Source organism: Streptomyces violaceoruber (assembly GCF_033406955.1).
Classification (GTDB): domain Bacteria; phylum Actinomycetota; class Actinomycetes; order Streptomycetales; family Streptomycetaceae; genus Streptomyces; species Streptomyces violaceoruber.
Genome location: NZ_CP137734.1, coordinates 2,632,750 through 2,744,835, shown reverse-complemented (window position 1 = coordinate 2,744,835; position 112,086 = coordinate 2,632,750). Strand labels below are relative to the sequence as shown.

Below are 112,086 nucleotides of genomic sequence, written 5' to 3'. Positions count from 1 at the left end.
CATGCGTACGTACATCGGCGGCCATCAGGCCGTCTCTGTGAACGACTTCATCGAATTGGCCCTGGGCACCCCGCTTGAGCTGTGGCTGGGTGCTGAAGGCGAGACCGAGGAAGAGCGCGCGGCCCGGCTGGACGCCGCCCGCGACATCCTCGCCGACAACCCCGACCTCCCGGACGACGTGACTCGCGTCGTCGCCGAGGTGATCGAGTCGCACGCCCCCGAGCTGTTCAACGTCGTCCCGCTGCCCCGCCTGGCCGGGCGTCGGCGGCCCTCGCGGAAGGGAGCGGCAGCATGACCACCGACGAGACGGCACCCGCCCCCGACCCTCCGGCCGTGCCGCCGCTGACGCGCCCGGAAATGGGCCTGGCCGGGATCGGCGCCGCTGCGGCGGCCGGTGTCGGCGCGCTCGGTCTCATCTCCTCCTTCGACGCCGTGTCGGCCGCCGCCGCCCGCTGGGGGTTCGGCGAGCCGTGGATGCTGCCGGTCGGCATCGACGTGGCCATTCCGGTGTTCACCCTGGCCAACCTGCTGCTGATCCGGATGGACATGGCGTTGGCGTGGGTGCGGTTCGTGCCCTGGGCGCTCACCCTGATCACGTGCGGGCTGAACGTCGCCGCCGGCCACTCGCTGTGGGCGAAGGTGGCGCACGGCACGATGCCGCTGCTGTGGGTGGTGTTTTCCGAGATCGGCGCGCACATCTACGCCGTCCGGATCGGCGCCGCGACCGGCCGCCGGATGGAAAAGGTGCGTTTCTCGCGCTGGTTGCTCGCCCCGCTGTCGACGTTCGCGCTGTGGCGCCGGATGACGCTGTGGGAGGTCACCTCCTACGCCGACGCGCTTGCCCGTGAGCGCGAGCGGCTGCTGGCCCGCGCGGACCTGCGCGAGCGCTATGGACGCGCCTGGCGGCGACGCACCCCGCGCCGCGAACGCGTCCTGCTACGGCTGGGTGAGCTGAACCCGGCCGACGCAGTGCCCGACACCACCCCCGACCCGGAGCCCGCGCCGGAACCGGCCAGGGAAAGGGAAGAGGCCACCCCTTCGGCCCCGAGGGCGCCGCGGAAGCGTGTCGGGAAGGGCCGGGGCAAGGCGGCGCCGCGTTCGGTGGCGGACCTGCTGACCGAGGCCCGCACGGCTACCGCCGACTGGCCTGACAGCGGGATCAACGCGGAGGCGCTGCGCAAGGCGCTGCGGTGTGGTGCGTCCCCGGCTCGGCAGGTGCGTGACGTGCTGCTCGCCGAGCGGGCCGACGACCACGCCCGCCCCGTCGACACCCCCGGCACCGAGACCGACGCGGACACGGACGCTGGGGCGTCCGTCGACACCGGTCAGGAGGTGGCGGCATGAACACGCTGGCCACGATCCTGCTGTCCGTACTGCCGCTCGCTACCGGGTGGGCGGCGCACGTCCGTTGGCTGTACGGCTGCCTGAACACCGCCCGCCGTGACCCGCTCACCGGCTTACACACCCGCGACGGTTTCACCCGCCGTGCCACCGTCCTGCTGAAGGACCCGCGCGCGGTCGTCGCCCTCGCAGACGTCGACAAGTTCAAGCACATCAACGACACCTACGGGCACGCCGCCGGAGACGCGCTGCTGAAGGCAACCGCCGACCGGCTCGCCCACCACGTCGGCCGCAACGGGGTCGCGGGCAGGCTCGGGGGCGATGAGTTCGCCGCCGTCCTCATCGACGACCACGGCACCGCTGGCGACCTGCTCGCCGTCCTGCACGGCGTGCTCGCCCGACCCGTCGAGGGCCAGGACCCGGCCGTGCACACCACCGTCTCGCTCGGCTGGGTGCGCGCCGCGGACTTCCCCGCCGAAGACCTGTCAGGGCTGCTGCGGCGGGCGGATGAGGCGATGTACGCGGCCAAGCAGGCCCGCGCCGGACTGCGCCGTGCGGGTCTGGGTCGGCTGTTCGCCACCCTCGCCGGGCGCCGCGCCGGCCGTACCGGCGCCCGCACGGACGCCCCGGCCGTGGGGGTGGCGGCATGAGTGAGCCCCTCGCTGCCGTCGGCACCTGGCGGCCGGTGATGGACGCTGCCGGGCACCGCTGCCAGTGCAGCGGCCAGTGCGGCAACGCCCACGCCAAGACCGACGGGCGCTGCCCGCGCGAGCACGACGGCTACACCAGCAAGCACGGCCACCGCGTCCGCCTGATGGCCGCTCCTGCCGACCCGCTCACCCCGCCCGTTATCGCCGTGAAGTTGCCGCCGGGGGAGCTGCTGGCCTGGTGCCCGGAGTGCCACACCGCCGCCGCCCGCCGCGCCCGCACCACGGCCCCGGTGGACGACGCGCCGGGCCTGTTCGACCTCTGACCTCGAAAAGGGAGTGCAGGCATGAGCCTGACGTTCACCGATCTGTTCTGCGGCGCGGGCGGCTCCTCCACGGGCCTGGTCGCGGCCGGGCTGGAACTGCGCCTGGCGGCCAACCACTGGCAGCGCGCGGTGGAGACGCACGCCGCCAACCACCGCGACGCCGACCACCTGTGCGCGGACATCAACAACTACGACATGCGGCGCCTGCCGAAGACGGACATCCTGTGGGCCTCGCCGATCTGCACGGAGATCTCCCCGGCTGGCGGACGCCGCCGCACACACGGCCAACTGTCCTTCGACTTGGAGGAGCACGGCCGGGTGGACGACGCGGGCTGGGAGCGCACCAGGGCCACCGCCTACGACGTGATCCGGGCGACCGAGGTGCACCGCTACAAGGCGGTCCTGTGTGAGAACGTCCTCGAATTCGCCGTGGACTGGGAGCTGTTCGACTGGTGGCGCAAGGGCATGGAAATGCTCGGCTACCGCTCGCAGATCGTCTCCGTCTCCTCCGCCCACGTCGGCGGCACCGGCAACCTGCCCGCACCACAGTGGCGGGACCGGATCTACATCGTCTTCACCCGCGCCGACATCCCCCAACCCGACCTGGCGCCCACGCCGTCGGCGTACTGCACCGAGTGCGCGACGGACGTGCGGGCGGTCCAGTCCTGGCGCAACGGGCGCCGGGTGGGCAAGTACAAGCAGCAGTACGACTACCGCTGCCCCAACAGCGGCTGCCGCCACGCTGTGGTGGAGCCGTACGTGCGTCCGGCCGCGAGCATCATCGACTGGACCAACCTCGGGGTCCGCATCGGTGACCGCCCGGCGACCGGGCTTCGGCCGTTGGCGGCGAACACGGTCAAGCGCATCCGCGCGGGCCTGAACCTGCTGGGTGATCAGCGGATGGTGCTCACGGTCAACCACGGCGGGCATGACGGCCGGGCTGTCCCCGCCGACGCGGCCCCGCTGGCCGCCCGCACGGTGAAGATCGGGGATGCCGTGCTGGTGCCGAGCGGCGGCACGTGGAACACCACACCGACCCGGGCCAGCGAGCCGATGCGCACGCGGCTGGCGAATCCGAAGGGGTTCGAGGCGCTGCTGACCCCGCCGCAGGCGGACGACTCGTTCATCGTCACCCTGCGCCGCAACGCCACCGCACGGCCGGTCGGCGAGCCCGTCGACACGGTGACGGCCAAGGGTCGGCATCACTGGCTGGTCATCCCGTACCGCAACGCGGCCACGAAGACGACCGGTGAGCCGCTGCACACCCTGTCGACGGTCGACTCCGCGGGCATCGCCTCGCCGGCGCCCGCGTTGGAGGACTGCCACTACCGGATGATCCAGCCGCGCGAACAGCTCCTCGCGCAGCGCTTCCCGGCCGACTACATCGTCCACGGCAACAAGGGCGAGCAGACCATGCAGGCCGGAAACGCCGTCTCCTGCAACGTCGCCCAGTGGATCGGCGAGCGCGTCACCGCCGCCCTCGCCCGCACCGCCGCACACGCCGCCTGACCGCCGGAGGGGGGCGAACTGGCCCCCTCAGTAAGGGGGCACAAAGTGTCCCCCTTACCGCCCAGTAGGGCGCCCATCATCTTTCCACGGGCCCGGCCGCCCACCTCCTACAGCGTCGGCCGGGCCCACCCTCCCGCCACTTCCGGAAGGAACCCTCAGTGAAGCACCCCGACGACGACAACGAACTCTTCAACCGGCTTGAAGCCGAGATGGCCGCCGACTCGGGCGGCGAGGTAGTCGACCTCGACAAGGCACGCTCGGCCCGCGCCGAGTCGGCCGACCGGTCGCCCGACTCCCATGACGGACGGTCGGGTGCCGGGTCGGCCGACCCGGCGGCGCCCGTGATGGTCGACCGGTCGGCACCGACCGCGACCGGCCCCGGCTACCTCGGTCGGCTGGCCGGAGCACGGCGCCGGGCGGTCGTCCCGGTGTGGCTGCGGTCGACCGCCGAACTCAAGACGGCCGCCGGGTGGGTGGCCCGTCACTACGCCCACGCCGCCGGGTACCACGCGCTGCGCGCCCCGGTCTACGCCGCCCGCCTCACCCTCCAGGCACCGACGGGCGCGGCGAAGTTCGTGGGCGGCACGCTGCGGTGGGTGGCCGACCGCGAGGGCGAGCCCGTCCGCCTGGCGGCCGTACGCCGCGAGGACGCCGCGGAGTACCTGAAGCTGTCGCGGCAGCGCGACGGCCGGGTCCGACTGCGCACCCTCGTCACGGTGCTGGCCATGTTCACCGGCCTGGCCACCGCGCTGGCCATCTACGTGCTCGCCCCGGCATGGCTTCAGGCCGTGTCGGTGAGCACGCTGGTGATGGCGTTCGGGTCGGCCGGCCGCAAGGCGGACGCCCCGGTCATCCACCGAGCCGTGGAACTGCCCAAGGCCGCGAAGCTCACCTCGGATATCGTGCTGCGCGCTCTCGGAGCGCTCGGTATTCCGGCGATCAATCAGGCGCAGGCCAAGGGACGGGACGGGTTCGAGTTCACCGCCCCGATCACCCGCGACGGCCCGGGCTGGCGGGCGGAGGGCAACCTCCCCTTCGGCGTCACCGTGACCGACATCATCGAGCGCCGCGAACGCCTCGCCTCCGGCCTGCGCCGCCCGCTCGGGTGCGTGTGGCCCGAGGCGGTGGCCGACGAACACACCGGCCGCCTGGTGCTGTGGGTCGGTGACCAGGACCTGACCAAGGCGAAGAAGCCGCAGTGGCCGCTGGCCAAGGCGGGCGCGGTGGACCTGTTCAAGCCCGTCGCCTACGGCACCGACCAGCGCGGACGCTGGATCGAGGTCACCCTGATGTACATCGCCGGGGTGATCGGCGCCATCCCCCGCATGGGCAAGACCTTCCTCCTGCGGCTGCTCCTGCTCATCGCCGCACTCGACCCGCGCGCCGAGCTGCACACCTACGACATGAAGGGCACCGGTGACCTGGACCCGGTCGGCAACGCCGTCTCCCACCGGCACGCCGCCGGCGACGACGACGAAGCCATCGCCTACGCGCTCGCCGACTGGCGGGCGCTGCGCGAGGAACTGCGCCGCCGCACCAAGGTGATCCGCTCCCTGCCCCGGGACATCTGCCCCGAGTCCAAGGTCACGTCCGCGCTGGCGGACAAGCGCTCGCTCGGTCTGCATCCGATCGTGGTCGGGGTGGATGAGTGCCAGGTGCTGTTCGAGCACCCCGAGCACGGCAAGGAGTTCGAGGAGATCGCCACCGACCTGGTCAAGCGCGGCCCCGCCACCGGCATCGTGATGCTGCTGGCCACCCAGCGACCGGACGCCAAGTCCCTGCCCACCGGGATCAGCGCGAACGCGTCCGCCCGCTGGTGCCTGAAGGTCATGGGCCAGACCGAGAACGACATGGTCCTCGGTACCTCCGCCTACAAGCGGGGTGTGCGGGCGACCATGTTCGCCTGGGGTGACAAGGGCATCCACTACTTCGTCGGCGAGGGCTCCGACGCCCGGATCGTGGCCTCCGTCTACGTCGACGCGCCCGGCGCCGAGACCATCGCCGCCCGCGCCCGCAAGGCCCGCGAGACGGCCGGGCTGCTGTCCGGCCACGCCCTCGGGGAGGCACCGGAGACGGTCACGGGCCCGGCCTACGACCTGCTCGCCGACATCCTCGCCGTCATCCCGGCATCCGAGACCAAGGTCTGGTCCGAGACCGTCGTCGCCCGGCTCGCCGAACTGCGCGAGGACGTCTACGGCGGCTGGGACCCCGAAGGGCTGTCCGCGGCCCTGAAGCCGTACGGCGTCTCCACCATCCAGGTAGGCCGCCGCGTCAACGGCAAGGTCGTCAACCGGCGCGGCATCGACCGCTCCCACATCACCACCGCGATTGCGGATCGTGACGGAAAGCGGGACGCAGGCTGACCGTTCGGGGCCGCTAGCGCTAGCGGCACACCCCGCTAACGTTAGCGGCCCCGCTAGCACCCCAAACCCAGTCTGATCAGGTCGCTAGCGGATAGCGGCCCACCTGCGGAAACCCCCGGAACCCGCCCTGGAGGGCTCCCGATGACTCCCATCCTCCTTGCTATCGCCTGCCTGCTCGCCGTCACTTTCGGTTACGGCGGGCTGTGTGCTGCCTCGCCGTTCGGCGACTGCCGCAAGTGCCACGGCATGGGCCACGAACTCACCACCGACCGCAAGGGCAAGGCCAAGCGCGGCAAGAACTGCCGCCGCTGCAAGGCCACCGGCAAACGCATCCGCGTCGGCCGCTGGCTCTACAACCGCTGGGCCCGCATCTACCGCGCCGGCACCGACACCCCCCGCCCGAAAGGCATCCGATGATCCTCAACATTTCCGCCGTGCTGCTGTTCGGCGCAGCGTCCGCCTTGGCCGTCAAGACCAAGTCCGCCGGGGGCGGCGCCGCCCTGGTCCTGTTCCTGTTCGGGTTCTTCGCCGCCGGAACCGGCGCCTACGAGCCCATCCACAACCTCGTCCAGGCATCCGCCGACGCCATCGCCGAACTCGGCAACTAGGGAGAGCCGCCATGAACGAACCCCTCCGCCGCCCGGCCGCATACGACGCGGCGGGCGTGGAAGTCCACCGCCCCGTGCCCCTCGTACCCGCACCCACGGCGCCGCTCGCGCCCGTGCAGCCGGGCGGCGTCCCGTCGGTGGCGAGCGTCGTCCTCCCGGACGGCCGCGTCGTCACCGGCTACGCCGTCACCCCCGCCCAGCCCGAGCCGCTGGCCGCCAAGCCGGCCGTCTCCCGCGCGGCCGTGAACATCGCCCTCGGAGGTGTCGGCTTCCTCGCGGTGTGCGGCGGGCTGTTCCTGCTGACCGCGTTCATCACCGCCCTGACCGCCCTGGTCACCCAGCTTGTCATCCTCGCCGCCGTCCTCTTTGGCGGCTGGGTCGCCGTGCAGGTGCTCAGCGCACGCGGTCACCGGGGCGGGACCACGGTCAACATCCACAAGGCCACGTTCAAGCGCAACCACTTCCACGGCTGAGCGTCAGCCGTCACCGCGACCGGCCTTCCACAGGATGAGCCGGGCTATCAACTGGCCGCCGACCGAAGTCAACACGACCGTCAGCGCGAACGACAGCGAGTCGTCCCACGACTTGCCCCGCACCCAATGCCAGAACACGGCTGCAAGCCCGGCCACGGCAAGCACATAAGCCAGCAACGCAAGCCACCGCTTCCCCCAGCGCTGACGCCAGGAAGGCGCTGCCTCATCACCTGACCGCTGACGCTCCGTCATCCCACCCAGCTACCCCATGAGGGGAAGGACCCACGTGTTCGAGATTCGCGTCATCACCGACCCGGCCGACGCCGACCGCGTCACCGCCGCCCTGTCCACCGCCTTCACCACCGGCGAGACCCGCCGGTATCCCACCCGTGACGGCCAGCGCACCCGCCTTTACGTCACCGCCGACCATCGCCCCGCCCCCGAGCCCTTCCTGGCCCCGGAAGCGGCGTACGCCCTGGCCCCGAGCATCCTCAGCGAGATGCGGTGGGTGACGAACGCTGTCGCCATCGCGGAGTGCTTCACCGCGCTGGAACGGGATTACTACCTGCGCAAGGCCGCCCTGCTCGACCGCATCGCGCTCATGGACGAACCGGCCCCGCCCTTCGGTGACGCCACCGAGGCCGCTGAAGCGGCGGCCGTGTTCCTGCTCGACACCGACCGCGACCACCTCGCCGACCGCGTCGTGGAACGGGCGGACAAGGACCCGCGCGGCTACGTCCGCCAGCAGTACGCCCTGCACGCCGCCTGCGTCTACGACGACCTCGGCGAGGGGCCCTGCTACCTGCACCCGGACCCCGAGAACTAGATACACCCGGGGCGGGCGCCTCTCACCACAAGACCGCGCCCACCCCGGCTCTCTTGTCCCTTCGACAGAAACAGGAGAACCCCCAGGATGCCTCACCTGGACGGCTCTGCCCAGCTCACCGCCGCGCTTGACGCTGCGTCCCGCGGCTGGCACGTCTTCCCCCTCATCCCCAGCGACAAGCGGCCCGCCATCCGCGACTGGGAACAGCGGGCCACCACCGACCCGGACCGCATCACCCGATGCTGGACCCACGCCCCCTACAACATCGGCATCGCCACCGGACCCTCCGGACTGGTCGTCATCGACCTCGACACCCCCAAGAACCCCGACGACAAGCCGCCTGCCGCGTGGGCTGATGACGGCATCCTCGACGGCGCCGACGTACTCGCCGCTCTCTGCGAGCGCCACCGCCAGCACTACCCGGCCGACACCCACACCGTGGAAACCGGCCGCGGCGGGCTGCACCTGTACTTCACCACCCCCGACGGCGAGGAGCTGCGCAACACACAGAGCAGGCTCGGCTGGAAGGTCGACACCCGCGCGGCAGGCGGCTACGTCGTCGGCGCGGGCAGCATCGTCCCAGCGGGCCCCTACGACACCGCCCACGCCGCGCCCGCGTCACCGCTGCCCGGCTGGCTGGCAAAGCTGCTGCGCCCGGCGCCGCTGCCCCCACAGCGTCCGGTCACGGTGCCGCTGTCCACCCACGACCGGCGGGGCAAGTTCCTCAACGCCGCGCTCAACGACGAGTTGGCCCGCGTCACCGGATCCCGCGATCACCAGCACAACCACGCCCTCTACATCGCCTCCGTCGCCCTCGGACAGCTGGTAGCCGGGGGAGAGCTGCACGCGCATGAGGTGAGCGAGAAGCTCACCGAGGCCGCGCTCAGCGTCGGCCAAGGCGAACGCGAGGCACGCCGCACCATCGCCTCCGGCCTGCGTGCCGGAGCCAACCGCCCCCGGAGGGTCGCGGCATGAGCGCCAACCCGATCCCCCCGCTGCACCTGTACTCCGTGCCCAGCGATCCCAAGACGGCCCCCAAGGAACTGCCTAAGCGGGAGCGCCCGCGCACCGCGTGGACCGCGGATCAGCTCATGGCCGCCGACTTCCCGGAGCCCAAGTGGGCGGTGCCCGGCATCCTCGCCGAAGGCGTCAACCTGCTCGCCGGACCCCCGAAGGTGGGCAAGTCCTGGCTCTCTCTCGGGCTGGCCCTCTCGGTCGCGTCGGGCGGCCACGCCTTCGACTCACTGCCCGTGGACGGCGGCCCGGTGCTCTACCTCGCCCTGGAGGACACCCCGCGCCGTCTCCAGACCCGCATGGGCAAGATGCTGGGAGGTCAGCCGGCCCCGGCCGGGCTGACCCTGGTCACCGAGTGTCCGCCCTTCCCTCAGGGCGGCAGCGACGCCATCGCCAACTGGCTGGAGCGCAACCAGGAAGCCCGCATGGTCGTCATCGACGTGTTCGCCAAGATGCGCGGCCCTGCCCCGCAGGGCGTGTCCGCCTACGACGCGGATTACGTGGCCGTCGGCTACGCCAAGCGGATCGCCGACCACTACGGCATCGCCGTTGTGCTCGTCCACCACGTCCGCAAGGCAGGCTCGGACGACTTCCTGACCGAGGTCTCCGGCACCAACGGCATCGCCGGAGCCGCAGACGCCACGCTCGTGCTGAAGCGGGCGCGTGGGCAGGCTGACGGCATCCTGCACGTCACCGGACGCGACGTCGACGAAGCCGAGTACGCGCTTCAGTTCCAAGCCGCCTCCGGCGCTTGGCAGATGCTCGATGGCCCGGTCACCGATCACACCATCGGCGACACCCGCGCCACGATCCTTCGATATGTCCGGGCCCACCCCGGTGCAAAGCCCAAGGACATGGCGGGTGAGCTGCCGAACGTCGACATCGACACGATCCGCCGTACCTGCAGCCGTATGGCCGACGCTGGACAGATCACCAAGGACCCAGGGGGTCGGTACTACCCGAACACCGAGAGCCGGGCCCAGAGCGCCCAAGGGGTGCCCGCACTGTCCGACTGTCCGGCTGTCACGTCTGACCAGCACAAAGACACCGGACAGTCAGAATCAACGCTGTCCGGCCTGTCCGGTGGGGAAAATGCCAAAGGGGTGGCCAAATGAGTGCCCGGACGCGAGACGACAAGATGACCGTCAAGGAGGTCATCGCTGATCTGAAAGTCGCCCCGTCGACTTTCTACCGGTGGCGCCAGCTCGGGAAGGGCCCCCGCTCGATCAAGCTGCCCAACGGCGACGTACGGATTCGACGGTCGGAGTACGAGCGGTGGCTAGCGGAGCGGGAGGACGCTGCGTGAGCACCCTGAACGACACCCCGGCCGGGCGCCCTCGCGGGTCGGCCCGGCCGGGCTACTCCTTCGACGTCAAGCTGTGGAAAGTCACGAAAACCGGGCGAAAGTCACGCCCCTACCGTCTGCGGTGGGTGGTCGCAGGCCGGGTGCACGGTGAAACGTTCACCACGTCCGCGCTCGCAGATAGTCGGCGATCGGAGCTGTGGCAGGCCATGAATCGACGCGGCGAGGCATTCGAAATAGAGTCGGGCCTGCCCGAGTCCGAGGTGCGCGCGGCGGCCGATGCAGCCGCGGCGACTGAAGTAAAGCCCCCGCTGCGGTGGTTCGAGTTCTGCCGCAAGTACGTGGCCGGGCGGTGGCGTACAAGCGCGGCCAAGACCCGAGAGAGTATGGCGGATGGTCTTGCGGCCGTGAGCCTCGCCATGGTGAAGCGCGGGGACGGCGTGCCTTCGGATGAGCAACTGCGTCTAGCGTTCCGGTGGGGGGTCGTGCCCGCGAACGTGGGCGAGGAACCGCCAGCCGATATCAAGGCCGCGTACGACTGGCTCACGACCGCAGACCGGGCGGTCGCCGACCTGACCGACGCCGAGGTGTTCGAGGATGTGCTGTACCGCCTCGGGTACAAGCTGGACGGCACCCCGGCGGCGGGCGACACGTACAAGCGGCGGCGACGCGCCCTGAACACCGCTCTCGAACACGCCGTGGTCACGGGGAAGCTCCCGGAGAATCCGCTCCAGCGCGCCCGACGGAAATACGTCGGCTCCAACGATGTGGTGGACCGCCGCGTCCTCGTGAACGCCGTACAGGCCCGGCAGTTGCTCACGGCCGTCTCCTACGTCGGATCGTGGGACCGTTGCCGTGGGCGGCGCCTGGCCGCCTTCTACGCGGTTCTGTACTACGCGGGACTGCGGCCCGCCGAGACGGTCGGGCTGAGGCGTTCCGACTGCCACCTGCCGGAGACGGGTTGGGGCACGCTGACGCTGCGGGAGACACGCCCCGTCTCGGGCAAGCAATGGACCGACTCGGGGGAGCGGCACGACCGCCGCGGCTTGAAGGCGCGGGAGGCGACCAGCGACCGCCCGGTGCCTATCCCGCCCGTCTTGGTCACCATCCTCCGGGCCCACCTGAACGAGTTCGGGACAGGTAAAGAAGGGCGCGTGTTTGGCAACGAGCGTGGGGGAGTGGTGGGCTCTTCCACCTACTGGAGGGTGTGGGAAGAAGCGCGGGAGTACGCGCTTCCACCGGATCGTGTCGAGTCGCCATTGGCCGGCCGCCCGTACGACCTGCGACACGCCTGCATCACACGGTGGCTGAACGCGGGGGTGCCGATCGCTGAGGTGGCCCGGCGGGTAGGCAATTCCCCCGAGGTGATCCACCGCCGCTACCACGGCTGTATCGACGGCCACGAGGAAGCGGCAAACGCAAAAATCGAACGGGCTATGGAATCGGAAGGGGACCAGTAGATGGAGAGGCAGAGGCGAAGCTCGCCTCTGCCTCTCCATCTACTGCGCGTCCCTATCTTGGTTCGGGGGAGCGACCCTGTGGCGGAGTGTCACGGGGAAGTCGTCCGGATCGTCAAACACCTCGATCGCGCCATCTTCCATGGGCATGCCCAGGAAAAGGTACTCGGTGACAGTATTGCCACCCCCGCGTGCGAGTCTGCGGCGTTCCTCGACGACTAGGTTAACCTCATCCCCTAGTTTCCACGGGACCTGCGTTATCTCCCCGGGTTCGAACTTGACAGAGATGGCCGGGCTCGACGGCGGTTTAATCACCGCGACGCCAGATAGCTTCAACTCGGTCACTCGGCCGAAGATCGTTGACTGCACCCGTGCGAAAGCGTCCTTGTGCGTCTTCCGCAACTCCCGGACGTATTGCTTCCCTGTTTCCGTAAGAGCTGAGCTATTTACAGTCCCGTCGCCCGAACAATAGCGAAACTGAACGGCTAGATCGAAGCGATCAAGGGCGCTGACCAGTCGAGATAGACTGGAAAGCATAGGTGTCCACTCGGTTACGTCTTCTCTGCCTTCGACGGTCTTGACCGCGTCGAAAAGTACACTGATGGCCTGCTCGGCAGCTTCGGGGGCGTCGCTATCCGCTGGATGGTCGTCCGTAACGGGCTTCTGCGGTGCCGTATTAGGGGTCGTTGGCCGCACATGCAAGACTGTGCTCCCAGCCGAGATGCCGACCAATTCGAGTTCCACGTCCTCGTCGGTTGAGGCCGTCACCCCATCCTGCAGTGGCTTCAACAGCGCGTTGCCGACGGAAAAACGTAGCCCTCCTCGGCCAGCTTCGCCGCCTGTGAGTCGGATAGTCAGCTCTTCCCTATGGCGAGCAGTCGGGTCCCACCTTTGAACTGAAGAGAGCCACTGCGTTCTTTGAGCTGTGTCGACAGTGTCTTCGTCTAGTTCGGTGGTGTCCTCGTGTTCGAGCCACTGGTCCAGGTCTGCGCGATGGCTTTCTAGGATGCGCTGACGCCAGTTCGTGGTCACAGCGACACCTCCAAGTAGCCTCGCCTCGGTGCGGCGCTTTCCAGCGTAGGGGCGTCCTTCGCGCCGGCTGGCCTGCACCGCTGCCACCAGTCGTCCCATGCGCCGCGCTGGCGCAGGTACTCAAGCTCAGTGTGTTCGAGTTCGTCCAGGTCAAACACCGACCGCACCGGCCTGTAGCGCACTTCAAGCGCGGAGAGGAGGTATTCCCTCTCAGTGTGGACCCGAGTGAACGCCCGCGTCATCCAGCCAGCCCTAGGTTTCCCCTTGATGGCCGTAGCCGCCGCGTCGTTGACGAAGACGGTGACGTCAGCGTTCCGAGGATCGACGCGCGAGCTTACGAAGCTGCCGCCAAGCCACACAGAGTGAACCAAGGACTCACCCTGGAGGACATCGCTGAAGTGCTCGTCAAGGATGAAGAAGCGACCCATGTAGCGCTCAAACCCGTCCCATATCTGCTCTCGGGTCGCGCTGTCCTTGAAGCGGCTGTTTTCCACCAGTAGCGCGCGGGCCTCATCCGCCTCTACCCGGTACCTGCCAGGTGCCAGGAAGTAGTCCTGACCGTTCGCGCACACATCGAAGTCGAGCACCGGCACCCCCCTGAGTCTCGCCAGCCCTCGGACGCTACACGAACCCTCTGACAGCCGGTAGCGCGCGGTTGTCCTTGGTTCGGCGACTGTGTCGGAGGTGTGTCGCGAACGCTGAGAGACAACGAGAGAGGGCGGGAGTCAGTGAGACTGACTCCCGCCCTCTTCTGTCGGCATCCACCCTGGTCAGCGCTTGATTTCTGCTGATCCTGGGCGAGTGCCCCCGGCAGGATTCGAACCTGCGCACACGGCTCCGGAGGCCGTTGCTCTATCCCCTGAGCTACGGGGGCGTGTCCGTCGCGTTCGGTGTTGCTCGCGGCGACGGGTAGAACACTACCAGCTCGCCCGGGGTGGTCATGAACGGGTTTTCGCGGGTCGTGACGGGGCCCGTGCGGGGCCCTGTCACCCGCGGAGGGCGGAAGTCGGGAAAACCCGGACGCGGTGGCCGGTCCGGACCTACTCTCGAGTTGTGCCTAGGCCGTCCGGCCGGATTCTTGTCGTCGACGACAACAAGGTCATCCGGCAGCTGATCAGGGTCAACCTCGAGCTGGAGGGCTTCGAGGTCGTGACCGCGGGCGATGGTGCCGAGTGTCTGGAAATCGTCCAGCAGGTGCGGCCCGACGCCGTGACGCTGGACGTGGTCATGCCTCGGCTGGACGGGCTCAGGACCGCCGCCCGGCTGCGTGCCGATCCGCGTACCCGGGACCTTCCGATCGCGATCGTCAGTGCCTGTACGCAGTACGAGGTCGATGCCGGGTTCGCCGCGGGAGCCGACGCTTTTCTGTCCAAGCCCTTCGAGCCCGCCGAGCTGGTCGGTCTGGTGCGGCAGTTGGTGGAGCGGAAGGGAAGTGGGTCCACCGCCGTACGCGGGGCGTCCGGAGCGGGCCCCGGGCAGCCGGGTCCCGGAGCCGGGGCCTCGCCGCCGCGGGTGCGTGGGCTCGCCGGGGAGAGCGGGGCGTCCGCGCAGGCGTGACCGGGGACCCGGGTGCATTCGGGTCCGGTTCCGGTCCCCTCGGGCTGCCGCTTCGTCCATATCCCGGGACCGGCGCACATCGGTTCGCCTCCCCACCCCCTTCCTCCCATACGCTTGTCCCGTGACACCCGTAGAGCTCTCCCGCACCGTGCTGCACGCGGTGCGTCGCGCCGTCGACGCGGGGGAGCTGAGCGTGGCCGTGCCGACGCGTGCCGTGGTCGCGCCGCCGGGGCCCGGGGGGTGCGGGGACTACGCCACTGGCATCGCCCTCCAGCTGGCCCGCCCGGCCGGGCAGACGCCGTTCCGGGTCGCCGAGGTGTTGCGGTCCTACCTGGTCGGAACGGACGGGATCACCGACGTCGTCCTCACCGGGCCGGGGTTCCTCAACATCAGCCTCGACCGCGCCGCCTCCGACGTCGGTCTCGTCGCCGAGATCCTGCGCCGCGGGGACCGGTACGGGCACGCCGACCAACCGGACGGCCGCGTCGTGCAGCTCCACTGCCCCCACGACCTGCGTGCCGTCGTCGTCGCCGAGGCATCCGCACGGCTGCTCCGCTCCCAGGGGGCCCTCGTCCGGGTGAGCGCCGAGGGGTTCGAGGACGCCTGGACCTCCGTCCTCGGGGTCACCGTCGACGCCGTCGGGCACGCCCCCGCCGAGCTGCCCGTCAACGTCCGGGCCGTCCCCGCCCACGGCTCCGCCGACCCGATGTCCCTCGGGCGGGACGCCGGACGCTGGGCCCTGCTCCACCCCGCGGCCGGCGACCGGCCCCGGATCGGCGACGAGCACCTCGTCCAGCGGGAGGGGAATCCCCTGTTCCGCGTGCGGTACGCCCACGCCCGCGCCCGGGCCGCCGCCCGGAACGCCGCCGGTCTCGGGTTCACCGCAGCCCCCGGCCCCGTCGCCGAGCGCGACCTCCTCGCCGCCCTCGCCGACCACCCCCGCGTCCTCGCCGCCGCCGCGGACCACCGCGCCCCCGACCGGCTCGCCCGGCACCTCGTCACCGTCGCCGACGCCGCGCTGCCGTTCTTGCCCACCGTGCTGCCCCGCGGCGGGGAGAAACCCTCGGCCGCCCACCGTGCCCGGCTGGCCCTCGCCGAAGCCGTCGGGGCGGTGCTGGCCGGCGGCCTGGCCCTGCTCGGCATCGACGCACCCGAACACCTCTGAGAGAGCACGGAAGACGCCATGAGCCGTTCCGCACACCCCGCCGGGCCCCGCCACGCCGACGTCCTGCCCGAGGGGCACTACACCGCCCCGGCCGACGACCTCAACGCCCTCGATCCCAAGGTCTGGGCCCGCACCGTCGGGCGGGACGCGGACGGGGTCGTCACCGTCGGCGGGATTCCCGTCACGCAGCTCGCCGAGGAGTACGGCACCCCCGCCTACCTCCTCGACGAGGCCGACTTCCGGGAGCGGGCGCGGGCGTGGCGCACCGCGTTCGGCGACGACGCCGACGTCTTCTACGCCGGGAAGGCATTCCTGTCGCGCGCGGTCGTGCGGTGGCTGGACGAGGAAGGGCTCAACCTCGACGTGTGTTCGGGGGGCGAGCTCGCCACCGCCCTCTCCGCCGGGATGCCCGCCGAGCGGATCGCCTTCCACGGCAACAACAAGTCGCCGGAGGAGATCGAGCGTGCCGTCCGGGCCGGGGTCGGGCGGATCGTGCTCGACTCCTTCCAGGAGATCGTGCGGGTGGCCCACATCGCCCAGTCGCTCGGCAAGCGGCAGCGGGTGCAGATCCGGATCACCGTCGGGGTCGAGGCGCACACGCACGAGTTCATCGCCACCGCCCACGAGGACCAGAAGTTCGGTATCCCGCTGGCCGGCGGGCAGGCGGCGGAGGCCGTGCGGCGGGCCCTGAAGCTGGACGGGCTCGAGGTCATCGGGATCCACTCGCACATCGGGTCCCAGATCTTCGACATGTCGGGGTTCGAGGTCGCCGCGCACCGGGTCGTGGGACTGCTCAAGGACATCCGGGACGAGCACGGCGTCGAGCTGCCCGAGATCGACCTCGGGGGCGGGCTCGGCATCGCGTACACCAGTGACGACGACCCCCGCGAGCCGCACGAGATCGCCAAGGCGCTGACCGAGATCGTGACGCGGGAGTGCGAGGCCGCCCGACTCGCCACCCCCCGCATCTCCGTCGAGCCCGGGCGGGCCATCGTGGGCCCGACCGCCTTCACCCTGTACGAGGTCGGCACCGTCAAGCCCCTCGAAGGGCTGCGGACCTACGTCTCCGTCGACGGCGGGATGTCGGACAACATCCGGACCGCGCTCTACGACGCCGAGTACAGCGTCGCCCTCGCCTCGCGCACCTCCGACGCCGAGCCGATGCTCGTGCGCGTCGTCGGCAAGCACTGCGAGAGCGGGGACATCGTGGTCAAGGACGCCTTCCTGCCGGGGGACCTGGCACCCGGTGACCTGATCGCCGTACCGGCGACGGGGGCGTACTGCCGCTCCATGGCCAGCAACTACAACCACGCGCTGCGGCCGCCGGTCGTCGCCGTGCGGGACGGTGCGGCGCGGGTCGTCGTGCGGCGGGAGACCGAGGAGGATCTGCTGCGTCTCGACGTCGGGTGAGGTCCGAGGGAGGGAGAGGTGGGGGCGGGCGAAGATCTTCCGGTCCGCACCCCCTCAGAAAATGAAATAAACGTCTCACGATCCGGACGAAAGGCAGAAAATCCCGTCCGGTGCGTGAGACTGGTCCAACCGTAGACGGTATGAGGAAACGAGGTCGGATGATGCGTACGCGTCCGCTGAAGGTGGCGCTGCTGGGCTGTGGAGTGGTCGGCTCAGAGGTGGCGCGCATCATGACGACGCACGCCGCCGACCTCGCCGCCCGGATCGGGGCCCCGGTGGAGCTCGCGGGCGTCGCCGTACGGCGGCCCGACAAGGTGCGGGAGGGGATCGACCCGGCCCTCGTCACCACCGACGCCACCGCGCTCGTCAAGCGCGGGGACATCGACGTCGTCGTCGAGGTCATCGGGGGGATCGAGCCCGCGCGGACGCTCATCACCACCGCCTTCGCGCACGGCGCCTCCGTGGTCTCCGCCAACAAGGCGCTCATCGCCCAGGACGGCGCCGCCCTGCACGCCGCCGCCGACGAGCACGGCAAGGACCTGTACTACGAGGCCGCCGTCGCCGGTGCCATCCCGCTGATCCGGCCGCTGCGCGAGTCCCTCGCCGGTGACAAGGTCAACCGGGTGCTCGGCATCGTCAACGGGACCACCAACTTCATCCTCGACGCCATGGACTCGACCGGGGCCGGCTATCAGGAAGCGCTCGACGAGGCCACGGCCCTCGGGTACGCCGAGGCCGACCCGACCGCCGACGTCGAGGGCTTCGACGCCGCAGCCAAGGCCGCCATCCTCGCCGGGATCGCCTTCCACACGCGCGTACGCCTCGACGACGTCTACCGCGAGGGCATGACCGAGGTCACCGCCGCCGACTTCGCCTCCGCCAAGGAGATGGGCTGCACCATCAAGCTGCTCGCCATCTGCGAGCGGGCGGCGGACGGAGGGTCGGTCACCGCACGCGTGCATCCCGCGATGATCCCGCTCAGCCATCCGCTGGCCAACGTGCGCGAGGCGTACAACGCCGTGTTCGTGGAGTCCGACGCCGCCGGTCAGCTCATGTTCTACGGGCCCGGCGCCGGCGGTTCGCCGACCGCGTCCGCCGTGCTCGGCGACCTGGTGGCCGTGTGCCGCAACCGGCTGGGCGGAGCGACCGGACCCGGTGAGTCCGCGTACGCCGCCCTGCCCGTCTCCCCGATGGGCGACGTCGTCACGCGCTACCACATCAGCCTCGACGTGGCCGACAAACCGGGCGTGCTCGCCCAGGTCGCGACCGTGTTCGCGGAGCACGGTGTCTCCATCGACACCGTGCGGCAGTCCGGCAAGGACGGCGAGGCATCCCTCGTCGTCGTCACCCATCGCGCGTCCGACGCCGCCCTCGGCGGTACGGTCGAGGCGCTGCGCAAGCTCGACACCGTGCGGGGTGTCGCCAGCATCATGCGGGTTGAAGGAGAGTAACCAGCAATGACCCACCAGTGGCGCGGAATCATCGAGGAGTACCGGGACCGGCTGCCCGTCTCCGACAGCACGCCCGTCGTGACGCTCCGTGAGGGCGGCACCCCGCTCGTGCCCGCGCAGGTGCTCTCCGAGCGCACGGGCTGCGAGGTCCACCTCAAGGTCGAGGGGGCGAACCCGACCGGGTCCTTCAAGGACCGTGGCATGACCATGGCCATCAGCAAGGCCAAGGAGGAGGGCGCGCAGGCCGTCATCTGCGCGTCCACCGGGAACACGTCCGCGAGTGCCGCCGCGTACGGCGTGCGCGCGGGCATGGTCTCCGCCGTGCTCGTGCCGCAGGGCAAGATCGCGCTCGGCAAGATGGGCCAGGCCCTCGTGCACGGCGCGAAGATCCTCCAGGTCGACGGCAACTTCGACGACTGCCTCACGCTGGCCCGTGCGCTCAGCGACAACTACCCGGTGGCACTGGTCAATTCGGTCAACCCGGTGCGTATCGAGGGGCAGAAGACGGCCGCCTTCGAGATCGTGGACATGCTCGGCGACGCGCCCGACATACATGTCCTTCCCGTGGGCAACGCGGGCAACATCACCGCGTACTGGAAGGGGTACCAGGAGTACGCCGCCGACGGGGTCAGCACCAAGAAGCCCCGCATGTGGGGGTTCCAGGCCTCCGGCTCCGCCCCGATCGTGCGCGGCGAGGTCGTCAAGGACCCGTCGACCATCGCCACCGCCATCCGGATCGGCAACCCCGCCTCGTGGGACTTCGCGCTCGCCGCGCGCGACGAGTCGGGCGGCGCCATCGACGAGGTGACGGACCGTGAGATCCTGCGCGCCTACCGACTGTTGGCCTCGCAGGAGGGCGTCTTCGTGGAGCCCGCCTCCGCCGCCTCCGTGGCCGGTCTGCTGAAGGCCGCCGAGCAGGGCAAGGTCGACCCGGGGCAGCGCATCGTGTGCACCGTCACCGGCAACGGGCTGAAGGACCCGGACTGGGCCGTCGCCGGCGCGCCGCAGCCGGTCACCGTCCCGGTCGACGCGGCGACGGCGGCCGAGCGGCTCGGGCTGGTCTGAGCCCCGCGCCGGTGAAAGGCGCCCGGCGCAGGAGGGCGTAGGCGACGCCCGGCCGGGAAAGTCACTGACGGGGGGTGCACAGGGGGCTTACGACACGCATCGTGCGCCTCCTGTGCGCCCTATGTCGCCACAGAACCTTCCTTCGATAGGCTGTACCTAACCCGCCTGCCGCATATGCCGCGGTGCCGCGCCGTCTCCGCGGTCGCGCCCAGGGTTCTGTACGTCATCGTCGTCGTCATCGAATGTCATTCGACAGTCCCGCAGCTCAAGGAGAGTCATCTAGCGATGGCCGGTCCAGCGTTCCGCGCCGCCGCCGTCAGGGTGCGCGTCCCCGCCACCAGCGCCAACCTCGGTCCGGGCTTCGACGCCCTGGGCCTCGCGCTGGGTCTGTACGACGACGTGGTCGTCCGGGTGGCCGACTCCGGGCTGCACATCGACATCGCGGGTGAGGGCAGCGAGACCCTTCCGCGCGACGAGAAGCACCTCCTCGTCCGCTCCCTGCGCACCGCCTTCGACCTGCTCGGCGGGCAGCCGCGCGGCCTGGAGATCGTCTGCGCCAACCGCATCCCGCACGGCCGCGGCCTCGGCTCCTCCTCTGCCGCCATCTGCGCCGGAATCGTCGCCGCGCGCGCCGTGACGATAGGCGGCGAGGCCCGCCTCGACGACGCCGCGCTGCTCGACCTCGCCACCGAGATCGAGGGCCACCCCGACAACGTGGCGGCCTGTCTCCTGGGCGGATTCACCCTTTCCTGGATGGAGTCCGGCGCCGCCCGGGCGATCAGGATGGAGCCCTCCGATTCCATCGTTCCGGTGGTTTTCGTGCCCGGAAAGCCGGTACTGACCCAGACCGCGCGCGGGCTGCTCCCGCGCAGCGTTCCGCACGTCGACGCCGCCGCCAACGCCGGCCGCGCCGCGCTGCTCGTCGAGGCCCTCACCAGGCGCCCCGAGCTGCTGCTGCCGGCCACCGAGGACCGCCTGCACCAGGAGTACCGCGCGCCGGCCATGCCGGAGAGCACGGCGCTGGTGGAAAGGCTGCGTGGCGACGGCATTCCCGCGGTGATCTCGGGTGCCGGACCCACGGTGATGGCACTGGCCGACGCCGACACGGCCGACAAGGTCGAGGCGCTGGCCGGAACGGACTGGGCGGCCAACCGGCTCGGCCTGGACCAGCAGGGCGCGACCGTCCTGCCCCTGGCGACCGCCAGCGACACCTGACGCGCACGGTTGCCGGATTTCGAGAGGGGGAATGTTTGTTGGATCCGGTAGTGTTAACCTCAAGTCTGCACCCGACCCCACCATGGCGAGGTGCCTCGTGTCCCCGTCCGGGACAGACATTCTTCCGGGAGCCCCCCAAGCCGCATTCTGCAGTGGATGCCGTACGTGATCAGTACGGCCGACACGGGCATTGAGCGGCCCACCGGTGGGGGTTACCCCCACTGGGGGAGTTTCGGAACCGGTGCGACCACGCCGCATGACACAGACACCGGGTGCCACGGCTAGGGGAAGCGCCATCACCAGATATCTCTTCCGCCGTTCAGGCGGACCACCGCCCCGGCACGGTTCACACAGCAAGGACCGAAGCCGGACAGCACAACCGGTCGCCGAGCCAGACAGGCCGACGTCCGCTCCAGGGAAGGACCCTTCGTGAGCGACACCACCGATCTGATGGGCGCACGTGTCGAGGAGACCGCTGCCGCGCCCGCCACGGACGCCTCCGCGCCTGCCACCGGTGCCGGCTCCCGGCGGCGCCGCGGTACCGGCCTCGAGGGCATGGTGCTGGCCGAGCTGCAGCAGGTCGCATCCGGCCTCGGCATCAGGGGCACCGCGCGTATGCGCAAGAGCCAGCTGATCGAGGTCATCAAGGAGGCGCAGGCCGCGGGGGGTGCCCCCGCCAAGGCCGCGCCCGCCGCCGCGGACACCGCCGGCGAGACCAAGCCCAAGCGCCGCAGCACCTCCCGGACCCGTACGGGCGACGAGGCACCCGCCGAGAAGGCGGAGAAGGCCGGCAAGGCCGACAAGAAGGCGGACAAGGCGGCCGCCGACAAGGCCGCCGCCCAGCAGCAGATCGAGATCCCCGGTCAGCCGTCCCCCAAGGTCAACGCCTCGGCCGAGCAGGCCGCGCCCGCCGACGACGCCCCCTCCGAGCGCCGTCGTCGCCGGGCAACCTCCGACGCGGGCAGCCCGTCCGCCACCGACACGACGGTGGCCGTCGAGACCCGCGCCGAGCCGAAGGCCGACACGTCGGCCCCGCAGCAGTCGCAGGGTCACCAGCAGGGCCAGGGCGACGCCCGTTCCGACGCCGAGGGCGGCGACGGCCGCCGCCGCGACCGCAGAGACCGCGGCGACCGCGACCGCGGTGACCGTGGCGACCGCGGTGACCGTGGCGACCGCGGCGACCGTGGCGAGCGCGGCCGCGACCGGCGCAACAAGGGCGACGACCAGCAGAACCAGGGCGGCGGTCGCCAGGACCGCCAGCAGCAGGGCGGCGGCGGACGCCAGGACCGTCAGCAGCACGACGACGGTTACGACGACGACGGCAGCGGCCGTCGGGGCCGCCGCGGCCGCTACCGGGACCGCCGGGGCCGTCGCGGGCGCGACGAGATCCAGGAGCCGCAGATCAACGAGGACGACGTCCTCATCCCGGTCGCCGGCATCCTCGACATCCTCGACAACTACGCGTTCATCCGGACCTCCGGCTACCTGCCCGGCCCCAACGACGTGTACGTCTCCCTCGCCCAGGTCCGCAAGAACGGCCTGCGCAAGGGCGACCACCTCACCGGTGCCGTGCGCCAGCCCAAGGAGGGCGAGCGCCGCGAGAAGTTCAACGCGCTGGTGCGCCTGGACTCGGTCAACGGCATGGCCCCCGAACACGGCCGCGGACGGCCGGAGTTCAACAAGCTGACGCCGCTGTACCCGCAGGACCGCCTCCGCCTGGAGACGGACCCGGGCGTCCTCACCACCCGCATCATCGACCTCGTCGCGCCGATCGGTAAGGGCCAGCGCGGTCTGATCGTGGCCCCGCCGAAGACCGGCAAGACCATGATCATGCAGGCCATCGCCAACGCGATCACGCACAACAACCCCGAGTGCCACCTGATGGTCGTCCTGGTCGACGAGCGTCCCGAAGAGGTCACCGACATGCAGCGGTCGGTGAAGGGCGAGGTCATCTCCTCGACCTTCGACCGCCCGGCCGAGGACCACACCACGGTCGCCGAGCTGGCCATCGAGCGCGCCAAGCGCCTGGTGGAGCTGGGCCACGACGTCGTCGTGCTGCTCGACTCGATCACGCGTCTGGGCCGTGCGTACAACCTCGCCGCCCCGGCCTCCGGCCGCATCCTGTCCGGTGGTGTCGACTCGACCGCCCTGTACCCGCCGAAGCGCTTCTTCGGTGCGGCCCGCAACATCGAGGACGGCGGCTCGCTGACCATCCTCGCCACCGCCCTGGTGGACACCGGGTCCCGCATGGACGAGGTCATCTTCGAGGAGTTCAAGGGCACCGGCAACGCCGAGCTCAAGCTCGACCGCAAGCTCGCCGACAAGCGCATCTTCCCGGCGGTGGACGTGGACGCGTCCGGCACCCGCAAGGAAGAGATCCTGCTCGGCAGCGACGAACTCGCCATCACCTGGAAGCTGCGCCGTGTGCTGCACGCGCTCGACCAGCAGCAGGCGATCGAACTGCTCCTCGACAAGATGAAGCAGACGAAGTCGAACGCCGAGTTCCTGATGCAGATCCAGAAGACGACTCCGACGCCCGGCAACGGCGACTGAGTCACCGCCGCGCACCGCAGGGGCCGCCTCCGTTTCGGGGGCGGCCCCTTCGTCATGGGCGCCTGCCCCTGCCTACGGCCTCCACCCGTGACCCTGCGCCCACGACCACCACCACCTACGCCCCCACCTACGCCTCCCACCTGCGACCACCACCGACGCCCCCACCTGCGACCTTCGCCACACGGACCGGCCCGGACGGTGTCCCGGCGGGTCCGGGCCGGAGCTCGCGGATGCCCAGGTCAGCGAGGTGGAGCGGGGCGGGATGAACACGCTCCGTCACCGATTCCCCACCGGGTCGCCACAGACCGTTGTGCAACCCTGTCCCGAGTTCCGCCGTCTGAGCTACGGAGGGACCATGGTGAGGTAGCGGCGCCGACCACCGGAGCCGAGCCGACCGACCCGACCCTGAGCGCAGGGGGTAACCGACCGGACGAACACCGAGGAGCCCATGTCCGCCGAGAGCACGCCGGATCCCGCGATACCCGGCCCCGGCCAGTCCCGCACCCCCGGCCCCGGCCGCCGGGGCAAGGGCCGCCGCCGCAAGCCCACGGCCAAGCGGCGCAAGGCCCTGCTCGTCGCGGCCTGGAGCGCCGCGGGCATCGTGGTCCTCGGCGGCACCGGAGCCGGAGTCCTGTACTTCAAGCTCAACGGCAACCTCACGAGCGTCGACATCGACCAGGCGCTCGGCGCCGACCGGCCCGAGAAGGCCGACAACGGCTCGGAGAACATCCTGGTCCTCGGCTCCGACACCCGCTCCGGCGGCAACAAGAAGCTGGGCGGCGGCACCGACGACGGCACCGCCCGCTCGGACACGGCGATGATCGTGCACGTCTACAAGGGCCACAAGAAGGCCAGCGTGGTCTCCATCCCGCGCGACACCCTCATCGACCGCCCCGACTGCACCGACACCGACGGGGGCGAGCACCCGGCCGCCGACGGCGTGATGTTCAACTCCGCGTACTCCACCGGTGGCGCGGCCTGTGCCGTGAAGACCGTCGAGTCGATCAGCGGTCTGCGCATGGACCACTACCTCGAGGTCGACTTCAGCGGCTTCCAGAACCTCATCGACGACCTCGGCGGCGTACAGGTCACCACCACCGAGGACATCAAGGACCCCGACAGCCACCTCGACCTCACGGCCGGCACCCACCGGCTCGACGGCGAGCAGGCCCTCGGCCTGGTCCGCACCCGGCACGGCGTCGGCGACGGCTCCGACCTCGGCCGCATCCAGCTCCAGCAGGCCTTCGTCAAGGCCCTGGTCGACCAGGTCAAGGACATCGGCCTGCTCGGCAACCCCAAGAAGCTGTACGACGTCGCCGACACCGCCACCAAGACCGTCACCACCGACTCCGACCTGGGCTCGGTGAACTCCCTGATGTCCTTCGCGAGCGGCCTGAAGGGCATCGGCCCGGACAAGATGCACATGGTCACCATGCCGGTCGTCTACGACCCCGCCGACGCCAACCGCGTCCTGGTCGAGAAGGACAAGGCCCAGCAGGTCTGGACGGCCCTGAAGAACGACCGCCCGATCCCGAAGGCGGCCACGGAGGGCACGGCCACCGGCGAGGCGAAGGGCGTCGTCAACACCGGGGAATAGTTCACCCCGCCCCCCGGTTTTGGGGGATGGCACCAGTCCTGGCAGACTGGTACGTCGGCTCCGGTTCACGCTTCCGCATCCCGCGGCTGCGACCCGGCGCCCTCCCGGAACACTAGGAGACACCTTGAAGCGCGACATCCACCCCGAGTACGTCGAGACGCAGGTCAGCTGCACCTGTGGCGCGTCGTTCACCACCCGCAGCACGATCGAGAGCGGCACCATCCGCGCCGAGGTCTGCTCCGAGTGCCACCCGTTCTACACGGGCAAGCAGAAGATCCTCGACACCGGTGGCCGCGTGGCCCGCTTCGAGGCCCGCTTCGGCAAGGCTTCCGCCGGCTCCAAGAAGTAGCGAGCCTCCAACCGCCGGTCCACGGCCGCATCCCCTCCCCGGGGAGCGCCGGGACCGGCGTTTTTGGTCGCCCGACTTCCCTTTCCCACGCAGTAGCAGGAGCCCAAGATGTTCGAGGCCGTCGAGGAACTCGTCGCCGAGCACGCCGACCTGGAGAAGAAGCTCGCCGACCCGTCGGTCCACTCCGACCAGGCGAACGCGCGCAAGCTGAACAAGCGGTACGCCGAGCTGACCCCGATCGTCGCCACGTTCCGCTCCTGGAAGCAGACCGGCGACGACATGGAGACCGCGCGCGAGTTCGCGGCCGACGACCCCGACTTCGCCGCCGAGGTCAAGGAGCTGGACAAGCAGCGCGACGAGCTCACCGAGAAGCTGCGGCTGCTCCTCGTCCCGCGCGACCCCAGCGACGACAAGGACGTCATCCTCGAGATCAAGGCCGGCGCCGGCGGCGACGAGTCGGCGCTCTTCGCCGGCGACCTGCTGCGCATGTACCTGCGCTACGCCGAGCGGATCGGCTGGAAGACCGAGATCATCGACTCCACCGAGTCCGAGCTGGGCGGCTACAAGGACGTCCAGGTCGCCGTGAAGACCAAGGGCGGCCAGGGCGCCACCGAGCCCGGCCAGGGCGTCTGGGCGCGGCTCAAGTACGAGGGCGGGGTGCACCGCGTGCAGCGCGTCCCCGCCACCGAGTCCCAGGGCCGCATCCACACCTCCGCGGCGGGCGTCCTCGTGACCCCCGAGGCCGAGGAGATCGACGTCGAGATCAACCCCAACGACCTGCGCATCGACGTCTACCGCTCCTCCGGGCCCGGCGGCCAGTCCGTCAACACCACCGACTCCGCCGTGCGCATCACGCACATCCCGACCGGAGTCGTCGCCTCCTGCCAGAACGAGAAGAGCCAGCTGCAGAACAAGGAGCAGGCGATGCGTATCCTGCGCTCCAGGCTGCTCGCGGCGGCGCAGGAGGAGGCGGAGAAGGAGGCCGCGGACGCCCGGCGCAGCCAGGTCCGCACCGTCGACCGCTCCGAGAAGATCCGCACGTACAACTTCCCGGAGAACCGCATCTCGGACCACCGCGTCGGCTTCAAGGCGTACAACCTGGACCAGGTCCTGGACGGCGACCTCGACTCGGTGATCCAGGCCTGCGTCGACGCGGACTCGGCGGCCAAGCTCGCCGCCGCGTGAGCCCCGTCAGCCCGTAGCCGCACCCGTACGCCCGTACCGGACGACCAGCTCAGCCCCGGAGGACCAGCGTGAACCTGCTGCTCGCGGAGGTGGCCCAGGCCACCCAGCGGCTGGCCGACGCCGGCGTGCCCTCGCCGCGCACCGACGCGGAGGAACTCGCCGCGTACCTGCACGGCGTCAAGCGGGGCGAGCTGCACACCGTGCCGGACGCGGACTTCGACGCCCGGTACTGGGAGGTCGTCGCCCGCCGCGAGGCGCGCGAGCCGCTCCAGCACATCACCGGCCGCGCCTACTTCCGCTACCTGGAGCTCCAGGTCGGCCCCGGCGTCTTCGTGCCCCGCCCCGAGACCGAGTCGGTCGTCGGCTGGGCCATAGACGCGGTGCGCGCCATGGACGTCGTCGAGCCCTGCATCGTCGACCTGTGCACCGGCTCGGGCGCCATCGCGCTCGCCCTCGCCCAGGAGGTGCCGCGCTCGCGCGTGCACGCCGTGGAGCTGTCCGAGGACGCCCTCAAGTGGACGCGCAGGAACATGGAGGGGTCCAGGGTCGACCTGCGCCAGGGAGACGCCCTGACGGCCTTCCCGGACCTCGACGGCCAGGTCGACCTGGTGGTCTCCAACCCGCCGTACATCCCGCTCACCGAGTGGGAGTACGTCGCGCCCGAGGCCCGCGACCACGATCCGGAGCTGGCCCTGTTCTCCGGCGAGGACGGCCTCGACCTGATCCGCGGCCTGGAACGCACCGCGCACCGCCTGCTGCGCCCCGGCGGCGTGGTCGTCGTCGAGCACGCCGACACCCAGGGCGGCCAGGTGCCGTGGATCTTCACCGAGGAGCGGGGCTGGGCCGACGCGGCCGACCACCCCGACCTCAACAACCGACCTCGTTTCGCGACGGCCCGCAAGGCACTGCCGTGAACACCCCGACGACCCCCACCCCGCAGTACGTGTACGAGGAGGCCAGCTAGATGGCACGGCGTTACGACACCAACGACGCGACCGACCGAGTGACCGGTCTGCGTGAGGCCGCGTCCGCCGTCCGCCGTGGCGAGCTCGTGGTGCTGCCGACGGACACCGTGTACGGCATCGGCGCCGACGCCTTCGCCGCGGAGGCCGTCGGCGACCTGCTGGAGGCCAAGGGGCGGGGCCGCAACATGCCCTCACCGGTGCTCATCGGCTCCCCGAACACCCTGCACGGCCTGGTCACCGACTTCTCCGAGATGGCCTGGGAGCTGGTCGACGCCTTCTGGCCCGGCGCGCTGACCCTGGTCGCCAAGCACCAGCCGTCCCTCCAGTGGGACCTGGGCGAGACCCGGGGCACGGTCGCCGTCCGCATGCCGCTGCACCCGGTCGCCATCGAGCTGCTCACCGAGGTCGGCCCCATGGCCGTCTCGTCCGCCAACCTGACCGGCCACCCGGCGCCCGAGGACTGCGACGCCGCCCAGCAGATGCTCGGCGACTCCGTCTCCGTCTACCTCGACGGCGGCCCCACGCCCGGCATCGTCCCGTCGTCCATCGTCGACGTCACCCGCGAGGTGCCGGTCCTGCTGCGCGCGGGCGCGCTGTCGGCGGAGGAACTGCGCAAGGTGGTACCCGACCTCGAGGTGGCGAATTGACGGCCCCTGAGACGGGGCGTGGCATAGGCAACGGGGAACGCGCCGCGGAGATCACGACCACGTTCGTCGGCCTCCCGCGCGACAGCTTCCGCATCCTCCACGTCAGCACCGGAAACGTCTGCCGCTCGCCGATCACCGAGCGGCTGACCCGGCACGCGGTGCAGGAGCGGCTCGGCGTGCTGGGCGGCGGCCTGATCGTGGAGAGCGCGGGCACCTGGGGCCACGAGGGCGCGCCCATGGAGGCGAACGCCGAGACGGTCCTCACGGACTTCGGCGCCGACCCCGCCGGCTTCACCGGCCGCGAGCTGCTCGACGAGCACGTGATCCGCGCCGACCTGGTCCTCACCGCGACCCGGGACCACCGGGCCCAGGTCATCTCCATGGGCCACTCGGCGGGCCTGCGCACCTTCACCCTGAAGGAGTTCACCCGCCTGGTGAACGCCATCGACCCGGCGACGCTCCCTCCCCTGGAGGACGGCGTGGTCACCCGCGCCCGCGCCCTGGTCCGCGCCGCCGCCGCGCTACGCGGGTGGCTCCTGGCCCCCACGGTCGAGGCGGACGAGGTCTACGACCCGTACGGCGCCCCGCTGCCCTTCTTCCGCTCCATCGGCGACGAGATACACCAGGCCCTCGACCCCGTGGTGACGGCGCTGACGGGGGTCCCGGCGCGGATGTAGGGCCCCGCCACGCGCACGCCGGGCGTCTTCGTCGTGGCGGGCCTACATTGGTGCTACGTCACCGTCGACGCACGCCCGGAGCGCACCATGTCGGTCACCCACGAGATCATCGAGGCCGATGACAGTTCGGTCGGAGTCCTGCTGCGCCAGGATCCCGAGCTGGCCGAGATCCTGTTCGCCGAAGGCCGCCGCCAGTCGACGACCCTCCAGCTGATCGCCGCCGAGAACTTCACCTCCCCGGCCGTGCTGGCCGCCCTCGGCTCACCGCTGGCCAACAAGTACGCCGAGGGCTACCCGGGCGCCCGCCACCACGGCGGCTGCGAGATCGTCGACGTGGCCGAGCGGCTGGCCGCCCAGCGGGCCCAGGCGCTCTTCGGCGCCGAGCACGCCAACGTGCAGTCCCACTCCGGCTCCTCCGCCGTGCTGGCCGCCTACGCCGCCCTGCTGCGCCCCGGCGACACCGTCCTCGCCCTCGGCCTGCCCTACGGCGGCCACCTCACCCACGGCTCACCCGCCAACTTCTCCGGCCGCTGGTTCGACTTCGTCGGCTACGGCGTGGACGCGGAGACCGGGCTGATCGACCACGACCAGGTGCGCACCCTGGCCCGCGCCCACCGGCCCAAGGCGATCGTCTGCGGCTCCATCGCCTACCCCCGCCACCTCGACTACGCCGCCTTCCGCGACATCGCCGACGAGGTGGGCGCCTACCTCATCGCCGACGCCGCCCACCCGATCGGACTCGTCGCCGGGGGAGCGGCGCCCAGTCCGGTGCCGTACGCCGACATCGTGTGCGCCACCACGCACAAGGTGCTGCGCGGACCCCGCGGCGGCATGATCCTGTGCGGAAGCGAACTGGCGGAACGGGTCGACCGGGCCGTCTTCCCGTTCACCCAGGGCGGCGCCCAGATGCACACCATCGCCGCCAAGGCCGTCGCCTTCGGGGAGGCGGCGACCCCCGCCTTCGCCGCCTACGCCCACCAGGTGGTCGCCAACGCCCGGGTGCTCGCGGCCCACCTGGCCGCCGAGGGCCTGGTCGTCACCACCGGCGGCACCGACACCCACCTGCTCACCGCCGACCCCGCCCCGCTCGGCGTCGACGGGAAGACCGCACGGGGGCTGCTCGCGGCGGCCGGGATCGTCCTGGACTGCTGCGCACTGCCGCACGCCGACGCCCGCGGGCTGCGCCTGGGCACCGCCGCGGTCACCACACAGGGCATGGGGGAGCGGGAGATGCGGGCGGTGGCCACACTGGTCGCCGGGGTTCTGCGGGGGACGACGGACCCGGCCGCGGCACGGGCGGACGTAAGGGACCTGACCGCGGAATTCCCCCCGTACCCGGACTGAGGCCGGGTAGGAGTACAGGCGTACACAGCCGCACGTGCAACCATCGTCGATACCCGGAAGTCCTCAACCGTATGCGTCGCATTGCCATGCGCATCGCTAGGGTGTGGGGTTGAGGATGGCCAGCGAGACCTGTGGGGAAGCCCGTGCGTGAATACCTGCTGACGCTCTGCATCACGGCCGCGGTGACGTATCTGCTGACAGGGCCGGTACGGAAGTTCGCGATCGTGGCGGGGGCGATGCCGGAGATCCGGGCACGTGACGTGCACCGGGAACCCACTCCGCGGCTCGGCGGGATCGCCATGTTCTTCGGGCTGTGCGCCGGCCTGCTGGTCGCCGACCACCTCACCAACCTCAGCGAGGTCTTCGAGAAGTCCAACGAGCCGCGCGCCCTGCTCTCCGGGGCCGCCCTGATCTGGCTGATCGGTGTCCTGGACGACAAGTTCGAGATCGACGCCCTGATCAAGCTCGGCGGCCAGATGATCGCCGCCGGCGTGATGGTGGTGCAGGGTCTGACCATCCTGTGGATCCCGGTGCCGGGCGTCGGCACGGTCGCGCTGACCCAGTGGCAGGGCACCCTGCTGACGGTGGCGCTGGTCGTCATCACCATCAACGCGGTCAACTTCGTGGACGGCCTGGACGGTCTCGCGGCCGGCATGGTGTGCATCGCGGCGGCGGCGTTCTTCATGTACGCCTACCGGATCTGGTACTCGTACGGCATCGAGGCCGCGGCTCCCGCCTCGCTCTTCGCGGTCATCCTCATGGGCATGTGCCTCGGCTTCCTGCCGCACAACATGCACCCCGCCCGGATCTTCATGGGCGACTCCGGCTCCATGCTGATCGGGCTTGTGCTGGCGGCCGGCGCGATCTCCGTGACCGGACAGGTCGACCCCGACCTGATGAACCTGTTCTCCGGGTCGGAGCGCAACTCGGTGCACCAGATGGTGCCGGTCTACATCCCGCTGGTGATGCCGCTGACCATCATCGCCATCCCGGCCGCCGACCTGATCCTGGCCATCGTGCGCCGCACCTGGCGCGGCCAGTCGCCGTTCGCCGCGGACCGGGGGCACCTGCACCACCGCCTGCTGGAGATCGGCCACTCGCACAGCCGCGCGGTGCTGATCATGTACTTCTTCTCGGCACTCATCGCGTTCGGCGCGCTCGCCTACTCCGTGAACGCGGCGTCGATGTGGATCGTGCTGAGCGTCGTCTTCCTCAGCGCGATCGGTCTGGTGCTGCTCCTGCTGCCGCGGTTCACCCCGCGCGCCCCGCGCTGGGCCGAGAGTCTGGTGCCGCCGCGCTACCGGCGCCGCAAGGCCGCTGTCGCCGAGGACGGCGGGGCCGGGGACGCGGTGGTCGAGGCCGAGGGCGAGGAGCGCGTTCCGGTCACGGTGGGTGTCTCGGGCGTCAACGGGGCGACCGCCGTCGGGCACCGTACGGGGACCCGGTAGGAGCGGGAAATCGCCGCAATACCAGACAAGTTGCCGCTGTGACTGCACAAACGCGCAGGGTCACTCTCACGTGTGACAGCAAGCACACCCAGAGGTAAAGACCTCATCAAATAGTTTGTGATACGGTTCACGAGTATCCCCCGGGTAGAGCCCAAGGACCGTAGTGCGACGGTCTCTTGTAAGTGAGGACCTCGTCCGGCTCGGGGCTACGCTCGTCCATGACGACACCTGCCCCCTGTGTGTTGAAAGCGGAGTTGCCGCCATGCCGTCCAATGACGTCCGGATCCTGCTTCAGGCTGCCGTGCCCGCGGCTGCCGTCGGCGCTGTAGCCGCCGTCGTCAGCGCCGTGGTCGCCGGCGGCAAGGGGGCGGTCGGAGCCGTCGTCGCGACCGTGCTCGCGATGCTCTTCATGGGAATCGGCCTCTACGTCCTGCAGCGCACCGCCAAGTCGCTTCCGCACCTTTTCCAGGCGATGGGCCTGATGCTCTACGCGGCACAGATCCTGCTGCTGTTCGTCTTCCTCGCCGCGTTCAAGAACACGACGCTGTTCAACCCCCGTTCCTTCGCGGTCAGTCTGCTCGTCGTCACGCTCGCGTGGATCGCCGCGCAGACGCGGGCGCACATGAAGGCCAAGGTTCTCTACGTCGAGCCCGAACCGACGGGCGAAAAGCCCGAAAAGACGGGCCACTCGTCGTGAGGGGTAGGGCCGGGATAAAGAGGCATGTGAAGTCCTGCTATCGTCCGGTGCCAACTGCGGCATCGCGGGCGCGGGCATCTCGGCTGACGCCTGCTGAATCGCGAGGCGAGATGCCCCACAGCCGCCCCCACACCCGTAACACCAGTCCCGTGCCGAACAGCGGCCCCGCGCCGCGCCGACACAACGAGGTTGCCGTATCCATGCGCCACGCTGAAGGAGCCCGCGGTGAGTGCTGACCCGACGCAGGTGCTCGCCTTCGAGACCGACTGCCACATCTTCGACGGTTGTGGCTTCCCTTCTCCCGGCCTGCACTCGTTCCTGTTCGAGCCCCTGTGGGGCGACCACGACAGCAACTTGTACTTCAACAAGCCGATGCTGCTGGCGCTGCTGGGGTCGATCGTCATCGTCGGGTTCTTCTGGGCGGCCTTCCGCAAGCCGAAGGTCGTCCCCGGCAAGCTCCAGATGGTCGCCGAGGCGGGTTACGACTTCATCCGGCGCGGAGTCGTCTACGAGACCATCGGCAAGAAGGAAGGCGAGAAGTACGTTCCGCTCGTCGTCTCGCTCTTCTTCTTCGTCTGGATGATGAACCTCTGGTCGATCATTCCGGTCGCCCAGTTCCCGGTCACCTCGATCATCGCCTACCCGGCAGTGCTCGCCGCGATCGTCTACGTCACCTGGATCACGCTGACCTTCAAGCGTCAGGGATTCGTCGGGTTCTTCAAGAACGTCACCGGCTACGACAAGTCGCTCGGCCCGGTGCTGCCGCTGGCCATGCTGATCGAGTTCTTCTCGAACATCCTGATCCGGCCCTTCACCCACGCCGTGCGACTCTTCGCGAACATGTTCGCGGGTCACACCCTGCTGCTTCTGTTCACGATCGCCAGCTGGTACCTGCTGAACGGCGTCGGCATCGCCTACGCGGGCGTCTCGTTCATCATGACCGTGGTGATGACCGCCTTCGAGCTGTTCATCCAGGCTCTGCAGGCGTACGTGTTCGTCCTGCTGACGTGCACCTACATCCAGGGCGCCATGGCCGAGCACCACTGAGCAAGCGCGCCTAGACCTCTCACAGTCGTCCGGTGGCCAACCCCCACCGGTCCGTAAAGAAAAGGAAGAACTGGCATGTCCCAGACCCTTGCTGCCGTCGAAGGTTCCCTCGGTTCCATCGGTTACGGCCTCGCTGCCATCGGCCCCGGCGTCGGCGTCGGCATCATCTTCGGCAACGGCACCCAGGCCATGGCCCGTCAGCCCGAGGCGGCCGGCCTGATCCGCGCCAACCAGATCCTGGGCTTCGCCTTCTGTGAGGCGCTCGCCCTGATCGGTCTGGTCATGCCGTTCGTCTACGGCTACTGATCGCTGATCCCAGACCAGCCGACTAGACGAAAGGCAAACCCATGAGCCCGATGCTCCAGATCGCGGCCGAGGAGATGGAAAATCCCCTCATCCCGCCGATCCCCGAGCTCGTCATCGGCCTGATCGCCTTCGTCATCGTCTTCGGCTTCCTCGCCAAGAAGCTCCTCCCGAACATCAACAAGGTTCTGGAAGAGCGTCGCGAGGCCATCGAGGGCGGTATCGAGAAGGCCGAGGCCGCGCAGACCGAGGCCCAGAGCGTCCTCGAGCAGTACAAGGCGCAGCTCGCCGAGGCCCGGCACGAGGCCGCGCGACTGCGCCAGGAGGCGCAGGAGCAGGGCGCCACGCTCATCGCGGAGATGCGCGCGGAAGGCCAGCGGCAGCGTGAGGAGATCATCGCCGCCGGTCACGCCCAGATCCAGGCCGACCGCAAGGCCGCCGCGTCCGCGCTGCGCCAGGACGTCGGCAAGCTGGCCACCGAGCTGGCCGGCAAGCTGGTCGGCGAGTCCCTGGAGGACCACGCCCGCCAGAGCCGTGTGATCGACCGCTTCCTGGACGAGCTGGACGACAAGGCGACGACGGCAGAGGCAACCCGATGAGTGGGATGCACGGAGCGAGCCGCGAGGCCCTGGCCGCCGCACGCGAGCGCCTCGACGCGCTGACGGACTCCACGTCCGTGGACGCCGGCTCGCTCGCCGACGAGCTGGCCGCCGTCACCGCGCTGCTCCACCGCGAGGTGTCGCTGCGTCGGGTCCTCACCGACCCGGCGCAGTCGGGCGAGGCCAAGGCCGAGCTCGCCCAGCGTCTCCTCGGCACCCAGGTCAGCGGCACCGCCGTCGACCTGGTGGCCGGCACCGTGCGCTCCCGCTGGTCGCAGTCCCGCGACCTGGTGGACGCGCTGGAGCAGCTGGCGAACATCGCCGACCTCACCGCCGCCCAGAAGCGGGGCCGGCTCGACAACGTCGAGGACGAGCTGTTCCGGTTCGGCCGGATCATCTCCTCCAACACCGAGCTGCGCGCCGCGCTCACCAGCCGGTCGGCCACCACCGCGGCCAAGAGCGAGCTGCTGGCCGGCCTGCTCGGCAGCCGGGCGGAGCGGACCACCGAGCGTCTGGTGACGCGCCTTGTCACCGCGCCGCGGGGACGTAGCCTGGAGTCGGGACTCGAGTCCCTGTCCAAGCTCGCCGCCGACCGGCGGGACCGGATGGTCGCCGTGGTCACCTCGGCGGTGCCGCTGAGCGACACGCAGAAGCAGCGCCTCGGCGCGGCCCTCGCGAAGGTCTACGGCCGTCCGATGCACCTGAACCTCGACGTGGACCCCGAGGTCCTCGGCGGGATCCGGGTGCAGGTCGGTGACGAGGTCATCAACGGCTCCATCGCGGACCGTCTGGAGGACGCCGGCCGCCGGCTGGCGAGCTGACGCCCCCGCGACGGCGATCGCGACAACAGCACAGCACTTAGCAGCACCGCAGTAACCGAGCAGTAGCAGTACGTACTTACGACGGCCCTGGTTGGGCCGTGCAGAGGATTCACCTCTCATTGGGGGGAGTCCCGACTCGTGGAATACCCCCCAAGTGAAACTTCGGGCCCAACAAGGAGAGCAGGGAACTCAGATGGCGGAGCTCACGATCCGGCCGGAGGAGATCCGGGACGCACTGGAGAACTTCGTCCAGTCGTACAAGCCGGACGCGGCCTCGCGCGAGGAGGTCGGTACGGTCACCCTTGCCGGCGACGGCATCGCGAAGGTCGAGGGCCTGCCCTCGGCCATGGCCAACGAACTGCTGAAGTTCGAGGACGGCACCCTCGGCCTCGCCCTCAACCTCGAGGAGCGCGAGATCGGTTGCGTCGTCCTCGGTGAGTTCAGCGGCATCGAGGAGGGGCAGCCGGTCTCGCGTACCGGTGAGGTCCTCTCCGTGGCCGTCGGCGAGGGCTACCTCGGCCGCGTCGTCGACCCCCTCGGCAACCCGATCGACGGCCTCGGCGAGATCGAGACCTCCGGTCGCCGCGCCCTCGAACTGCAGGCCCCCACGGTCATGCAGCGCAAGTCGGTGCACGAGCCGATGGAGACGGGCTACAAGGCCGTCGACGCCATGACGCCGATCGGCCGCGGTCAGCGTCAGCTGATCATCGGCGACCGTCAGACCGGCAAGACCGCCCTGGCCGTCGACACGATCATCAACCAGCGCGACAACTGGCGCACCGGCGACCCGAACAAGCAGGTCCGCTGCATCTACGTCGCCATCGGCCAGAAGGGCTCCACCATCGCGTCCGTGCGCGGCGCGCTGGAGGAGAACGGCGCGCTGGAGTACACGACCATCGTGGCCGCCCCGGCGTCCGACCCGGCCGGCTTCAAGTACCTGGCGCCGTACACCGGCTCGGCCATCGGCCAGCAGTGGATGTACGAGGGCAAGCACGTCCTGATCATCTTCGACGACCTGTCGAAGCAGGCCGACGCCTACCGCGCCGTGTCGCTGCTGCTGCGCCGCCCGCCGGGCCGCGAGGCCTACCCGGGTGACGTCTTCTACCTGCACTCCCGTCTGCTGGAGCGCTGCGCGAAGCTCTCCGACGCCGAGGGCGCCGGCTCGATGACCGGTCTGCCGATCGTCGAGACCAAGGCCAACGACGTGTCGGCGTTCATCCCGACCAACGTCATCTCCATCACCGACGGCCAGTGCTTCCTGGAGTCCGACCTGTTCAACGCCGGTCAGCGTCCGGCCCTGAACGTCGGTATCTCGGTCTCCCGCGTCGGTGGCTCCGCCCAGCACAAGGCCATGAAGCAGGTCTCCGGCCGCCTCCGCGTCGACCTCGCCCAGTTCCGCGAGCTGGAGGCGTTCGCCGCCTTCGGTTCCGACCTGGACGCCGCGTCGAAGTCGCAGCTGGAGCGCGGTCAGCGCATGGTCGAGCTGCTGAAGCAGAACCAGTACCAGCCGATGTCCACCGAGGACCAGGTCGTCTCCGTCTGGGCCGGCACCACCGGCAAGATGGACGAGGTGCCCGTCGCCGACATCCGCCGCTTCGAGAAGGAGCTGCTGGAGTACCTGCACCGCCAGGAGCAGGGCCTCATGACCTCCATCCGCGAGGGCGGCAAGATGTCCGACGACACCCTGCAGGCCGTCGCCGAGGCCATCGCGGCGTTCAAGAAGCAGTTCGAGACGAGCGACGGCAAGCTGCTCGGCGAGGACGCCCCGTCCGCCGCCAAGTGACGTAAGGAAGGGACCTGACTCATGGGAGCCCAGCTCCGGGTCTACAAGCGTCGCATCCGATCCGTCACCGCGACCAAGAAGATCACCAAGGCGATGGAGATGATCGCCGCCTCGCGCGTCGTCAAGGCGCAGCGCAAGGTGGCGGCCTCCACGCCGTACGCGCGGGAGCTCACCCGCGCGGTCACGGCGGTCGGTACCGGGTCGAACACGAAGCACCCGCTCACCACGGAGGCGGACAGCCCGAGCCGTGCCGCGGTCCTGCTCCTCACGAGCGACCGCGGTCTGGCCGGCGCCTTCAACTCCAACTCCATCAAGGCGGCGGAGCAGCTGACCGAGCGCCTCGAGCGTGAAGGCCGCCAGGTCGACACGTACATCGTCGGCCGCCGCGGTCTGGCCCACTACAACTTCCGCGAGCGCAAGGTCGTGGAGTCGTTCGCGGGCTTCACCGACGAGCCGACGTACGCGGACGCCAAGAAGGTCGCGGCGCCGCTGATCGAGGCCATCGAGAAGGACACGGCGGAGGGCGGCGTGGACGAGCTCCACATCGTCTACACCGAGTTCGTCTCGATGATGACGCAGACGGCGGTCGACTCCCGGCTGCTGCCGCTGAGCCTCGACGAGGTGGCCGAGGAGTCGGGCGCGAAGGACGAGATCCTTCCGCTGTACGACTTCGAGCCGTCGGCGGAGGACGTCCTCGACGCCCTGCTGCCGCGCTACGTCGAAAGCCGCATCTACAACGCGCTGCTCCAGTCGGCTGCCTCCAAGCACGCCGCCACCCGGCGCGCGATGAAGTCGGCCACCGACAACGCGGGCGAGCTGATCAACACGCTCTCCCGTCTTGCCAACGCGGCCCGCCAGGCCGAAATCACCCAGGAAATCAGCGAGATCGTCGGTGGCGCCAGTGCCCTGGCCGACGCGAACGCGGGGAGTGACAACTAATGACCACCACTGTTGAGACCGCGACGGCCACGGGCCGCGTCGCCCGGGTCATCGGCCCGGTCGTCGACGTGGAGTTCCCCGTCGACGCGATGCCGGAGATCTACAACGCGCTGCACGTAGAGGTCGCCGACCCGGCCAAGGAGGGCGAGCTCAAGACGCTGACCCTCGAGGTCGCCCAGCACCTCGGTGACGGCCTGGTCCGCACCATCTCCATGCAGCCCACCGACGGCCTGATCCGTCAGGCCCCGGTGACCGACACGGGCGCGGCCATCTCCGTCCCCGTCGGCGACTTCACCAAGGGCAAGGTGTTCAACACCCTCGGTGAGGTGCTGAACGTCGACGAGCAGTACACCGGTGAGCGCTGGCCGATCCACCGCAAGGCCCCGAACTTCGACGAGCTCGAGTCGAAGACCGAGATGTTCGAGACCGGCGTCAAGGTCATCGACCTGCTGACCCCGTACGTCAAGGGCGGCAAGATCGGTCTGTTCGGCGGTGCCGGCGTCGGCAAGACGGTGCTCATCCAGGAGATGATCTACCGCGTCGCCAACAACCACGACGGTGTGTCCGTGTTCGCCGGTGTCGGCGAGCGCACCCGTGAGGGCAACGACCTCATCGACGAGATGAGCGAGTCCGGCGTCATCGACAAGACCGCGCTGGTCTTCGGTCAGATGGACGAGCCGCCGGGCACCCGTCTGCGCGTCGCGCTGGCCGGCCTCACCATGGCCGAGTACTTCCGCGACGTCCAGAAGCAGGACGTGCTGTTCTTCATCGACAACATCTTCCGCTTCACCCAGGCGGGCTCCGAGGTGTCGACCCTGCTCGGCCGCATGCCCTCCGCGGTGGGCTACCAGCCGAACCTGGCCGACGAGATGGGTCTCCTCCAGGAGCGCATCACCTCGACCCGTGGTCACTCGATCACCTCGATGCAGGCGATCTACGTCCCCGCGGACGACCTGACCGACCCGGCCCCGGCCACCACCTTCGCCCACCTCGACGCGACGACGGTGCTCTCCCGTCCGATCTCCGAGAAGGGCATCTACCCGGCCGTGGACCCGCTGGACTCGACGTCCCGCATCCTCGACCCGCGGTACATCGCGGCGGAGCACTACAACGCCGCGATGCGCGTGAAGAACATCCTGCAGAAGTACAAGGACCTGCAGGACATCATCGCGATCCTCGGTATCGACGAGCTGGGCGAAGAGGACAAGCTCGTCGTCCACCGCGCCCGTCGCGTGGAGCGCTTCCTGTCCCAGAACACCCACGTCGCCAAGCAGTTCACCGGCGTCGACGGGTCGGACGTCCCGCTGGACGAGTCGATCGCGGCCTTCAACGCGATCTGCGACGGCGAGTACGACCACTTCCCGGAGCAGGCGTTCTTCATGTGCGGTGGCATCGAGGACCTGAAGAACAACGCCAAGGAGCTGGGCGTCTCCTGAGCCTCGGCTCACGGTGAGCCGCACGGTTCACCACCCGGAGGGGGCGGGCGCGTCCCGTCCCCTCCGGCACGCCCCTTAGACTTGTAACCAACACCCGGCTCTCCCGCCGGGTGGTGACCCGAGGAGCCACCTTGGCTGCTGAGCTGCACGTCGCGCTGGTCGCGGCCGACCGAGAGGTCTGGTCCGGCGAGGCCACCCTGGTCGTCGCGCGCACCACGTCCGGCGACATCGGCGTCATGCCCGGTCACCAGCCGCTGCTCGGTGTGCTGGAGTCGGGCCCGGTGACCATTCGTACGAGTGACGGCGGGACGGTCGTCGCCGCGGTGCACGGCGGTTTCATCTCGTTCGCCGACAACAAGCTGTCGCTGCTGGCCGAGGTCGCCGAGCTGTCGGACGAGATCGACGTCCACCGCGCCGAGCGCAAGCTCGAACAGGCGAAGACGGAGGGCGACGCCCACGCCGAGCGCCGCGCGGACGTCCGACTGCGCGCGGCGGCGGGACGCTGATCCACAGCACAGTGCGATAGCGTCGTGCCATGACGTCACTCAGCCGCGGCTGGGACCGGAGCCATCCGGACCCGGCCGCGGCTGAGGCAGATCCGGGTGTTTTTTCCGTTCCGTTACCTAGGAGACGAGGAGGTCGGTGTCGATGGCCCTCGCTCTGACTGTGTGCGGAATCGTCGTGGCCGTGGTGGTGATCGGCCTCTTCGTCTTCGGTCTGCGCCGCCGGCTGATCCAGCGCTCGGGCGGCACCTTCGACTGCTCCCTGCGCTGGGACGCCCCCAAGGAGGGCGACACCACCGACGGCAAGGGCTGGGCGTACGGGGTGGCCCGCTACAACGGCGACCGGGTCGAGTGGTACCGCGTCTTCTCGTACTCCCCGCGTCCGCGCCGCGTCCTGGAGCGCTCCGCGATCGAGGTGGCCGGCCGACGGCTGCCGGACGGCGAGGAGGAGCTGGCGTTGCTGTCCGACGCCGTGATCCTGGCCTGTCTCCACCGGGGCACCCGGCTGGAACTGGCGATGAGCGAAGACGCGCTGACCGGATTCCTCGCGTGGCTCGAGGCAGCCCCGCCCGGTCAGCGCGTCAATGTCGCCTAGTTGTCCTGACAGCTGGTGTTACTTGAGGCCGCTGTCGATGGCGCTCACCAGTTCGCCGTTCGCGGTGTCGCCGCTGAACTCCCAGAAGAAGGCGCCGCCGAGGCCCTGCTGCTCCGCCCAGTCCATCTTGGACTTGATGGTGGCCGGGGTGTCGTAGGACCACCAGTTGGAGCCGCAGTGGGCGTACGCGGTGCCGGCGATGGTGCCCGTGGCCGGGCAGCTGTTCTTGAGGACCTTGTAGTCCTCGATGCCCGCCTCGTAGGTGCCGGTCGCCGGGCCGGTGGCGGTGCCGCCGGGCGCGGACTGGGTGACGCCGGTCCAGCCGCGGCCGTAGAAGCCGATGCCGATCAGCAGCTTGTCGGCCGGGACGCCCTTGGACTTGAACTTCGCCATCGCGTCGGCGGTGTTGAAGCCCTGCTGCGGGATGCCGTCGTACGCGGTCAGCGGCGAGTGCGGGGCGGTCGGGCCGTTCTTCGCCCAGGCGCCGAAGAAGTCGTACGTCATCACGTTGTACCAGTCGATGTACTTCGAGGCCTCGCCGTAGTCGGCGGCGTCGATCTTGCCGCCGTCCGAGCCGTCGGCGGTGACGGCCGCGGTGATCAGGTAGTCCTGGCCGAACTCGGCGCGCATGGCCTTCATCATGCTGCTGAAGGCGTTCGGGGCGCTGGTCTCGTCACAGCTGAGACCGCAGGCGTTCGGGTACTCCCAGTCCAGGTCGATGCCGTCGAAGACGTCGGCCCAGCGCGGGTCCTCGACCAGGTCGTGGCAGGACTTCGCGAACGCGGCCGGGTTCTTCACGGCGTCGGGGAAGCCGCCGGACCAGGTCCAGCCGCCGAAGGAGTAGAGGATCTTGATGTTCGGGTACTTGGCCTTCAGCTTGCGCAGCTGGTTGAAGTTGCCGCGCAGCGGCTGGTCCCAGGTGTCGGCGACGCCGTCGACGGACTGGTCGGCGGTGTAGGCCTTGTCGTAGTCGGCGTAGGAGTCGCCGATGGTGCACTTGCCGCCCTGGACGTTGCCGAAGGCGTAGTTGATGTGCGTGATCTTGTCGGCGGAGCCGGAGGTGACCAGGTTCTTCACGTGGTAGTTGCGCCCGTAGACGCCCCAGTTGGTGAAGTAGCCCATCTTGACCTCGGCACCGGTGCCGGGGTTGCCGCCGTCCCCGCCGCCGGTGGTGGTGACCTTCACCGCGCCGCTGGCCGGGCCGGTCTGGTCGGCGGTGTCACGGGCCTTGACGCTGTACGAGTAGGCGGTGCCCTTGGTGAGGCCGTTGTCCGTGTAGGTGGTGCCCGTGACGGTGGCGACCTTCGCGCCGTCCCGCAGGACGTCGTAGTTCTTGACGCCCTTGTCGTCGGTCGCCGCCGACCAGGACAGCTTCACCGAGGTGTCGGTGATGTTGGAGGCGGTGGGCGTGCCGGGCGCGGAGGGGGCCGCGTCGCCGGGGACCGAGGTGCCGTCGCAGCTGCCGCCGTTGAGCTTGCAGTTGGACGGGGAGCCGGGCCCGCTGCCGTTGAAGCCGAAGGAGACCGAGGCGCCGGGGGCGAGCGTCCCGTTCCAGCCGACGTTCTTGGCGGTCCAGTGGTCGCCGGAGTTGGTGACGGTGGCGTCCCAGGCGGAGGTGACCTTGGTGCCGGTGGGGAAGTCCCACTCGACGGTCCAGGAGCTGAGGGAGGTGGTGCCGGTGTTCTTCACCGTCCAGCTGCCGCCGAAGCCCGTGCCCCAGTCCGAGGTCTTGGCGAAGGTGGCCGTCGCGCTCGTGGCCGCCTGGGCCGGGCTCGCGAGGCCGACCAGACCGGCGAGGGGAAGCGCCAGGGTCGCTGCGAGTGCCGCGGCTTTGTGTCTGAAGCGCATGTGCGCCTCCTTATATGGGGATGTTGTCGAGGGCATGACTGAGCCTCATGCCCGCAGTGCGGCGAGAATAGAAAGGTCTGGACCATAGGTCAATAGGTCTGGACCAATGTGGCGCCCGGGGGTTGAACCGGTGGTTGAGAGGGGAAACTAGATCCCCAACTCCTGCGCCAGCACCGCCGCTTGCACCCGGCTGCGCAGCCCCAGCTTGCCCAGCAGCCGGCTGACGTGCGTCTTCACCGTGGCCTCCGCCATGTCAAGACGTTCGGCGACCGCCGCGTTGGACAGCCCCTCGCCGAGACAGGACAGCACCTCGCGCTCACGCCGGGTCAGCTCCCGCAGCACCGCCGGGTCCGCGGTCGGCTCGCGCACCGGCTTCGCGGCGAACTCGGCGATCAGCCGCCGGGTGACGGCCGGGGCCACGATGCCCTCGCCGCCAGCCACCGTGCGCACGGCCGCGAGCAGGTCCCTGGCGTCGGTGTTCTTCAGCAGGAACCCGGCGGCCCCCGCCCGCAGCGCCCCGAAGACGTACTCGTCCAGATCGAAGGTGGTCAGCACCAGGACGTCGGCGAGCTGCTCCCCGACCACGATCCGGGTCGCCGAGACGCCGTCCATGCGCGGCATCTGCACGTCCATCAGCACCAGGTCGGGACGCAGCTCCCGGGCCAGCGCCACCGCCTGCTCGCCGTCCGCGGCCTCCCCGACCACCTCGATGTCCGGGGCGCTGCCCAGGATCAGCACCAGCCCCGCGCGGACGGCGGACTGGTCCTCGGCGACGAGGACGCGGATCATGCGAGGTCTCCTTCGGTCAGGGGCAGCGTGGCGCGCACGGCCCAGATCTTGCCGCCCGCCGGGCCGGGGTCCGCCACCGCCCCGGCCTCGAACGTGCCGTGCAGCAGGGCGGCCCGCTCCCGCATGCCGACCAGACCGGCGCCGGAACCGGGCGCGCGCGGGGTGTCCCGGTCGCCGTACGGGCTGGTCACCTCGACCCGCAGGGCGCCCTCGTGCCGGTCCAGCCGGACCAGGACGGTGCCCTCGGAGGCGTGCTTGAGGGCGTTGGTGAGCGACTCCTGCACGATCCGGTACGCGGCCAGCTCGACCGGCACGGGCAGGTTCTCGCCGGGTGCCGTGTCCAGGGTGACGTCGAGGCCGTTGGCGCGGGCGCCCTCGACCAGCGCGCCGAGCCCGTCGAGGGTGGGGGCGGCGGCCGGCCCGGTGTCCCCGCCCTGGTCCCGCAGGATGCCGATGAGGCGTCGCATCTCGGCCAGTCCCGCCACGCTGTTCTCGCGGATCACACCGAGCGCCCGCCGGGTGGTCGCCGCGTCGTCCAGGGAGAGCGCGGCCGTGGAGTGGATGGCGATCGCGGACAGGTGGTTGGCGACCATGTCGTGCAGCTCGCGGGCCATCCGGGAGCGCTCCGCGGTCACCGCCTGGGCCCGGTCCATCTCGGCGAGCAGCGCGGTCTGCTCGGCCCGCAGCAGGGCGGCGTCGGCGGCCTCGCGGTGGTTGCGGACGATGAGCCCCGTGGAGGCGGGCGCGAAGGACACGACGCCGACGGCGACACCGACGAGCAGTGTCTCGGGCACCCGCCACACGGCGAACGGCACCAGCGTCGAGGCGACGGTGAGCAGCCCGGTGATCCACGGAATGCGGCGGGCCGAGGCGGGCGGACCGTACAGCACCGCCGCGTATATCAGGTCGGTGTACATGATCACCGTGACCAGGCTGCCCTGGGTGAGCGTGTCCGCGACCAGCGCGACGGTGCCGATCAGCAGACCGGTGCGCGGCGCGGCCCGGCGCAGCAGCTCGCAGCCCGCCATGACGGCCAGCGGGGCCAGCAGCGGCCAGCGGCCGTCGAACAGCACGACCGGCTCGTCGGCCGGCCGCACGCCGAGGCCGATGCCCCACAGCAGCAGCCCGCCCAGCAGCCCGGCCGACGCGGCGTACACGTCGAAGCGGCGCGGGCGGGGGAGTCGTACGGCCATGCCACCATCCAACACGCCCCGCGCCCCGCCCGCCTGATGCCCGGGAAGGGTCCCGCACTGCATCTTTCGATGTACCGGAGGTTCGTCACCGGCGACGACGAACCCGGCGGATTCCGACGGGAGCCTGGAAGGGTGAACGAAGGGAGTGCGTCGTGGTCGTCGCGTTGATCATCGCCTGTGAGGTCGGCTTCTGGGTCCTGCTGGCCCTCGGGCTGGGCGCCCGCTACCTGCTGAAGTGGCGGCGCACCGGCGTGGTCCTGCTGCTGTGCGAGCCGGTGCTGGAACTGGTGCTGTTCGCGGTGACGGCATGGGACCTGAAGAACGGCGCCGAGCCCGGCTGGGAGCACGGCCTGGCCGCGCTGTACATCGGCTACACCGTCGCCTACGGCCACTACACGATCCGCTGGCTCGACGGCCACGCCGCCCACCGCCTGGGCGGGGCCCCGCCGCCGGTCAAGCCCCCTCGCTACGGCAGGGCCCGGGCGGCCCACGAGGGCCGGCTGTGGCTGCGCACCCTGCTGGGCGCGGCCGTGGCCTGCGCGCTGCTCCAGGGCGCGGTCTGGTACGTCGGTGACGACGGCGACGTCTCGTCGCTGCGGGCCTTCCAGTGGGCGGCGATACGGGTCCTCGGCATCCACGGCGCGGTGGCCCTCGGGTACCTGATCTGGCCGAAGAAGGCCCCGGCGGGGAGGCCTGAGGCCGCTGCCGAGCGGCGGAAGCAGGAGGCACACCGGTGACCCGGGCGTCGAAGCACCTGCTGGAGGGCGCCGTCACCCTGCTCGCCGGGCTGGCCCTGTGGCTGTTCACCGGTGACGTGGAGGTCCCGGTGGTCACCCTGACGAAGGTGGGCGTCGTACTGATGTGCGTCGGCGGCGCGCAGACCGCCTGGGGCCTGTACGGTGCGGCGCGCCGGCACGTCTGACACACGGAGTCGGTCCGGGGGGCCCGCCGGGAAGCGCCCCGAAGGGGCGCGGGGAACGGCGCGACCGGCCACGACGGAGCCGCAGCCGAAGGACGGCACCGGCCCCCCGGCACACCCCGCGGAGCGTCTAGCGCTCCCCGCCCGGCACCCACAGCACGTCGCCGACCTCCTTGTTGGCCACCCGGGCCAGGATGAAGAGCAGGTCGGAGAGGCGGTTGAGGTAGGTCGCCGTCAGCGGGTTCATCGTCTCGCCGTGGGCCTCCAGCGCCGCCCAGGTGGAGCGCTCGGCCCGGCGGACCACCGTGCACGCCTGGTGCAGCAGGGCCGCCCCGGCGGTGCCGCCGGGGAGGATGAAGGAGCGGAGCTTCTCCACCTCCGCGAGGTACCGGTCGCAGTCCGCCTCCAGCTTGTCGACGTAGAACTGCTCGACCCGCAGGGGCGGGTACTCCGGGTTCTCCACCACCGGTGTCGACAGGTCCGCGCCCACGTCGAACAGGTCGTTCTGGACGCGGACGAGGACCTTGACGACGTCCTCGGACAGGCCGCCGAGGGCGATGGCGGTACCGATCACCGCGTTCGCCTCGTTGGCGTCGGCGTACGCGGAGATCCTCAGGTCGGTCTTGGGGACCCGGCTCATGTCGCCGAGGGCGGTGGTGCCCTTGTCGCCGGTCCGGGTGTAGATGCGCGTCAGGTTGACCATGGGGCCAGCGTAGTTACGCGCCCGCCGTTCGGAAGACGCGTGTGCCCACCGTCACGGCCAGCGCGGTGAAGGCCAGGGCGACGAGGACGCCGTACAGCATGTGCGCCGTCGCGTAGGAGCCGACGTAGGCGTCCCGCACCGCGTCCACCAGATAGCGGAAGGGCATCAGGTGCGACAGCACGTCCAGCCACGCCGGGCCCAGGGTCATCGGGAGCATCAGGCCGGACAGCAGCATCGACGGCATCGTCAGCGCGTTGATCGTGGGCCCGAACTCCTGCGGGGTGCGGACCTTCATCGCCAGTGCGTACGACAGCGAGGCCAGCGAGACCGTGAGCAGCGCGACGAAGGCGAAGCCGATCAGCACGCCGGGCAGCGGCGCGCGCAGGCCCATCACCAGGGCCGCAAGCACCAGCAGCACCGCCTGGAAGGCGAAGACGGTCGCGTCCCGCAGGACCCGGCCCAGGAGCAGCGCCAGGCGGCTGACGGGCGTGACGCGCATTCGCTCGACCACTCCCTGGCCGTTCTCGATGATGATCGAGAACCCGGCGAAGGAGGCGCCGAACAGGCCGAGTTGCAGCAACAGGCCGGGGACCAGCACCTGCCAGGAGCTGCCCCGCCCGCCGAGCGGCAGGTCGGTCAGCAGCGGGCCGAAGAAGAGCAGGTACAGCAGCGGCATCAGCACGCCGAACAGCAGCGCGAAGCGGGAGCGCAGGGACTGGCGGAGATAGCGGCCGTAGACGAGGCCGGTGTCGTGGAGCAGCATCGGGTCGGTTCCCAGGGGTGCTAGACGGCTACGGGAGTGGCGTCGGCCGGAGCGGCGCCGCGGCCGGTGACGGCCAGGAAGGTGTCCTGGAGCGTGGCGTCGGGCGAGCCGCCGTACTCGAGCTTCAGGGCGGCCGGGGTGCCCTCGGCGACCACCGTGCCGCCGTCCACGACGACCAGGCGGTCGGAGAGGGCGTCGGCCTCGTCGAGGTAGTGCGTGGTCAGGAAGACCGTGGTGCCGTGCTCGTCGCGCAGCCTGCGGACCAGGTCCCACAGGTCGGCGCGGCTGCCCGGGTCCAGACCGGTCGTCGGCTCGTCCAGGAACAGCACCTTCGGGCGGTGCGTGAGCGCCATCGCGATGTCCAGCCGCCGCCGCTGCCCGCCGGAGAGCGCGCCGCACCTGCGGTCGAGCAGGCCGGTCAGGCCCAGGTCGCGGGCCAGCTCCCCGGCACGCTCGGCGGCCCGCGCCCTGGACAGGCGGTACAGGCGGCCCTGGGTGACCAGCTCCTCCCGGACCGTGATCTGCGGGTCCACCCCGCCCGACTGCGCCACGTACCCGCACGCCGCACGCACCCCGGCCGGGTCGGTCGCCAGGTCGTGCCCGGCGACGGTGGCCGCGCCGCCGGTGGGGGCGAGCAGGGTCGTGAGCATCCGCAGGGTGGTGGTCTTGCCGGCGCCGTTGGGGCCCAGGAAGCCCAGGATCTCGCCCTCGCGGACGGTGAGGTCGATGCCGCGCACCGCCTCGACCGGCCCGCGCCTGGTCGCGAAGGTCCGGGCCAGCCCGGCCGTACTGATGATTGCCATGCGCTCCAGAAAAACAGAGACGCTGAAATTTTGCAATGACCCCAAGTTTTCAGCGGCCCCAGTCAGTGGCGCCGGCGCGGCTAGGATGCGGTCATGGCCGAGGGACTCAGGGAACGGAAGAAGCGGCAGACCCGGCAGTACATCTCGGATGTCGCCACCGGGCTGTTCCTGGAGCGCGGCTTCGAGGCCGTGACGGTGGCGGAGGTCGCGGACGCCGCGAACGTCTCCGTCAACACCGTGTACAACTACTTCCCGGCCAAGGAGGACCTGTTCCTCGACCGGTCCAAGGGCGTCATCGACCGGCTCTCCCGCTGGGTGCGCGGACGCCGCGACGGGGAGTCCGCGGCGAGGGCCGTCCTGCGGGAACTGCGCGACGAGGTCGAGTCGGTCTCCCCGCGCGTCGGCCTGATGGACGGCTACGCCACGTTCATGAAAGTGATCCAGGACTCGCCCGCCCTGCGCTCACGGATGTGGGCCATCGGCCAGGAAGTGCTCCTGAACCTGGAGCACACCCTGCGCGAGGAGACCGGCAGCGCGGACGACGACATGACCCCCACCCTGATGGCCGGTCAGATCAACTGGCTGCACGGCACGGTCCTCGCGGCCATCGGCGGGCGCATGGTCGCCGGCGGCAAGCCCTCCGAGGTCTCCCGCGACATGCTCCTGCTGCTGGACGAGATGGAGGAGCTGTTGAGCGAGAAGGTGCTCAACTACGCCGTACGAGGCGCGCTGTGACACCCGGACGGCACCCCTCGGTGTGACGTCCGTCATTTGAGACGTGACGCGCGTTACTAACCGGTCACACAGCGCCTCACGCCCGCTAATCTCCGGCCGAGAGACGAGAATCAGCGCGTATCAGGGGAGTCGCACAGTGGCACGGAAGCTCGCCGTCATCGGAGCCGGTCTCATGGGGTCCGGCATCGCCCAGGTCTCCGCCCAGGCGGGCTGGGAGGTCGTCCTGCGCGACGTCACCGACGAGGCGTTGCGGCGCGGCACCGACGGCATCAGGGCCTCCTACGACAAGTTCGTCGCCAAGGGCAGGCTCGACGCCGACGACGCCGAGGCCGCGCTCGGGCGCATCACCGCGACCACCGACCTGGACGCCGCCGCCGACGCGGACGTCGTCGTCGAGGCCGTCTTCGAGAAGCTGGAAGTCAAGCACGAGATCTTCCGTACCCTGGACAAGCTGGTGAAGGACGGGGCGATCCTCGCGTCCAACACCTCCGCCATCCCGATCACCAAGATCGCGGCCGTGACGGAGCGCCCCGAGCGGGTCGTCGGCACCCACTTCTTCTCACCGGTGCCGATGATGCAGCTGTGCGAGCTGGTGCGCGGCTACAAGACCAGCGACGAAACGCTCGCCACCGCACGCGAGTTCGCCGAGTCCACCGGCAAGACCTGCATCGTCGTCAACCGCGACGTCGCCGGGTTCGTGACCACCCGGCTCATCTCCGCCCTCGTCGTCGAGGCCGCGAAGCTGTACGAGTCGGGCGTCGCCACCGCCGAGGACATCGACCTCGCCTGCAAGCTGGGCTTCGGCCACGCCATGGGACCCCTGGCCACCGCCGACCTGACGGGCGTCGACATCCTGCTGCACGCCACCGGCAACATCTACACCGAGTCCCAGGACGAGAAGTTCGCCCCGCCGGAGCTGATGCGCCGGATGGTGGACGCCGGTGACATCGGCCGCAAGAGCGGGCAGGGCTTCTACAAGCACTGAGGTCACATCAGCCCCGGCAAACGTCACACGCCGGGGTGAATTCGGTATCGGTTCGCTTACAGACGGCAACCTCCGGTCGTTTCGGCCAGTCAGAGGGTGCAGTGCCTGATATCGCCGAGAGACCACAACGCACGGAACGCAACGCCAAGACGAAGAAGACGACGAAGAAGACGCACGCCGGGGAGCGCATATGCACATCAGGGGCGACCACGTCGAGCTGGTCGTCGGGGGCCGCCTCGACGTCCGCAGCGCGGCGGACGCCCGTACGGTCCTGCACTCGGCCGTCGACGACGGAGTCGGCGACCTGGTGCTCGACCTGTCAGAGCTGGACTCCTGGGACGCCACCGGACTCGGCGTGATCATGGGAGCCCACCGGCGGGCCGGCCGCTGCGGCCGGCGGCTGGTGCTGCGCGGCGTGCCGCCGCAGATGCAGCGCCTGCTGGTGGCCACCCGGCTGCACCGGATCCTCGCCATCGAGGGCGGCATCGGTGTGGAGACCCTGCCCCGCGTGTAAGTGAAGGTTCACACCTCCGACACACGCAATCCTCACGAGACCGTGACCTCTCGGGCCGCCCGGCACCCCGGACTGTCGGAGATACTGGGCGAAGGTTTAGGGTCTGGCTGCCCGCTGCCTTTGCAAACCCGCCGGCGGGCCCGGACCAGAAGCGACAGCGCGGTGTGCGGCAAGGCCGGGAGGGTGGTCCCTGCCGGGGCCCTGCACACGACGCTTTTGGGGGGCTTGAACCAATGGACCCGAACAACCGGGGCCCTGAGGAGTACGGCCAGGACGGCGACCACCAGGCGCCGCGCCCGCGCCCGCACAGGGACCCCATCACCTCCGACTTCGGACAGCACGCGCCCGCGCTCGCCCGCACGGTGCAGCTGGTGTCCGGCGACTTCCTGCTCACCGTCAACCCCGTCGACGGCAGCGAGATCGAGGTCTGCCCGCCCGCGGAGCGGCCCGCCCGGCCCGAGAAGCTCACCGCGGCCGAACGCGCCGACGCGGAGCGCGCCGCGCGGCCGCCCGTCCCACCGGGACCGGTCCGCACGGTCCTCGGCCTGCTGGCCCGCGAGGACGAACGCGAACGCCTGGTGCGGCTGCTCGCCCGCGGCCGCTCCGTGCGCCTCACCGGCCCCGCCGGCTCCGGCCGCACCAGCCTCCTCGACGTCGTCGCCGAGGACTGCGCCGGCCTCGCGCCCGACGGCGTCGTCCGGCTCAACGGCCACCACCGCACCGCCGACGACCTGCTCCACGACCTCTTCTACGCCGTCCACGGCGCGCCCCTGCACCGTCCCGACCGGACGGAACTGCTCGGACACCTGCGCGAGGTGGGCGCGGTCGTCGTCCTGGACGACGCCGAGTTCGGCGGCACCGCCCTCGACGAACTCCTCGACGCCACCCCCGAGTGCGCCTTCGTCATCGGCACCACCCCGGACGTGGCCCCACCCTCCGCCGACTCGGCCGTCGAGGAGGTCTTCCTCACCGGCCTGGACCGCTCCGACGGCGTGGAGCTGCTCGAGCGCGCCGCCGGACGGACCCTCACCGAGGAGGAGGCCAACTGGGCCGGAGACCTCTGGTTCGAGTCCGAGGGCCTGCCGCTGCGCTTCGTCCAGGCCGGTGCCCTGCTGCGCCGCCGGGACCGGGAGCGGGCCGGTGCCGACGCCGTCGACGAGTTCGGCGTCTTCGCCGACGCCCGCCCGGCCGACACCCGCCCCGCCGACGACAGCCCCTACGACGCCGCCGAGACCGACGACGTGCCCCTGCCGTCCCTCGGCGAGGCCGCCGCGCCCGCACCGCTGCTCGCCTCCCGGCTGAGCGCCTCCGCCCGCGCCACCCTGGAGTTCGCCGTCGCGCTCGGCGGCGAGGTGCCGCACCAGGCGCATCTGCCCGCCCTGGTCGGCGAGACCCACGCGGACGCCGCCCTCGGCGAGCTGGCGGACTGCGGACTGGTCTCCCCGGTCGCCTCCCGCTACCGGCTGGCCGCCGGCGTGCTCACCCAGCTGGAGAGCGCCGGATACGCCGACGCCGTACGGGAGCGGGCGACGGCCGCCGCCCAGCACTACGCCTGGTGGGCCGGGCACCCCTCGGTCACCCCGGAGCGGGTCTGCGCGGAGGCCGACGCCGTACTGGCGGCCCTCGCCGTGCTGGTGCCCGCGACCACCCGCACCACCGAGGACGAGGAGAGCCCGGCCGTCCAGCTGGCCCGCACCGCGGCGCCCGCCTTCGCCGCCGGGCTGCACTGGAGCGCCTGGGAACGGGCGCTGCGTTCGGGTACCGAGGCCTCCCGGCTCGCCGGTGACGTCGCCGAACAGGCCTACTTCCACCACGAACTGGGCGTCCTCGCGCTGTGCGAGGGCCAGTTGGACCGGGCCCGCGCCGAGCTGGAGGCCTCCGTCGGACTGCGCGGCGCGCTCTCCGACAGGCGCGGTGCCGTGGCCGGCCGCCGCGCCCTCGCGCTGGTCGCCGACCGCACCGGCGACACGCCGGGCCTGGGCAGCGGCGCGGGCGCCTTCGCCGCGGCGGCGCCCGCCGCCGGACCCGGTGCCGTCGGGGCCGGACTCGGCCCGACGGTGGGGGAGGAGGTGCCCGACGCCCGCAACGAGGAGTCGGCGTCGCCGTCCGCGGGCGTCCCCGCCCCCTTCCCGCCGCTCCAGCCGCGTCCGCAGTCCCCCACCCTCGTCACCCGCCGCGAGCCCGACGAGGAGCCGTCCCGCACCGTTGCCGGCGGCATCAAGGGCTTCGCACGGCGCAACCTGGTGGCCGCCGGAGCGGGCGCGCTGCTCGTCGCCGTGCTCGGCACGGTGGTGACCCTGGGGGCCACGTCCGAGAACGACGGCGGCGATCCCTCCAACGAGGTCGGCGTCAACCCGTCGGCCAGCCAGGGCGTCGACGACGGCAGCCTGGGCGCCGACCGGCCCTCGGACGACGGTCAGGGCCAGGAGACGCCCGGCGCCCCGACCGGCTCCGCCACCCCCGGCACGTCCGGGGCGCCGACGACCACGGAGTCGGGGGCGCCTTCGCAGGGGCCGAGCAGTACGGGCAGCACCGACCCCGGGGACGACGAGAGCCCCGACGCCCCCGGCTCGCCGGACGAGCCGAGCAAGTCACCGAGTTCGCCGACGACGAAGCCGACCTCGCCGAAGCCGACGGACACCGAGCCGACGGACCCCGGGACGCCCACCGAGTCCGACGGCACGTCACCGACGCCCACGGAGACCGAGACGACCTCGCCGTCCACCCCGGAGACGTCCGACACCGCCAGTGGTGCCGACAGCCCTCCGGCCACCGTCTCGCAGAGCAGCACCGAGGACACCGGCACCGGCACGGGAGCGCCGGCCGGCTCGGACCCGGCGACCGGCCAGATCATCTGACCCCGCCCGGGAAGGCATCAGCACGAGAGGGCCGGGTCCGCCGCACGGACCCGGCCCTCCTCGCGTCGTACGTGACGCGCCCTCAGGACGCGCCGCGCCCTCAGAACAGCCGCAGCTTGTCGTCCTCGATGCCCCGCAGCGCGTCGTAGTCCAGCACCTGGCAGCCGATGCCGCGGTCCGTGGCCAGCACGCGGGCCTGCGGCTTGATCTCCTGGGCGGCGAAGACGCCGCGCACCGGGGCGAGATGCGGGTCGCGGTTCAGCAGCTCCAGGTAGCGCGTGAGCTGTTCCACGCCGTCGATCTCGCCGCGCCGCTTGATCTCGACCGCGACGGTCCCGCCCTGGGCGTCCCGGCACAGGATGTCGACCGGGCCGATGGCGGTCATGTACTCGCGGCGGATGAGGGTGTAGCCCTCGCCCAGGGTGTCGATGCGGTCGGCGAGCAGCTCCTGGAGGTGTGCTTCCACGCCGTCCTTGATCAGGCCCGGATCGACGCCCAGCTCGTGCGAGGAGTCGTGGAGGATCTCCTCCATCGTGATGATGAGCTTCTCGCCCGCCTTGTTGACGACGGTCCAGACGCCCTCCTCCTCGCCCGTGCCCTCCTTCAGGGCACAGGGCGGCGACATCCAGTTGAGGGGCTTGTAGGCCCGGTCGTCGGCGTGGATCGAGACGCTGCCGTCCGCCTTGACCAGGATCAGCCGGGGGGCCGAGGGCAGGTGGGCGGTGAGCCGTCCGGCGTAGTCGACGGAGCAGCGGGCAATGACGAGACGCATGGTCGGCAACGCTACTCGACGGGCCGGGCCCGACGCGATTCGCCCGTACCCGGGCACCGGAGTGCGCTGTCCCACTTCTCCCATTGGCCCCGTCTTGCGCACTGGCCGATTGTGGGCCTACCGGATGGTGTCCATCTGGGCATTCTCCTGGTGCCGTCACGATCGGTTGCTTACGGTATTGAACGGGAGGTCGCGGCCTGTGTACGCAGCGTGTTCGGAATCGCGCACTCCCTTAACTGTCCGGCAACCCCTGCTGGTCGGGGGTGCGAGAGGAGAACCCATGTCGCTCGACGTCTCACCGGCCCTACTCGAACAGGCCGAGCGAGGCGAGGTCGACGAAGCAGACTTCGTCGACTGCGTCCGGACCTCCCTGCCCTACGCATGGGAGATGGTCAGCTCCCTGGTGGCACAGCTGAAGGTCGACGGCGGAGCGTTCGCCGACAACCAGACGCCCCCGCCGGACGAGCAGGCGCGCGGTCAGCTCCTGCGTGCGCTCGCGAGTGACGCCATACGCGGTGCACTGCAGCGGCACTTCGGGGTGCGGCTGGCCTTCCAGAACTGCCACCGGGTGGCGGTGTTCCCGTTGGACTCCTCTGTCGACGAGACGCTGACCAAGTTCACCTCGGTGCGCAGCCAGTTGCTGAACCAGTCGCCGGAACTGCGCGACTGCTGAGGCCCGCGGTCCCTGCTTGCCGCTCCGTACGCGGGAGGTGCAGTTCTGTACCGGAGCGGCAAGCTCCCCGCCCGGGGGTCAGCGGAGCTGGGGGAGTACCTCGGCCCCGAGCCGCCGTACGTTCTCCTCGGTCGCCGCCAGGTCTCCCGAGCCCTCGACGAGCAGGGCGAAGCGGGAGATGCCGGTCCGCTCGCCGGTCGCTGCGAGCCGGTCCGCGCACAGCCGGGGCGTGCCCACCGGGTGCAGCCCGCAGAGCAGTTCGGTGTAGGCGTGCGGGTCGCGCATCTGCCGGGCCCGGCCGTCCACCGTGACGTGGGCGCCCAGTCCCTGCCGCAGCCAGCCCGGCATCGCCTTGAGCAGGGTCTCGGCCGCGTCCGTGCGCCGGTCGGCGATCTGGCAGACACCGGCCGAGACGTGTCCGGCGCCGTGGATCTCCGCCGCCGGACGCCCGGCCGCACGCGCGTGGCGCCGCCACAGGGCGACCATCTCCGCCTTCTCCTCGTCGCCGACGTGCATCCCGAGGAGCATCGGCAGCCCCCGCTCGGCCGCCATCCGCACGCTCGACGGCGAGGTGCAGGCGACGACGACCTCCGGGCCCGGCTCCTCCGACAGGGACTCCGACGGGCGCGGCACGACCGGCACCTCGCGGAAGCGGTAGCGGTCGCCCGAGGCGCCGACGGCCGGCTCGCGCAGCCAGCGCAGCAGCAGGTCGAGCGAGTCCGGAAACCCCTTCTCGTACGCCTCCAGACCCGCGCCGAACACCTCCAGGTCCACCCACGGGCCGCCGCGGCCCACACCCAGCGAGAAGCGGCCGCCGCTGGTGACGTGCAGCAGCGCGGCCTGCTCGCCGAGCGCCACGGGGTGGACGGTGGGCAGCACACTCACCGCGGTGCCGACCCTCAGACGCCGGGTGCGGCCCAGCAGCAGCGCGGCCAGGGTCACGGCCGACGGACACGTGCCGTACGGCACGAAGTGGTGTTCGGCCAGCCAGACCGTGTCCAGCCCGGCCTCCTCGGCGACCTCGGCCGAGCGGACCGCGCGGTGCAGCGCCTCCCCCTGACCCTGGCCCGGGAACTGGGCACCCAACACGAAACTTCCTACGCGCATTGCCTTTTCCTGCTTCCTCGGCCCCGACATGGAGCTCCCCCGCACGGCATAACCGCCTGACACGTGCCGAGGACACGGCCGGACGAAGGACTTTGCGGATTGTCTTCAGAATCGGCCGTTGTGGGACGGCGCGTGGGCTCGGACGGACAACACCGGTCGGGGGGAGTTGCGGTGTTTGGCGCCGTACGCCTACCCGTGTCCGTGCCGCGTAGGCTGGATGCCGCCCTGCTTCCTGTATAGCTCCGTGAGGTGTCCTGTGTCCCCGCGTCGCAACCGACCCAAGGGAGCCGGTTCCTCCGGCCGGAGCGCCGAGGAGGACGGCTCCGGCCGCTACGGCGGCTGGCAGTCCGCGGAGAACTGGCAGGGCGAGGAGTGGAGCGTACGGCACGTGGCGGGCGCGAGCGCGCAGGGCAAGTCGTACCGCTGCCCGGGCTGCGACCAGCTCATTCCGGACGGTGTTCCGCACGTCGTGGCCTGGCCGGCCCACTCGGGCGTCGACGACCGCCGGCACTGGCACAAGGCGTGCTGGAACGCGAAGGACCGCCGCACCACGCGGGTGCAGCGGTCCCGTAACGCGCCGAGGTTCTGAAGCCCCGTTTACACGTCCCGCTTCTCCAGCAGGGCGAAGGCGGCGGCGAACGCGGCCGCGGTCACGCCGAGCACGATCCACAGCGGGTCCCAGCCCGAGGGCCCGGACTCGGAGAGCGAGTTGGCGTAGAAGATGCTCATCTGGTTCGGGATCGAGTACTCGAACAGCGCCTGCTGCACGTCCTTGAGCGACTCGGAGAACATGAACAGCGCGATCACCAGCGGGGCGAGCAGGACGCCGATCATGATGGTGATGGCGCCCGCCGAGTGCCGGATGATCGAGCCCATGGCCAGCGAGAGCAGCCCGAGCAGCGCGACGTAGAGCGCGACGCCGACGGTGCCCTTCAGCCACTCCGCGCCGGTCGGGTTCTCGGCGCCGTTGCCCTCCAGCATGGACACGTGGGCCAGCCCGACCAGCGTCGCGCAGATCAGGGTCACCACGAACGCCACCAGGAAGAACACGATGCCCTTGGCGGCCAGCACCCGGCCGCGGCTGGGGCAGGCGGTCATCGTCGTGCGGATCATCCCCGTGCCGTACTCCGAGGCGGTGGTCAGCACGCCCAGCGTGATCACGCACATGCTGCCGAGCAGCAGACCGAAGAAGCCGAGGCTCAGCGCGCTCTCACCGGCCAGGTCGGAGTCCGAGCTCGCCACCACCGCGCCGGTCAGCAGCCCGATGCCGAGCACCAGCAGGACGAACACGCCGAGCGTCCACAGCGTCGAGCGCACCGACTTGATCTTCGTCCACTCGGAGGCCAGCGCGTGCACGAGGGTCGTGCGCACCACCGGGATCGGCGACGTGTAGGTCGGGAACGGCGAACCGGGCGCCGCGTGCCAGTCGGGCGCGGCCTGCTGCGTCGGGGGCTGGGGCGTGCTCATCGGGCGTCCTCGGGCTTGGTCGGGTCGGTGACGGGCGCGGCGGCGGGCGCGGGGCCCGCCGCGGGCGGCGTCGGCGCGCCGGCGGGAGCCTGGGGCATCGGCGGTGCCTGGGGCGCCTGCCGGGCCGCGTACGGGTTGGCCGGCTGACCGCCCGGGACCGCCCCGGGCGCCACCGGGGCGCCGTACGGGCCCGCGGGGGCCTGGCCGGGCGCGCCCTGCGGCGCGGCGAAGGGCTGACCGCCCTGCTGGGGCGGCGGCGGCGCGTACCACCCGGGCTGGCCCTGACCGGCCACCGGCATCGGCGGCTGCGCGCCGGGCGGCAGGGGCTGCTGGAGCCCCGCCTTCTGGTCGGCGGTCGACCGGTAGTCCACGGCGCCCTGCGTCATCCGCATGTACGCCTCCTCCAGCGAGGCCTGGTGCGGCGACAGCTCCCACAGCCGTACGTCGGTGTCGTGCGCGATGTCGCTGATGCGGGGGAGGGCGAGCCCGGTCACCCGCAGCGCGCCGTCCTGCTCGGGCAGCACGTGGCCGCCCGCCTCGGTCAGCGCCGAGGTCAGCTTCTCGCGCAGCTGGGGCTCGGTGTCCGGCGTCCGCACGCGCGCGAAGTCGGCGGAGTTGGCCGAGATGAAATCCGTCACGCTCATGTCGGCCATCAGCTGGCCGCGCCCGATGACGATCAGGTGGTCGGCGGTCAGCGCCATCTCGCTCATCAGGTGCGAGGAGACGAAGACGGTGCGGCCTTCCGCGGCGAGCGCCTTCATCAGGTTGCGCACCCAGTGGATGCCCTCCGGGTCGAGGCCGTTGACCGGCTCGTCGAAGAGCAGCACCTGGGGGTCGCCGAGCAGCGCGGCGGCGATGCCGAGCCGCTGGCCCATGCCGAGGGAGAAGCCCTTGGAACGCCGCTTGGCCACGTCCTGGAGGCCCACCACGCCGAGCACCTCGTCCACCCGGCGGGCCGGGATGCCGGACAGCTGGGCGAGGCTCAGCAGGTGGTTGCGGGCGGCCCGCCCGCCGTGCACCGCCTTGGCGTCCAGGAGCGCCCCGACGTGGCGCGCGGCGTTCGGCAGCCTGCGGTACGGGTGGCCGCCGATGGTCACGTGGCCCGCCGTGGGGTTGTCCAGGCCCAGGATCATCCGCATCGTCGTCGACTTGCCCGAGCCGTTGGGCCCCAGGAAGCCGGTGACGGCACCGGGCCGCACCTGGAAGGAGAGGTTGTACACGGCGGTCTTGTCGCCGTATCGCTTGGTCAGGCCGACAGCCTCGATCATGCTCCGCACCCATCGGAAGGTTCAGGGACAGCAGGGCACACGCCCCCGTAAGGGTTAGGAGGATATCCACGCGCTGACGGTTCCGTTCAAGCGCGGGCAAAATCCGGCACCGTACGGAGGCGCCTGCCGGGGTTGCGGCGCCCGCTTTCTAGGCGTCCCGCCGCTTCAGCACCGCGTACCCGCCGACGAGCGCCGCGATCACCCACAGTGCCATGATCCCCAGGCCGCCCCACGGTCCGTAGGGGACGTCGTCGTCGATCGGCGTGACCACCTGCATGATCTTGCTGCCGGCCTGGTCGGGCAGGAACCGGCCGACCTTCTCCGTCGCCGGGACGTTGCCCAGGATGTTGGAGATCAGGAAGAAGAACGGCATCAGGATGCCCAGCGACAGCATCGGGGAGCGCAGCATCGCGGCGACGCCCATCGAGAACATCGCGATCAGGGTCATGTAGAGGCCGCCGCCGAACACCGCGCGCAGCACGCCCGGGTCGCCGATCGACGCCTTCAGGTCGCCGAGCATCGCCTGCCCGAGGAAGAACGTGGCGAAACTGGTGACCATGGCCACGACCAGCGCGAGCGCGGTGGCCACCGCGATCTTGCTGAACAGGAAGGTGCCGCGTCGCGGCACGGCGGCCAGCGAGGTGCGGATCATGCCGGAGCTGTACTCGTTGCCCACGACCAGCACCCCGAACACGATCATCGCCAGCTGGCCGAGGCTCGTACCGGCGAAGCTGATGAAGGTCGGGTCGAAGGAGAGCTGGTCCCGCCGGCTCATGTCGCCGAACTCGTTCTTCGACAGGGCCGAGATCAGCATGCCCAGGGCGATGGTGACGACCACGGCGAGGCCCAGCGTCCACACCGTGGACGCGACCGACCGGATCTTGGTCCACTCGGACCGGACGACCTGTGTCGCCGCCATGCTCATCCCCTCTTCCAGTCGCTGCCCCACGGCTGCTGCGGAGGCTGTCCCGGTGGCTGTTGCTGCTGGGGAACGGCGCCGGGCGGCTGCCCGTCGTGCGCGTGGTACTCCACGGACTCCGCGGTCAGCTGCATGAACGCCTCCTCCAGGGAGGCGCGCTGCGGACTCAGCTCGTACAGCACGACCTGGTGGCGCGCCGCCAGCTCGCCGACCGTCTCCGACTTGTCGCCGTCCACTTCCAGGACCCCCTCGCCCGACTCGACGACGGTGACCCCGGCCGCGTGCAGCGCGTCGAGCAGCTGCTCGCGCTGCGGGGTGCGGATCCGGACGTAGCTGCGCGAGTTCTCCGCGATGAACTCGGCCATCGAGGTGTCCGCCAGCAGCCTGCCCTGGCCGATGACCACCAGGTGGTCGGCGGTCAGCGCCATCTCGCTCATCAGGTGGGAGGAGACGAAGACCGTACGGCCCTGGGAGGCCAGGGTCTTCATCAGATTGCGGATCCAGTGGATGCCCTCGGGGTCGAGCCCGTTGACCGGCTCGTCGAACATCAGGATGCGAGGGTCGCCCAGCAGGGCCCCCGCGATGCCGAGCCGCTGCCCCATGCCCAGGGAGAAGCCCTTGGTCTTCTTCCTGGCGACCGCCGACAGACCGACCGTGTCCAGGACCTGGCGCACCCGGCTCGCGGGAATGCCGTTGCTCTGCGCGAGGCACAGCAGGTGGTTGTAGGCGCTGCGCCCGCCGTGCCACGCCTTGGCCTCCAGGAGCGCGCCGATGTACGTCAGCGGGTCCTTCAGCTCGTCGTAGTGCTTGCCGTCGATCCGCACGTCCCCGGCGGTCGGCCGGTCCAGGCCCAGCACCATCCGCATGGTCGTGGACTTGCCCGCGCCGTTGGGGCCGAGGAAGCCCGTGATGATGCCGGGTCTGACGGTGAAGGAGAGATTGTTGACCGCCACCTTCTCGCCGTACCGCTTGGTCAGCCCCTCGAGCTCGATCATGGCGACCACGCTAGAACGGGACGAGGCCCGCTGCCACCCCAGTGACAACAGGCCTCGCCCATGTTCGTACGGATTCGGCAGGCGTACCCCCCGCGCAGCCGAAACCGCCCGGGCGCAAGGGCGTCAGCGGGACTGCTGGGCCGGGACCCCGCGGGAGACCGACTCGTCCTCGACCGACGGCGCGGCCGCCACCGCGGCGCCCGTGAGCGACGCCAGCATCTCGCGCACGTTGGTCAGCTGCGCGTTGATGGAGTCGCGGCGGTTGGTGAGGGCGGCCAGCTCGCGCTCCGACTCCGAACGGATCCGGTCGGCCTTGGCGTTGGCGTCGGCCACGATGTCCTCGGACTGGCGCTGCGCCGTCTCCACGGTCTGGCGGGCCCGGCGCTCGGCGTCCGTGCGCAGCTTCTCCGCCTCCAGGCGCAGCTGCTCCGCGCGGTGCTCGATCTCCGCGAGCCGCTTCTCGGCCTTGGCCTGACGGGAGGCCAGGTCCCGCTCCGACTGCTCGCGGCGCTTGGCGAGGTTGGTCTCGAAGTCGGCGGCGGCCTGCGCGGCCTTCGCGCGGGTCTCCTCGAAGAGCGCGTCGGCCTCGTCGCGCTTCGACTGCGCGTCCTTCTGCGCCTCGGAACGCAGCTGCGAGGCGTCGCCCTTGGCCTTCTCGACGATCCGGACGCCCTCGTCCTCGGCCTTGGCCTTGCGCTCGGCGGCGTACGACTCCGCGTCGTTGCGCACCTGCTGGGCCGAGGACTCGGCCAGCTCGCGGTGCTGCTCGGCCGCGCGCCGGGCCTCCTCGCGCAGGTCCTTCGCCTCTTCCTCGGCGAGCCGCAGGATCTTCTCGACCCGGGCGCCGAGACCGGCGTACGACGGCTCTGCGTCGTTGACCTGGGCCTGGGCGTTCTGAGTCTCGAGGTGGAGCTCCTCGATGCGCTTTTCCAGAGCGGTGATGCGGGCGAGAGCGCTGTCACGGTCGGAGACGAGCTTGGAGATGCGTTCGTCCACCTGAGCGCGGTCGTACCCACGCCGCACAAGCTCGAAGCCGTAGGGGGAAGTGTCGCTCATGGGGTTCCTGTCGAAAGAGACCGGGTGAGGTGATAGAGGGAATCCTAGGCGCCAATGCGGTGTGTCATCGAGCGGATGCACGTTTGATACGGAGAATGACACCTCTTTTGAGTGGCTGACCCGCGGATGGCTTGCCAAAGTTCAGGTGAACGGTCCCGTCGGGACTCGGCCAAAGATCTCCAGCAGACACCCAAACCGCCCCGAACGCTAGCCGTCTGACGACTTGCCACCCGAACGTGGGGCGCCCACCGTCGCTCCGGCCTTCACCCCGTTGTCCTTCGCACCCCCGGGCGCCTCGAACGACTCCAGCGCCTCCAGCACGTCCTGGACCCGGGAGATCTCCGCGTTGATGTCCTCGCGGCGCCGGACCAGCACCTCCAGCTCGCGCTTGCCCTCGTCGACCGTGGCCCGGGCCTCGCGGACCGCCTCGGCCTTCAGCTCCTCGGCCTCGCGGACCAGGGTGGCCTTCTTCTGCTCGGCCTCCTTGAGCAGCCCCTCGGCCTTCTTGACGGCGGCGATGCGCACCTTGCCGGCCTCGGAGTTGGCCTCCGACACCAGCTCCTTCGCCTTCGCCTCCGCCTTGGCGAGCTGCTCCTCGGCGGCCTTGATGAGCGCGTCGCAGCGGTCGCCGGCCGACTTCATCGTCTCGGCGGCCTCGCGGCGGGCCCGCTCGTGCAGCTCCTCGATCTCGGAGGTGAGCCGCTCGCGCAGCTCCTCCGCGCGCTCCCTTATGGCGGTCGCGTCCCGGCGGGCGCCGACCAGCAGCTCGTCCGCGTCCGTACGGGCCTTCTCCACCCGGGTGTTGCCCTCGACCGTCGCCTCCTGGACGATCCGGTCGGCCTCCGAGCGGGCCGCGCCGACCATCGTGTCGGCCTGCGACTCGGCGTCCGCGGTGGTCTTCTGGGCCTGCTGCTGCGCCTCGGTGAGCAGCTTGTCGGCCTCGGCAGCGGTCTCCGTGATGAGCGTGTCGACCTGCTCGGCGGCCTCCGAGCGCCGTTTGTTGGCGTCCTTGCGGGCCTCGTCGAGGGTGCGCTCGGCCTCCTCGCGGGCCGCCGTGGTGACCCGCTCGGCCTCGGCCGCCGCCTCGCGGCGGACCCGGTCCGCCTCGGTGCGGAGCCGCTCGGCGTGCTGCTGCGCGGAGCCGACGGTGTCGGCGGCCTCGGCCCGCAGCCGCTCCGCCTCCCCGGTGGCGTCCGAGACCAGCTGCTCGGCCCGGGCGCCCGCCTCGGCCCGTACCCGGTCGGCCTCGGCGATCGTCTCGGTGCGCAGCCGCTCCGCCTCGGTGGCCGCCTCCGTCCTGACCCGCTCGGACTCGCTCGCCGCCTCGGCGGTGACGCGCTCCGCCTCCGCGAGCGTCTGGGTGCGGATCCGGTCGGTCTCGGCCGCCGTCTCGGTGGTGAGCCGCTCCGCCTCGGAACGGGCCTCGGTGATCAGGGTGTCCGCCTGCGTCGCCGCGTCGGACCGGATGCGGTTGGCGTCCTCGCGGGCGTCCGCCCGGGTGCGCGACGCGGACTGCTCGGCCTCGGCGATGGCGTCGGAGGCCTCCGTGCGCACCCGCTGGGCGTGCTCGGAGACGTCCGAGCGGATCCGGTCGGCCTCGGTGATGGCCTCGGACACGGTCCGCTCGGCCAGCGCCTTGGCGGCCTCGGTCTCCTCCTGCGCCTCGCGCCTGAGGCGTCCGGCGTCCTCGCTCGCCCGCTCCCGCTCCGCGTAGGCGTCGGCGCGGACCCGGTCCGCCTCCTCCTGGGCCTCGGTCCGGGTGCGCTCGGCGGCGTGCTCGGCGGCGCTGCGCAGCCCGGTGATCTCCTCCTGGGCCTGCTCGTGCAGCCCGGCGACCGACTCCCGTACCTGCGCCGCGTGCTGCTCGGCCGCCGACACCATCTCGGTGGCGCGCCGGTCGGCCTCCTCGACCAGCCGGACCGCCTCGGCCTGGGCCTCCTCCACGCGGTTGCGTGCCGAGGCCAGCAGCTCCTCGCTCTGCTCGCGGGCCCGCTCGCGCTCCTGGTCGGCCTCCTGCCGGGCGGAGCCGAGCAGTTCCTCCGCCTCGCGGCGGCGCCGGGCGGCCTCCTCCTGGGCGGCGGCCAGCGCCTCGGACGCCTCGGCCGCGATGCGCTCGGCGGCGGTCTGCGCCTCCGCCCGCACCCGGTCGGCGCTCTCCTGCGCCTCCGTCTTCAGCCGCTCCGCCTCGTTGGAAGCCTCCGAGCGCAGCCGTACGGCGACGGCCTCGCCCTCCGCGCGGGAGGCGGACGCGTCCGCGGCGGCCTCGGTGCGCAGCCGCTCGGCCTCCGTCTCGGCCTGCTGCTGGAGGGTACGGACCCGCTCCGCGGCCTCGGTGCGCAGCCGCTCGCTCTCCTCGGCGGCCTCGCGGCGGATCCGCTCGCCCTCCTCGCGGGCCCCGCTCAGCGCCTCCTCGGCGGCGCTGCGGCGCTCCTCGGCCTCGGTGTGCAGCCGCGTCAGCTCCTCGGCGGCCTCCGCCTGCCGGGCCTCGACGGCGCGCTCGGTCTCCTCGCGCAGCTCGCGGGCGGCCCGCTCGGCCTCCGCCTGGAGCTCCTCCACCCGCTCGGCGGCCTCCGCGCGGTGCCGTTCGGCCTCCGCGCGGGTGCGCTCCAGGGTCTCCTCGGCCTGCCGGCGCAGGGTCGTCGCCCGCTCGATGGCCTCGGCGCGGACCTTCTCGCCGTCCGCCGTCGCGGTCTGCCGCAGCTCGTCGGCGTCCGCCTTGGCCTTGGCGAGCAGCTCCTCGGCGGTCTTCGCCGCCTCCTCGATCTGCGCCACGGCCTCCTTGCGGGCCTCGGCGCGGATCTTCTCGCCCTCGGCGACCGCGTCCGCCCGCAGCTGCTCGGCCTCGCCGCGCAGCCGGCGCGCCTCCTCCTGCAGTTCGACCGTCTTGGCGCGGTACTCCTTGGTGTCGTCCTTCGCCGCGCCCTTCAGCTCCGCGGCGATGTCGTGCGCCTCGGCGCGCAGCCGGTCCGCCTCGGCCTCGGCCTCGGTGCGGATCCGCTCGGCCTCCTCGGTGGCCGCCTTCGTGGTCCGCTTGGCGTCCTCCGACGCCTTGTTCAGCACGTCCTCGGCCGTCTTGGCCGCCTTGGACAGCTGGGTGGCCGACTCCTCGGCCGTGATCGTGCGGGCCTTCTCGGCGGCCTCGGCGACGATCCGCTCGGCCTCGGCACGGGCGTCCGCGACCACCTGCTCGGCCTCGGACCTGGTGCTCTCGGCGTCCTTGGTGGCCTCGCCGACCAGCCGGGCGACCTGCTCCTTGGCGGTGCGGGTGCGCTGCTCGTTGGTCGCCTCGGCGCTCGACAGGGCCTTGGCGGCGGCCTCCTCGGCCTGGGCGACCACCTTCTCGGCCTCGGCCTGCGCCTTGCGCAGCGCCTCCTCGGCCTCCGACATGCGCTGCTCGGCGGCCCGGCTCAGCTCCTGCACCTCGCGCCGGGTGGACTCCGACTCGGAGGCGGTGGAGCTGCGCAGCTGCTCCGCGTGGTCGGTCGCCTCCTGCGCCTGCGTCGAGGCGGCGTTCAGCAGCCGCTCCGCGTCGGTGCGCGCCCGGCGCAGGATCTGCTCGGCCTCGGCGCGGGCGCTCTCCGCGTCGCTCCGCAGCCGCTGACGGGCCTCGGCGGTCAGCCGCTCGGCCTCCGCGCGGGCCGCGGCCATGGCCTGCTCGGCCTCGGCCCGGGACTCGTCGAGCAGGCGCCGGGCCTGCTGCTCGGTGCGGGCGCGCAGCTGCTCCGCCCAGGCCACGTTCTCGTTGACGTGCGACTCGACGGTCTGCCGGCGCTCGGCCAGCTCCTGGTCGAGCTGCTGGCGGCGGGTGACCGCCTCCTGGTGCAGCTCCGCCTGGAGCCTGGCGGCCTGCTCGGCGTGCTCCTGGAGGATCCGCTGGGTCTGCGCCCGCGCCTGGCTCAGCTCCCGCTCCGCGTCGGCGCGCAGCTGGTCGGCCTGCGTCTGCGCGTTGCGCAGCAACTGCTCGGCCTGGTACCCGATGTCGCCGCCGTCGAAGGCGGGCCGGGACATGATGGTGCGGCGCGCCTCGTGCAGCTTGGCGCGCAGCACCTCGACCTGGTAGCCGAGGTCCTCGGCGTGCTGGATCGCCTTTTCCCGCTCGGTCTTCAGCCGCTTCATCTCGGCCTCGAACCGAGAGAGGTGGTCGACGTCAGCCGCCGGCTCTCGCTCCTGGCTCTCGTAGCCCCGCACTGCGCGGTCCCATCCGTCCCCTGGTCGCAAATCTTCCCGAACGAGCTCCGTCCGTCCGACGGACGGGGCCCCCGGGGAATGGTGTCAGATCAACGGCGGAGCATGTGCTGCTGCCCCGTCGCCCGCCCCCCGAAACACGACCCCGGCGGTCCCGGCGCCCAAGGCGACAGGACCGGGTCACCCTGGACTGAGCGGCGACCGCACCCAACCCTACCGGCCCCTATGTACGAGGGTCAGTGCTCAGGTGACTCAACGGCCGCCGAAGTGACCAGTTCTGTCAGTACGCCATGGCAGTCCTTGGGGTGCAGGAAGGTGATCCGCGACCCCATGGAACCGCGCCGGGGCTCGTCGTACAGAACGCGTACGCCCTTGTCGCGGATGTCCGCGGCGTCCGCGTCCACGTCCGCCGTACCGAAGGCGATGTGGTGGACGCCCTCGCCGTTCTTCGCGAGCCACTTGCCGACCGCGGAGTCCTCGCGGGTCGGCTCCAGGAGCTGGAGGTACGAGGCGCCCCCGTCCGACGTATCGTTGATCTTGAGCATGGCCTCGCGCACCCCCTGCTCCTCGTTGACCTCGGTGTGGAACACCTCGAAGCCGTAGGTGGCACGGTAGAACTCGACGGTCGCGTCGAGGTCGTGGCAGGCGATTCCGATGTGGTCGATTCGCGTCAGCATGGTTTCAGTGCAGCGCTCCGGAGGTGGTTACGCAACGTGCGCGCGATCACACCGACAGCCCGGTGACGGGCGGGATACCGCTCAGTACATTCGAGTAAACCCTCGTTCACTCCTCGGCCTGTGCGGGCCGGAAAAGGGGATCGCAGCCCATGTCTTCTGCATCGAACGGCACGACTTCCGTCATCGTCGCGGGTGCCCGCACCCCGATGGGGCGGCTGCTCGGCTCCCTCAAGTCCTTCTCCGGGGCCGACCTCGGCGGCTTCGCGATCAAGGCCGCCCTCGACCGCGCCGGGATCGGCGGCGACCAGGTCCAGTACGTGATCATGGGGCAGGTGCTCCAGGCCGGCGCCGGGCAGATCCCCGCCCGCCAGGCCGCCGTCAAGGCCGGCATCCCCATGAGCGTCCCCGCGCTCACGATCAACAAGGTCTGCCTCTCCGGCCTCGACGCCATCGCACTCGCCGACCAGCTCATTCGCGCGGGTGAATTCGACGTGATCGTCGCGGGCGGCCAGGAGTCCATGACCAACGCCCCGCACCTGCTCCCCAAGTCCCGCGAGGGCTACAAGTACGGTGCGGTCCAGATGATCGACGCCATGGCCTACGACGGCCTGACCGACTCCTTCGAGGACATCGCCATGGGCGAGTCCACGGAGAAGCACAACACCCGGCTCGGCATCGAGCGCGCCGCCCAGGACGAGATCGCCGCCCTGTCCCACCAGCGCGCCGCCGCCGCCCAGAAGAACGGCGTCTTCGACGCGGAGATCACCCCGGTCGAGATCCCGCAGCGCAAGGGCGACCCGGTGCTGTTCGCCAAGGACGAGGGCATCCGCGGCGACACCACCGCCGAGTCGCTCGGCAAGCTGCGTCCGGCCTTCGCCAAGGACGGCACCATCACCGCCGGCTCCTCCTCCCAGATCTCCGACGGCGCGGCGGCCGTGGTCGTGATGAGCCGGGCCAAGGCCGAGGAGCTGGGTCTGGAGTGGATCGCGGAGATCGGCGCGCACGGCAATGTCGCGGGCCCCGACAACTCTTTGCAGTCGCAGCCGTCGAACGCCATCCGGCACGCCCTCAAGAAGGAGGGCCTGGAGGTCGCCGACCTCGACCTCGTCGAGATCAACGAGGCCTTCGCGGCCGTGGCCGTGCAGTCAATGAAGGACCTCGGCGTGTCCACCGAAAAGGTGAACGTCAACGGTGGTGCCATCGCCCTCGGTCACCCGATCGGCATGTCCGGCGCCCGGCTGGTGCTGCACCTCGCCCTGGAACTGAAGCGGCGCGGCGGCGGTGTGGGCGCGGCCGCGCTGTGCGGCGGCGGCGGTCAGGGCGACGCGCTGATCGTGCGGGTGCCCGGGGCCTGACCCCCCGAGTTACGACTTCTCACTGAACGGAGCTGTGATGCAGGACGTCTCCTCACTGGTGGCCCAGGCCCGAGAAGGCCGGCCGCGGGCCGTGGCCCGGCTGATCTCCCTGGTGGAGGGGGCGTCCCCGCAGCTCAGGGAGGTCATGGAGGCGCTCGCGCCGCTCACCGGCAACGCGTACGTGGTCGGCCTGACCGGCTCCCCGGGGGTCGGCAAGTCGACGTCCACCTCGGCGCTGGTCACGGCGTACCGCAAGCAGGGCAGGCGGGTCGGCGTACTCGCCGTCGACCCGTCCTCCCCCTTCTCCGGCGGCGCCCTGCTCGGCGACCGGGTGCGGATGTCGGAGCACGCCTCCGACCCGGGCGTCTACATCCGCTCGATGGCCACCCGCGGCCACCTCGGCGGCCTCGCCTGGGCCGCGCCGCAGGCGATCCGCGTGCTGGACGCGGCCGGCTGCGACGTGGTCCTGGTGGAGACGGTGGGCGTCGGCCAGTCGGAGGTCGAGATCGCCTCCCAGGCCGACACCTCCGTCGTCCTGCTCGCCCCCGGCATGGGCGACGGCATCCAGGCGGCCAAGGCCGGAATCCTGGAGATCGGCGACGTCTACGTGGTCAACAAGGCCGACCGTGACGGTGCGGACGCGACCGCCCGCGAGCTGAACCACATGCTGGGCCTCGGCGAGGCCCGCGCCGCCGGCGACTGGCGCCCGCCCATCGTCAAGACGGTCGCCGCGCGCGGCGAGGGTGTCGACGAGGTGGTCGAGGCGCTGGAGAAGCACCGTGCGTGGATGGAGGAGCGGGATGTCCTCACCGAGCGCCGCCGGGCCCGTGCGGCGCGCGAGGTCGAGACCATCGCCGTCACCACGCTGCGCGAGCGCATCGGTGACCTGCACGGGGACCGGCGGCTGGGCGCTCTGGCGGAGCGGATCGTCGCCGGGGAACTGGATCCGTACCGGGCGGCGGACGAGCTGGTGGCGGGGCTGACGCGGGGCTGACGCGGGGGCTGAGCGGTGCGGGGCGGTCTTCCGGCGCGGGGTTTCTTCGCCCCCGCCGCCCCTTCCCTTCCCGACCCTGGGGGCGCCACCCCCAGACCCCCGCTTTCGGCCTGAACGGCCTCGTCCTCAAACGCCGGACGGGCTGGGGGCTCAACGGCCTCGTCCTCAAGTGCCGGACGGGCTGGGGGGGGGCTCAACGGTCTCGTCCTTGAGTGCCGGACGGGCTAAAGTGACCCGCGTGTTCCTCCTCTTGGCCTAGGACCCGCCCCGCACGCGACCGCCGCATCCGGCCGTCGCGCGCATCGGCGTCCCCTAGTTGCCTTCCTGCTGAGGAACCCTTCGCGTGTCCACGCCTCTTTCGCGGCCCTCGTACGCCGCCGTACTCCGTGTCCCCCATGCCCGCCGCACCTTCTCCGCCGTCCTCGTCGGCCGGCTGTCGTACGGCACGGTCTCCCTCTCCCTGATGCTCTCCCTGACCCGGTCCACCGGGTCGTACGCCGTGGCCGGGCTGGTCATGGCGCTCTTCGGCGCCACGAGCGTCTTCCTGTCCCCCTACCGTGCTTCCCTCGTCGACCGGCTCGGTCCGCGCCGGGCCCTGCTGCCCATGGCCCTGCTCTACGCCGCCCTGCTCTGCGTGCTAGCGGCGGCCTGCCGGCGTCCGGGCACCTCCGAGGCCGTCCTCGCGGTGACCGCCGGGCTCGCGGGCGCCTGCACGCCCCCGCTCGGCCCCACGATGCGCGCGGTGTGGGCCGAACTGCTCCCGGACCGGCGGCTGTTGCAGCGTGCCTACAGCGTGGACGGCGTTGCCGAGGAACTGCTCTTCGTCTCCGGCCCGCTCCTGGTCGGCGGCATCGTCGCCGTCGCTTCGCCGGTGGTCGGCGTCGTGCTCAGCGCGGTGCTGGTGGCGGTCGGCACCCTCGCCTTCGTCACCTCACCGGCGACCGCGGCGCTGCGCCCGGCGGGGCGGGAGAAGAGCGACGGTCCGGCAGCCGGCCGAGGTGGCCCGGGGCAGGGCCGGGCGCTGCTGCAGCCCGTCGTCGTCGCGGCGGCGGTCGGCGTCTCGGTGAGCGCCGTCGACCTCCTCGTCGTGGCCTTCGCGGGGGAGCGCGGCCTCGGGGACCGCACGGTCGCCTGGGTGCTCGCGGCGCTGTCGGTGGGCTCCGCGGTCGGCGGTCTCGTCAACGGCGCCGTCGCCTGGAGTTCGCCCACCCGGGCGCGGCTCCCGTTCTTCGCGGCCGGGGTCGGCCTCTGCCTCGCCGCCGCGGGCCTCGCGCCCGGACTCGGCACGCTGGTCCTGGCCGTCATGTGCGCGGGCCTGTTCGTGGCCCCGGCGCTGACGACGGCGTACCTGATCGCCGACGAGAGCGTGGCGCCCGGTTTCCGGGTCCGGGCGGGCGCCTGGTGCAACACCGCCGTGAACGCCGGGATGTCCGTCGGCGCCGCCGCGGTGGGCCTGCTGGTGGAACGGCTGCCGCTGCCGGTGTGCTTCGCGGTCGCCGGCGCGGTCGCCGCGGCGGCGGCGCTGGTGCCGGGGTACCGCCGCGGGGCGGCCCGGCCCGCCGGAGGGGGCGGCGGGACCGGAGGGGCCGCTCAGTCGTCGTCGGAGTCGTCGGAACTGCCGGAGTCGTCGGCGTCGTCCGAGTCGTGAGAGCCGTGCGCCTCGTCCGAGCGGTCGGCCGTGACCTTTCCGGTCTTCAGGTCGACCCGCCAGTCCTGTCCACCCTCGCCGGAGGCGCGCGTCTCGACCTCCCAGGCGGGCCTGCCGTCGCCGTGGTCGCCGTCGTCGTCCAGTTCGACGGAGGTGACGGTGCCGTGTCCGGCCGCCGCCTTCGCCGCCTCGGCGGCGTCCACCGAGGCGCCCTTCAGGGCCGCGCGCACCTCTGCGGTGTCGTCCTCGTCGTCGTCCCGCTCGGAGCCGAGGACCTTGCCGGTGGCCGGGTCGACCCGGACGCTGTGCCAGGTGCCGTCGCCGGCGAGGACGTCGACCTCCCAGGCCGCGCGCTCCCGGCGGTCGTCCCCGTCGTCCCCGTCGTCGTCCTCGTCGTCCAGCTCGGCGGAGACCGCGGTGCCCGGGGTCTCCGCGAGGGCGGCGGCGACGGCGTCGGCCGCCGTCACCTTCGCGGCGGCGGCGCGGGAGTCGTCGCGCCGGTCGTCGTCACGGTCGTCGGCCTCGTCCCGTACGCCGCCGTCGTCCGACACGGTGACGGCCGGTGCGTCCGCGACGTCCGCGACGTCCGCGCGGGACGCCGTACCCCGGTCGTCGTCCCCCGTCGTCGCCAGGGCCGTCGCCGTACCGCCTCCGATCAGTGCGGCGGCGGTGACGGCGGCGATCACGATGTTGCGCTTCATGCGGTTTCCTCCGAGTCATCCAGAGTCCAGCGGTTTTCGGTGACTTCACTGTCGCGGACCGACGCTGAGGCCAGGCTGAAGCCACCTGAAGGGATCTTCAGCTCGGCTTTGGGACCCTCTACCCATGCGCCTGTTGATCGTGGAGGACGAGAAGCGCCTCGCCGTGTCGCTCGCCAAGGGCCTCACCGCGGAGGGATACGCCGTGGACGTCGTCCACGACGGCCTGGAGGGACTGCACCGGGCGGGTGAGGGCGTGTACGACCTCGTCATCCTCGACATCATGCTGCCCGGCCTCAACGGCTACCGGGTCTGCGCCGCTCTGCGCGCCGCCGGACACGACGTGCCGATCCTGATGCTCACCGCCAAGGACGGCGAGTACGACGAGGCCGAGGGCCTGGACACGGGCGCGGACGACTACCTCACCAAGCCCTTCTCCTACGTCGTCCTCGTCGCCCGGGTGAAGGCCCTGCTGCGGCGGCGCGGGCAGGGGGCCGGAGCCTCGCCCGTGCACGTCCACGGCGACCTCAGGGTCGACACCGCCGCCCGCCGGGTCTTCCTCGGCGAGGACGAGGCCACCCTCACCGCCAAGGAGTTCGCCGTCCTGGAGCAGCTCGTGGTGCGGGCCGGGCAGGTGGTCTCCAAGGCGGAGATCCTGGAGCACGTCTGGGACTTCGCCTACGACGGCGACCCCAACATCGTCGAGGTGTACGTCAGCGCGCTGCGGCGCAAGCTGCGTGCCGGGCTCATCCGGACCGTGCGCGGCGCCGGCTACCGGCTGGAGACCGGGCGGTGAGCCGCCTCTTCGCCTCGGTGCGGGCCCGTGCCACGCTCGCCGCCACCCTCGTGGTCGCCGTCGCCCTCGTCGCGGCCGGCACCGCCGTCCTGCTCTCCCTGCGCTCCAACCTGCTCGGCGAGGCGGGCACCCAGGCCGAGCGCTCGGCGCGGGAGGTGGCGACGGAGCTGGCCGTCGGAACCCCGTACGCGGACCTGTCGCTGGACGTGGACGACCGGCCGGTGCAGGTCGTCGACGACGACGGGGTGCTGGTCGCCGCCAGCGAGGACCTGGAGCGGATCAGCGGCACCGGCGTCGACGCGGTGAAGCCGCGGCCCGCCGCCTCCCCGGGTGGGGAGGACGACGACGCCGACGACGACTCCGGCGAGTCCCTCGAACCCGGCGAGATCGGCGGACGGATCACCGTCAGCGACGGCTCGGCGACCATCGACGGGGACACGGAGGACTACCGTTTCGCCGCCGTCCCGGTGAAGACCGAGGACCGGGGCACGCTCACCGTCTACGCCGGAGCCCCGCTCTCCGCCGAACACGGCGCCGTGAACACCGCCCTGACGGTGATGCTGATCGGCTTCCCGCTGCTGCTCGCGGTCGTGGCATGGGTGACCTGGCTCGTCACCCGGCGCGCGCTGCGCCCGGTGGAGGGCATCCGGCGCGAGATGGCCGCGATCACCGCCAGCGAGGACCTGGCCCGGCGTGTCCCGGTGCCGGGCACCCACGACGAGGTGGCCAGGCTCGCCACCACCACCAACGAGACGCTGGCCGCCCTGGAGTCCTCGGTGGAGCGGCAGCGCGGCTTCGTCGCCGACGCCTCGCACGAGCTGCGCAGCCCGATCGCGTCGCTGCGCACCCAGCTGGAGGTGGCCGCCGCGCATCCCGAGCTGCTGGATCTGGACGGCGCCGTGGCGGACACCGTACGGCTCCAGCGGCTCGCCGCCGATCTGCTGCTGCTGGCCAGGCTGGACGCGGGGGAGCGGCCCGCCGACGCCCGGGTCGACCTCGCCGCGCTCGCGCGCGAGGCGGCCGAGGGGCGGGCCGGGGTGCGGGTGCGGGGGGACGAGGGCGTGGTGAGTGCGGCCGGCTCGCGCGGGCAGCTGGGGCGGGTGCTGGCCAACCTGCTGGACAACGCCGAGCGGCACGCCCGCTCGGTGGTGGAGGTGTCCGTGCGGTGGGACGGGGACACGGCGCTGGTCGCCGTGACCGACGACGGCGAAGGCGTGCCGGCGGCCGACCGGGAGCGGATCTTCGAGCGGTTCGTACGGCTCGACGACGCGCGCAGCCGCGACGACGGCGGGGCCGGTCTCGGGCTGGCGATCGCCCGCGACGTGGCCGTACGGCACGGCGGCACGCTCACGGTGCACGACGCACCGGCAGGCGGCGCCCTGTTCGAGCTCCGCCTGCCGGGTGACCGGGCCGGAACGGCCCGGGACATGTGATCAGGGACTCAGGGTCGTCCCCGCTGCCCGCGCAGGTGTTCCGCGATGGGCTTGAGCGCCTTGTCCAGCTCCGTCAGGTCTTCCGGGGCCAGCAGGTCGATGAAGTGCCTGCGGACGGATGCCACGTGGTGCGGCGCGACCTTCCGCATCGTCTCCAAGCCGTGCTCGGTGAGGACGGCGAAGAGCCCGCGCCGGTCGGACTCGCAGTTCTCCCGCCGGACCAGGTTCGCGTTCTCCATGCGGGTGATCTGGTGGGAGAGGCGGCTCTTGGACTGCATCGTGGCGGTGGCCAGGTCGCTCATCCGCATTCTGTCGCCCTCCGACTCGGAGAGGTTCACCAGGATTTCGTAGTCGTTCATTGTCAGGCCGAACGGCTGCAGGTCCTTCTCGAGCTGGTGCGTCAACAGCCTGTTGACCTCCAGGTGGGTGCGCCAAGCACACTGCTCCGTATCGGTCAGCCAGCGAGTGGCCGTCTCGGTCTCCATGAATGAAGTCTACCTAAAAGGTTGAAAGGCGAACTAGTGAGGGGTTTTCCGTGACGGTGACGGTGCGCACGCGTTCGATGTCACACTCCGCAGATTACCGCTCACAGCCCGAAGCGGCGCTGGAGGTCCCCCAGCTGTCCGGGAAGCCCCGGTACCCCCGACCGGCCTCCCGACGCTCCGGGAGCCCCCGCGCCGGGCACCCCCGCCTGCTGCGGAGGAGCCCCCACGGCCTGCTCCGCCATCAGCGCCTCGCTCGACTGCAGCAGCACCGTCCCCGCGCCCACGAACTCGAACTGGTGCTCCTCCCCGGAGGCCCCGCCCAGCCCCGTCATCGCACGTAGACCGCCCAGTAGGCCGGTCATGTACCCGTGGTCGTAGTGGTGGCACGGAGACGGGCAGTCGGCCCAGCCGACCAGGGCCTGCGGGTCGACCCGGATCGGCGGTTCCATGAACACCACCGGACCGTTGGACGCGGCCACGAACTTCCCGGTTCCGATCAGCGTCAGGAAGCCCGGCACGATCGACTGCTTGAGCGCGAGGCTTGGCTGAAAAGCGAGCAGGTTGCCCGAGCGAATGGTCAGGTTGCCGTCTTCGAGGTCGTACGAATTCACGTCGAAGGCCCGGTCGGCGAGGAGCATCTTGCCCGAGCCCTCCGCCACGACCCAGTCGCTCGCGTGCAGAGGCGAATGGAACGAAGTGCGCACCAGACGGTCCAGCCGGCCGTGCCCGATCCCGTTGAAGTCGATCGTCCCGTAGTAGGCGATCATCTTCCCCTTCTGCAGGAACCACTGGCTCCCCTTCAGCTCCACACAGAAGGTGTACGCGTTGACGTTGTCGTCGGCCGGCAGCGTCGCCGGGTCGTGGTGGACCGTGCTCACAGCTTCTCCTCCGACGCCTGGACGAACACCGTGCCGCTGCCGCTCAGCTCCAGCTGGAACGCCTCGCCGGAGCCACGTCCCACCATGTCCCGCCAGCCCAGGGCCGTGGACAGCTTGTTGCGCACGTCGCCGTGGTGGGCGACGTAGGCCTGCGGATCGACGCGCACCGGGCGGTGCGGGGTGATGGGCACCTCGAAGACGCCCCCGTGGGCCATCACCGCCACCGAGCCGTGGCCCTTGAGGGACGTGGTGAACAGCCCCTGCCCGCTCACCTGGCCCCGCACCATGCCCATGACCCCGCCCTGGGAGCCCAGGAACACCGTGCTCTGCTCCAGGGTGCCCTCGAAGGCGAGGAGGCGGTCCGCCTCCACGTACAGGGTGTCGCCCGACAGGTTGATCACCTGGACGTGGTGGCCGCCGTGTCCGAAGAGCACGGTGCCGCTGCCCTCGACGGTCATCAGCGGCGTGTCCTCGTTCGCCACCCGGCGGCCGATCATCGACATGACGCCGCCCTGCCCGCCGCGCAGATTGGGGGTGAAGGACACCTCGCCCTGGTAGGCGAGCATCGCCCCGCGCTGACTGAACAGCCGCTGCCCCGGTGCGACGGTCGCCCGGACCATCTTGGAGTTGATCTCCTCGAAGGCCATCTCACACATCCCCCGCGATCGTGTTCCGCTCGCTCGGCTGCACGTACACCAGTCCGTCGCCCTCGAAGCGGATCTGGAAGGCCTCCCCGCCGCCCTCCCCGAACAGCGTGCGGAAGGTCACACCCGACTGGAAGGACTGCCGCAGGTTCCCCTGGTGCGCCACGTACGCCCCCGGGTCGACGGTCAGCGGGTACTGCGCGCTGACCCGCAGCACCACCGCCGGGCCGTCGGACATGATCGCCGCCTGCCCGTGCCCCTCGATCGTCGTGGTGAACAGCCCGTTGCCCTGGGAGGCGCCGCGCGTGCCCGTGAAACTGGTCCCGGTGCGCAGCCCCGCGTCGGCCGCCAGGAAGTTGCTCGACTCGACGTACAGCTTGTCGCCCTGGAGCCCCACCAGGGTGATCTCCGAGGCCCGGTCCGCGAACCAGCAGGTCCCCTGCCCCCTCACCTCCATCACCGTCATCTGCTCGCCGGTGATCCGCCGGGTCACCATGCCCCGGATGCCCTCACCGCCGCCGCTCAGCTTCTTGAAGGCCATCTCCCCGTCGTACGCGACCATCGAGCCGTTCTTCGCCTTCACGGCGTCTTGGGTCATGTCGACGGCGAGGACCTTGCTGCCTTGAAGTCGGAACATCGCCACGTGCTGAAAGTAGCCCCGCCACGGGTGGACAGAACAGGGCCCACGGGTGGAGAACGACCCTGAGTCCATCCCTTGGGGCATTGTTTGCCACAATGGGCGAACGATTGTGCTTCCGTTCACAAGGCGGACCGCACACCGCCCGCGCCACCGGCGCATCCCTCCCTTCCGAAGGTGACCCGTGGACCTCAAGACCGCCACCGCCCTCCGCCGCCTCCGCCTGGTCTCGGCCCCCGAGGCGATCTCGTTCCTCCTCCTGCTCGTCTGCTCCGTCCTGAAGCGGACCACCGACTTCAACGCGGTGCCGGCGATGGGCATGATCCACGGTGTCCTCTTCGTGCTGTACGTGATCTTCTGGGCCGACGCCTGGAACCGCGCCAAGTGGCCGCTGAAGACCGCCGCCCTCTACTTCGTCCTCTCGGTCCTGCCGACCGGCGGCTTCTTCGCCGAGCGCAAGCTCAAGCGCGAGGCCGAGAGCGCGGTCATCGCCTCCCGCGCCCGCCAGGAAGGGATCGTCAACGCATGATCGTCGCCTTCTCCGTGACGCCGCTCGGCGTCGGCGAGGACGTGGGGGAGTACGTCGCCGACGCCGTCCGGGTGGTCCGCGAGTCCGGGCTGCCGAACCGCACCGACGCGATGTTCACGTCCGTCGAGGGCGAGTGGGGCGAGGTCATGGACGTGGTCCGGCGGGCCGTGGCGGCCGTCGAGGCACGCGCGCCGCGGGTCTCCCTGGTCCTCAAGGCGGACATCCGCCCCGGCGTGACGGACGGCCTCACGTCGAAGGTCGAGACGGTCGAGCGCCACCTCGCCCCCTGACCGTGCCGGTGGGCGGTGGTATCGAAGGGCGAGACGGAGCTGACCGGCATGTGACCGGCCGGTAAGGTCTCTTGCCGTGCCGAAGCCCCTCAGTCTCTCCTTCGATCCCATCGCCCGAGCCGACGAACTCTGGGCACAGCGCTGGGGCGGTGTGCCCTCCATGGCGGCGATCACCTCGATCATGCGGGCCCAGCAGATCCTGCTGGGTGAGGTCGACGCCGTGGTCAAGCCGTACGGGCTGACCTTCGCGCGCTACGAGGCGCTGGTGCTGCTCACCTTCTCCAAGTCGGGCGAACTGCCGATGTCCAAGATCGGCGAGCGCCTGATGGTGCACCCCACCTCCGTGACGAACACCGTCGACCGCCTGGTGCGCTCCGGTCTGGTGGCCAAGCGCCCCAACCCCAACGACGGCCGCGGCACGCTGGCCACCATCACCGACAAGGGCCGCGAGGTCGTCGAGGCGGCCACCCGCGACCTGATGGCGATGGACTTCGGCCTGGGCGCGTACGACGCCGAGGAGTGCGGCGAGATCTTCGCGATGCTCAGGCCGCTGCGGGTCGCCGCGGGCGACTTCGACGAGGACTGAGCGCGCGGGCCGGGCGGGCCCGGCGAGTCGCCCGACCCGGTCGAAGATCGCGCGAAACGGGCGGTTACGCTCGTAGCCATGAAAAAGAGCGTGCTGACCCGCTACCGGGTCATGGCGTACGTCACCGGTGTGCTGCTGATCGCGCTGTGCCTCGGCATGATCGCGAAGTACGTCCTGGATCTGGGCGGCGCCGCCGACTTCACGCAGGTCGTCAGCATTGCCCACGGCTGGTTGTACGTGATCTACCTCGTCGTGGCCTTCGACCTCGGGTCCAAAGCGAAGTGGCCGGTGAAGAAGCAGCTCTGGGTGCTGCTCGCCGGGACCGTTCCGACGGCCGCCTTCTTCGTGGAGCGCAGGGTCACCCAGGAGCTGGACGCGAAGGTCGCCGCCACCGAGGCGCCCGCCCCCGTCAAGGCGTAACCGGCCCCTCACGAGCCGTCCCACCGCCGTGCGGACACCCGTACGGCGGTACCCCATCGACATTTACTTGGACGTCCTAGTAAATTTGAAGGCATGGACGCTCATGCCATAGAGGAGGGCCGCCTTCGCTGGCAGGCCCGGTACGACGCGGCGCGCAAGCGCGACGCGGACTTCACCACGCTCTCCGGAGACCCCGTGGAGCCGGTGTACGGGCCCCGCCCCGGGGACGAGTACGAGGGCTTCGAGCGGATCGGCTGGCCGGGCGAGTACCCCTTCACCCGCGGCCTGTATCCGACCGGGTACCGGGGGCGTACGTGGACCATCCGGCAGTTCGCCGGGTTCGGCAACGCCGAGCAGACCAACGAGCGCTACAAGATGATCCTCCGCAACGGCGGCGGCGGGCTCTCGGTCGCCTTCGACATGCCGACCCTGATGGGCCGCGACTCCGACGACCCGCGCTCGCTGGGCGAGGTCGGGCACTGCGGGGTGGCCATCGACTCGGCCGCCGACATGGAAGTGCTGTTCAAGGACATCCCGCTCGGGGACGTGACGACCTCCATGACGATCAGCGGGCCCGCCGTGCCCGTGTTCTGCATGTACCTCGTCGCCGCCGAGCGCCAGGGCGTCGACGCGTCCGTGCTCAACGGCACGCTGCAGACCGACATCTTCAAGGAGTACATCGCCCAGAAGGAGTGGCTCTTCCAGCCCGAGCCCCACCTCCGGCTCATCGGCGACCTCATGGAGTACTGCGCGGCCGGCATCCCCGCCTACAAGCCGCTCTCCGTCTCCGGCTACCACATCCGCGAGGCGGGGGCGACGGCCGCGCAGGAGCTGGCGTACACGCTCGCCGACGGCTTCGGCTACGTGGAGCTGGGCCTCAGCCGCGGGCTCGACGTGGACGTCTTCGCGCCCGGCCTCTCCTTCTTCTTCGACGCGCACCTCGACTTCTTCGAGGAGATCGCCAAGTTCCGCGCGGCCCGCAGGATCTGGGCGCGGTGGATGCGCGACGTGTACGGCGCGCGGACCGACAAGGCCCAGTGGCTGCGGTTCCACACCCAGACCGCCGGGGTCTCGCTCACCGCGCAGCAGCCGTACAACAACGTCGTACGCACCGCGGTGGAGGCGCTGGCGGCCGTGCTCGGCGGCACCAACTCCCTGCACACCAACGCGCTCGACGAGACCCTCGCCCTGCCCAGCGAGCAGGCCGCCGAGATCGCCCTGCGCACCCAGCAGGTGCTGATGGAGGAGACCGGCGTCGCCAACGTCGCCGACCCGCTGGGCGGTTCCTGGTTCATCGAGCAGCTGACCGACCGCATCGAGGCCGACGCCGAGAAGATCTTCGAGCAGATCAAGGAGCGGGGGCTGCGCGCCCACCCCGACGGGCAGCACCCCGTCGGACCGATCACCTCCGGTCTGCTGCGCGGCATCGAGGACGGCTGGTTCACCGGCGAGATCGCCGAGTCCGCCTTCCGCTACCAGCAGTCCTTGGAGAAGGACGACAAGAAGGTGGTCGGCGTCAACGTCCACACCGGCTCCGTCACCGGCGACCTGGAGATCCTGCGGGTCAGCCACGAGGTCGAGCGCGAGCAGGTGCGGGTCCTGGGCGAGCGCAAGGACGCCCGGGACGACGCCGCCGTGCGCGGCGCCCTGGACGCCATGCTGGCCGCGGCCCGCTCCGGCGGCAACATGATCGGGCCGATGCTGGACGCGGTGCGCGCGGAGGCGACGCTGGGCGAGATCTGCGGTGTGCTGCGCGACGAGTGGGGGGTGTACACGGAACCGGCGGGGTTCTGAGCGAGGCCGGCACCCACCCGGGGCGCCCCCTACGGCACCGAGGCGCGGAAGGTGCGCCGGTACGCCGAGGGGGCCACTCCCGCCTCGGCGGCCAGGTGGCGGCGCAGCGAGGTGGCGGTGGCGAAGCCGACCTCGTGGGCGACCCGTTCCACCGGCAGGTCGCTGGACTCCAGCAGGTGCCGGGCCCGCCGCAGCCGCTGTTGGGTCAGCCAGCGCCCGGGACTCAGACCGGTCTCCTCCCGGAAGCGCCGGGCGAAGGTGCGGGTGCTCATCGCCGCGTGCGCGGCCAGCTCGTCCAGCGACAGCGGCCGGTCCAGCCGGCGCAGCGCCCAGTCGCGGGTCGGGCCGGTGCCCGTCCCGCTCGCCGGCGGCACCGGCCGTTCGATGTACTGCGCCTGGCCGCCGTCCCGGTACGGCGGCACGACGCAGCGGCGGGCCACCTGGTTGGCGACCTCGCTGCCGTGGTCCCGGCGCACCAGGTGCAGGCAGACGTCGACACCGCTCGCCGCGCCCGCCGAGGTCAGCACGTCGCCGTGGTCGACGAAGAGCACGTCGGCGTCCAGCTCCACCCGGGGGAACAGCTCCCGGAAGTGGTCGGTGAGCGCCCAGTGGGTGGTGGCCCGGCGCCCGTCCAGGAGACCGGCGGCGGCCAGCAGGAAGGCGCCGGTGCAGATCGACACCAGGCGGGTGCCGGGGCGGACCCGGGCCAGGGCGGCGAGCGCCCGCGGATCCGGCACGGTGGCGGACGCGGCCGTGACGGCGTACGGCGGCACGATCACGGTGTCCGCCCCGGCCAGCACCTCGGGGCCGTGCGCCGGGGTGACGGTCAGGTCCGAGTCGGTGCGCACGGGCCGCCCGTCGACGCTCGCGGACAGCACTTCGTAGCGCCCGTCGGCGGATCCCAGGACCCGGTGCGGGATGCCGAGTTCGAAGGGGTAGACGCCGTCCAGGGCGAGGACGGCGACCTTGTGGGCGCCGGGGCGGGGCGCCGGGCGCATCAAACGGTCCAGTTCGGCCGCGCGGGCGGCGGCGTCGGCGAGCATGGCACGAATGTATCGGAGGATGACCTTCTTGCCATGGTCCGGGCCCGGGCCGATGGCCAGCATGGGGGCATGACCTCGACGGACACTCCCGCGAACGGCGCTTCCCCGCACGGCGCCCCGACGATGCTCGCCCTGCACCAGACGGCCCTCGGCGGCCCCGAGGTGCTGCGGCCCACCGAACTGCCGCGGCCCGCACCGGGCCCGGGCGAGATCCTCGTCGCCGTGCACGCGGCCGGGCTGAACCCCACGGACTTCAAGCACCGCGCCCTGAAGATCTTCCTGCCGCCCCCGCCGCTGACCCTCGGCTGGGACGTCTCCGGCACCGTGGTGGAGACCGGTTTCGGCGTCACCCTCTTCCGGCCCGGCGACGAGGTGTTCGGCATGCTGCCCTACCCGCACGGGCACGGCTCCCACGCCGAGTACGTGACCGGACCGGCCCGCGCCTTCGCCGCCAAGCCCGCCGGGACCGACCACGTCCAGGCCGCCGCCCTCCCGCTGGCCGCGCTCACCGCCTGGCAGGCCCTCGTCGACACGGCCGGCCTCCGTGCCGGGCAGCGGGTGCTGATCCACGCGGCGGCCGGCGGCGTGGGCCATCTCGCCGTACAGATCGCCAAGGAGCGGGGCGCGCACGTCACCGGCACCGCCAGCGCACCCAAGCACGCGTTCCTGCGCGAACTCGGTGCGGACGCCTGCGTCGACTACCGCTCCGCGGACTTCACCGACACCGAGGAGCGTTACGACGTCGTCCTCGACACGCTCGGCGGGGAGACCGCCACCCGTTCCGTGGGTGTGCTCCGCCCCGGCGGCATCGTCGTCTCCCTGCTGCCGGGCGACGCGCACACCGGCGCCGCGGCCGAGCGGGCCGGGGTCCGCGCCGTCGTCCTGCTCGTCGAGCACGACCATGCCGGGATGCGCGCCATCGCCGATCTCGTCGAACGGGGGAGCCTGCGCGCCCACGTGTCCGGCACCTTCCCGCTCGCCGAGGGGGCCCGGGCACACGCCGAGGGGGAGACCGGCCGCACCACGGGCAAGCTGGTCCTCACCGTGCGCTGAGCGGGCCCGAACCGGCCGCGTCCTACCTACCGGGGCGCGGCCGGTTCCGCGTCGGCCCCGCCGCCCGGGCCGACGCCTCCGCCGTCCCCGCCGTCCCCCCTGTCCCCGGGCTCCCCGGCGGCGCCGGCCAGGCCCCACAGCAGTACCTGTGTCAGGCCGCGCACCCACTCCTCGTCCGCGGCCCGGGCGCTGACCAGCGTGCGGTGCACCACCGCGCCCGCCACCACGTCGAAGATGAGGTCCGCCGTGCGGGCGGCCTCGGTCGCATCGGTCTCCGGCGGCAGCTCGCCACGGGCCTGGGCGCGGGCCCTGCCCTCCAGTACCAGGCGCTTCTGCCGTTCGACGATCGACGTGCGGATGCGCTCGCGCAGCGCGTCGTCGCGCGTGGACTCCGCGACCACCGCCATCAGGCCGCTCCTGGCCTCAGGGCGGGCCAGGATCGCCGCGAACTGGAGCACCACGCCCTCGATGTCTGCGGCGAGGGAGCCGCGGTCGGGCAGTTCCAGCTCGTCGAAGAGCTCCGCCACCGCGTCCACGACCAGCTCGTTCTTGCCCGCCCAGCGGCGGTAGAGCGTCGTCTTTGCAACCCCGGCCCTCGTGGCGACGTCTCCCAGGGCGAGCTTCGACCAGCCGAGGTCGACCAGGGCGGCCCGCGTCGCGGCCAGGATCGCGGTGTCCGCCGCGGCACTGCGCGGGCGCCCGGCACGGCCGGCTGGGGTGCTGCTCTGCATCCCCCGACCTTAACCGGCGGGTAACACGCGGCCGGTGGTGAGACAGATCACCGCGACGGGGTCTGGCGGTGGGGTGTTCCGACGGGCCGTCCTGGCATTACGCTACGACTCGTAGCGAAAGCGCGGGTCCGCCCGCGCCCCAGCGACGACCACGGGCGTGGGGTGGGGACCCGGCGCCGAGCAGCACACGCATCGGGCAGTACACACGCCGAACAGCACACATCCGGGCGGGCTTTCGACCCGGTTTTCACACGCGCGCGCCGTACGGGGGAGGATAGACCCATGCAGCCACGGAACATGTCCATGAGCGGGGTCGTCGACCTCGCCGCGGTGAAGCAGGCCCAGGAGGCCAAGGCGAAGGCGGAGCAGGCGCGCGCCGAGGCGGCCCGGACCGGCGGTGCGGGCGCCGTCTCCCCGGCCGACCTCGTCATCGACGTCGACGAGGCCGGCTTCGAGAGCGATGTCCTGCAGCGGTCCACCGAGGTCCCGGTCGTCATCGACTTCTGGGCCGAGTGGTGCGAGCCCTGCAAGCAGTTGAGCCCGGTCCTGGAGCGGCTCGCCGTCGAGTACAACGGGCGCTTCCTCCTCGCCAAGATCGACGTCGACGCCAACCAGATGCTGATGCAGCAGTTCGGCGTCCAGGGCATCCCGGCCGTGTTCGCGGTCGTCGCCGGACAGGCGCTGCCGCTCTTCCAGGGGGCCGCGGGCGAGCAGCAGATCCGGCAGACCCTGGACCAGCTGGTGCAGGTCGGCGAGGAGCGTTTCGGCCTGACCGGTCTCGTCGTCGACCCCGAGGCGGAGCCGGGCGCCGAGCGGCCCGCCGCCCCCGAGCGCCCCGCCGGGCCGCACGACGCGGCCCTCGACGCCGCCGTGCAGGCGATGGACGCGGGCGACCTGGGCGGCGCCGTCCAGGCCTACAAGAACGTGCTGGCCGAGGAGCCGGGCAACACGGAAGCCAAACTGGGCCTCGCCCAGGCCGAGTTGCTCCAGCGAGTGCAGGACGCCGATCCGCAGAAGGTCCGTCGGGAAGCGGCCGACAAGCCGGGCGACGCCCAGGCGCAGATCGCCGCCGCCGACCTGGACCTGGTGGGCGGTCACGTGGAGGACGCCTTCGGGCGCCTCATCGACACGGTGCGCGTCACGGCGGGCGACGACCGGGACGCCGTACGGCTGCGGTTGCTGGAGCTGTTCGAGGTGGTCGGCGCCGACGACCCGCGGGTGGCCGCGGCGCGCCGGGCGCTCGCCCGCGCCCTGTTCTAGGCCCCTTCCGCTCCGGTGCTCCGGATTGGCGTCCTAAACGCCGTCGGCGTGTTGCGTATGTGAAGGAGCTGTCGAAGAGGCGTCACTGCGGCCGCGCTTTACCAAAGCTTGGTAATCGCGGCCGCTGTTACTGCCAGTAAGTCGGCGGCGTCGATCTGTCGGACTCTGTCCATCGATCAATAGTTTTGTTCCGCCCTCATGGCACACCCAGCGTCGCCGACCGGGCCCGGTGCGTCGTCCCGCGGTCACCCGGCCGCTACTAGCCAGTAACGAACCCCCTTGTGCCGACGGCGAGAATGCACCACGATCGGCGACGCTCGGTCCATTCCCGTACCCCGACAGCCGGTCGGGCCGCGGGGGTTCCTGGGTCCCCACCGAGCAGGGTCGGCGGCAGTGACGCCGGCCCTTGGACAGGGGGGTCTTCGCTCATCCGGCGAAGCCTGTCCAGCAGGGTTGTGCGTGATGCGTGTCAGGCGCGACCAGTGGTTGTCGCTCGGGGGTGATCGCCGGTTGTTCGGGCGCGTTGTACGTGCCGCCGAGGACAGGCGCTCTCCTTCCCGAGGACGTAGCACTTCTCCCATCCCTGCCGGGCCGAGTCGCCGACTGGCGACGGGGCCGAGGCCAGGAGATGTACGTCCGAGAAGGAGGAAATATGGAGTCCCAGGTGCGTGGCGGGACCAGATGGAAGCGGTTCGCCGTGGTGATGGTGCCCAGCGTGGCCGCCACGGCTGCGATAGGTGTCGCCCTCGCGCAGGGCGCTCTCGCCGCGTCGTTCAGCGTGTCGGGCCAGTCGTTCAAGGTGACGGCGGACGAGCTCGTGGGTACCGGCTTCTCGCAGTACGGGGCCTACGACAAGGGCGTGGACGGCAATCACGCCGTGGCGGTCTCGGCGTTCGACAAGGCCACTATCACGAACATGTGCCAGTCGGTCGTCACTCCGAACATCCCGCTGATCGGGTCAGTCACGCTGAAGCTGAAGGCGGGCGACAGCGAGAAGGACTCGGGGAAGGTTCACGCCAAGCAGCTCTACATCGATGTTCAGGACCTGGAGGCGGACGCCACCTTCACGAACATCGACATCGGCGTGGCTGCCGGGGCCATCAACAAGGGCCCGAGGCAGAAGAGTGGTGAGGTCGAGGGCAAGCAGACCAGCCCGGGCGGCTTCGCGCAGCAGGCGGACAAGGCCGTGCTGAAAGACGTGAAGCAGACGGCGTGGGCCACCACGGCCGGCACCTTCCAGCTCAGCGGTCTGAAGATGTCGCTGTCCAAGGGCGTCGACGAGTGCTACTGAGCACTCACTGACGGGCGGGGGCCGGTTGCGCCCCCGCCCGCCGGTCCTCCGGCCGTCCCCTGACGGGGCGGCCCAGATCACCACCACAGCAACGCTGTACCAGGGAGCTGTTTTCCATGAGCGCCGAGACTCCTGCCGCCGTCGGCCAGTTCACCCGCCGCAGGCTGCAGTTCCGAGGCTGGCGGGGCGCCAGGCCCTTCTGGGCCGGTCTGCTCGTCCTGCTCGGTGGCTTCCCGATCATGTACTTCCCGTACGCGCACCTGCAGTTCGGAAACCTGACGGTGGCGATGGCCACCACGGCCGGCGCCGGTTCTTTGATCATCGGCGTGCTACTGGTCGTACTCGGCGTCAGCCTCTGGTTCCAGAAGCACGTACGGGTCTTCGCGGGAATCGCGGCGATTCTGCTCGCCCTGGTGTCCATTCCCGTCGCCAACTTCGGTGGCTTCATCATCGGCTTCATGCTTTCGCTCGTCGGCGGTGCCCTGGCCGTGGCGTGGGCGCCGGGGGAGCCGGTCGAGTCGGGGTCGGCCAAGAGCGACAAGGGCGAGGGCGGCGCCTTCGAGAGCTCGGGGGGCGACTCGGCTTCCGCCCCGTCCCTGAGCGCGCCCGGGGGCGACGATCGGTCAGGAACGAGCCCGGCCAACGGGGCGAACGGGAGGCACAGTGCCGGCTGACGAGGTGAAGCACGGGATGGACGAGGAGACGTCCCGTGCGAGAACGGGGCCACGTCACGCGGCGCCCAGGAAGCCACTGTTCACCAGGTTCCATGTGCCCACCGGCAAGGCGATAGCCCTGGCGGCGATGCCCACGGCGGTCCTCATGGGGCTGGGGTTCACACCGACCCTCGCCCTCGCGGACGGGAACGACCAGGGCGCGCCGTCGTCCAACAGCCTGACGGCGGACGAGTACAAGGCCTGTGTCGAGGCCATGGCGGACGCCGAGAAGGACGCGTCCGAGTCGCCCGAACCTTCACCTTCCGCGACTGACGACGGCAAGCAGGACGAGACGGAGCCCAGCGCCTCGCCGTCGGCCGGGGACACGGGCGAGAAGCCGGGCACGGACAAGGACGCGTCCTCTTCGTCGGATTCAGGTTCCGACGACAAGGACGACACGGCCGCCGGTGACAAGGCCGCCGACGGCGACAAGTCCGAGCCCGGTCCGAGCCCCTCCGCGTCCGAAGGCAGGGAATCGGTCGGCGCGAGCGCCGCCGAGCCTTCCCCCTCCGAATCGGAGAAGGGCGGCCTGCTGGAGGGCATCGGCGACGCCATAGAGGGCATCTTCACCGGTGGCGAGAAGGCCGAGGAGACCGCGAGCCCGTCGCCGACCCCCTCGGCGTCCCAGAGCGTCGGCGACGACGCGTCCGACGTCGTGAAGGAGACCACCGACAAGGTCACCGGCACGGTGAAGGACACCGTGGACGGCGCGACCGACGCGGCGTCGAAGGCGGCCGAGGACACCAAGGACACGGTGGACAAGGCCACGGAGGACGCCGAGAAGGCCGCGGAGGAGGCGAAGGACGAGGTCACCGCCTCGCCCAGCGCCAGCCCGTCCGAGAGCGCCGCCGTGGATCCGGAGGACTGCCCGGCCGCCACCGAAGAGGAGGGCGGTGTCGACAACACGCTGCCCGTGCCCGAGGACCCCTGGTACCTGGAGGCCAGCTCACTCACGCTGAAGGGCGCCTCCTACAAGGGCATCGTCGAGGTGAAGACGGCCAGTGGGGCGACGAAGAAGGTCCTGAAGTACGTCATCTCCAAAGGCACCGACATCGGCGACCTGCACCAGATCGTCAAGGACGACACGACCGGTAAGACTCACCACGTCCAGGCGGCCAAGGGCTCCACGTCCACGATCCGCGACGGCGACACGGTCATGTACACCGAAAGTATTTCGGGCAACCTGCTCGGGCTGATCCCGATCACCTTCGACCCGAAGAACCCGCCGCCGTTGGACATCCCGCTGATCTACTTCACCAACGTGAAGGTGGTGCAGGCCGGCCAGTTCGGCGGCACCCTGCACGTTCCCGGCCTGCACCAGTACATCACCGACTGATACCGCGGTCGCGAGCCGCAACCGCCGAGGGCGCCCCCTGCGACAGGGGGCGCCCTCGGTGCGTACGACGGGGAGGGGGCAGTCAGCCGCGCCGCGTCTCGCCCAGGTGGAGGACCCGCACCATGTTGGTGGTGCCGGACACGCCGGGGGGCGAACCGGCGGTGATCACGACGGTGTCGCCGTCGCTGAACCGGCCGAGGCGGGCCGTCTCCTGGTCCACCAGGTCCACCATCTCGTCCGTGGTGTTCACGAACGGCACCACGTGCGGCTCCACTCCCCAGCTGAGCGCCAGCTGGTTGCGGGTGGACTCGTCGGTGGTGAAGGCGAGGATCGGCTGGGCCGCGCGATAGCGGGAGAGCCGGCGGGCGGTGTCGCCGGACTGGGTGAAGGCGACCAGGCCCTTGCCGCCCAGGAAGTCGGCGATCTCGGCGGCCGCACGGGCCACCGAACCGCCCTGCGTGCGCGGCTTCTTGCCCGGCACCAGCGGCTGGAGGCCCTTGGAGAGCAGCTCCTGCTCGGCGGCGGTGACGATCTTCGACATCGTCTTGACGGTCTCGATCGGGTAGGCGCCCACGCTCGACTCGGCGGACAGCATGACCGCGTCGGCGCCGTCCAGGATCGCGTTGGCCACGTCGGAGGCCTCGGCGCGGGTCGGCCGGGAGTTGGTGATCATCGACTCCATCATCTGGGTCGCCACGATCACCGGCTTGGCGTTGCGCCGGCACAGCTCGATCAGGCGCTTCTGCACCATGGGGACCTTCTCGAGCGGGTACTCGACGGCCAGGTCGCCACGGGCGACCATCACGCCGTCGAACGCCATCACGACGTCCTCCATGTTGTCGACCGCCTGGGGCTTCTCGACCTTGGCGATCACCGGGACCCGGCGGCCCTCCTCGTCCATGACGCGGTGCACGTCGGCGACGTCCTTGGCGTCCCGGACGAAGGAGAGGGCGACCAGGTCGCAGCCCATGCGCAGCGCGAACCGGAGGTCCTCGACGTCCTTCTCGCTCAGCGCGGGGACGTTGACCGCCGCGCCCGGCAGGTTGATGCCCTTGTGGTCGGAGATGACGCCGCCCTCGATGACGATCGTCTTCACCCGGGGGCCCTCGACCTCGGTGACCTTCAGCTCGACGTTGCCGTCGTTGATGAGCACCTGGTCGCCCTTGGTGACGTCACCGGGCAGGCCCTTGTAGGTCGTGCCGCAGATCGTCCTGTCGCCCGGGACGTCCTCGGCGGTGATGGTGAACTCGTCACCGCGCACCAGCTCGACGGGGCCCTCCGCGAAGGTCTCCAGGCGGATCTTCGGGCCCTGGAGGTCGGCGAGGACGCCGATGGCCCGGCCGGTCTCCTTGGCGGCGGCCCGGACCCGGTCGTAACGGCCCTGGTGCTCGGCGTGGGTGCCATGGCTGAAGTTGAAGCGGGCCACGTTCATGCCGGCTTCGATCAGCGTGACGAGCTGCTCGTGGGAGTCGACCGCGGGGCCGAGAGTACAGACGATTTTCGAACGGCGCATGGGTGCCATCCTATCGGTTTGTTTCGGCGCGGAATATTCCGTCTGGCGGAAAATACAAAAGGGCGGGATGCCGCTCAGGTGAGATCGGGATTCCCCGATTCATTTACCAGCGCGTAGGTCTGTGTCGCGATCTCCATTTCCTCGTCCGTCGGTACCACCGCCACGGCCACCCGCGCCCCCGCGGGCGAGATCAGCCGGGCTCCGTCGCCGCGTACGGCGTTCAGCCCGCCGTCGACCGCCAGGCCGAGCCCCTCCAGTCCGGCCACGGCCGCCTCGCGCACGGGTGCCGAGTTCTCCCCGACCCCCGCCGTGAACGCCACGGCGTCCACGCGTCCGAGAACGGCGTAATAGGCGCCGATGTACTTCTTGAGCCGGTGAATGTAGATGTCGAAGGCCAGCCCCGCCTGCTCGTCGTCCTCGTCCACCCGGCGGCGGATCTCCCGCATGTCGTTGTCACCGCACAGACCGAACAGACCGCTCCTCTTGTTGAGAAGAGTGTCGATCTCGTCGGCGGACATTCCGCCAACGCGCATCAAATGGAAGATGACGGCCGGGTCCATGTCTCCCGAGCGCGTACCCATCACGAGTCCTTCCAAGGGCGTCAGGCCCATGGAGGTGTCCACGCACCGGCCGCCCCGCACGGCCGAGGCGGACGCCCCGTTGCCCAGGTGCAGCACGATCACGTTCACGTCGCCCGGCGCCCTGCCCAGCAGCCGCGCGGTCTCGCGGGAGACGTACGCGTGCGAGGTGCCGTGGAAGCCGTAGCGGCGGATGCGGTACCGGTCGGCGATCTTCGGGTCGATCGCGTAGCGCGCCGCGGACTCCGGCATCGTGGTGTGGAACGCGGTGTCGAAGACCGCCACCTGCGGCAGGTCGGGACGGAGCGCCTGCGCGGTGCGGATGCCGGTGAGGTTGGCCGGGTTGTGCAGCGGCGCGACCGGGATCAGCCGCTCGATCTCCGTGAGCACGTTCTCGTCGATCAGGGTGGGCTCGCTGAAGAACTCGCCGCCGTGCACCACCCGGTGCCCGATCGCGGCCAGCTCCGGGGAGTCCAGGCCCAGACCGTCCCGGCCCAGCTCGGCGGCGACCGCCTTCAGGGCGGCCTCGTGGTCGGCGATCGGGCCCTCCTGCTCCCGGGTGTCGCCGGCGGCCACGAGGGTGTGCCTCAGCCGCGACGTCCGCTCACCGATGCGCTCGACCAGCCCGGCCGCCAGCCGCTCCCCGTCGCGCATGTCGATCAGCTGGTACTTCACCGACGAGGAGCCGGAGTTGAGGACGAGGACACGCGTGGAGCTCACTGGGCGGACGCCTTCTCGGTCGGGGACTGCTGGGCCTGGATCGCCGTGATGGCGACGGTGTTGACGATGTCCTGCACGAGCGCGCCCCGGGACAGGTCGTTGACCGGCTTGCGCAGGCCCTGGAGCACCGGGCCGACCGCGATGGCGCCGGCCGAGCGCTGCACCGCCTTGTAGGTGTTGTTGCCGGTGTTCAGGTCGGGGAAGATCAGCACGCTGGCCTGCCCGGCGACCGCGGAGCCGGGCAGCTTGGTCGCGGCGACCGACGGCTCGACCGCCGCGTCGTACTGGATCGGCCCCTCGACGCTGAGGTCCGGGCGGCGCGAGCGGACCAGCTCGGTGGCCTCGCGGACCTTGTCGACGTCCGCGCCGGAACCGGACGTGCCGGTCGAGTACGACAGCATCGCGATCCGCGGCTCCACCCCGAACTGCGCGGCGGTCGAGGCGGACTGCGTCGCGATGTCGGCCAGCTGCTCCGCGTCCGGGTCCGGGTTGACCGCGCAGTCGCCGTAGACCAGCACCTTGTCGGCCAGGCACATGAAGAAGACGGAGGAGACGATGGCCGCGTCCGGCTTGGTCTTGATGATCTCGAAGGCGGGCCGGATGGTCGCCGCCGTCGAGTGCACCGACCCCGACACCATGCCGTCGGCGAACCCCTCCTGCACCATCAGCGTGCCGAAGTAGTTCACGTCCGAGACCACGTCGTACGCCAGCTCCACGGTCACGCCCTTGTGGGCGCGCAGGGCGGCGTACTTCTCGGCGAAGGAGTCGCGCAGCTCGCTGGCGGCCGGGTCGATCAGCTCGGCGCCGCCGAGGTCGATGCCGAGGTCGGCGGCCTTCTTGCGGATCTGCTCGACGGGGCCGAGAAGGGTCAGCTCGCACACCCCGCGCCGCAGCAGCACCTCCGCCGCGTGCAGCACCCGCTCCTCGGTGCCCTCCGGCAGGACGACCCGGCGCAGGTCGGAGCGGGCCTGTTCGAGCAGCTTGTGCTCGAACATCATCGGCGTGACGCGGTCGCTGCTGGGCGCGGAGACCCGCTTGTTCAGCTCGGCGGTGTCGACGTACCGCTCGAAGAGGCCGAGGGCGGTCTCCGCCTTGCGCGGGGTGGCCGCGCCCAGCTTGCCCTCCAGGGAGAAGAGCCGTTCCGCGGTGGGAAAGCTGGTGCCCGTCACCGAGAGCACCGGCGTGCCGGGGGCCAGCCGGGCGGCGAGGGTGAGGATGCCCTCGCCGGGCACCTCGTTCAGCGTCAGCAGCACCCCGGCTATCGGCGGGGTGCCGGCGCTGTGCGCGGCCAGCGTGCCGATCACAAGGTCGGCGCGGTCGCCGGGCGTGATGACCAGGCAGCCCGGGGTCAGCGCGGCCAGCAGGTTGGGCAGCATGGCCCCGCCGAAGACGAAGTCCAGCGCGTCGCGGGCGAGCCCGGAGTCGTCGCCGAGGACGATCTCGGCGCCCAGGGCGTGCGCGATCTGGGAGACCGTCGGCGCCGACAGGGCGGGCTCGTCCGGTACCACCCAGCACGGCACCGGCAGCCGGTGCGCGAGCCGCTCGGCGATCTCGTCCCGGTCCTCGCGCGCGACCCGGTTGGTCACCATGGCGAGCACGTCGCAGCCGAGGCCGTCGTAGGCACGGAAGGCGTTGTGGGTCTCGGCCAGCACCGAGTCGGCGGTCTGCTTGCGGCCCCCGACGACGGGGAGGACCGAGGCGCCGAACTCGTTGGCGAGCCGCGCGTTCAGGGACAGCTCGTCCGGGAACTGGGTGTCGGCGTAGTCGGTGCCCAGGACCAGGACGACGTCGTAGTCCCGCGCGACCAGGTGGAAGCGGTCGACCAGCGCGGACACCAGCTCGTCCACGCCCTGTTCCGCCTGGAGGAGGGAGGCCTCCTGGTAGTCCATGCCGTAGACCGTCGCGGGGTCCTGCGAGAGCCGGTAGCGGGCGCGCAGCAGTTCGAAGAGCCGGTCCGGCCCGTCGTGCACCAGGGGACGGAAGACGCCGACCCGGTCGACCTGCCGGGTCAGCAGTTCCATGACCCCCAGCTCGACGACCTGGCGGCCGTCGCCGCGGTCGATGCCGGTCACGTACACGCTGCGCGTCACGCGTGCTCTCCGTTTCGTAGGGGTGAGCGGAATCCTCTTGACAGTACCCCCGGCGATGGTTAAGGCGCCCGTCAGCGTCCACCGCCGCCCGGGCCGTGGAACAATTGGATCGGCTCACCGGTGTCAACAGCGAGCAGGAGACACAGCACGATGCGTATCGGAGTTCTCACCGCAGGCGGCGACTGCCCCGGCCTGAACGCAGTGATCCGGTCGGTCGTGCACCGAGCGGTGGACAACTACGGCGACGAGGTCATCGGCTTCGAGGACGGCTACGCGGGGCTGCTGGACGGCCGTTACCGCGCCCTGGACCTCAACGCGGTCAGCGGCATCCTCGCCCGCGGCGGCACCATCCTCGGCTCCTCCCGACTGGAGCGCGACCGGCTCCGCGAGGCCTGCGAGAACGCGGGCGACATGATCCAGAACTTCGGCATCGACGCCCTGATCCCGATCGGCGGCGAGGGCACCCTCACGGCCGCCCGGATGCTGTCCGACGCCGGGCTCCCGGTGGTCGGCGTGCCGAAGACCATCGACAACGACATCTCCTCCACCGACCGCACCTTCGGCTTCGACACGGCGGTCGGTGTCGCGACCGAGGCCATGGACCGCCTCAAGACCACCGCCGAGTCCCACCAGCGCGTGATGGTCGTCGAGGTCATGGGCCGGCACGCCGGCTGGATCGCCCTGGAGTCCGGCATGGCCGCCGGTGCCCACGGCATCTGCCTGCCCGAGCGCCCCTTCGACCCCGCCGACCTGGTCAAGATGGTCGAGGAGCGCTTCTCCCGCGGCAAGAAGTTCGCCGTCGTCTGCGTCGCCGAGGGTGCCCACCCCGCCGAGGGCTCCATGGACTACGGCAAGGGCGCGATCGACAAGTTCGGCCACGAGCGCTTCCAGGGCATCGGCACCGCGCTCGCCTTCGAGCTGGAGCGCCGGCTCGGCAAGGAGGCCAAGCCGGTCATCCTCGGCCACGTCCAGCGCGGCGGCGTGCCCACCGCGTACGACCGCGTCCTCGCCACCCGCTTCGGCTGGCACGCGGTGGAGGCCGCGCACCGGGGCGACTTCGGCCGGATGACGGCGCTGCGCGGCACCGACGTGGTGATGGTGCCGCTGGCGGAGGCGGTCACCGAGCTGAAGACGGTCCCGAAGGACCGGATGGACGAGGCGGAGTCCGTCTTCTAGGCCTCCCCTCTAGGGGTGCCTCTCGACCGCCGTCCAGAAGTGGTCCACGATCCGGTCGAGGAAGTCCCGGCCCCCGGCGCTCGAGTCGGGGGCGCCGCCGCCCCAGCTGAGGGTGGCGGCCATCCGCCCCTGGTAGTCCTGGTGCAGCACCTGGAGGACGTTCTCCAGGACGCGCCGGTCCAGCGGTGCCAGCTTGGCGATCGGGCGCACACAACCCTGCCAGCGCGTGGTCACCGCGCTCGTCAGCAGGTCGGCCAGCTTCTCCTCGCGCCCCGTGACGGTCACGAAGTCGGGCAGCGTGAGCCCCAGCACGTCGGCGAGCTGGGCCGACTGGCGGTCGGTGCCGCGCCAGTCGTCCGACTCCTCCATCCGCAGGTAGGCGGGAAGACCGAGCCCGACCGCACGGGCCACGTCCTCGGGTGCCAGACCGCGGGCGACGCGGTGCTCGCGCAGGGACTGCGGCCGCCCGATCAGCTCACCGGGCGAGCACCACAGCACCCCGGCGAGCGCGGTCAGCTCCGGCCCCTCGGGCAAGGCGGTCCCCCGCTCCCAGGCGATGACGAGGTCGGGGGAGACGTACGGCAGCCCGTACGAGACCCGTATGCCGTGGGCGACGTGCTCGGGTCCCATGTTGAGGGCGGCACGCAGCCGGCGGGCGGCGAGGGCGTTGAACGGAGGGCCCGACTGGCTCGGGCCGGGTGAGGGTCGGCGCACGCGCCACACCGTAGGGGTCCGCGGCGATGCTGACTACGGGCTGTTCGGCCAGCGATACGGATTGTAGGAACGTACGGGGGTGCGCGGACCCGGGTGCGCCCCCGCCCCACACCCCGGCTCCTACCCCTTCACCGCACCGCCCAGCGCGAAGCCGCCGCCCAGTCGCCGGGAGATCAGCACGTACAGCAGCACGACCGGTGTGGAGTAGACGATCGAGAACGCCGCCAGCTGTCCGTACGCCACCATGCCCCGGTTGCCGAAGAAGTCGTTGATGCTGACCGAGGCGGGCATCTGGTCGGGGGAGAGCAGCAGCATGAAGGGGACGAAGAAGTTCCCCCACATCATCACGAACGAGAACACCGTCACCACCGCCACCCCTGGCCCCATCAGCGGCAGCACGATCCGCAGCAGCGACTGGAAGGACGACGCCCCGTCCGTCCACGCCGCCTCCTCCAGCTCCTTCGGCACCCCGTCCATGAAGTTCTTCATCAACCAGATCGCGAAGGGCAGCTGCGAGGCGGCGAAGAAGAAGATCGTCCCCTGCATGGTGTCGATCATGTTCACCCGCACGAACAGGGCGTAGACGGGCACCATGATCGCCGTGATCGGCAGGCTGGTCGCGAACAGGATCGTCAGCAGGAAGGGCCGGTTCAGCCGCGACCGGAAGCGGGAGAGCGGATACGCCGCGAGCACCGCGCACACCACCGTCAGCAGCGTCGCCCCGCCGCACAGGATCAGGCTGTTGAGCAGCGGGGTGAAGGTGATCTCCGGGGTGAGGATCGCGTCGAAGTTGTCCAGCGTCACCCCGTCGGGGACCTTCACCCGCAGACTCGCGTGCGGGTCGAGGGCGGACAGCACCACCCAGGCCAGCGGCAGTACGAAGGCCGCGGCCGCCACCAGCAGCCCGGCGTCGGCGGCGGTGCGGCGCCGGTTGCGCCGGGCGGCGGGGGTCGTACGGCGGGCCGCCCGGGACGTCCGAGAAGCCGGGCGAGGCGCGACCGTGTCCGTCATCTCAGACCTCCGTCCGCAGCAGGCGCAGGTACACGACCGAGAACAGCGAGCCGATCAGCAACAGCAGCAGCGCCACCGCCGTGCCGTACCCGATCAGGCTGTTCTGGAAGGCCTGCTCGTACATGAACAGCGGCAGCGTCTGGCTCTTGCCGCTCGGCCCGCCCCGCGTCATCACCCAGATCAGCCCGAAGACCGACAGGGTCTGGAGCGTGTTGAGCATCAGGTTGGTGCCGATGGAGCGCCGGATCATCGGCAGCGTGATGTGCCACATCCGGCGCCAGCCGCTCGCGCCGTCGACCTCGGCGGCCTCGGTGACCTCCTTGGGGATCTCGTTCAGCGCGGCCGAGTACACCAGCATCGAGAACGCCGTGCCGCGCCACACGTTGGCGAAGGACACCGCCAGGATCGGCAGCGTGAACAGCCAGTTCTGGGAGGGAAGGTGGAGCCAGTCCAGGATGGCGTTGAGGGTGCCCTCGCGGCGGAAGAAGGCGTAGAGCAGGAAGCCCGCCACCACCTCCGGCAGCACCCAGGCCGTGACAACGATGCCACCGGTGAGCGTGCGGACCGGCTTCGAGGCCCGCTGCATCAGCGAGGCCAGGGCGAGCCCCAGCGTGTTCTGCCCGATCAGCGAGGACAGCACGGTGAACACCAGGGTCAGCCATACGGCGTTGAGGAACGCCTCGTCCTTGAAGGCGCGGGTGAAGTTGTCGAACCCGACGAAGGACTCCTGCGCCTGCCCGGTGAGCTGGAGGTCGGTGAAGGCGATGACGACGCAGTAGACGATCGGACCGGCGAGGAAGAGCAGCAGCAGGACGACGGCGGGGGAGACGGGCAGGGCGCGGAAGAGGGAGCGCCGGACGGTGCCGGGCCGGGTGCCGGAGGGCGGAGACGCGGGCGCCTTCCGCACCTCCGGCCCGGCGTGCTCCGGCGCGGTGGCCGTCACTTGCTCACCACCTGGTTGTCGGTGGCCTCCTTGAGCGCCTCGTCGTAGCCGCGCGCCGCCTCCTCGACCGACTTGTCACCGGTCGTCACGCCCTCCATGGCCTCCTGGATGGCGACGGACACCTTCGGGTACGCCGGGTAGGCGGGCCGGTAGTGGGTGTCGGCGACGAGGTCGGTGAAGAACTTGATGCCGGGCTGGGCGTCGACGTAGGCGGGGTCCTCGGCGACGTCCTCGCGGACGGAGATGCCGGAGTTGGCGACGTACCACTTCTGGGCGTTCGCCTTGGTCTGCATCGTCTTGACGAACTCGAAGGCCAGGTCGGGGTTGCCCGCCTTGGCCGGAATGGCCCAGGTCCAGCCGCCCGACATGCTCACCCGTCCCGGCGCCTGCCCGTTCTGGGTCGGCATGGCGGCGAGCCCCAGCTCCTTCGACCACTCGGGCCACTCGTGCCCGCTGCCCTCCAACCAGTCCTGCGGCAGCCAGGAGCCGTCGAGCGCGATCCCGAGCTTGCCCTGCGGCAGCAGCTCACCGCGCACCTTGGTGCCGAAGTTGGGGTCGAGCGCGTCGGAGACCTCCGGACCGAGCTTCTCCTTGTACACGGTCTCGACGAAGGAGAGGGAGTCCTCGAACCCCTGCCCCGCCGTGATCCACTTCTTGCTGCCCTTGTCGTACAGCGGATCGGAGCCGCCGCTCCCCGTGCCCGTGCCGTACAGCAGCATCTCGAAGCCCTGCATGGTCGCGGCCTCGCCGGCGGGCTTGCCGGTGTAGACGTTGAGCGGTGTGACGCCGGGGACCTTCTCCTTGATGGTGCGGGCCGCGTCGAGCACCTCGTCCCAGGTCTTCGGCTGCCAGTCGGCGGGCAGCCCGGCCTTGGCGAACACGTCCTTGCTGAACCACAGGCCCCGGGTGTCCGTCCCGTCCGGCACGCCGTACGTCTTGCCGTCCTCGCCCTTGGCCGCGGCCTTCGCCGTGTCGATGAACTGGTCCCAGTCCTTCCAGTCGGCGAGATAGTCGTCGAGCGGCTTCAGATACCCGCTGGTGATGTCGGAGTTGATGAGGAACGTGTCCTCGTAGACCAGGTCCGGCGCGGTCTTGGGGGAGCGGAGCATCTGCTGGAGCTTGGTGTAGTACTCCGAGTCCGGCGCCTTGATCGGCACCAGCTCGACCTTCTTCCCCGGGTTGGCCTTCTCGAACTGCTTCTTGATGTCGCCGAGGTAGGTGTCCATCACCTTGATGGAGTTGTCCGTCGACTGCTTGAAGGAGACCTTCACCGTGTCCGGATCGCTGCCGGAGCCGCTCGAGCAGGCGGCGAGCGAGGTGGCGGCGAGCGCGGTGAGGGAGAACAGGGCGGTGAACCGGACGGTGGGACGCACGGGCATGACCTCCTACGGGCACACGACACTGTGGCCTGGACGGCTGCGTGGCGAACGTAAGAGGAATGGTCTAGTCAGGTCAATGAGCGTGCGCGGGATTACCCCTGGAGGAGGTGATCGGCCTTGCCGGCTTTGAACGGGATGACGCGCAGGTTCACGTTCTCGCTGTCGGAGATGCGCAGCAGGTGCTCCGACTGGCGCCGCGCGACCGCTGGGGACGTCGATGTCGTCCGAGGACAGGCGGGGGATCACCGCCGCGAAGACCGCCCGGGCGTGATCCCCGGTCTGGAGCAGCCCCGGCGGGTGGACGGTGACGGCGATACGCAGGCGGGTGACATGCCACGCCCGGTGACCGGGGTGGCAGGGCGGCGGTCGCTCGGGGGACCGGACCGTGAGCGCCGGCCCTAACGCCGCCGGTCCCCCTTGCCGGTGACGGGGCCGTGGAAGGTGCCGCCCCGGAAGTCGATGTGGTCTCCGCCGTACGTCGCTCCCCTGGCCCGGAGCTCTTGGGGCTCCTCCCCGGAGTCGGAGGAACCCTCACGGGGCCGGTGCTTGTGCAGCACGGCCACCGTCACCGCCGCGGCCTGCTCGGCGGCGCGCTGCTGTGAACCCGAGGCGTCGGCCCTGTGCTTCTCGGCGTCGGCCCGGTCGCTGATGCCCCGGATGACCAGGGCGTTCAACTGGCCGCTCAGGTGGGCCGCCCGAAGGGCGCCCGAGCCCTCCATCTCGATCGCGCCCGCGTCGTTGTAGTTCCGGCGGAGGAACCGGGCGATCTCGGACTCGGCGTCCGCCAGGACGACATCCCCCGTGGCGATCGGCATGAAGTGTGCCCGTACGCCGGGCATGTCCCGCACCGCGGAACGGGCCGTCTGCTCCAGCGCGTGCGAGCCCGGCAGGGCCTTCGGCCGAACCAGGAGGCCATCCGGGGTCTGCTTGCCGCCGTGGATCTCGTACACCTGCGTGCCCACGACGACGTCGCCGATCCCGACGTCGTCCTTCAGACTGCCCGCGACCCCGACGAACAGCACCGCCTCGGGGCGCAGCCAGTGGATGAGCTGGGTGGTGAGAGCGGCGGTGCGCTCGGCGCCCATGCCCAGTTCGGCGAGGGCGACGTGCCAGGAAGTCGACGACAGTCGGCCCACTTCGATCCGGGTGCCGTCCCGGTGCACTCGCTCCTCCCGCTCCTCCACGTGTGCGCGGACCGCGGCGTATTCGAGCGGGAGTGCGGTCAGGACCAGAACGGTGGGCTGGGTGTCCGGCATAGTCATAAGTTACCGCTGGGAGAAGGGATTCGAGTGCCGGAACAGGACGTCACGGTGGGGCAGTTGCTGCTCGCCGAGTACGAGAGCGTGAAGAGCGAGCAGAGGGCCAGAATCGGGTTCCGGGACAACCTCCTCTACGTGACGCTCGCCGTCGTGGCCGCCGTCATCGCCGCCACCGCCCAGGCGGAGCAGCCGTCGATGCTCCTCGCGCTGCCGCCGGTGTGCCTCGTCCTCGGGTGGACCTACCTCGTCAACGACGAGAAGATCTCCGCGATCGGGCTATATGTGCGGGATGATCTGGGACCCAAGCTGGCCGAACTGGCGGCGCACACGAGCGGGTTCGCGACCTTCGGGTGGGAGGCGTACCACCGGAGCGACACCCGGCGCCGGTCCCGCAAGACGATCCAGACCGTGATCGACCTGACGGCGTTCTGCGCGGTACCCCTGGCGGCGCTGGTCGTTTTCTGGGTGAACGGGGACGCCACCCGGCTGCTCGTCGCGCTCTCGGTGCTGGAGGCGCTCGCCGTGGCGGGGCTCGCCGCGCAGGTCGTGTGGTACGCGAAGGCGGCGTGATCGTCCCTCCGGCAGGGAGGTACGGCGCGGATGGAAACGGCATTGCTGGCGGCCCTGGCCGAGGGTGCGGGCGGGGACGGTGGACGACGGGCGGTGGAGGCGCTGGCGCGGGTGCTGGGGCTCGGTGCCGGCGTGTCCGTACGAGACATCGCGAAGGCGGCGGCGGAACCGGCGCGACGGGATGCCGTACGGGAGTGGGGCGAGACGGTGGCGGAGCTGCTCGCCGCCGGGCCGTCCGGCGTCGCCGGTGCCGTCGCACGGGCCATGGAGCGGTCCGCGCCGGGCAGCGGGGCGTCCTGGTACGGCGGCGACCACACCGACTTCCGGGGCGGGGTCTTCCTGCGCGAGGTGGTCGGCGTACAGGTCGTGGTCCAGGAGGGCGGGACGGCCGTCCCGGAGGCGATGACGGGCCTGCCGCCGAGGCCCGGCGGGTTCATCGGTCGGGACCGTGAGACCGAGGACCTGTTGCGGGCGCTGGACCCGGACGGTGCGCAGTCCGCCGCGGCGCCGGTCGCCTCCGTGTCCGGTCTCGGCGGCATCGGCAAGACCGCGCTCGCCGTCGAGACCGCGCACCTCGCCTGGGAACGGGGCTGGTTCCCCGGCGGAATCCTCTTCATCGACCTGCACGGCTACGACCGGGAACCCGTCACCGCGGACCGAAGTCTGCGAACCCTGCTGCATGCTCTCGGCACCCCGCCGGAACACATGCCCACGACGACGGACGAGCGGGCCGCGCTCTACCGCTCGACGCTGGCCGTTCGGGCCGGTGAGCGCGGCGGGATGCTGGTCCTGGCCGACAACGCCTCCTCGGCGGAGCAGGTACGGCCTCTCCTGCCGGGCGACTTCCGGCACCGCGTCCTGGTCACGTCCCGCGACCGGCTGCCCCAACTCGGTGCACGGCTCCTCCCCCTGGACGAACTCGGGACGAGGGAGGCGTACGAACTCCTCGCCCGCGCCCTGCGGATCGCCGATCCGCACGACGGCCGGGTGGGCGACGACCCCGGCACGACCGGCCGACTCGCGAGCCTCTGCGGGCACCTTCCGCTGGCCCTGCAGATCGCGGCGGCCCTGCTGGCGGCCGATCCGGGCAAGCCGGTGAGGGAACTCGTGGCGGAACTGGCCGAGGCCCACGACCGGCTGGACCAGCTCGACGACGGCGAGCGCAGCGTCCGCGCCGCCTTCGAGCTGTCCTACCGCCGGCTGCCGCCCGAGCAGGCCCGGCTGCTGCGCCTGCTTGCACTCGCGCCGGGGCCCGAGGTGAGTGACGAGGTCGTCGCCGCGCTGGTCAGTGCCGACCGACCTCCTGTGCGTGGCCAACACGCCCTTGCCCGGGCGCACCTAGTGGAGAGGGGGCGCACGCGCGGATGGTGGCGGTTGCACGACCTGGTGCGGGTGTTCGGGGCGGGAGTGGTGGCCCGTGCAGAGGGTGACGCCGCGCGGGCGCGTGTGCTGCGGCACTACCTGGAGCGGGCCCGCGCGGCGGACGCCCGCCTGAAGCCCCGCACGGAGGACGACGAGGAGACCGGGCCGTTCCGGAGCCGTGAGGAGGCACTCGCCTGGTTCGACGCGGAGCGTGCCGGGCTCGTGGCCGCCGTCCAGTGGGCGACGGACCGGCAGCTGGCCGCCGACGCCGTACGGCTCGCCGGCGCGCTCGGTGAGTACCTGGACTGGCGGCGCCGCTTCGACGACTCGGTCACCGTGTGCGGGGCCGTGTGCGCCGCCGCGCGCCGGGCGGGCGACGAGGCCGCCGAGGCCGCCGCATGGAACAGGACGGGGACCGCGCTGCGGGGCAACCGCCGTCTCAGGGAGGCGTACGACGCCCACCGACGGGCGCACGATCTGTACGACTCCCTGGGCCACGACAACGGCAGGGCCATGGCGTTGTCCAACCTCGGCGCCATCCTGGGCGACGTCGGGCAGGTCGACGACGCCGTGGACGCCTTCCGGCTCGCGCTCGGCCTCTTCCGTCGCACCGGCGACCGGCACAGCGAGGCCGGCGTGTGGAACAACCTCGCCCTGATACTGCGCAAGTCCGGGCGCGTGGACGAGGCCCTCGACGCCCTGCGATCCGCTCTCGGCCTCTACCGGGAGACGGGGGACCGGCCCCGCGAGGGCAGGGCCCGGCACAACTACGCCGTCGCCCTCAACGCACGCGGCCGTACGGCGGAAGCCGTGACCGCCTGCCTCGACAGTCTGGACATCTGCGAGGAGTTCGAGGACTGGCACGGTGCCGCCCGGACGCTGTACGCCCTCGGGCTCGTGCACGAGACGGCCGGGGACGCGGAGCGGGCGCGCGTACGTATGACGCAGGCCGCGGACGCCTACGAGCGCGCGGGCTCGCCCAAGGAGGCCGAGCAGGCCCGCAGGGCGGCACGGCTCACCGGCCCCGCACCCACCGGTACACCAGCTCCGGCCGCCCCACCTGACCGTACTGCGGACTCCGGCCCGCCCGGCCCGCGTCCACCAGGTGTTCCAGGTAACGCCGGGCCGTGATGCGGGAGATGCCCACCGCTTCCGCGACCCCGGCGGCCGTGAGGCCCTCGGCCGCGCCGCGCAGGGCGCCCGTCACCCGCTCCAGGGTCGGGCCGCTCAGGCCCTTGGGCAGGGCCGCGGGGCCGGGGGCGCGGAGGGTGGCCAGGGCGCGGTCCACCTCGTCCTGGCCGCTGGCCTCCCCGGCGGTGCCCCGGAACTCCGCGTAGCGGACCAGGCGGTCGCGCAGGGTGGCGAAGGTGAAGGGCTTCAGGACGTACTGGACGACGCCCAGCGACACCCCCTCGCGCACCATCGTCAGGTCCCGCGCCGACGTCACCGCTATCACGTCGGTGTGGTGTCCCGCCGCCCGCAGTGACCGGGCCAGCTGGAGTCCGTGCACGTCCGGCAGGTGCAGGTCGAGCAGGAGCAGGTCGACCGGCGTGCGGTCCAGCATGCGGCGGGCCTCCGCACCGGTGTGCGCCTTGCCGACCGCGACGAACCCCGGCACCCGGCCGACGTACATCACGTGCGCGTCGGCGGCGACCGGGTCGTCCTCGACGACCAGGACCCGGATGGGCTGCGAGTCGGCGGTGCTCACAGCGCACCCCCGGCGCCCGGTCTGCCCGCCGCGGCGGCCGGTGCCGCTCCGTCACCCAGCGGCAGCCGGGCCTCGAAGCGGGCGCCGCCGCCCTCCGCCTCCGTGACGGTCAGGGCGCCGCCGTGCCGCCGCACCGCCTGCCGGACCAGGGCGAGCCCCAGGCCGCGTCCGCCCTCCCCGGCCGGCTTGGTCGAGTAGCCCCGCTGGAAGACCAGGTCGGCGTGGGCGGGATCGACCCCGGCACCGGTGTCCGACACCCGCAGCACCAGCTCGGAGCCGCCGGCGCCGGAAGCCTCCGTGTACGCCGCCACCGTCACCCGCGACGGCACCGCCCCCTGCGTCGCGTCCACCGCGTTGTCCACCAGGTTGCCCAGGATCGTCACCAGGTCCCGGGCGGGCAGCGACGGCGGCAGCAGTCCGTCGTCCAGTCGGCTGTCCTGGGACACCACCAGCTCCACTCCCCGCTCGTTGGCCTGCGCCGTCTTGCCCAGCAGCAGCGCCGCGAGCACCGGCTCGCTCACCGCCGCCACCACCTGGTCGGTGAGGGCCTGTGCCAGTTCCAGCTCGGCCGTCGCGAACTCCACGGCCTCCTCCGCCCGCCCCAGCTCGATCAGCGAGACGACCGTGTGCAGCCGGTTCGCCGCCTCGTGCGCCTGGGAGCGCAGCGCCTGGGTGAATCCGCGCTCCGAGTTCAGCTCGCCCGTCAGCGACTGCAACTCCGTCACGTCCCGCAGCGTCACCACCGTCCCCCGGCGCTCACCGCCGGAGACCGGCGAGGTGTTCACCACCAGCACCCGCTCCGCCGCCAGGTGCACCTCGTCCACCCGGGGTTCCGAGGCCAGCAGCGCCCCCGTCAGCTGCGAGGGCAGCCCCAGGTCCGCCACCGAGGCGCCGACCACGTCACCGCGCACGCCGAGGAGCTCCCGTCCGCCGTCGTTGATGAGCGCGACACGGTACTGCCCGTCCAGCATCAGCAGCCCCTCCCGCACCGCGTGCAGCGCCGCCTGATGGTAGTCGTGCATCCGGCTCAGCTCGTCGGCGTTCATGCCGTGCGTGTGCCGGCGCAGCCGCGCGTTGATCACGTACGTCCCGACCGCGCCGAGCAGCAGCGCCCCCGCCGCCACCCCCGACAGGGCCGTGAGCTGCTCCTGCGCCCGCTTGCTGATCTCCTCGACCTTGATCCCGGCACTGACCAGGCCGACGATCCGGCCGTCGTCCACGATCGGTGTGACCGCCCGCACCGAGGGGCCGAGCGTGCCCGTGTAGGTCTCGGTGAAGGTCTGGCCCCGCTGCGCACGCTCGATGTGGCCCTGGAAGAGGTGGCCGATTTCCGTCGGCTCGGGGTGGGTCCAGCGGATGCCCTCCGGATTCATGATCGTCACGAAGTCCACGTCCGTGTCCCGCATGACCCGCACCGCGTACGGCTGGAGGAGTGCCGTCGGGTCCGGGGTGCGGATGGCCTCCGCCACGGACGGCGAGTCGGCGATCGCCAGCGACACCGCCCTGGCCTGGCGCCCGGCCGCCTCCTCCGCCTGCCCCCGGTCGCTGATGTAGCTGAACAGCGCGTACCCGACCACGACGACCGCTATCAGGACGGCCTGCATGGCGAAGAGCTGCCCCGCCAGGCTGCGGGGTCTCGGGACGCGGAGGTGCATGCCGCCAGTCTCCCTCGTGGCTGGATTGTGAACTAAATGAACGCAAGGGTGACCGCGCTCACACGCCGGGAGATAGTCACCCAGTCCCCGCTACACACCCCCGGACGTGAGCCGCACGCCGGTGATGCCGACGACGTCGTCAAGGAGGGCCGCCGTGACCAGCGAAGCCGCTACGGCACCTGCCGCACCCAAAGCCAAGCGCGACCGCACGCACTATCTCTACATCGCCGTGATCATCGCGGTCGCCCTCGGTATCGCCGTCGGTCTGGCCGCCCCCGACTTCGCCACCGAGCTGAAGCCGCTCGGCACCGGCTTCGTGAACCTGATCAAGATGATGATCTCCCCGATCATCTTCTGCACGATCGTGCTGGGCATCGGCTCGGTCCGCAAGGCCGCCAAGGTCGGCGCGGTCGGCGGCATCGCCCTGGGCTACTTCCTGGTCATGTCACTGGTGGCGCTCGCCATCGGCCTGATCGTCGGCAACATCCTGGACCCGGGCACGGGCCTCGCGGTCACCGACGCCGTCAAGGAGACCGGCCAGGCGCAGGTCGACGCGGAGGCCAAGGGCACCGTCGACTTCCTGATGGGCATCATCCCGACCACCATCGTCTCCGCCTTCACGGCGGGCGAGGTGCTCCAGACCCTGCTCATCGCCCTGCTCTGCGGCTTCGCACTTCAGGCCATGGGCAACGCCGGGCAGCCCGTCCTGCGCGGTATCGAGCACATCCAGCGGCTGGTCTTCCGCGTCCTGGCGATGATCATGTGGGCCGCCCCGGTCGGTGCCTTCGGTGCCATCGCCGCCGTCACCGGCTCGGCCGGCGTCGACGCCCTCAAGAGCCTGGCCGTGCTGATGCTCGGCTTCTACGCGACCTGCGTCATTTTCCTCTTCGTGGTGCTCGGCACGGTGCTGCGCGTCGTCGCCGGGATCAACGTCTTCTCGCTCTTCAAGTACCTGGGCCGCGAGTTCCTGCTGATCCTGTCCACCTCCTCCTCCGAGTCGGCGCTGCCCCGCCTCATCGCGAAGATGGAGCACCTCGGAATCAGCAAGCCGGTGGTCGGCATCACCGTCCCGACCGGCTACTCGTTCAACCTCGACGGCACCATGATCTACATGACCATGGCCTCGCTGTTCATCTCGGACGCCATGGGCACGCCGATGTCGATCGGCGAGCAGATCCCGCTGCTGCTCTTCCTGCTGGTGGCCTCCAAGGGCGCCGCCGGTGTCTCCGGCGCCGGTCTCGCCACGCTGGCCGGCGGCCTCCAGTCGCACAAGCCCGCCCTGGTGGACGGCATCGGCCTGATCGTCGGCATCGACCGCTTCATGAGCGAGGCCCGCGCGCTGACCAACTTCGGCGGCAACGCCGTCGCCACCGTCCTCATCGGCACCTGGACCAAGGAGATCGACAAGGACCGGGTGAACGAGGTGCTGGCCGGCCGGGCCCCGTTCGACGAGAAGACCCTCCTGGACGACGGTCACGGCCCCGCCGACGGTGACGGCGCCGGTGCGCCGGACCTGCCCGAGCAGGGCGGCGAGAAGGAGCTGGCGAAGGCCTGACGGCCGTACGACGCCCCCGCGTGCCGGGGCGGCTCCCGCACACCCCGGGCGGCTGAGGTGCTCCCCCCGTTGCTCAGCCGCCCGGCCCCCCGAAGAAGCCCCGCGCACCCCCCGCGCGGGGCTTCTTGCCTTGACGTCCGCGTCAAGGCTTACGTTCGTCCCCATGCGAATCGGCGAGCTGGCCGCACGGGCCGGGACCACCACGCGGACGCTGCGGTACTACGAGTCGCGGGGTCTGCTGCCCGCGCGGCGGGGCGGCAACGGCTACCGGACCTACGACGAGGACGACCTGAAGCTGCTGCGGCAGATCAGGACCCTCCAGGACTTCGGGTTCGACCTGGAGGAGACCCGCCCCTTCGTGGAGTGCCTGCGCGCCGGGCACCCGGAGGGCGACTCCTGTCCGGCGTCCCTCGTGGTCTACCGGCGCAAGCTGGCCGAGCTGGACACGCTGATCGAGCAGCTCACGTCGGTGCGCGCGCAGGTCGCCGCACAGCTGACGCGGGCCGAGGCGGCGGCTCCGGGGGGTCCGGAGCCCAAGTGCGAACTGGGAGGACACGGATGAAGACCAGCGGGGTGCCCGAGGTGACGGACACGGACTTCGCGGCGGAGGTGATCGGCTCCGAGCTGCCCGTGCTGGTGGAGTTCACCGCCGACTGGTGCCCGCCGTGCCGGCAGATGGCGCCGGTGCTCAGCGCCCTGGCCGAGGAGGAGGGTGACCGGTTCCGCGTGGTGCAGCTGAACGTCGACCAGAACCCGGCGACCACGAACGCGTACAAGGTGCTGTCGATGCCGACGTTCATGGTGTTCCGCGGCGGTGAGCCGGTGAAGTCGATGGTCGGCTCCCGGCCCAAGCGGCGGCTGCTGGAGGAGCTGGCCGACGTGGTCTGACCGGCCCGGCGCGCGGACTGGCCGGCGCAGAAGAAATCCCCCGAGCAATTGCGCTCGGGGGATTTCTCTGCGTATATTCGTTGATTCGTGACTTCACAGGAATGAGGTCGCGAAGAAGTTCAGTAGGCACAGTATATGCGGCCGGGAGTGGAATTGTCAAACACCGAATTTCCGGACGATGAATTGCTGCACGAGCAGGAATTCATCGACGGACTGTACGCGCGCGTGGACGCGCTGCGCGGCGACGCCGAGGACTCCGTGACCGACGCGCTCGCGCAGGGCAACACCCCCCAGCAGGCCCGTCTGGAGCGGGACATCCTGGTCGCCGAGCGCTCCGGGCTGCTCGCCGCGCTCAACGCGGTGGACGGCTCCCTCTGCTTCGGCCGGATCGACCTCACCTCCGGGCAGGGCCACCACATCGGCCGCATCGGCCTGCGCGCCGACGACGCCGAACGCACCCCCGTCCTCATCGACTGGCGGGCCGGCGTCGCCCGCCCCTTCTACCTGGCCACCGGCCACACCCCGATGGGGCTGCGCCGCCGTCGGCACATCACCAGCGAGGGCCGCACGGTCACCGCGCTGCACGACGAGATCCTCGACCTCGGCGACGAGAGGCGCACCGGCCACGAGGACCCCTCCGGCGACGCCGTGCTGCTCGCCGCGCTGAACTCCGCGCGCACCGGCCGCATGGGCGACATCGTGCAGACCATCCAGGCCGACCAGGACCGCATCATCCGCGCCCCGCACCGCGGCGTCCTGGTCGTCGAGGGCGGCCCCGGCACCGGCAAGACCGCCGTCGCCCTGCACCGCGCCGCCTACCTCCTCTACGAGCACCGCGAACTGCTCGCCAAGCGCGCCGTCCTCATCGTCGGCCCCAACCCGGCCTTCCTCGGCTACATCGGCGAGGTGCTGCCCTCGCTCGGCGAGACCGGCGTGCTCCTCGCCACCGTCGGCGAGCTGTTCCCCGGCGTGAAGGCCACGGCGACGGACACCCCCGAGGCGGCGGCCGTGAAGGGCCGGGCCGAGATGGCCGACGTGCTCGCGGAGGCGGTCCGCGCCCGGCAGGCACTGCCCGACCCGGTGATCGCGATCGAGCACGACCGCGACATCCTCATGCTCGACGACGACCTGGTCAACGTCGCCCGCGAGCGCACCCGCGCCGCCAAGCTGCCGCACAACGCGGCCCGCGAACACTTCGAGGGACACATCCTCAACACCCTCACCGACATGGTCGCCGAGCGCATCGGCACCGACCCCTACGACGGCAGCAACCTCCTCGACCCCAGCGACATCACCCAGATCCGCGACGAACTCGCCGAGAACCCCGAGGTCTGGTCCGCCGTCGACCGGCTGTGGCCCCGGCTCACGCCGCAGCGCCTGGTCGCCGACCTCCTCGCCGCCCCGGAGTCCTTCCTCCCCGCCGAGGACGCCGCCGCCGTCCGCCGCCCGGTCACCCGGCGCTGGACCGTCGCCGACGTGCCCCTGCTGGACGAGGCCGCCGAACTGCTCGGCGTCGACGACCGGATCGCCCGCTCCCGCGCCGAACGCGAGCGGGAGGAGCAGATCGCCTACGCGCAGGGCGTCCTCGACGTGTCGTACGCGTCCCGCACCTACGAGTTCGAGGACAAGGACGAGGAGGACGCCGAGGTCCTGTCCGCGCACGACATCATCGACGCCGAGCGCTTCGCCGAGCGCCAGGAGGAGGACGACCACCGCAGCGCCGCCGAACGCGCCGCGGCCGACCGCACCTGGGCGTTCGGGCACATCATCGTGGACGAGGCGCAGGAGCTGTCCCCGATGGCCTGGCGGCTGCTCATGCGCCGCTGCCCCACCCGCTCGATGACCCTGGTCGGCGACCCGGCGCAGACCGCGGAGGCGGCCGGTGTCGGCTCCTGGTCGAAGATCCTCGCCCCCTACGTCGAGGACCGCTGGGAGCACACCCGCCTGGGCGTCAACTACCGCACCCCGGCCGAGGTCATGGACCTCGCGGCGGCCGTGGTCCGCGCCGACGACCCGGAGTTCACGCCGCCGAGTTCGGTGCGCTCGACCGGCGTACGCCCCTGGGTCCGCGCGACCGGCGACCTCCCGGCCGCCGTGGCCGAGGCGGTCCGGGAGCTGACCCCCGAGGAGGGCCGCCTCGCCGTCATCGCCCCGCGCGAGCTGCACCGGGTCCTGGCAGCCCGCCTGGACGGCGTGACGGCGGACGCCGAGCCCGACCTCACCCACCGCGTCGTGCTGCTCGACCCGCGCCAGTCCAAGGGCCTGGAGTTCGACTCCGTCCTGGTCGTCGAGCCCGGCCGCTACGGCACCAGCGACCTGTACGTCGCCCTCACCCGCGCCACCCAGCACCTCGGCGTCCTGCACAGCGAGCCGCTGCCCAAGGGCCTGGAGGACGCGGGCTGACCGGCGGGCCGGCAGGTCAGGCCGGACGCAGCCACACCGTCGCCAGGGGCGGCAGGGTCAGCCGGATGCTCGCCGGGCGGCCGTGCCACCCCTGCGGCTCCGGCTTGACCGGGTCCGGGTTGACCACGTCGCCGCCGCCGTACCGCGCCGCGTCGGTGTTGAGCACCTCGTGCCAGGCCGGGACCTCGTCGGGCACGCCGAGGCGGTAGCCGGAGCGGACCACCGGGGCGAAGTTCGACACCGCGAGCAGCGGGGTGCCGTCGGCGTCCAGCCGCAGGAACGCCAGGACGTTGTCCTCGGCCGCGTCGCCGACCACCCAGGAGAAACCGGAAGGGTGGGTGTCGCGCCGCCACAGCGCGGGCGTCGCCCGGTAGACGGTGTTCAGGTCCCGCACCAGGTCGCGCACGCCCCGGTGGTCCGCCGACGCCCCGTACTCCGGGTCGAGCAGCCACCAGTCGGGGCCGTGCGCCTCCGACCACTCCGCGCCCTGCGCGAACTCCTGCCCCATGAACAGGAGTTGCTTGCCGGGGTGGGCCCACATGAAGCCGAGGTACGCCCGCTCGTTGGCGCGCTGCTGCCACCAGTCGCCGGGCATCTTCGACACCAGGGACCTCTTGCCGTGCACCACCTCGTCGTGGGATATCGGCAGCACGTAGTTCTCGCTGTACGCGTACACCATGGAGAAGGTCATCTCCCCGTGGTGGTGCTTGCGGTGCACCGGCTCGTGGCTCATGTAGTCGAGCGAGTCGTGCATCCAGCCCATGTTCCACTTCAGCCCGAAGCCGAGCCCGCCGAAGCCGCTCGGCCCCTCGTGGTGCGTGGCCCGGGTGACCCCGTCCCAGGCCGTCGACTCCTCCGCCACCGTCACGACACCGGGCACCCGCCGGTACAGCGTCGCGTTCATCTCCTGGAGGAACGCCACCGCGTCCAGGTTCTCCCGGCCGCCGTGCTCGTTCGGCTCCCACTGGCCCGGCTCGCGCGAGTAGTCGAGGTACAGCATCGAGGCGACCGCGTCCACGCGCAGCCCGTCGATGTGGAACTCCTCGCACCAGTACACGGCGTTGGCCACCAGGAAGTTGCGCACCTCCCGGCGCCCGAAGTCGAACTCCAGCGTCCCCCAGTCCGGATGCGCGGCCCGCAGCGGATCGGAGTGCTCGTACAGCGGGCGCCCGTCGAACTCGGCCAGCGCCCAGTCGTCGCGCGGGAAGTGCGCCGGTACCCAGTCCATCAGCACGCCGATCCCGGCCCGGTGCAGCCGGTCGACCAGGTACTTGAAGTCGTCGGGGTCGCCGAGCCGGGCCGTGGGCGCGTAGAAGCCGGTGACCTGGTACCCCCAGGAGCCGCCGAAGGGGTGCTCGGCGAACGGCATCAGCTCGACGTGGGTGAAGCCGAGGTCCGCGACGTAGGCGGGGAGCTGCTCGGCCAGTTGCCGGTAGGTCAGGCCGGGGCGCCAGGAGGGCAGGTGGACCTCGTACACGGACATCGGCGCCTCGTGCGCGGGCGCGTCCGCGCGGTGGGCCAGCCACTCCTCGTCGCCCCACGTGTAGTGCGAGGCGTGCACGACGGAGGACGTGGCCGGTGGCACCTCCGTACGCCGGGCCAGCGGGTCGGCGCGGAAGGTGCGCGAACCGTCGGGCCTGGTGATCTCGAACTTGTACAGCTCGCCCGCGCCGACGCCCGGCAGGAACAGCTCCCACACCCCGGTCGACCCGAGCGAGCGCATCGGGTGGCCGGTGCCGTCCCAGAAGTTGAAGCCGCCGGCCACCCGGACCCCGCGCGCGTTCGGTGCCCACACCGCGAACCGGGTGCCCGCCACCCCTTCGTGCGTCGTCGGGTGCGCGCCGAGCGCCCGCCACAGCTGCTCGTGCCGCCCCTCGCCGAGCAGGTGGAGGTCCAGCTCGCCCAGGGTGGGCAGGAAGCGGTACGGGTCCTCGACCTCCTGTTCCGTCCCCTCGTACGCCACGAGGAGACGGTGGGCCGGGACGTCCTTCAGCGGCACCAGGCCGGAGAAGAAGCCGTCCCCGTCGTCGTGCAGCCCGACCCGCAGCTCCCCGGACAGCACGGTCACGGCCAGGGCGTACGGCCGGAACACCCGGAACGCGACCCCGCCGGGCACCCGATGGGCACCGAGCACCGCGTGCGGATCGTGGTGCGTGCCGGCGAGCAGCCGCTCCCGGTCGGCGGCGTCCGGGGCGGGGGAGACGGCGACCTCTGCCCCGGAGACGGAGGTGGTGGCGGACGCGTTGGCGGAGGCGGTGGTCCTCCGGGGCGCCTTCTTCTTCGCGGCCTTGGCCGGCTTCTTCCCGGTCGGCGTCTTCCCGGCCGGCTTCTTCCCGGTCGTCTTCCTCGGGTCGGGACCGCTGGACGAGGGGCGGGGGGTCACGGGTGGGGCCTCCTGGGCACAGTGGGAGCGGACGCGGACGTCATGCCGGCTCGGGCACGGACAGGCGGCGCACCGCCGCCAGGGGCACCTCGAGCCACTCGGGACGGTGCCGGGCCTCGTACAGGACCTCGTAGACCGCCTTGTCCGTCTCGTAGGCGCGCAGCAGCACCGGGTCGGTGCGCGGGTCGTGGCCGCCCGCCTCCGCGTACCCGGTGCAGTACGCGGCCCGGCAGGACTCGGCCCAGCCCGGTACACGTACGTCGGCCGAGTGCGCGGCGTAGTCGAAGGAGCGCAGCATCCCCGCGACGTCCCGCACCGCGGGCTGCGGCAGCCGGCGCTCGGCCAGGGGCTTCGCCGGTTCCCCCTCGAAGTCGATCAGGGACCACTCCCCGTCGGGGGAGCGCAGGCACTGGCCGAGGTGCAGGTCGCCGTGGACGCGCTGTGCCGACCAGGCTCGGCCCTCGGAGGCCAGGTCCGCCAACGCCGTGAACGCCGTCCGCAGCCCGGGCGCGTACGACCGGAGCAGGGGCACGGCCCGCGCCGCCGCCTCCAGCCGCTCGGTCATGCCGTCGGCGAGCTGCCGGGCCTGGGCGTGGCCGAGGGTGACGGTCGGCAGCGCGCGGGCCAGCGCGGTGTGCACCTCGGCGGTGGCCCGCCCGAGTGCCCGGGCCTCGGCGGCGAAGTCCTCGCCCTTGGCCAGCTCGCGCAGCGCCAGCTCCCAGCCGTCGGTCGCGCCCTGCAGATAGGGCTGGAGCACGCCCAGCACCCAGGTCCGGCCGGCCAGGTCCGCCACCATCCACCCCGCCGGTGCGGGCACCCGGGGGCAGCCCTCGCGTGCCAGGGCCAGCGGCAGTTCCAGGTCGGGGTTGACGCCGGGCACGATCCGCCGCAGCACCTTGAGGATGAACGTATCTCCGTACACGACCGACGAGTTCGACTGCTCGGCGGTCATCAGCCGCGGCACCAGCCCCGCGCGTATGACGTCGTCCGGTGCCCGCTCGAAGCGCAGCCCGCCGATGCGGGCCCGCGTGCGCAGCGCCTCCAGCAGCACCTCGGCGGGACGGGTGTCGTACAGGGCGTCGTAGGCGGTGCGCCCGGCCGCCGGGCCCTCGGTCACATGACCGATCAGGGCGGGCGCGAGCCGGGGCGGCAGCGCCTCGCGGGTGCCGATCAGGAGCTGGTAGCAGTCGCCCGGCTCCTGAGCCCCGCCTCCGGCCGGGGTGTGCCGCTGGTGGGCGCGGACCAGCACGTGGTGGAGGCCGAGGCGGGAGTCGGCGGGGAGCAGTTCGGTCGCGGCGACCAGGGAGAAGCCGGTGACCGGGCGGCCCTTGCCGGCGAACCAGCGTTGCCGCGGCAGCCACTCCCGCAACAGGGGGTCGAGGGACGCGAGGAGTCCCGGCGGGCTGGTGTCGGTGCGTATGACGGCTTCCGGCATGGCGTGTCGCGTCCTTTCCCTCAGGCGGCGTCCTTGCGCAGGCGGAACCAGTAGAAGCCGTGACCGCCCAGGGTCAGCAGGTACGGCAGGTCACCGACCGCCGGGAAGCGGACCCCGCCGAACAGCTCGACCGGATGGCGTCCGTCGAAGGCGCTGAGGTCCAGCTCCGTCGGCTGCGCGAACCGGGAGAAGTTGTGGACGCACAGCACCAGGTCGTCCTCGTGTTCGCGCAGGAAGGCCAGGACGGCAGGGTTGGACGACGGCAGCTCGGTGTAGGTGCCCAGGCCGAAGGCCACGTTCTGCTTGCGGATCTCGATCATGCGCCGGGTCCAGTGCAGCAGGGAGGAGGGCGAGGCCATGGACGCCTCGACGTTCGTCACCTGGTAACCGTGGACCGGGTCCATGATCGTGGGCAGGAACAGGCGGCCCGGGTCGGACGACGAGAAGCCCGCGTTGCGGTCGGGCGTCCACTGCATGGGGGTGCGCACGGCGTCGCGGTCGCCGAGCCAGATGTTGTCGCCCATGCCGATCTCGTCGCCGTAGTAGAGGATCGGCGAGCCGGGCAGGGACAGCAGCAGGGCGGTGAACAGCTCGATCTGGTTGCGGTCGTTGTCGAGGAGCGGGGCGAGCCTGCGCCGGATGCCGATGTTG

At 71.3% G+C, this 112,086-nt stretch carries 108 protein-coding genes and 1 tRNA gene (1 of these 109 only partly in view); 69 read left to right on the top strand and 40 right to left on the bottom strand.

What is annotated here, in order from left to right; genetic code table 11:
* Position 1 precedes the first annotated feature (1 nt).
* The 9 genes from R2E43_RS11875 (at position 2) to R2E43_RS11835 (ending at position 7,267) form a co-directional block, all read left to right on the top strand.
* Positions 2-295 carry a hypothetical protein gene (locus R2E43_RS11875; protein ID WP_224298330.1) on the top strand — a complete coding sequence of 98 codons (294 nt, stop codon included), beginning with the start codon at positions 2-4 and terminating at the stop codon, positions 293-295.
* The gene (locus R2E43_RS11870) at positions 292-1,344 is read left to right on the top strand and encodes a DUF2637 domain-containing protein (protein ID WP_332056179.1); all 1,053 of its coding nucleotides are present in this window, start codon (positions 292-294) and stop codon (positions 1,342-1,344) included. Before R2E43_RS11875 ends, R2E43_RS11870 begins: the two co-directional genes overlap by 4 nt.
* Positions 1,341-1,991, top strand: a complete 651-nt coding sequence (locus tag R2E43_RS11865) for a GGDEF domain-containing protein (protein WP_332056178.1) — start codon at positions 1,341-1,343, stop codon at positions 1,989-1,991. The genes R2E43_RS11870 and R2E43_RS11865 overlap by 4 nt, the downstream gene beginning before the upstream one ends.
* Positions 1,988-2,314 carry a hypothetical protein gene (locus R2E43_RS11860; RefSeq protein ID WP_332056177.1) on the top strand — a complete coding sequence of 109 codons (327 nt, stop codon included), beginning with the start codon at positions 1,988-1,990 and terminating at the stop codon, positions 2,312-2,314. The genes R2E43_RS11865 and R2E43_RS11860 overlap by 4 nt, the downstream gene beginning before the upstream one ends.
* A gap of 21 nt (positions 2,315-2,335) precedes the next feature.
* Positions 2,336-3,823 (top strand): DNA cytosine methyltransferase, encoded by a 1,488-nt coding sequence (locus R2E43_RS11855; RefSeq protein ID WP_332056176.1) that lies wholly within the window; start codon positions 2,336-2,338, stop codon positions 3,821-3,823.
* A gap of 158 nt (positions 3,824-3,981) precedes the next feature.
* The gene (locus R2E43_RS11850; protein WP_332056175.1) at positions 3,982-6,186 is read left to right on the top strand and encodes a cell division protein FtsK; all 2,205 of its coding nucleotides are present in this window, start codon (positions 3,982-3,984) and stop codon (positions 6,184-6,186) included.
* Positions 6,187-6,327: 141 nt separating this feature from the next.
* The gene (locus R2E43_RS11845; RefSeq protein ID WP_332056174.1) at positions 6,328-6,603 is read left to right on the top strand and encodes a hypothetical protein; all 276 of its coding nucleotides are present in this window, start codon (positions 6,328-6,330) and stop codon (positions 6,601-6,603) included.
* Positions 6,600-6,794 (top strand): hypothetical protein, encoded by a 195-nt coding sequence (locus R2E43_RS11840; RefSeq protein WP_061444264.1) that lies wholly within the window; start codon positions 6,600-6,602, stop codon positions 6,792-6,794. Before R2E43_RS11845 ends, R2E43_RS11840 begins: the two co-directional genes overlap by 4 nt.
* Positions 6,795-6,805: 11 nt before the next feature.
* On the top strand, positions 6,806-7,267 hold the full coding sequence (locus R2E43_RS11835; protein WP_332056173.1) for a hypothetical protein: 462 nt from the start codon (positions 6,806-6,808) through the stop codon (positions 7,265-7,267).
* A 3-nt stretch (positions 7,268-7,270) separates the two neighbouring features.
* Here R2E43_RS11835 and R2E43_RS11830 read toward each other — a convergent pair whose 3' ends face one another.
* Positions 7,271-7,519, bottom strand: coding sequence for a hypothetical protein (locus R2E43_RS11830; RefSeq protein WP_332056172.1), 249 nt, complete (start codon positions 7,517-7,519; stop codon positions 7,271-7,273).
* A gap of 34 nt (positions 7,520-7,553) precedes the next feature.
* On the opposite strand from R2E43_RS11830, the gene R2E43_RS11825 reads away from it, so the two are divergent.
* The 5 genes from R2E43_RS11825 to R2E43_RS11805 all read left to right on the top strand — a co-directional run bounded on the left by R2E43_RS11825 (position 7,554) and on the right by R2E43_RS11805 (position 11,870).
* On the top strand, positions 7,554-8,093 hold the full coding sequence (locus tag R2E43_RS11825; protein WP_332056171.1) for a hypothetical protein: 540 nt from the start codon (positions 7,554-7,556) through the stop codon (positions 8,091-8,093).
* An 87-nt stretch (positions 8,094-8,180) separates the two neighbouring features.
* The gene (locus tag R2E43_RS11820) at positions 8,181-9,068 is read left to right on the top strand and encodes a bifunctional DNA primase/polymerase (RefSeq protein ID WP_332056170.1); all 888 of its coding nucleotides are present in this window, start codon (positions 8,181-8,183) and stop codon (positions 9,066-9,068) included.
* Positions 9,065-10,222: an AAA family ATPase gene (locus R2E43_RS11815; protein WP_332056169.1), complete on the top strand. Its 1,158-nt coding sequence runs from the start codon at positions 9,065-9,067 to the stop codon at positions 10,220-10,222. Before R2E43_RS11820 ends, R2E43_RS11815 begins: the two co-directional genes overlap by 4 nt.
* Positions 10,219-10,413 carry a helix-turn-helix transcriptional regulator gene (locus R2E43_RS11810; protein ID WP_332056168.1) on the top strand — a complete coding sequence of 65 codons (195 nt, stop codon included), beginning with the start codon at positions 10,219-10,221 and terminating at the stop codon, positions 10,411-10,413. The genes R2E43_RS11815 and R2E43_RS11810 overlap by 4 nt, the downstream gene beginning before the upstream one ends.
* Before the next feature lie 5 nt (positions 10,414-10,418).
* Complete coding sequence (locus tag R2E43_RS11805) at positions 10,419-11,870, top strand: tyrosine-type recombinase/integrase (protein ID WP_387845756.1); 1,452 nt, start codon at positions 10,419-10,421, stop codon at positions 11,868-11,870.
* Between the two features lie 39 nt (positions 11,871-11,909).
* Here R2E43_RS11805 and R2E43_RS11800 read toward each other — a convergent pair whose 3' ends face one another.
* The 3 genes from R2E43_RS11800 to R2E43_RS11790 all read right to left on the bottom strand — a co-directional run bounded on the left by R2E43_RS11800 (position 11,910) and on the right by R2E43_RS11790 (position 13,773).
* Positions 11,910-12,899 carry a hypothetical protein gene (locus R2E43_RS11800; protein ID WP_332056166.1) on the bottom strand — a complete coding sequence of 330 codons (990 nt, stop codon included), beginning with the start codon at positions 12,897-12,899 and terminating at the stop codon, positions 11,910-11,912.
* Entirely contained in the window at positions 12,896-13,492 is a 597-nt protein-coding gene (locus R2E43_RS11795) for a DUF6932 family protein (protein WP_332056165.1), read from the bottom strand. The genes R2E43_RS11800 and R2E43_RS11795 overlap by 4 nt, the downstream gene beginning before the upstream one ends.
* 209 nt (positions 13,493-13,701) lie before the next feature.
* Positions 13,702-13,773 (bottom strand) — tRNA-Arg (locus R2E43_RS11790).
* 179 nt (positions 13,774-13,952) lie between these two features.
* Here R2E43_RS11790 and R2E43_RS11785 point away from each other — a divergent pair.
* The 25 genes from R2E43_RS11785 to R2E43_RS11665 all read left to right on the top strand — a co-directional run bounded on the left by R2E43_RS11785 (position 13,953) and on the right by R2E43_RS11665 (position 40,250).
* On the top strand, positions 13,953-14,456 hold the full coding sequence (locus R2E43_RS11785; RefSeq protein WP_332056164.1) for a response regulator: 504 nt from the start codon (positions 13,953-13,955) through the stop codon (positions 14,454-14,456).
* A gap of 121 nt (positions 14,457-14,577) precedes the next feature.
* On the top strand, positions 14,578-15,621 hold the full coding sequence (gene nrtL / locus R2E43_RS11780; protein ID WP_332056163.1) for an ArgS-related anticodon-binding protein NrtL: 1,044 nt from the start codon (positions 14,578-14,580) through the stop codon (positions 15,619-15,621).
* Between the two features lie 18 nt (positions 15,622-15,639).
* The gene (gene lysA, locus R2E43_RS11775) at positions 15,640-17,031 is read left to right on the top strand and encodes a diaminopimelate decarboxylase (RefSeq protein ID WP_011030202.1); all 1,392 of its coding nucleotides are present in this window, start codon (positions 15,640-15,642) and stop codon (positions 17,029-17,031) included.
* A 158-nt stretch (positions 17,032-17,189) separates the two neighbouring features.
* Complete coding sequence (locus R2E43_RS11770) at positions 17,190-18,482, top strand: homoserine dehydrogenase (protein WP_016327275.1); 1,293 nt, start codon at positions 17,190-17,192, stop codon at positions 18,480-18,482.
* A 6-nt stretch (positions 18,483-18,488) separates the two neighbouring features.
* Positions 18,489-19,547 carry a threonine synthase gene (gene thrC, locus R2E43_RS11765; RefSeq protein ID WP_003973642.1) on the top strand — a complete coding sequence of 353 codons (1,059 nt, stop codon included), beginning with the start codon at positions 18,489-18,491 and terminating at the stop codon, positions 19,545-19,547.
* A gap of 285 nt (positions 19,548-19,832) precedes the next feature.
* The gene (gene thrB, locus R2E43_RS11760; protein ID WP_011030204.1) at positions 19,833-20,762 is read left to right on the top strand and encodes a homoserine kinase; all 930 of its coding nucleotides are present in this window, start codon (positions 19,833-19,835) and stop codon (positions 20,760-20,762) included.
* 429 nt (positions 20,763-21,191) lie between these two features.
* Positions 21,192-23,315, top strand: a complete 2,124-nt coding sequence (gene rho, locus R2E43_RS11755) for a transcription termination factor Rho (RefSeq protein ID WP_016327276.1) — start codon at positions 21,192-21,194, stop codon at positions 23,313-23,315.
* A 448-nt stretch (positions 23,316-23,763) separates the two neighbouring features.
* Entirely contained in the window at positions 23,764-24,912 is a 1,149-nt protein-coding gene (locus R2E43_RS11750) for an LCP family protein (protein ID WP_003973639.1), read from the top strand.
* A 124-nt stretch (positions 24,913-25,036) separates the two neighbouring features.
* Positions 25,037-25,261 (top strand): 50S ribosomal protein L31, encoded by a 225-nt coding sequence (gene rpmE, locus R2E43_RS11745; protein WP_003973638.1) that lies wholly within the window; start codon positions 25,037-25,039, stop codon positions 25,259-25,261.
* A 108-nt stretch (positions 25,262-25,369) separates the two neighbouring features.
* Complete coding sequence (gene prfA, locus R2E43_RS11740) at positions 25,370-26,446, top strand: peptide chain release factor 1 (protein ID WP_003973637.1); 1,077 nt, start codon at positions 25,370-25,372, stop codon at positions 26,444-26,446.
* Between the two features lie 68 nt (positions 26,447-26,514).
* Positions 26,515-27,360, top strand: a complete 846-nt coding sequence (prmC, locus tag R2E43_RS11735) for a peptide chain release factor N(5)-glutamine methyltransferase (protein WP_003973636.1) — start codon at positions 26,515-26,517, stop codon at positions 27,358-27,360.
* Positions 27,361-27,410: 50 nt separating this feature from the next.
* Positions 27,411-28,058 carry an L-threonylcarbamoyladenylate synthase gene (locus R2E43_RS11730; protein ID WP_003973635.1) on the top strand — a complete coding sequence of 216 codons (648 nt, stop codon included), beginning with the start codon at positions 27,411-27,413 and terminating at the stop codon, positions 28,056-28,058.
* Positions 28,055-28,735, top strand: a complete 681-nt coding sequence (locus R2E43_RS11725; RefSeq protein ID WP_003973634.1) for an arsenate reductase/protein-tyrosine-phosphatase family protein — start codon at positions 28,055-28,057, stop codon at positions 28,733-28,735. Before R2E43_RS11730 ends, R2E43_RS11725 begins: the two co-directional genes overlap by 4 nt.
* Positions 28,736-28,822: 87 nt before the next feature.
* Complete coding sequence (locus tag R2E43_RS11720; RefSeq protein WP_319124680.1) at positions 28,823-30,079, top strand: serine hydroxymethyltransferase; 1,257 nt, start codon at positions 28,823-28,825, stop codon at positions 30,077-30,079.
* Positions 30,080-30,222: 143 nt separating this feature from the next.
* Complete coding sequence (locus tag R2E43_RS11715; RefSeq protein ID WP_332056162.1) at positions 30,223-31,527, top strand: MraY family glycosyltransferase; 1,305 nt, start codon at positions 30,223-30,225, stop codon at positions 31,525-31,527.
* A 262-nt stretch (positions 31,528-31,789) separates the two neighbouring features.
* Entirely contained in the window at positions 31,790-32,224 is a 435-nt protein-coding gene (locus R2E43_RS11710) for a hypothetical protein (protein WP_003973631.1), read from the top strand.
* 225 nt (positions 32,225-32,449) lie between these two features.
* A complete protein-coding gene (gene atpB / locus R2E43_RS11705; protein ID WP_011030208.1) occupies positions 32,450-33,271 on the top strand; it encodes a F0F1 ATP synthase subunit A in 822 nt (273 codons plus the stop codon).
* Between the two features lie 75 nt (positions 33,272-33,346).
* On the top strand, positions 33,347-33,577 hold the full coding sequence (gene atpE / locus R2E43_RS11700; protein WP_003973629.1) for an ATP synthase F0 subunit C: 231 nt from the start codon (positions 33,347-33,349) through the stop codon (positions 33,575-33,577).
* Between the two features lie 41 nt (positions 33,578-33,618).
* A complete protein-coding gene (locus tag R2E43_RS11695) occupies positions 33,619-34,173 on the top strand; it encodes a F0F1 ATP synthase subunit B (protein WP_011030209.1) in 555 nt (184 codons plus the stop codon).
* Between the two features lie 5 nt (positions 34,174-34,178).
* Positions 34,179-34,994, top strand: coding sequence for a F0F1 ATP synthase subunit delta (locus tag R2E43_RS11690; RefSeq protein ID WP_016327277.1), 816 nt, complete (start codon positions 34,179-34,181; stop codon positions 34,992-34,994).
* Between the two features lie 193 nt (positions 34,995-35,187).
* Entirely contained in the window at positions 35,188-36,777 is a 1,590-nt protein-coding gene (atpA, locus tag R2E43_RS11685; protein ID WP_003973626.1) for a F0F1 ATP synthase subunit alpha, read from the top strand.
* Between the two features lie 21 nt (positions 36,778-36,798).
* Positions 36,799-37,716 carry a F0F1 ATP synthase subunit gamma gene (locus R2E43_RS11680; RefSeq protein WP_003973625.1) on the top strand — a complete coding sequence of 306 codons (918 nt, stop codon included), beginning with the start codon at positions 36,799-36,801 and terminating at the stop codon, positions 37,714-37,716.
* Entirely contained in the window at positions 37,716-39,152 is a 1,437-nt protein-coding gene (gene atpD, locus R2E43_RS11675; protein WP_003973624.1) for a F0F1 ATP synthase subunit beta, read from the top strand. The genes R2E43_RS11680 and atpD overlap by 1 nt, the downstream gene beginning before the upstream one ends.
* 131 nt (positions 39,153-39,283) lie before the next feature.
* Entirely contained in the window at positions 39,284-39,658 is a 375-nt protein-coding gene (locus R2E43_RS11670; RefSeq protein WP_003973623.1) for a F0F1 ATP synthase subunit epsilon, read from the top strand.
* 142 nt (positions 39,659-39,800) lie between these two features.
* Entirely contained in the window at positions 39,801-40,250 is a 450-nt protein-coding gene (locus R2E43_RS11665; protein ID WP_003973622.1) for a DUF2550 domain-containing protein, read from the top strand.
* A gap of 18 nt (positions 40,251-40,268) precedes the next feature.
* Here the strand turns inward: R2E43_RS11665 and R2E43_RS11660 are convergent, their stop codons facing one another.
* The 3 genes from R2E43_RS11660 to R2E43_RS11650 form a co-directional block, all read right to left on the bottom strand.
* Positions 40,269-42,098, bottom strand: coding sequence for a glycoside hydrolase family 18 chitinase (locus R2E43_RS11660; RefSeq protein ID WP_003973621.1), 1,830 nt, complete (start codon positions 42,096-42,098; stop codon positions 40,269-40,271).
* 147 nt (positions 42,099-42,245) lie between these two features.
* Positions 42,246-42,887: a response regulator gene (locus R2E43_RS11655; RefSeq protein WP_003973620.1), complete on the bottom strand. Its 642-nt coding sequence runs from the start codon at positions 42,885-42,887 to the stop codon at positions 42,246-42,248.
* Positions 42,884-44,080 carry a sensor histidine kinase gene (locus R2E43_RS11650; protein ID WP_332056161.1) on the bottom strand — a complete coding sequence of 399 codons (1,197 nt, stop codon included), beginning with the start codon at positions 44,078-44,080 and terminating at the stop codon, positions 42,884-42,886. Before R2E43_RS11650 ends, R2E43_RS11655 begins: the two co-directional genes overlap by 4 nt.
* A gap of 152 nt (positions 44,081-44,232) precedes the next feature.
* Between R2E43_RS11650 and R2E43_RS11645 the strand changes: the two genes are divergently transcribed.
* Both R2E43_RS11645 and R2E43_RS11640 read left to right on the top strand, forming a co-directional pair.
* Complete coding sequence (locus R2E43_RS11645; protein ID WP_319124688.1) at positions 44,233-44,817, top strand: hypothetical protein; 585 nt, start codon at positions 44,233-44,235, stop codon at positions 44,815-44,817.
* Entirely contained in the window at positions 44,814-45,002 is a 189-nt protein-coding gene (locus R2E43_RS11640) for a DUF5708 family protein (protein ID WP_136207943.1), read from the top strand. Before R2E43_RS11645 ends, R2E43_RS11640 begins: the two co-directional genes overlap by 4 nt.
* A 127-nt stretch (positions 45,003-45,129) precedes the next feature.
* On the opposite strand, the gene R2E43_RS11635 is transcribed toward R2E43_RS11640, so the two are convergent.
* Genes R2E43_RS11635 through R2E43_RS11625 form a run of 3 tightly spaced genes read right to left on the bottom strand, consistent with a single transcriptional unit; the run spans position 45,130 to position 47,268 of the window.
* Positions 45,130-45,702, bottom strand: coding sequence for a cob(I)yrinic acid a,c-diamide adenosyltransferase (locus tag R2E43_RS11635; RefSeq protein WP_136207945.1), 573 nt, complete (start codon positions 45,700-45,702; stop codon positions 45,130-45,132).
* 13 nt (positions 45,703-45,715) lie between these two features.
* Positions 45,716-46,465, bottom strand: a complete 750-nt coding sequence (locus tag R2E43_RS11630) for an ABC transporter permease (protein ID WP_003973615.1) — start codon at positions 46,463-46,465, stop codon at positions 45,716-45,718.
* A gap of 20 nt (positions 46,466-46,485) precedes the next feature.
* The gene (locus tag R2E43_RS11625; RefSeq protein ID WP_106517745.1) at positions 46,486-47,268 is read right to left on the bottom strand and encodes an ABC transporter ATP-binding protein; all 783 of its coding nucleotides are present in this window, start codon (positions 47,266-47,268) and stop codon (positions 46,486-46,488) included.
* 93 nt (positions 47,269-47,361) lie between these two features.
* Here R2E43_RS11625 and R2E43_RS11620 point away from each other — a divergent pair, with 93 nt between their 5' ends.
* From R2E43_RS11620 to R2E43_RS11605, 4 genes are all read left to right on the top strand, one after another.
* Positions 47,362-48,003: a TetR/AcrR family transcriptional regulator gene (locus R2E43_RS11620; protein WP_106517746.1), complete on the top strand. Its 642-nt coding sequence runs from the start codon at positions 47,362-47,364 to the stop codon at positions 48,001-48,003.
* A 136-nt stretch (positions 48,004-48,139) separates the two neighbouring features.
* A complete protein-coding gene (locus tag R2E43_RS11615) occupies positions 48,140-48,988 on the top strand; it encodes a 3-hydroxyacyl-CoA dehydrogenase family protein (protein WP_011030215.1) in 849 nt (282 codons plus the stop codon).
* Between the two features lie 190 nt (positions 48,989-49,178).
* Positions 49,179-49,502 (top strand): STAS domain-containing protein, encoded by a 324-nt coding sequence (locus R2E43_RS11610; protein WP_003973611.1) that lies wholly within the window; start codon positions 49,179-49,181, stop codon positions 49,500-49,502.
* Between the two features lie 233 nt (positions 49,503-49,735).
* Entirely contained in the window at positions 49,736-52,360 is a 2,625-nt protein-coding gene (locus R2E43_RS11605; RefSeq protein WP_030868278.1) for an ATP-binding protein, read from the top strand.
* A gap of 100 nt (positions 52,361-52,460) precedes the next feature.
* Here R2E43_RS11605 and nucS read toward each other — a convergent pair whose 3' ends face one another.
* Positions 52,461-53,132: an endonuclease NucS gene (gene nucS, locus R2E43_RS11600; protein WP_007387684.1), complete on the bottom strand. Its 672-nt coding sequence runs from the start codon at positions 53,130-53,132 to the stop codon at positions 52,461-52,463.
* Between the two features lie 280 nt (positions 53,133-53,412).
* Between nucS and R2E43_RS11595 the strand changes: the two genes are divergently transcribed.
* A complete protein-coding gene (locus tag R2E43_RS11595) occupies positions 53,413-53,805 on the top strand; it encodes an SCO5389 family protein (RefSeq protein WP_003973607.1) in 393 nt (130 codons plus the stop codon).
* A 78-nt stretch (positions 53,806-53,883) separates the two neighbouring features.
* Here R2E43_RS11595 and R2E43_RS11590 read toward each other — a convergent pair whose 3' ends face one another.
* On the bottom strand, positions 53,884-54,912 hold the full coding sequence (locus R2E43_RS11590; RefSeq protein ID WP_030868283.1) for an LLM class flavin-dependent oxidoreductase: 1,029 nt from the start codon (positions 54,910-54,912) through the stop codon (positions 53,884-53,886).
* Positions 54,913-55,168: 256 nt separating this feature from the next.
* On the opposite strand from R2E43_RS11590, the gene R2E43_RS11585 reads away from it, so the two are divergent.
* Entirely contained in the window at positions 55,169-55,501 is a 333-nt protein-coding gene (locus R2E43_RS11585; RefSeq protein ID WP_003973605.1) for an ATP/GTP-binding protein, read from the top strand.
* An 8-nt stretch (positions 55,502-55,509) separates the two neighbouring features.
* Here the strand turns inward: R2E43_RS11585 and R2E43_RS11580 are convergent, their stop codons facing one another.
* The 7 genes from R2E43_RS11580 to mce all read right to left on the bottom strand — a co-directional run bounded on the left by R2E43_RS11580 (position 55,510) and on the right by mce (position 65,479).
* The gene (locus tag R2E43_RS11580; RefSeq protein WP_003973604.1) at positions 55,510-56,379 is read right to left on the bottom strand and encodes an ABC transporter permease subunit; all 870 of its coding nucleotides are present in this window, start codon (positions 56,377-56,379) and stop codon (positions 55,510-55,512) included.
* Positions 56,376-57,647, bottom strand: coding sequence for an ABC transporter ATP-binding protein (locus R2E43_RS11575; RefSeq protein ID WP_011030218.1), 1,272 nt, complete (start codon positions 57,645-57,647; stop codon positions 56,376-56,378). Before R2E43_RS11575 ends, R2E43_RS11580 begins: the two co-directional genes overlap by 4 nt.
* Positions 57,648-57,795: 148 nt before the next feature.
* Complete coding sequence (locus R2E43_RS11570; protein ID WP_003973602.1) at positions 57,796-58,572, bottom strand: ABC transporter permease; 777 nt, start codon at positions 58,570-58,572, stop codon at positions 57,796-57,798.
* Positions 58,569-59,561, bottom strand: a complete 993-nt coding sequence (locus tag R2E43_RS11565) for an ABC transporter ATP-binding protein (protein WP_003973601.1) — start codon at positions 59,559-59,561, stop codon at positions 58,569-58,571. Before R2E43_RS11565 ends, R2E43_RS11570 begins: the two co-directional genes overlap by 4 nt.
* A gap of 123 nt (positions 59,562-59,684) precedes the next feature.
* Positions 59,685-60,617: a coiled-coil domain-containing protein gene (locus tag R2E43_RS11560; protein ID WP_003973600.1), complete on the bottom strand. Its 933-nt coding sequence runs from the start codon at positions 60,615-60,617 to the stop codon at positions 59,685-59,687.
* A gap of 207 nt (positions 60,618-60,824) precedes the next feature.
* Positions 60,825-64,805: a polarized growth protein Scy gene (gene scy, locus R2E43_RS11555; protein ID WP_003973599.1), complete on the bottom strand. Its 3,981-nt coding sequence runs from the start codon at positions 64,803-64,805 to the stop codon at positions 60,825-60,827.
* A gap of 233 nt (positions 64,806-65,038) precedes the next feature.
* Positions 65,039-65,479 (bottom strand): methylmalonyl-CoA epimerase, encoded by a 441-nt coding sequence (mce, locus tag R2E43_RS11550; RefSeq protein ID WP_003973598.1) that lies wholly within the window; start codon positions 65,477-65,479, stop codon positions 65,039-65,041.
* A 149-nt stretch (positions 65,480-65,628) separates the two neighbouring features.
* Here mce and R2E43_RS11545 point away from each other — a divergent pair, with 149 nt between their 5' ends.
* The 3 genes from R2E43_RS11545 to R2E43_RS11535 all read left to right on the top strand — a co-directional run bounded on the left by R2E43_RS11545 (position 65,629) and on the right by R2E43_RS11535 (position 69,476).
* Positions 65,629-66,834 (top strand): acetyl-CoA C-acetyltransferase, encoded by a 1,206-nt coding sequence (locus R2E43_RS11545; RefSeq protein WP_093457009.1) that lies wholly within the window; start codon positions 65,629-65,631, stop codon positions 66,832-66,834.
* A gap of 37 nt (positions 66,835-66,871) precedes the next feature.
* Positions 66,872-67,828 carry a methylmalonyl Co-A mutase-associated GTPase MeaB gene (meaB, locus tag R2E43_RS11540; protein WP_011030222.1) on the top strand — a complete coding sequence of 319 codons (957 nt, stop codon included), beginning with the start codon at positions 66,872-66,874 and terminating at the stop codon, positions 67,826-67,828.
* Between the two features lie 343 nt (positions 67,829-68,171).
* Positions 68,172-69,476, top strand: a complete 1,305-nt coding sequence (locus R2E43_RS11535) for an MFS transporter (protein WP_332056160.1) — start codon at positions 68,172-68,174, stop codon at positions 69,474-69,476.
* Here R2E43_RS11535 and R2E43_RS11530 read toward each other — a convergent pair.
* Positions 69,419-70,177, bottom strand: a complete 759-nt coding sequence (locus R2E43_RS11530; protein ID WP_332056159.1) for a PepSY domain-containing protein — start codon at positions 70,175-70,177, stop codon at positions 69,419-69,421. The genes R2E43_RS11535 and R2E43_RS11530 overlap by 58 nt on opposite strands.
* Before the next feature lie 124 nt (positions 70,178-70,301).
* On the opposite strand from R2E43_RS11530, the gene R2E43_RS11525 reads away from it, so the two are divergent.
* Both R2E43_RS11525 and R2E43_RS11520 read left to right on the top strand, forming a co-directional pair.
* Positions 70,302-70,970, top strand: a complete 669-nt coding sequence (locus tag R2E43_RS11525; RefSeq protein ID WP_003973594.1) for a response regulator transcription factor — start codon at positions 70,302-70,304, stop codon at positions 70,968-70,970.
* A complete protein-coding gene (locus R2E43_RS11520) occupies positions 70,967-72,403 on the top strand; it encodes a sensor histidine kinase (RefSeq protein ID WP_003973593.1) in 1,437 nt (478 codons plus the stop codon). Before R2E43_RS11525 ends, R2E43_RS11520 begins: the two co-directional genes overlap by 4 nt.
* Before the next feature lie 8 nt (positions 72,404-72,411).
* Here the strand turns inward: R2E43_RS11520 and R2E43_RS11515 are convergent, their stop codons facing one another.
* From R2E43_RS11515 to R2E43_RS11500, 4 genes are all read right to left on the bottom strand, one after another.
* The gene (locus tag R2E43_RS11515; RefSeq protein ID WP_003973592.1) at positions 72,412-72,888 is read right to left on the bottom strand and encodes a MarR family winged helix-turn-helix transcriptional regulator; all 477 of its coding nucleotides are present in this window, start codon (positions 72,886-72,888) and stop codon (positions 72,412-72,414) included.
* Positions 72,889-72,989: 101 nt separating this feature from the next.
* On the bottom strand, positions 72,990-73,766 hold the full coding sequence (locus tag R2E43_RS11510) for an AIM24 family protein (RefSeq protein ID WP_003973591.1): 777 nt from the start codon (positions 73,764-73,766) through the stop codon (positions 72,990-72,992).
* Complete coding sequence (locus R2E43_RS11505) at positions 73,763-74,413, bottom strand: AIM24 family protein (protein WP_319124933.1); 651 nt, start codon at positions 74,411-74,413, stop codon at positions 73,763-73,765. Before R2E43_RS11505 ends, R2E43_RS11510 begins: the two co-directional genes overlap by 4 nt.
* Position 74,414: 1 nt before the next feature.
* Positions 74,415-75,047, bottom strand: coding sequence for an AIM24 family protein (locus R2E43_RS11500; RefSeq protein WP_093457011.1), 633 nt, complete (start codon positions 75,045-75,047; stop codon positions 74,415-74,417).
* A 184-nt stretch (positions 75,048-75,231) separates the two neighbouring features.
* Between R2E43_RS11500 and R2E43_RS11495 the strand changes: the two genes are divergently transcribed.
* The 5 genes from R2E43_RS11495 to R2E43_RS11475 all read left to right on the top strand — a co-directional run bounded on the left by R2E43_RS11495 (position 75,232) and on the right by R2E43_RS11475 (position 78,666).
* Entirely contained in the window at positions 75,232-75,576 is a 345-nt protein-coding gene (locus R2E43_RS11495; protein WP_003973588.1) for a DUF3817 domain-containing protein, read from the top strand.
* Positions 75,573-75,866 (top strand): MTH1187 family thiamine-binding protein, encoded by a 294-nt coding sequence (locus R2E43_RS11490; RefSeq protein WP_093457012.1) that lies wholly within the window; start codon positions 75,573-75,575, stop codon positions 75,864-75,866. The genes R2E43_RS11495 and R2E43_RS11490 overlap by 4 nt, the downstream gene beginning before the upstream one ends.
* Positions 75,867-75,942: 76 nt before the next feature.
* Positions 75,943-76,452 (top strand): MarR family winged helix-turn-helix transcriptional regulator, encoded by a 510-nt coding sequence (locus tag R2E43_RS11485; RefSeq protein ID WP_003973586.1) that lies wholly within the window; start codon positions 75,943-75,945, stop codon positions 76,450-76,452.
* Between the two features lie 78 nt (positions 76,453-76,530).
* Entirely contained in the window at positions 76,531-76,872 is a 342-nt protein-coding gene (locus R2E43_RS11480; protein ID WP_332056158.1) for a DUF3817 domain-containing protein, read from the top strand.
* Positions 76,873-76,965: 93 nt separating this feature from the next.
* Positions 76,966-78,666: a methylmalonyl-CoA mutase family protein gene (locus R2E43_RS11475; RefSeq protein WP_011030230.1), complete on the top strand. Its 1,701-nt coding sequence runs from the start codon at positions 76,966-76,968 to the stop codon at positions 78,664-78,666.
* Positions 78,667-78,695: 29 nt separating this feature from the next.
* On the opposite strand, the gene R2E43_RS11470 is transcribed toward R2E43_RS11475, so the two are convergent.
* Complete coding sequence (locus R2E43_RS11470; RefSeq protein ID WP_011030231.1) at positions 78,696-79,709, bottom strand: GlxA family transcriptional regulator; 1,014 nt, start codon at positions 79,707-79,709, stop codon at positions 78,696-78,698.
* 69 nt (positions 79,710-79,778) lie between these two features.
* Between R2E43_RS11470 and R2E43_RS11465 the strand changes: the two genes are divergently transcribed.
* Entirely contained in the window at positions 79,779-80,762 is a 984-nt protein-coding gene (locus R2E43_RS11465) for an NADP-dependent oxidoreductase (RefSeq protein WP_161270206.1), read from the top strand.
* Between the two features lie 26 nt (positions 80,763-80,788).
* Here the strand turns inward: R2E43_RS11465 and R2E43_RS11460 are convergent, their stop codons facing one another.
* On the bottom strand, positions 80,789-81,493 hold the full coding sequence (locus R2E43_RS11460; protein WP_011030233.1) for a TetR/AcrR family transcriptional regulator: 705 nt from the start codon (positions 81,491-81,493) through the stop codon (positions 80,789-80,791).
* A gap of 282 nt (positions 81,494-81,775) precedes the next feature.
* Here R2E43_RS11460 and R2E43_RS11455 point away from each other — a divergent pair, with 282 nt between their 5' ends.
* The 4 genes from R2E43_RS11455 (at position 81,776) to R2E43_RS11440 (ending at position 86,093) form a co-directional block, all read left to right on the top strand.
* Positions 81,776-82,753: a tetratricopeptide repeat protein gene (locus R2E43_RS11455; RefSeq protein ID WP_003973580.1), complete on the top strand. Its 978-nt coding sequence runs from the start codon at positions 81,776-81,778 to the stop codon at positions 82,751-82,753.
* Positions 82,754-83,405: 652 nt separating this feature from the next.
* Complete coding sequence (locus tag R2E43_RS11450) at positions 83,406-84,044, top strand: DUF6230 family protein (RefSeq protein ID WP_093457014.1); 639 nt, start codon at positions 83,406-83,408, stop codon at positions 84,042-84,044.
* Between the two features lie 116 nt (positions 84,045-84,160).
* Positions 84,161-84,718 carry a DUF6114 domain-containing protein gene (locus tag R2E43_RS11445; protein WP_016327291.1) on the top strand — a complete coding sequence of 186 codons (558 nt, stop codon included), beginning with the start codon at positions 84,161-84,163 and terminating at the stop codon, positions 84,716-84,718.
* Entirely contained in the window at positions 84,708-86,093 is a 1,386-nt protein-coding gene (locus tag R2E43_RS11440) for a hypothetical protein (protein WP_265700095.1), read from the top strand. Before R2E43_RS11445 ends, R2E43_RS11440 begins: the two co-directional genes overlap by 11 nt.
* 82 nt (positions 86,094-86,175) lie before the next feature.
* Here the strand turns inward: R2E43_RS11440 and pyk are convergent, their stop codons facing one another.
* The 3 genes from pyk to pta form a co-directional block, all read right to left on the bottom strand.
* Entirely contained in the window at positions 86,176-87,606 is a 1,431-nt protein-coding gene (pyk, locus tag R2E43_RS11435) for a pyruvate kinase (protein ID WP_003973575.1), read from the bottom strand.
* A 74-nt stretch (positions 87,607-87,680) separates the two neighbouring features.
* Positions 87,681-88,904 carry an acetate kinase gene (locus R2E43_RS11430; protein ID WP_003973574.1) on the bottom strand — a complete coding sequence of 408 codons (1,224 nt, stop codon included), beginning with the start codon at positions 88,902-88,904 and terminating at the stop codon, positions 87,681-87,683.
* Complete coding sequence (pta, locus tag R2E43_RS11425; RefSeq protein ID WP_011030239.1) at positions 88,901-90,994, bottom strand: phosphate acetyltransferase; 2,094 nt, start codon at positions 90,992-90,994, stop codon at positions 88,901-88,903. The genes R2E43_RS11430 and pta overlap by 4 nt, the downstream gene beginning before the upstream one ends.
* A 150-nt stretch (positions 90,995-91,144) precedes the next feature.
* Here pta and R2E43_RS11420 point away from each other — a divergent pair, with 150 nt between their 5' ends.
* Positions 91,145-92,170, top strand: coding sequence for an ATP-dependent 6-phosphofructokinase (locus R2E43_RS11420; RefSeq protein WP_003973572.1), 1,026 nt, complete (start codon positions 91,145-91,147; stop codon positions 92,168-92,170).
* A 9-nt stretch (positions 92,171-92,179) separates the two neighbouring features.
* Here the strand turns inward: R2E43_RS11420 and R2E43_RS11415 are convergent, their stop codons facing one another.
* From R2E43_RS11415 to R2E43_RS11390, 6 genes are all read right to left on the bottom strand, one after another.
* Positions 92,180-92,893 (bottom strand): helix-turn-helix domain-containing protein, encoded by a 714-nt coding sequence (locus R2E43_RS11415; protein WP_003973571.1) that lies wholly within the window; start codon positions 92,891-92,893, stop codon positions 92,180-92,182.
* A 111-nt stretch (positions 92,894-93,004) separates the two neighbouring features.
* Positions 93,005-93,895, bottom strand: a complete 891-nt coding sequence (locus tag R2E43_RS11410; protein ID WP_003973570.1) for a carbohydrate ABC transporter permease — start codon at positions 93,893-93,895, stop codon at positions 93,005-93,007.
* A gap of 1 nt (position 93,896) precedes the next feature.
* Positions 93,897-94,838 (bottom strand): carbohydrate ABC transporter permease, encoded by a 942-nt coding sequence (locus R2E43_RS11405; protein ID WP_136208678.1) that lies wholly within the window; start codon positions 94,836-94,838, stop codon positions 93,897-93,899.
* Positions 94,835-96,217, bottom strand: coding sequence for an extracellular solute-binding protein (locus tag R2E43_RS11400; protein WP_173668765.1), 1,383 nt, complete (start codon positions 96,215-96,217; stop codon positions 94,835-94,837). The genes R2E43_RS11405 and R2E43_RS11400 overlap by 4 nt, the downstream gene beginning before the upstream one ends.
* A 92-nt stretch (positions 96,218-96,309) precedes the next feature.
* Positions 96,310-96,387 carry a hypothetical protein gene (locus R2E43_RS11395; protein WP_326655720.1) on the bottom strand — a complete coding sequence of 26 codons (78 nt, stop codon included), beginning with the start codon at positions 96,385-96,387 and terminating at the stop codon, positions 96,310-96,312.
* A 228-nt stretch (positions 96,388-96,615) separates the two neighbouring features.
* Positions 96,616-97,479: a 5'-methylthioadenosine/S-adenosylhomocysteine nucleosidase family protein gene (locus tag R2E43_RS11390; protein ID WP_332056157.1), complete on the bottom strand. Its 864-nt coding sequence runs from the start codon at positions 97,477-97,479 to the stop codon at positions 96,616-96,618.
* Positions 97,480-97,506: 27 nt separating this feature from the next.
* Between R2E43_RS11390 and R2E43_RS11385 the strand changes: the two genes are divergently transcribed.
* Positions 97,507-98,046, top strand: a complete 540-nt coding sequence (locus tag R2E43_RS11385) for a hypothetical protein (RefSeq protein WP_093457020.1) — start codon at positions 97,507-97,509, stop codon at positions 98,044-98,046.
* A gap of 207 nt (positions 98,047-98,253) precedes the next feature.
* Entirely contained in the window at positions 98,254-100,539 is a 2,286-nt protein-coding gene (gene tcrA, locus R2E43_RS11380; RefSeq protein WP_332057112.1) for an AfsR-like transcriptional regulator TcrA, read from the top strand.
* On the opposite strand, the gene R2E43_RS11375 is transcribed toward tcrA, so the two are convergent.
* The gene (locus R2E43_RS11375) at positions 100,424-101,116 is read right to left on the bottom strand and encodes a response regulator (RefSeq protein ID WP_003973564.1); all 693 of its coding nucleotides are present in this window, start codon (positions 101,114-101,116) and stop codon (positions 100,424-100,426) included. The genes tcrA and R2E43_RS11375 overlap by 116 nt on opposite strands.
* On the bottom strand, positions 101,113-102,771 hold the full coding sequence (locus R2E43_RS11370) for a sensor histidine kinase (protein WP_011030246.1): 1,659 nt from the start codon (positions 102,769-102,771) through the stop codon (positions 101,113-101,115). The genes R2E43_RS11375 and R2E43_RS11370 overlap by 4 nt, the downstream gene beginning before the upstream one ends.
* A 154-nt stretch (positions 102,772-102,925) precedes the next feature.
* Here R2E43_RS11370 and R2E43_RS11365 point away from each other — a divergent pair, with 154 nt between their 5' ends.
* The 4 genes from R2E43_RS11365 (at position 102,926) to R2E43_RS11350 (ending at position 107,617) form a co-directional block, all read left to right on the top strand.
* Positions 102,926-104,326, top strand: coding sequence for a C4-dicarboxylate transporter DctA (locus R2E43_RS11365; RefSeq protein WP_003973562.1), 1,401 nt, complete (start codon positions 102,926-102,928; stop codon positions 104,324-104,326).
* Positions 104,327-104,489: 163 nt separating this feature from the next.
* Positions 104,490-104,888, top strand: a complete 399-nt coding sequence (locus R2E43_RS11360) for a MerR family transcriptional regulator (RefSeq protein ID WP_003973561.1) — start codon at positions 104,490-104,492, stop codon at positions 104,886-104,888.
* A gap of 11 nt (positions 104,889-104,899) precedes the next feature.
* Positions 104,900-105,214 carry a thioredoxin gene (locus R2E43_RS11355; RefSeq protein WP_319707562.1) on the top strand — a complete coding sequence of 105 codons (315 nt, stop codon included), beginning with the start codon at positions 104,900-104,902 and terminating at the stop codon, positions 105,212-105,214.
* A 135-nt stretch (positions 105,215-105,349) separates the two neighbouring features.
* The gene (locus tag R2E43_RS11350; protein ID WP_319707475.1) at positions 105,350-107,617 is read left to right on the top strand and encodes a HelD family protein; all 2,268 of its coding nucleotides are present in this window, start codon (positions 105,350-105,352) and stop codon (positions 107,615-107,617) included.
* A 16-nt stretch (positions 107,618-107,633) separates the two neighbouring features.
* Here R2E43_RS11350 and glgB read toward each other — a convergent pair whose 3' ends face one another.
* The 3 genes in view from glgB to treS are tightly spaced (at most 40 nt apart) and all read right to left on the bottom strand, a layout consistent with a single transcriptional unit that may run on beyond the window.
* Positions 107,634-110,000 (bottom strand): 1,4-alpha-glucan branching enzyme, encoded by a 2,367-nt coding sequence (glgB, locus tag R2E43_RS11345; RefSeq protein WP_332056156.1) that lies wholly within the window; start codon positions 109,998-110,000, stop codon positions 107,634-107,636.
* A gap of 40 nt (positions 110,001-110,040) precedes the next feature.
* Positions 110,041-111,435, bottom strand: a complete 1,395-nt coding sequence (locus R2E43_RS11340) for a maltokinase N-terminal cap-like domain-containing protein (RefSeq protein ID WP_003973557.1) — start codon at positions 111,433-111,435, stop codon at positions 110,041-110,043.
* 20 nt (positions 111,436-111,455) lie between these two features.
* A protein-coding gene (gene treS, locus R2E43_RS11335) for a maltose alpha-D-glucosyltransferase (protein WP_093457022.1) crosses the window boundary here: on the bottom strand, positions 111,456-112,086 show its 3' portion. The gene runs 1,070 nt beyond the window's last position; the window shows 631 of its 1,701 coding nt (coding positions 1,071-1,701); its start codon lies beyond the right edge, outside the window; its stop codon occupies positions 111,456-111,458.

Excerpts from the sequence above, each read along its gene's own strand:
- R2E43_RS11875 (WP_224298330.1), top strand. The coding sequence starts at position 2 with ATGCGTACGTACATCGGCGGCCATCAGGCCGTCTCTGTGAACGACTTC.
- R2E43_RS11870 (WP_332056179.1), top strand. The coding sequence starts at position 292 with ATGACCACCGACGAGACGGCACCCGCCCCCGACCCTCCGGCCGTGCCG.
- R2E43_RS11865 (WP_332056178.1), top strand. The coding sequence starts at position 1,341 with ATGAACACGCTGGCCACGATCCTGCTGTCCGTACTGCCGCTCGCTACC.
- R2E43_RS11860 (WP_332056177.1), top strand. The coding sequence starts at position 1,988 with ATGAGTGAGCCCCTCGCTGCCGTCGGCACCTGGCGGCCGGTGATGGAC.
- R2E43_RS11855 (WP_332056176.1), top strand. The coding sequence starts at position 2,336 with ATGAGCCTGACGTTCACCGATCTGTTCTGCGGCGCGGGCGGCTCCTCC.
- R2E43_RS11845 (WP_332056174.1), top strand. The coding sequence starts at position 6,328 with ATGACTCCCATCCTCCTTGCTATCGCCTGCCTGCTCGCCGTCACTTTC.
- R2E43_RS11840 (WP_061444264.1), top strand. The coding sequence starts at position 6,600 with ATGATCCTCAACATTTCCGCCGTGCTGCTGTTCGGCGCAGCGTCCGCC.
- R2E43_RS11835 (WP_332056173.1), top strand. The coding sequence starts at position 6,806 with ATGAACGAACCCCTCCGCCGCCCGGCCGCATACGACGCGGCGGGCGTG.
- R2E43_RS11830 (WP_332056172.1), bottom strand. The coding sequence starts at position 7,519 with ATGACGGAGCGTCAGCGGTCAGGTGATGAGGCAGCGCCTTCCTGGCGT.
- R2E43_RS11820 (WP_332056170.1), top strand. The coding sequence starts at position 8,181 with ATGCCTCACCTGGACGGCTCTGCCCAGCTCACCGCCGCGCTTGACGCT.
- R2E43_RS11815 (WP_332056169.1), top strand. The coding sequence starts at position 9,065 with ATGAGCGCCAACCCGATCCCCCCGCTGCACCTGTACTCCGTGCCCAGC.
- R2E43_RS11810 (WP_332056168.1), top strand. The coding sequence starts at position 10,219 with ATGAGTGCCCGGACGCGAGACGACAAGATGACCGTCAAGGAGGTCATC.
- lysA (WP_011030202.1), top strand. The coding sequence starts at position 15,640 with ATGAGCCGTTCCGCACACCCCGCCGGGCCCCGCCACGCCGACGTCCTG.
- R2E43_RS11770 (WP_016327275.1), top strand. The coding sequence starts at position 17,190 with ATGATGCGTACGCGTCCGCTGAAGGTGGCGCTGCTGGGCTGTGGAGTG.
- thrC (WP_003973642.1), top strand. The coding sequence starts at position 18,489 with ATGACCCACCAGTGGCGCGGAATCATCGAGGAGTACCGGGACCGGCTG.
- thrB (WP_011030204.1), top strand. The coding sequence starts at position 19,833 with ATGGCCGGTCCAGCGTTCCGCGCCGCCGCCGTCAGGGTGCGCGTCCCC.
- R2E43_RS11750 (WP_003973639.1), top strand. The coding sequence starts at position 23,764 with ATGTCCGCCGAGAGCACGCCGGATCCCGCGATACCCGGCCCCGGCCAG.
- prfA (WP_003973637.1), top strand. The coding sequence starts at position 25,370 with ATGTTCGAGGCCGTCGAGGAACTCGTCGCCGAGCACGCCGACCTGGAG.
- R2E43_RS11730 (WP_003973635.1), top strand. The coding sequence starts at position 27,411 with ATGGCACGGCGTTACGACACCAACGACGCGACCGACCGAGTGACCGGT.
- R2E43_RS11720 (WP_319124680.1), top strand. The coding sequence starts at position 28,823 with ATGTCGGTCACCCACGAGATCATCGAGGCCGATGACAGTTCGGTCGGA.
- R2E43_RS11710 (WP_003973631.1), top strand. The coding sequence starts at position 31,790 with ATGCCGTCCAATGACGTCCGGATCCTGCTTCAGGCTGCCGTGCCCGCG.
- atpE (WP_003973629.1), top strand. The coding sequence starts at position 33,347 with ATGTCCCAGACCCTTGCTGCCGTCGAAGGTTCCCTCGGTTCCATCGGT.
- R2E43_RS11695 (WP_011030209.1), top strand. The coding sequence starts at position 33,619 with ATGAGCCCGATGCTCCAGATCGCGGCCGAGGAGATGGAAAATCCCCTC.
- R2E43_RS11690 (WP_016327277.1), top strand. The coding sequence starts at position 34,179 with ATGCACGGAGCGAGCCGCGAGGCCCTGGCCGCCGCACGCGAGCGCCTC.
- atpA (WP_003973626.1), top strand. The coding sequence starts at position 35,188 with ATGGCGGAGCTCACGATCCGGCCGGAGGAGATCCGGGACGCACTGGAG.
- R2E43_RS11680 (WP_003973625.1), top strand. The coding sequence starts at position 36,799 with ATGGGAGCCCAGCTCCGGGTCTACAAGCGTCGCATCCGATCCGTCACC.
- atpD (WP_003973624.1), top strand. The coding sequence starts at position 37,716 with ATGACCACCACTGTTGAGACCGCGACGGCCACGGGCCGCGTCGCCCGG.
- R2E43_RS11665 (WP_003973622.1), top strand. The coding sequence starts at position 39,801 with ATGGCCCTCGCTCTGACTGTGTGCGGAATCGTCGTGGCCGTGGTGGTG.
- R2E43_RS11660 (WP_003973621.1), bottom strand. The coding sequence starts at position 42,098 with ATGCGCTTCAGACACAAAGCCGCGGCACTCGCAGCGACCCTGGCGCTT.
- R2E43_RS11655 (WP_003973620.1), bottom strand. The coding sequence starts at position 42,887 with ATGATCCGCGTCCTCGTCGCCGAGGACCAGTCCGCCGTCCGCGCGGGG.
- R2E43_RS11650 (WP_332056161.1), bottom strand. The coding sequence starts at position 44,080 with ATGGCCGTACGACTCCCCCGCCCGCGCCGCTTCGACGTGTACGCCGCG.
- R2E43_RS11635 (WP_136207945.1), bottom strand. The coding sequence starts at position 45,702 with ATGGTCAACCTGACGCGCATCTACACCCGGACCGGCGACAAGGGCACC.
- R2E43_RS11630 (WP_003973615.1), bottom strand. The coding sequence starts at position 46,465 with ATGCTGCTCCACGACACCGGCCTCGTCTACGGCCGCTATCTCCGCCAG.
- R2E43_RS11625 (WP_106517745.1), bottom strand. The coding sequence starts at position 47,268 with ATGGCAATCATCAGTACGGCCGGGCTGGCCCGGACCTTCGCGACCAGG.
- R2E43_RS11620 (WP_106517746.1), top strand. The coding sequence starts at position 47,362 with ATGGCCGAGGGACTCAGGGAACGGAAGAAGCGGCAGACCCGGCAGTAC.
- R2E43_RS11610 (WP_003973611.1), top strand. The coding sequence starts at position 49,179 with ATGCACATCAGGGGCGACCACGTCGAGCTGGTCGTCGGGGGCCGCCTC.
- R2E43_RS11605 (WP_030868278.1), top strand. The coding sequence starts at position 49,736 with ATGGACCCGAACAACCGGGGCCCTGAGGAGTACGGCCAGGACGGCGAC.
- nucS (WP_007387684.1), bottom strand. The coding sequence starts at position 53,132 with ATGCGTCTCGTCATTGCCCGCTGCTCCGTCGACTACGCCGGACGGCTC.
- R2E43_RS11595 (WP_003973607.1), top strand. The coding sequence starts at position 53,413 with ATGTCGCTCGACGTCTCACCGGCCCTACTCGAACAGGCCGAGCGAGGC.
- R2E43_RS11590 (WP_030868283.1), bottom strand. The coding sequence starts at position 54,912 with ATGCGCGTAGGAAGTTTCGTGTTGGGTGCCCAGTTCCCGGGCCAGGGT.
- R2E43_RS11580 (WP_003973604.1), bottom strand. The coding sequence starts at position 56,379 with ATGAGCACGCCCCAGCCCCCGACGCAGCAGGCCGCGCCCGACTGGCAC.
- R2E43_RS11575 (WP_011030218.1), bottom strand. The coding sequence starts at position 57,647 with ATGATCGAGGCTGTCGGCCTGACCAAGCGATACGGCGACAAGACCGCC.
- R2E43_RS11570 (WP_003973602.1), bottom strand. The coding sequence starts at position 58,572 with ATGAGCATGGCGGCGACACAGGTCGTCCGGTCCGAGTGGACCAAGATC.
- R2E43_RS11565 (WP_003973601.1), bottom strand. The coding sequence starts at position 59,561 with ATGATCGAGCTCGAGGGGCTGACCAAGCGGTACGGCGAGAAGGTGGCG.
- R2E43_RS11560 (WP_003973600.1), bottom strand. The coding sequence starts at position 60,617 with ATGAGCGACACTTCCCCCTACGGCTTCGAGCTTGTGCGGCGTGGGTAC.
- mce (WP_003973598.1), bottom strand. The coding sequence starts at position 65,479 with ATGCTGACGCGAATCGACCACATCGGAATCGCCTGCCACGACCTCGAC.
- R2E43_RS11545 (WP_093457009.1), top strand. The coding sequence starts at position 65,629 with ATGTCTTCTGCATCGAACGGCACGACTTCCGTCATCGTCGCGGGTGCC.
- meaB (WP_011030222.1), top strand. The coding sequence starts at position 66,872 with ATGCAGGACGTCTCCTCACTGGTGGCCCAGGCCCGAGAAGGCCGGCCG.
- R2E43_RS11530 (WP_332056159.1), bottom strand. The coding sequence starts at position 70,177 with ATGAAGCGCAACATCGTGATCGCCGCCGTCACCGCCGCCGCACTGATC.
- R2E43_RS11525 (WP_003973594.1), top strand. The coding sequence starts at position 70,302 with ATGCGCCTGTTGATCGTGGAGGACGAGAAGCGCCTCGCCGTGTCGCTC.
- R2E43_RS11515 (WP_003973592.1), bottom strand. The coding sequence starts at position 72,888 with ATGGAGACCGAGACGGCCACTCGCTGGCTGACCGATACGGAGCAGTGT.
- R2E43_RS11505 (WP_319124933.1), bottom strand. The coding sequence starts at position 74,413 with ATGGCCTTCGAGGAGATCAACTCCAAGATGGTCCGGGCGACCGTCGCA.
- R2E43_RS11500 (WP_093457011.1), bottom strand. The coding sequence starts at position 75,047 with ATGTTCCGACTTCAAGGCAGCAAGGTCCTCGCCGTCGACATGACCCAA.
- R2E43_RS11490 (WP_093457012.1), top strand. The coding sequence starts at position 75,573 with ATGATCGTCGCCTTCTCCGTGACGCCGCTCGGCGTCGGCGAGGACGTG.
- R2E43_RS11480 (WP_332056158.1), top strand. The coding sequence starts at position 76,531 with ATGAAAAAGAGCGTGCTGACCCGCTACCGGGTCATGGCGTACGTCACC.
- R2E43_RS11475 (WP_011030230.1), top strand. The coding sequence starts at position 76,966 with ATGGACGCTCATGCCATAGAGGAGGGCCGCCTTCGCTGGCAGGCCCGG.
- R2E43_RS11470 (WP_011030231.1), bottom strand. The coding sequence starts at position 79,709 with ATGCTCGCCGACGCCGCCGCCCGCGCGGCCGAACTGGACCGTTTGATG.
- R2E43_RS11465 (WP_161270206.1), top strand. The coding sequence starts at position 79,779 with ATGACCTCGACGGACACTCCCGCGAACGGCGCTTCCCCGCACGGCGCC.
- R2E43_RS11460 (WP_011030233.1), bottom strand. The coding sequence starts at position 81,493 with ATGCAGAGCAGCACCCCAGCCGGCCGTGCCGGGCGCCCGCGCAGTGCC.
- R2E43_RS11455 (WP_003973580.1), top strand. The coding sequence starts at position 81,776 with ATGCAGCCACGGAACATGTCCATGAGCGGGGTCGTCGACCTCGCCGCG.
- R2E43_RS11450 (WP_093457014.1), top strand. The coding sequence starts at position 83,406 with ATGGAGTCCCAGGTGCGTGGCGGGACCAGATGGAAGCGGTTCGCCGTG.
- R2E43_RS11445 (WP_016327291.1), top strand. The coding sequence starts at position 84,161 with ATGAGCGCCGAGACTCCTGCCGCCGTCGGCCAGTTCACCCGCCGCAGG.
- pyk (WP_003973575.1), bottom strand. The coding sequence starts at position 87,606 with ATGCGCCGTTCGAAAATCGTCTGTACTCTCGGCCCCGCGGTCGACTCC.
- R2E43_RS11420 (WP_003973572.1), top strand. The coding sequence starts at position 91,145 with ATGCGTATCGGAGTTCTCACCGCAGGCGGCGACTGCCCCGGCCTGAAC.
- R2E43_RS11410 (WP_003973570.1), bottom strand. The coding sequence starts at position 93,895 with ATGACGGACACGGTCGCGCCTCGCCCGGCTTCTCGGACGTCCCGGGCG.
- R2E43_RS11400 (WP_173668765.1), bottom strand. The coding sequence starts at position 96,217 with ATGCCCGTGCGTCCCACCGTCCGGTTCACCGCCCTGTTCTCCCTCACC.
- R2E43_RS11390 (WP_332056157.1), bottom strand. The coding sequence starts at position 97,479 with ATGACTATGCCGGACACCCAGCCCACCGTTCTGGTCCTGACCGCACTC.
- R2E43_RS11370 (WP_011030246.1), bottom strand. The coding sequence starts at position 102,771 with ATGCACCTCCGCGTCCCGAGACCCCGCAGCCTGGCGGGGCAGCTCTTC.
- R2E43_RS11360 (WP_003973561.1), top strand. The coding sequence starts at position 104,490 with ATGCGAATCGGCGAGCTGGCCGCACGGGCCGGGACCACCACGCGGACG.
- R2E43_RS11350 (WP_319707475.1), top strand. The coding sequence starts at position 105,350 with ATGCGGCCGGGAGTGGAATTGTCAAACACCGAATTTCCGGACGATGAA.
- R2E43_RS11340 (WP_003973557.1), bottom strand. The coding sequence starts at position 111,435 with ATGCCGGAAGCCGTCATACGCACCGACACCAGCCCGCCGGGACTCCTC.